The organism is Brevundimonas sp., from assembly GCF_027484365.1.
Lineage (GTDB): Bacteria > Pseudomonadota > Alphaproteobacteria > Caulobacterales > Caulobacteraceae > Brevundimonas.
On sequence record NZ_JAIXTC010000031.1, the window covers coordinates 1 to 111,963 of the forward strand.

The 111,963-nt window shown below is 68.4% G+C and carries 109 protein-coding genes (1 of these 109 only partly in view); 56 read left to right on the forward strand and 53 right to left on the reverse strand.

Annotated features, from left to right (window positions below):
* Positions 1-378: 378 nt before the first annotated feature.
* Complete coding sequence (locus Q0044_RS16250) at positions 379-2,307, forward strand: peptide MFS transporter (RefSeq protein WP_298163541.1); 1,929 nt, start codon at positions 379-381, stop codon at positions 2,305-2,307.
* Between the two features lie 69 nt (positions 2,308-2,376).
* Here the strand turns inward: Q0044_RS16250 and Q0044_RS16255 are convergent, their stop codons facing one another.
* The 3 genes from Q0044_RS16255 to Q0044_RS16265 form a co-directional block, all read right to left on the reverse strand.
* Positions 2,377-4,410, reverse strand: coding sequence for a TonB-dependent receptor plug domain-containing protein (locus Q0044_RS16255; RefSeq protein ID WP_298163542.1), 2,034 nt, complete (start codon positions 4,408-4,410; stop codon positions 2,377-2,379).
* A 116-nt stretch (positions 4,411-4,526) separates the two neighbouring features.
* Entirely contained in the window at positions 4,527-6,578 is a 2,052-nt protein-coding gene (locus tag Q0044_RS16260; RefSeq protein ID WP_298163543.1) for a TonB-dependent receptor plug domain-containing protein, read from the reverse strand.
* A 120-nt stretch (positions 6,579-6,698) separates the two neighbouring features.
* Positions 6,699-7,238, reverse strand: a complete 540-nt coding sequence (locus tag Q0044_RS16265; protein WP_298163544.1) for a hypothetical protein — start codon at positions 7,236-7,238, stop codon at positions 6,699-6,701.
* Between the two features lie 132 nt (positions 7,239-7,370).
* Between Q0044_RS16265 and Q0044_RS16270 the strand changes: the two genes are divergently transcribed.
* A complete protein-coding gene (locus tag Q0044_RS16270; RefSeq protein WP_298163545.1) occupies positions 7,371-8,321 on the forward strand; it encodes a TraB/GumN family protein in 951 nt (316 codons plus the stop codon).
* 211 nt (positions 8,322-8,532) lie between these two features.
* Here Q0044_RS16270 and tldD read toward each other — a convergent pair whose 3' ends face one another.
* From tldD to Q0044_RS16290, 4 genes are all read right to left on the reverse strand, one after another.
* Positions 8,533-9,963, reverse strand: coding sequence for a metalloprotease TldD (tldD, locus tag Q0044_RS16275; protein ID WP_298163546.1), 1,431 nt, complete (start codon positions 9,961-9,963; stop codon positions 8,533-8,535).
* A gap of 71 nt (positions 9,964-10,034) precedes the next feature.
* Positions 10,035-10,817 (reverse strand): GIN domain-containing protein, encoded by a 783-nt coding sequence (locus tag Q0044_RS16280; RefSeq protein WP_298163547.1) that lies wholly within the window; start codon positions 10,815-10,817, stop codon positions 10,035-10,037.
* Positions 10,814-11,404 carry a DUF1700 domain-containing protein gene (locus tag Q0044_RS16285; RefSeq protein WP_298163548.1) on the reverse strand — a complete coding sequence of 197 codons (591 nt, stop codon included), beginning with the start codon at positions 11,402-11,404 and terminating at the stop codon, positions 10,814-10,816. The genes Q0044_RS16280 and Q0044_RS16285 overlap by 4 nt, the downstream gene beginning before the upstream one ends.
* Entirely contained in the window at positions 11,401-11,775 is a 375-nt protein-coding gene (locus tag Q0044_RS16290; RefSeq protein ID WP_298163549.1) for a PadR family transcriptional regulator, read from the reverse strand. The genes Q0044_RS16285 and Q0044_RS16290 overlap by 4 nt, the downstream gene beginning before the upstream one ends.
* A gap of 265 nt (positions 11,776-12,040) precedes the next feature.
* Here Q0044_RS16290 and coxB point away from each other — a divergent pair, with 265 nt between their 5' ends.
* From coxB to Q0044_RS16345, 11 genes are all read left to right on the forward strand, one after another.
* A complete protein-coding gene (coxB, locus tag Q0044_RS16295; protein ID WP_298163550.1) occupies positions 12,041-13,045 on the forward strand; it encodes a cytochrome c oxidase subunit II in 1,005 nt (334 codons plus the stop codon).
* Positions 13,046-13,065: 20 nt separating this feature from the next.
* Complete coding sequence (gene ctaD, locus Q0044_RS16300; RefSeq protein ID WP_298163551.1) at positions 13,066-14,745, forward strand: cytochrome c oxidase subunit I; 1,680 nt, start codon at positions 13,066-13,068, stop codon at positions 14,743-14,745.
* 64 nt (positions 14,746-14,809) lie between these two features.
* Positions 14,810-15,772 (forward strand): heme o synthase, encoded by a 963-nt coding sequence (gene cyoE, locus Q0044_RS16305; protein WP_298163552.1) that lies wholly within the window; start codon positions 14,810-14,812, stop codon positions 15,770-15,772.
* Positions 15,773-15,776: 4 nt separating this feature from the next.
* Positions 15,777-15,983, forward strand: a complete 207-nt coding sequence (locus Q0044_RS16310) for a hypothetical protein (protein ID WP_298163553.1) — start codon at positions 15,777-15,779, stop codon at positions 15,981-15,983.
* Complete coding sequence (locus Q0044_RS16315) at positions 15,983-16,561, forward strand: cytochrome c oxidase assembly protein (protein WP_298163554.1); 579 nt, start codon at positions 15,983-15,985, stop codon at positions 16,559-16,561. The genes Q0044_RS16310 and Q0044_RS16315 overlap by 1 nt, the downstream gene beginning before the upstream one ends.
* Positions 16,562-16,620: 59 nt before the next feature.
* Entirely contained in the window at positions 16,621-17,493 is an 873-nt protein-coding gene (locus Q0044_RS16320) for a cytochrome c oxidase subunit 3 (protein ID WP_298163555.1), read from the forward strand.
* Between the two features lie 8 nt (positions 17,494-17,501).
* On the forward strand, positions 17,502-17,897 hold the full coding sequence (locus tag Q0044_RS16325; RefSeq protein WP_298163556.1) for a DUF983 domain-containing protein: 396 nt from the start codon (positions 17,502-17,504) through the stop codon (positions 17,895-17,897).
* Positions 17,890-18,618, forward strand: coding sequence for an SURF1 family protein (locus Q0044_RS16330; RefSeq protein ID WP_298163557.1), 729 nt, complete (start codon positions 17,890-17,892; stop codon positions 18,616-18,618). The genes Q0044_RS16325 and Q0044_RS16330 overlap by 8 nt, the downstream gene beginning before the upstream one ends.
* 70 nt (positions 18,619-18,688) lie before the next feature.
* Complete coding sequence (locus Q0044_RS16335) at positions 18,689-19,900, forward strand: M16 family metallopeptidase (RefSeq protein ID WP_298163695.1); 1,212 nt, start codon at positions 18,689-18,691, stop codon at positions 19,898-19,900.
* Positions 19,901-20,086: 186 nt separating this feature from the next.
* Positions 20,087-20,674 carry a GNAT family N-acetyltransferase gene (locus tag Q0044_RS16340; protein ID WP_298163558.1) on the forward strand — a complete coding sequence of 196 codons (588 nt, stop codon included), beginning with the start codon at positions 20,087-20,089 and terminating at the stop codon, positions 20,672-20,674.
* A gap of 37 nt (positions 20,675-20,711) precedes the next feature.
* Positions 20,712-22,358, forward strand: a complete 1,647-nt coding sequence (locus Q0044_RS16345; protein ID WP_298163696.1) for a putative bifunctional diguanylate cyclase/phosphodiesterase — start codon at positions 20,712-20,714, stop codon at positions 22,356-22,358.
* Here Q0044_RS16345 and Q0044_RS16350 read toward each other — a convergent pair.
* Positions 22,355-22,924, reverse strand: a complete 570-nt coding sequence (locus Q0044_RS16350; protein ID WP_298163559.1) for a YqgE/AlgH family protein — start codon at positions 22,922-22,924, stop codon at positions 22,355-22,357. The genes Q0044_RS16345 and Q0044_RS16350 overlap by 4 nt on opposite strands.
* A gap of 134 nt (positions 22,925-23,058) precedes the next feature.
* Between Q0044_RS16350 and Q0044_RS16355 the strand changes: the two genes are divergently transcribed.
* Both Q0044_RS16355 and Q0044_RS16360 read left to right on the forward strand, forming a co-directional pair.
* A complete protein-coding gene (locus Q0044_RS16355; RefSeq protein WP_298163560.1) occupies positions 23,059-23,544 on the forward strand; it encodes a peroxiredoxin in 486 nt (161 codons plus the stop codon).
* A 13-nt stretch (positions 23,545-23,557) separates the two neighbouring features.
* Complete coding sequence (locus Q0044_RS16360; RefSeq protein ID WP_298163561.1) at positions 23,558-24,019, forward strand: very short patch repair endonuclease; 462 nt, start codon at positions 23,558-23,560, stop codon at positions 24,017-24,019.
* Here Q0044_RS16360 and Q0044_RS16365 read toward each other — a convergent pair.
* The 5 genes from Q0044_RS16365 to Q0044_RS16385 all read right to left on the reverse strand — a co-directional run bounded on the left by Q0044_RS16365 (position 23,962) and on the right by Q0044_RS16385 (position 28,635).
* Complete coding sequence (locus tag Q0044_RS16365; RefSeq protein WP_298163563.1) at positions 23,962-25,899, reverse strand: ATP-binding protein; 1,938 nt, start codon at positions 25,897-25,899, stop codon at positions 23,962-23,964. The two genes, Q0044_RS16360 and Q0044_RS16365, sit on opposite strands and share 58 nt — an antisense overlap.
* A 61-nt stretch (positions 25,900-25,960) precedes the next feature.
* On the reverse strand, positions 25,961-27,004 hold the full coding sequence (locus tag Q0044_RS16370) for a quinone-dependent dihydroorotate dehydrogenase (RefSeq protein ID WP_298163564.1): 1,044 nt from the start codon (positions 27,002-27,004) through the stop codon (positions 25,961-25,963).
* Positions 27,005-27,334, reverse strand: a complete 330-nt coding sequence (locus tag Q0044_RS16375; RefSeq protein WP_298163565.1) for a DUF952 domain-containing protein — start codon at positions 27,332-27,334, stop codon at positions 27,005-27,007.
* Complete coding sequence (locus Q0044_RS16380; RefSeq protein WP_298163566.1) at positions 27,334-27,846, reverse strand: SixA phosphatase family protein; 513 nt, start codon at positions 27,844-27,846, stop codon at positions 27,334-27,336. The genes Q0044_RS16375 and Q0044_RS16380 overlap by 1 nt, the downstream gene beginning before the upstream one ends.
* Before the next feature lie 9 nt (positions 27,847-27,855).
* Complete coding sequence (locus Q0044_RS16385) at positions 27,856-28,635, reverse strand: class I SAM-dependent methyltransferase (RefSeq protein ID WP_298163567.1); 780 nt, start codon at positions 28,633-28,635, stop codon at positions 27,856-27,858.
* A 47-nt stretch (positions 28,636-28,682) separates the two neighbouring features.
* Between Q0044_RS16385 and gloB the strand changes: the two genes are divergently transcribed.
* Entirely contained in the window at positions 28,683-29,411 is a 729-nt protein-coding gene (gene gloB, locus Q0044_RS16390) for a hydroxyacylglutathione hydrolase (protein ID WP_298163568.1), read from the forward strand.
* 7 nt (positions 29,412-29,418) lie between these two features.
* On the opposite strand, the gene Q0044_RS16395 is transcribed toward gloB, so the two are convergent.
* The 6 genes from Q0044_RS16395 to fmt all read right to left on the reverse strand — a co-directional run bounded on the left by Q0044_RS16395 (position 29,419) and on the right by fmt (position 34,334).
* On the reverse strand, positions 29,419-30,201 hold the full coding sequence (locus Q0044_RS16395; protein WP_298163570.1) for a DUF4908 domain-containing protein: 783 nt from the start codon (positions 30,199-30,201) through the stop codon (positions 29,419-29,421).
* Between the two features lie 49 nt (positions 30,202-30,250).
* On the reverse strand, positions 30,251-30,976 hold the full coding sequence (gene phbB, locus Q0044_RS16400) for an acetoacetyl-CoA reductase (RefSeq protein ID WP_298163572.1): 726 nt from the start codon (positions 30,974-30,976) through the stop codon (positions 30,251-30,253).
* Positions 30,977-31,085: 109 nt separating this feature from the next.
* Complete coding sequence (locus Q0044_RS16405) at positions 31,086-31,700, reverse strand: malonic semialdehyde reductase (RefSeq protein WP_298163573.1); 615 nt, start codon at positions 31,698-31,700, stop codon at positions 31,086-31,088.
* Positions 31,701-31,853: 153 nt separating this feature from the next.
* Entirely contained in the window at positions 31,854-32,603 is a 750-nt protein-coding gene (locus tag Q0044_RS16410) for a DUF72 domain-containing protein (RefSeq protein WP_298163574.1), read from the reverse strand.
* Between the two features lie 31 nt (positions 32,604-32,634).
* Positions 32,635-33,390 carry a tRNA pseudouridine(38-40) synthase TruA gene (truA, locus tag Q0044_RS16415; protein ID WP_298163575.1) on the reverse strand — a complete coding sequence of 252 codons (756 nt, stop codon included), beginning with the start codon at positions 33,388-33,390 and terminating at the stop codon, positions 32,635-32,637.
* Positions 33,390-34,334, reverse strand: coding sequence for a methionyl-tRNA formyltransferase (fmt, locus tag Q0044_RS16420; protein WP_298163576.1), 945 nt, complete (start codon positions 34,332-34,334; stop codon positions 33,390-33,392). The genes truA and fmt overlap by 1 nt, the downstream gene beginning before the upstream one ends.
* 88 nt (positions 34,335-34,422) lie before the next feature.
* Between fmt and Q0044_RS16425 the strand changes: the two genes are divergently transcribed.
* Entirely contained in the window at positions 34,423-35,298 is an 876-nt protein-coding gene (locus Q0044_RS16425) for an alpha/beta hydrolase (RefSeq protein WP_298163577.1), read from the forward strand.
* Between the two features lie 9 nt (positions 35,299-35,307).
* Here Q0044_RS16425 and Q0044_RS16430 read toward each other — a convergent pair whose 3' ends face one another.
* Both Q0044_RS16430 and def read right to left on the reverse strand, forming a co-directional pair.
* Positions 35,308-35,526 (reverse strand): hypothetical protein, encoded by a 219-nt coding sequence (locus tag Q0044_RS16430; protein ID WP_298163579.1) that lies wholly within the window; start codon positions 35,524-35,526, stop codon positions 35,308-35,310.
* Positions 35,526-36,098: a peptide deformylase gene (gene def / locus Q0044_RS16435; RefSeq protein WP_298163580.1), complete on the reverse strand. Its 573-nt coding sequence runs from the start codon at positions 36,096-36,098 to the stop codon at positions 35,526-35,528. Before def ends, Q0044_RS16430 begins: the two co-directional genes overlap by 1 nt.
* Before the next feature lie 99 nt (positions 36,099-36,197).
* Here def and Q0044_RS16440 point away from each other — a divergent pair, with 99 nt between their 5' ends.
* Positions 36,198-37,316 (forward strand): pentapeptide repeat-containing protein, encoded by a 1,119-nt coding sequence (locus tag Q0044_RS16440; RefSeq protein ID WP_298163581.1) that lies wholly within the window; start codon positions 36,198-36,200, stop codon positions 37,314-37,316.
* A gap of 43 nt (positions 37,317-37,359) precedes the next feature.
* On the opposite strand, the gene Q0044_RS16445 is transcribed toward Q0044_RS16440, so the two are convergent.
* Both Q0044_RS16445 and Q0044_RS16450 read right to left on the reverse strand, forming a co-directional pair.
* Complete coding sequence (locus Q0044_RS16445; RefSeq protein ID WP_298163697.1) at positions 37,360-37,728, reverse strand: acyl-CoA thioesterase; 369 nt, start codon at positions 37,726-37,728, stop codon at positions 37,360-37,362.
* Between the two features lie 37 nt (positions 37,729-37,765).
* A complete protein-coding gene (locus Q0044_RS16450; protein ID WP_298163582.1) occupies positions 37,766-39,871 on the reverse strand; it encodes an alpha/beta hydrolase family protein in 2,106 nt (701 codons plus the stop codon).
* 114 nt (positions 39,872-39,985) lie between these two features.
* Here Q0044_RS16450 and Q0044_RS16455 point away from each other — a divergent pair, with 114 nt between their 5' ends.
* The 9 genes from Q0044_RS16455 to rplS all read left to right on the forward strand — a co-directional run bounded on the left by Q0044_RS16455 (position 39,986) and on the right by rplS (position 52,049).
* Positions 39,986-40,867: a lysophospholipid acyltransferase family protein gene (locus Q0044_RS16455; protein ID WP_298163584.1), complete on the forward strand. Its 882-nt coding sequence runs from the start codon at positions 39,986-39,988 to the stop codon at positions 40,865-40,867.
* Positions 40,867-41,352, forward strand: a complete 486-nt coding sequence (gene tsaE, locus Q0044_RS16460; RefSeq protein ID WP_298163585.1) for a tRNA (adenosine(37)-N6)-threonylcarbamoyltransferase complex ATPase subunit type 1 TsaE — start codon at positions 40,867-40,869, stop codon at positions 41,350-41,352. Before Q0044_RS16455 ends, tsaE begins: the two co-directional genes overlap by 1 nt.
* On the forward strand, positions 41,345-42,445 hold the full coding sequence (gene amgK, locus Q0044_RS16465; RefSeq protein ID WP_298163586.1) for an N-acetylmuramate/N-acetylglucosamine kinase AmgK: 1,101 nt from the start codon (positions 41,345-41,347) through the stop codon (positions 42,443-42,445). The genes tsaE and amgK overlap by 8 nt, the downstream gene beginning before the upstream one ends.
* A complete protein-coding gene (gene murU / locus Q0044_RS16470) occupies positions 42,442-43,164 on the forward strand; it encodes an N-acetylmuramate alpha-1-phosphate uridylyltransferase MurU (RefSeq protein ID WP_298163587.1) in 723 nt (240 codons plus the stop codon). The genes amgK and murU overlap by 4 nt, the downstream gene beginning before the upstream one ends.
* Before the next feature lie 153 nt (positions 43,165-43,317).
* Positions 43,318-46,353: a double-strand break repair protein AddB gene (addB, locus tag Q0044_RS16475; RefSeq protein ID WP_298163588.1), complete on the forward strand. Its 3,036-nt coding sequence runs from the start codon at positions 43,318-43,320 to the stop codon at positions 46,351-46,353.
* Complete coding sequence (addA, locus tag Q0044_RS16480; protein ID WP_298163589.1) at positions 46,350-49,826, forward strand: double-strand break repair helicase AddA; 3,477 nt, start codon at positions 46,350-46,352, stop codon at positions 49,824-49,826. The genes addB and addA overlap by 4 nt, the downstream gene beginning before the upstream one ends.
* Before the next feature lie 489 nt (positions 49,827-50,315).
* On the forward strand, positions 50,316-50,651 hold the full coding sequence (trxA, locus tag Q0044_RS16485; protein WP_298163590.1) for a thioredoxin: 336 nt from the start codon (positions 50,316-50,318) through the stop codon (positions 50,649-50,651).
* A gap of 168 nt (positions 50,652-50,819) precedes the next feature.
* Positions 50,820-51,590 carry a tRNA (guanosine(37)-N1)-methyltransferase TrmD gene (gene trmD, locus Q0044_RS16490; protein WP_298163591.1) on the forward strand — a complete coding sequence of 257 codons (771 nt, stop codon included), beginning with the start codon at positions 50,820-50,822 and terminating at the stop codon, positions 51,588-51,590.
* A 33-nt stretch (positions 51,591-51,623) separates the two neighbouring features.
* On the forward strand, positions 51,624-52,049 hold the full coding sequence (gene rplS / locus Q0044_RS16495) for a 50S ribosomal protein L19 (RefSeq protein WP_298163592.1): 426 nt from the start codon (positions 51,624-51,626) through the stop codon (positions 52,047-52,049).
* A gap of 90 nt (positions 52,050-52,139) precedes the next feature.
* Here the strand turns inward: rplS and Q0044_RS16500 are convergent, their stop codons facing one another.
* From Q0044_RS16500 to Q0044_RS16520, 5 genes are all read right to left on the reverse strand, one after another.
* The gene (locus Q0044_RS16500) at positions 52,140-52,853 is read right to left on the reverse strand and encodes a LamG-like jellyroll fold domain-containing protein (RefSeq protein ID WP_298163593.1); all 714 of its coding nucleotides are present in this window, start codon (positions 52,851-52,853) and stop codon (positions 52,140-52,142) included.
* Positions 52,853-54,502, reverse strand: coding sequence for a pectate lyase (locus tag Q0044_RS16505; RefSeq protein WP_298163595.1), 1,650 nt, complete (start codon positions 54,500-54,502; stop codon positions 52,853-52,855). Before Q0044_RS16505 ends, Q0044_RS16500 begins: the two co-directional genes overlap by 1 nt.
* 98 nt (positions 54,503-54,600) lie before the next feature.
* On the reverse strand, positions 54,601-55,611 hold the full coding sequence (locus Q0044_RS16510) for a sugar kinase (protein ID WP_298163596.1): 1,011 nt from the start codon (positions 55,609-55,611) through the stop codon (positions 54,601-54,603).
* Between the two features lie 21 nt (positions 55,612-55,632).
* Positions 55,633-56,391 carry a 2-dehydro-3-deoxy-D-gluconate 5-dehydrogenase KduD gene (gene kduD / locus Q0044_RS16515; RefSeq protein WP_298163597.1) on the reverse strand — a complete coding sequence of 253 codons (759 nt, stop codon included), beginning with the start codon at positions 56,389-56,391 and terminating at the stop codon, positions 55,633-55,635.
* Between the two features lie 6 nt (positions 56,392-56,397).
* A complete protein-coding gene (locus Q0044_RS16520) occupies positions 56,398-56,598 on the reverse strand; it encodes a hypothetical protein (RefSeq protein WP_298163599.1) in 201 nt (66 codons plus the stop codon).
* A 119-nt stretch (positions 56,599-56,717) separates the two neighbouring features.
* Here Q0044_RS16520 and Q0044_RS16525 point away from each other — a divergent pair, with 119 nt between their 5' ends.
* Positions 56,718-57,377, forward strand: coding sequence for an RpiB/LacA/LacB family sugar-phosphate isomerase (locus Q0044_RS16525; protein ID WP_298163600.1), 660 nt, complete (start codon positions 56,718-56,720; stop codon positions 57,375-57,377).
* A 193-nt stretch (positions 57,378-57,570) separates the two neighbouring features.
* On the opposite strand, the gene Q0044_RS16530 is transcribed toward Q0044_RS16525, so the two are convergent.
* Positions 57,571-58,629 (reverse strand): LacI family DNA-binding transcriptional regulator, encoded by a 1,059-nt coding sequence (locus tag Q0044_RS16530; RefSeq protein ID WP_298163605.1) that lies wholly within the window; start codon positions 58,627-58,629, stop codon positions 57,571-57,573.
* 209 nt (positions 58,630-58,838) lie between these two features.
* Between Q0044_RS16530 and Q0044_RS16535 the strand changes: the two genes are divergently transcribed.
* The 4 genes from Q0044_RS16535 (at position 58,839) to scpA (ending at position 64,639) form a co-directional block, all read left to right on the forward strand.
* On the forward strand, positions 58,839-59,651 hold the full coding sequence (locus tag Q0044_RS16535; protein WP_298163606.1) for a 2-keto-4-pentenoate hydratase: 813 nt from the start codon (positions 58,839-58,841) through the stop codon (positions 59,649-59,651).
* 77 nt (positions 59,652-59,728) lie between these two features.
* Positions 59,729-61,039, forward strand: a complete 1,311-nt coding sequence (locus tag Q0044_RS16540) for an MFS transporter (protein ID WP_298163607.1) — start codon at positions 59,729-59,731, stop codon at positions 61,037-61,039.
* A gap of 70 nt (positions 61,040-61,109) precedes the next feature.
* A complete protein-coding gene (locus Q0044_RS16545) occupies positions 61,110-62,498 on the forward strand; it encodes a methylmalonyl-CoA mutase family protein (protein ID WP_298163608.1) in 1,389 nt (462 codons plus the stop codon).
* Entirely contained in the window at positions 62,495-64,639 is a 2,145-nt protein-coding gene (gene scpA / locus Q0044_RS16550; RefSeq protein ID WP_298163609.1) for a methylmalonyl-CoA mutase, read from the forward strand. The genes Q0044_RS16545 and scpA overlap by 4 nt, the downstream gene beginning before the upstream one ends.
* A gap of 1 nt (position 64,640) precedes the next feature.
* Here scpA and Q0044_RS16555 read toward each other — a convergent pair whose 3' ends face one another.
* The 9 genes from Q0044_RS16555 to Q0044_RS16595 all read right to left on the reverse strand — a co-directional run bounded on the left by Q0044_RS16555 (position 64,641) and on the right by Q0044_RS16595 (position 75,100).
* The gene (locus Q0044_RS16555) at positions 64,641-65,051 is read right to left on the reverse strand and encodes a hypothetical protein (RefSeq protein WP_298163610.1); all 411 of its coding nucleotides are present in this window, start codon (positions 65,049-65,051) and stop codon (positions 64,641-64,643) included.
* 46 nt (positions 65,052-65,097) lie between these two features.
* A complete protein-coding gene (gene mnmC1, locus Q0044_RS16560) occupies positions 65,098-66,891 on the reverse strand; it encodes an FAD-dependent 5-carboxymethylaminomethyl-2-thiouridine(34) oxidoreductase MnmC1 (RefSeq protein ID WP_298163612.1) in 1,794 nt (597 codons plus the stop codon).
* Between the two features lie 116 nt (positions 66,892-67,007).
* Positions 67,008-67,295: a hypothetical protein gene (locus tag Q0044_RS16565; RefSeq protein ID WP_298163613.1), complete on the reverse strand. Its 288-nt coding sequence runs from the start codon at positions 67,293-67,295 to the stop codon at positions 67,008-67,010.
* Between the two features lie 166 nt (positions 67,296-67,461).
* Positions 67,462-68,331 carry a flagellar motor stator protein MotA gene (gene motA, locus Q0044_RS16570; RefSeq protein ID WP_298163614.1) on the reverse strand — a complete coding sequence of 290 codons (870 nt, stop codon included), beginning with the start codon at positions 68,329-68,331 and terminating at the stop codon, positions 67,462-67,464.
* Between the two features lie 100 nt (positions 68,332-68,431).
* Positions 68,432-70,231 carry a long-chain-acyl-CoA synthetase gene (locus tag Q0044_RS16575; RefSeq protein ID WP_298163615.1) on the reverse strand — a complete coding sequence of 600 codons (1,800 nt, stop codon included), beginning with the start codon at positions 70,229-70,231 and terminating at the stop codon, positions 68,432-68,434.
* A gap of 246 nt (positions 70,232-70,477) precedes the next feature.
* A complete protein-coding gene (locus Q0044_RS16580) occupies positions 70,478-71,797 on the reverse strand; it encodes a PQQ-dependent sugar dehydrogenase (RefSeq protein ID WP_298163617.1) in 1,320 nt (439 codons plus the stop codon).
* A 10-nt stretch (positions 71,798-71,807) separates the two neighbouring features.
* Positions 71,808-72,347, reverse strand: a complete 540-nt coding sequence (locus Q0044_RS16585; protein ID WP_298163618.1) for a lipocalin family protein — start codon at positions 72,345-72,347, stop codon at positions 71,808-71,810.
* 166 nt (positions 72,348-72,513) lie between these two features.
* A complete protein-coding gene (locus Q0044_RS16590) occupies positions 72,514-73,245 on the reverse strand; it encodes a hypothetical protein (RefSeq protein WP_298163619.1) in 732 nt (243 codons plus the stop codon).
* Positions 73,246-73,486: 241 nt separating this feature from the next.
* Complete coding sequence (locus tag Q0044_RS16595; RefSeq protein ID WP_298163620.1) at positions 73,487-75,100, reverse strand: NAD(P)/FAD-dependent oxidoreductase; 1,614 nt, start codon at positions 75,098-75,100, stop codon at positions 73,487-73,489.
* Between the two features lie 389 nt (positions 75,101-75,489).
* Here Q0044_RS16595 and Q0044_RS16600 point away from each other — a divergent pair, with 389 nt between their 5' ends.
* The 5 genes from Q0044_RS16600 (at position 75,490) to Q0044_RS16620 (ending at position 80,635) form a co-directional block, all read left to right on the forward strand.
* Positions 75,490-77,388, forward strand: a complete 1,899-nt coding sequence (locus Q0044_RS16600) for an FG-GAP repeat protein (protein ID WP_298163621.1) — start codon at positions 75,490-75,492, stop codon at positions 77,386-77,388.
* A gap of 212 nt (positions 77,389-77,600) precedes the next feature.
* On the forward strand, positions 77,601-78,551 hold the full coding sequence (locus Q0044_RS16605; RefSeq protein ID WP_298163622.1) for an ABC transporter ATP-binding protein: 951 nt from the start codon (positions 77,601-77,603) through the stop codon (positions 78,549-78,551).
* Positions 78,551-79,318, forward strand: a complete 768-nt coding sequence (locus tag Q0044_RS16610; protein WP_298163623.1) for an ABC transporter permease — start codon at positions 78,551-78,553, stop codon at positions 79,316-79,318. Before Q0044_RS16605 ends, Q0044_RS16610 begins: the two co-directional genes overlap by 1 nt.
* Positions 79,319-79,330: 12 nt before the next feature.
* Positions 79,331-79,612 (forward strand): DUF427 domain-containing protein, encoded by a 282-nt coding sequence (locus Q0044_RS16615; protein ID WP_298163624.1) that lies wholly within the window; start codon positions 79,331-79,333, stop codon positions 79,610-79,612.
* Between the two features lie 63 nt (positions 79,613-79,675).
* The gene (locus tag Q0044_RS16620; RefSeq protein WP_298163625.1) at positions 79,676-80,635 is read left to right on the forward strand and encodes a hypothetical protein; all 960 of its coding nucleotides are present in this window, start codon (positions 79,676-79,678) and stop codon (positions 80,633-80,635) included.
* Between the two features lie 18 nt (positions 80,636-80,653).
* Here the strand turns inward: Q0044_RS16620 and Q0044_RS16625 are convergent, their stop codons facing one another.
* Both Q0044_RS16625 and Q0044_RS16630 read right to left on the reverse strand, forming a co-directional pair.
* Positions 80,654-81,055 carry a hypothetical protein gene (locus Q0044_RS16625; RefSeq protein WP_298163626.1) on the reverse strand — a complete coding sequence of 134 codons (402 nt, stop codon included), beginning with the start codon at positions 81,053-81,055 and terminating at the stop codon, positions 80,654-80,656.
* Between the two features lie 49 nt (positions 81,056-81,104).
* Positions 81,105-81,644, reverse strand: coding sequence for a hypothetical protein (locus Q0044_RS16630; protein ID WP_298163627.1), 540 nt, complete (start codon positions 81,642-81,644; stop codon positions 81,105-81,107).
* Positions 81,645-81,724: 80 nt separating this feature from the next.
* Here Q0044_RS16630 and Q0044_RS16635 point away from each other — a divergent pair, with 80 nt between their 5' ends.
* Positions 81,725-82,399: a DsbA family oxidoreductase gene (locus Q0044_RS16635; RefSeq protein ID WP_298163628.1), complete on the forward strand. Its 675-nt coding sequence runs from the start codon at positions 81,725-81,727 to the stop codon at positions 82,397-82,399.
* On the opposite strand, the gene Q0044_RS16640 is transcribed toward Q0044_RS16635, so the two are convergent.
* The 6 genes from Q0044_RS16640 to uvrB all read right to left on the reverse strand — a co-directional run bounded on the left by Q0044_RS16640 (position 82,396) and on the right by uvrB (position 89,331).
* Positions 82,396-84,201 carry a methyl-accepting chemotaxis protein gene (locus Q0044_RS16640; RefSeq protein WP_298163629.1) on the reverse strand — a complete coding sequence of 602 codons (1,806 nt, stop codon included), beginning with the start codon at positions 84,199-84,201 and terminating at the stop codon, positions 82,396-82,398. The genes Q0044_RS16635 and Q0044_RS16640 overlap by 4 nt on opposite strands.
* 165 nt (positions 84,202-84,366) lie before the next feature.
* Complete coding sequence (locus tag Q0044_RS16645) at positions 84,367-84,894, reverse strand: hypothetical protein (RefSeq protein ID WP_298163630.1); 528 nt, start codon at positions 84,892-84,894, stop codon at positions 84,367-84,369.
* Between the two features lie 185 nt (positions 84,895-85,079).
* Entirely contained in the window at positions 85,080-85,421 is a 342-nt protein-coding gene (locus tag Q0044_RS16650) for a GIY-YIG nuclease family protein (RefSeq protein ID WP_298163631.1), read from the reverse strand.
* Positions 85,422-85,650: 229 nt separating this feature from the next.
* Positions 85,651-86,442, reverse strand: a complete 792-nt coding sequence (locus tag Q0044_RS16655) for a DpnI domain-containing protein (protein ID WP_298163632.1) — start codon at positions 86,440-86,442, stop codon at positions 85,651-85,653.
* A gap of 28 nt (positions 86,443-86,470) precedes the next feature.
* The gene (locus tag Q0044_RS16660) at positions 86,471-86,689 is read right to left on the reverse strand and encodes a hypothetical protein (RefSeq protein WP_298163633.1); all 219 of its coding nucleotides are present in this window, start codon (positions 86,687-86,689) and stop codon (positions 86,471-86,473) included.
* 260 nt (positions 86,690-86,949) lie between these two features.
* Positions 86,950-89,331 carry an excinuclease ABC subunit UvrB gene (gene uvrB, locus Q0044_RS16665; RefSeq protein WP_298163634.1) on the reverse strand — a complete coding sequence of 794 codons (2,382 nt, stop codon included), beginning with the start codon at positions 89,329-89,331 and terminating at the stop codon, positions 86,950-86,952.
* A 116-nt stretch (positions 89,332-89,447) separates the two neighbouring features.
* Between uvrB and Q0044_RS16670 the strand changes: the two genes are divergently transcribed.
* The gene (locus tag Q0044_RS16670) at positions 89,448-90,206 is read left to right on the forward strand and encodes an extensin family protein (RefSeq protein ID WP_298163635.1); all 759 of its coding nucleotides are present in this window, start codon (positions 89,448-89,450) and stop codon (positions 90,204-90,206) included.
* Between the two features lie 2 nt (positions 90,207-90,208).
* On the opposite strand, the gene Q0044_RS16675 is transcribed toward Q0044_RS16670, so the two are convergent.
* The 3 genes from Q0044_RS16675 to Q0044_RS16685 form a co-directional block, all read right to left on the reverse strand.
* Positions 90,209-90,661, reverse strand: coding sequence for an SgcJ/EcaC family oxidoreductase (locus Q0044_RS16675; RefSeq protein ID WP_298163636.1), 453 nt, complete (start codon positions 90,659-90,661; stop codon positions 90,209-90,211).
* A 125-nt stretch (positions 90,662-90,786) separates the two neighbouring features.
* Positions 90,787-91,584 carry a helix-turn-helix domain-containing protein gene (locus Q0044_RS16680; RefSeq protein WP_298163637.1) on the reverse strand — a complete coding sequence of 266 codons (798 nt, stop codon included), beginning with the start codon at positions 91,582-91,584 and terminating at the stop codon, positions 90,787-90,789.
* 73 nt (positions 91,585-91,657) lie between these two features.
* Positions 91,658-92,572 carry a hypothetical protein gene (locus Q0044_RS16685; RefSeq protein WP_298163639.1) on the reverse strand — a complete coding sequence of 305 codons (915 nt, stop codon included), beginning with the start codon at positions 92,570-92,572 and terminating at the stop codon, positions 91,658-91,660.
* A 127-nt stretch (positions 92,573-92,699) separates the two neighbouring features.
* On the opposite strand from Q0044_RS16685, the gene Q0044_RS16690 reads away from it, so the two are divergent.
* The 10 genes from Q0044_RS16690 to Q0044_RS16735 all read left to right on the forward strand — a co-directional run bounded on the left by Q0044_RS16690 (position 92,700) and on the right by Q0044_RS16735 (position 98,944).
* A complete protein-coding gene (locus Q0044_RS16690) occupies positions 92,700-92,894 on the forward strand; it encodes a hypothetical protein (RefSeq protein WP_298163640.1) in 195 nt (64 codons plus the stop codon).
* Between the two features lie 89 nt (positions 92,895-92,983).
* Complete coding sequence (locus tag Q0044_RS16695; RefSeq protein ID WP_298163641.1) at positions 92,984-93,772, forward strand: isocitrate lyase/PEP mutase family protein; 789 nt, start codon at positions 92,984-92,986, stop codon at positions 93,770-93,772.
* Positions 93,769-94,278, forward strand: coding sequence for a methylated-DNA--[protein]-cysteine S-methyltransferase (locus tag Q0044_RS16700; RefSeq protein ID WP_298163642.1), 510 nt, complete (start codon positions 93,769-93,771; stop codon positions 94,276-94,278). Before Q0044_RS16695 ends, Q0044_RS16700 begins: the two co-directional genes overlap by 4 nt.
* A 66-nt stretch (positions 94,279-94,344) precedes the next feature.
* Positions 94,345-95,046: a hypothetical protein gene (locus Q0044_RS16705; RefSeq protein WP_298163643.1), complete on the forward strand. Its 702-nt coding sequence runs from the start codon at positions 94,345-94,347 to the stop codon at positions 95,044-95,046.
* On the forward strand, positions 95,039-95,248 hold the full coding sequence (relB, locus tag Q0044_RS16710; RefSeq protein ID WP_298163644.1) for a type II toxin-antitoxin system RelB family anti-toxin: 210 nt from the start codon (positions 95,039-95,041) through the stop codon (positions 95,246-95,248). The genes Q0044_RS16705 and relB overlap by 8 nt, the downstream gene beginning before the upstream one ends.
* A gap of 150 nt (positions 95,249-95,398) precedes the next feature.
* Positions 95,399-95,698, forward strand: coding sequence for a PadR family transcriptional regulator (locus Q0044_RS16715; RefSeq protein ID WP_524536189.1), 300 nt, complete (start codon positions 95,399-95,401; stop codon positions 95,696-95,698).
* 25 nt (positions 95,699-95,723) lie between these two features.
* Positions 95,724-96,875, forward strand: a complete 1,152-nt coding sequence (locus Q0044_RS16720) for a hypothetical protein (RefSeq protein ID WP_298163646.1) — start codon at positions 95,724-95,726, stop codon at positions 96,873-96,875.
* Positions 96,876-96,912: 37 nt separating this feature from the next.
* The gene (locus tag Q0044_RS16725; RefSeq protein ID WP_298163647.1) at positions 96,913-97,257 is read left to right on the forward strand and encodes a hypothetical protein; all 345 of its coding nucleotides are present in this window, start codon (positions 96,913-96,915) and stop codon (positions 97,255-97,257) included.
* Positions 97,258-97,293: 36 nt separating this feature from the next.
* Entirely contained in the window at positions 97,294-98,442 is a 1,149-nt protein-coding gene (locus Q0044_RS16730) for a bifunctional transcriptional activator/DNA repair enzyme AdaA (RefSeq protein ID WP_298163648.1), read from the forward strand.
* Positions 98,411-98,944 (forward strand): methylated-DNA--[protein]-cysteine S-methyltransferase, encoded by a 534-nt coding sequence (locus Q0044_RS16735; protein ID WP_298163649.1) that lies wholly within the window; start codon positions 98,411-98,413, stop codon positions 98,942-98,944. Before Q0044_RS16730 ends, Q0044_RS16735 begins: the two co-directional genes overlap by 32 nt.
* On the opposite strand, the gene Q0044_RS16740 is transcribed toward Q0044_RS16735, so the two are convergent.
* Together Q0044_RS16740 and ilvA are read right to left on the reverse strand one after the other, a co-directional pair.
* Positions 98,941-101,451 carry a hybrid sensor histidine kinase/response regulator gene (locus tag Q0044_RS16740; RefSeq protein WP_298163651.1) on the reverse strand — a complete coding sequence of 837 codons (2,511 nt, stop codon included), beginning with the start codon at positions 101,449-101,451 and terminating at the stop codon, positions 98,941-98,943. The genes Q0044_RS16735 and Q0044_RS16740 overlap by 4 nt on opposite strands.
* Before the next feature lie 68 nt (positions 101,452-101,519).
* Positions 101,520-103,043: a threonine ammonia-lyase, biosynthetic gene (ilvA, locus tag Q0044_RS16745; RefSeq protein WP_298163652.1), complete on the reverse strand. Its 1,524-nt coding sequence runs from the start codon at positions 103,041-103,043 to the stop codon at positions 101,520-101,522.
* A gap of 242 nt (positions 103,044-103,285) precedes the next feature.
* Between ilvA and nadA the strand changes: the two genes are divergently transcribed.
* From nadA to Q0044_RS16770, 5 genes are all read left to right on the forward strand, one after another.
* Complete coding sequence (nadA, locus tag Q0044_RS16750) at positions 103,286-104,359, forward strand: quinolinate synthase NadA (RefSeq protein ID WP_298163653.1); 1,074 nt, start codon at positions 103,286-103,288, stop codon at positions 104,357-104,359.
* Between the two features lie 199 nt (positions 104,360-104,558).
* Entirely contained in the window at positions 104,559-105,401 is an 843-nt protein-coding gene (locus Q0044_RS16755; RefSeq protein ID WP_298163654.1) for a metalloprotease, read from the forward strand.
* Complete coding sequence (locus Q0044_RS16760; protein ID WP_298163655.1) at positions 105,398-106,906, forward strand: L-aspartate oxidase; 1,509 nt, start codon at positions 105,398-105,400, stop codon at positions 106,904-106,906. Before Q0044_RS16755 ends, Q0044_RS16760 begins: the two co-directional genes overlap by 4 nt.
* On the forward strand, positions 106,903-107,769 hold the full coding sequence (gene nadC, locus Q0044_RS16765) for a carboxylating nicotinate-nucleotide diphosphorylase (protein WP_298163656.1): 867 nt from the start codon (positions 106,903-106,905) through the stop codon (positions 107,767-107,769). The genes Q0044_RS16760 and nadC overlap by 4 nt, the downstream gene beginning before the upstream one ends.
* A 52-nt stretch (positions 107,770-107,821) precedes the next feature.
* Positions 107,822-108,046 (forward strand): hypothetical protein, encoded by a 225-nt coding sequence (locus Q0044_RS16770; RefSeq protein WP_298163657.1) that lies wholly within the window; start codon positions 107,822-107,824, stop codon positions 108,044-108,046.
* On the opposite strand, the gene Q0044_RS16775 is transcribed toward Q0044_RS16770, so the two are convergent.
* Complete coding sequence (locus Q0044_RS16775; protein WP_298163659.1) at positions 108,047-109,072, reverse strand: cell wall hydrolase; 1,026 nt, start codon at positions 109,070-109,072, stop codon at positions 108,047-108,049. It lies immediately after the preceding gene.
* A gap of 547 nt (positions 109,073-109,619) precedes the next feature.
* Between Q0044_RS16775 and Q0044_RS16780 the strand changes: the two genes are divergently transcribed.
* A complete protein-coding gene (locus tag Q0044_RS16780) occupies positions 109,620-109,802 on the forward strand; it encodes a hypothetical protein (RefSeq protein WP_298163660.1) in 183 nt (60 codons plus the stop codon).
* Between the two features lie 228 nt (positions 109,803-110,030).
* Positions 110,031-110,390, forward strand: a complete 360-nt coding sequence (locus Q0044_RS16785; protein ID WP_298163661.1) for a DUF6481 family protein — start codon at positions 110,031-110,033, stop codon at positions 110,388-110,390.
* A gap of 67 nt (positions 110,391-110,457) precedes the next feature.
* Here Q0044_RS16785 and Q0044_RS16790 read toward each other — a convergent pair whose 3' ends face one another.
* Positions 110,458-111,963, reverse strand: partial view of a PAS domain S-box protein gene (locus Q0044_RS16790; RefSeq protein ID WP_298163663.1) — the 3' end only. Its footprint extends 1,710 nt past the window's final position; 1,506 of the gene's 3,216 nt are visible here — the last part of the coding sequence; its start codon lies off the right edge, out of view; its stop codon occupies positions 110,458-110,460.

The window sequence follows — 111,963 nt, forward strand, 5'->3', positions numbered from 1 at the left end:
CGACGGAGCCCCGGCGCGAGCCGAAAATTCTCATCCGGTCCCCGTAACGCGAAAGCAGGGGGCCTCATCGGTTCCGGGCGACCGCCCGGGCTCCGTCGACTTCCCCGCAACTTCCGCCCAACGGGCAGGGAGCGACGACGCACGTCGGTCTGTCGTCCGACCAAGGCCCGACAGGTGGAGAAAGCCGGTTCACCTGCGGTTCATCGCCGTCTTGTGACGGTTCGTTATCCATAAGGCTTGTCCGGTCTTGCCCGGCGTGCTGCTTATGCCGGCTTGAGCGCGCCCGTTCGGCGCGGCGTTAGGGAGTGGGCGGTTGATCCAGACCGATGAGGGGGCCCTCGGGCTTCGACGACTTACGATCAGCACAGGAGGTCAGGCGTGAACATCGTCATCCTTCTTGGGGTGTTCATCACCCTGGCGACCGGCATCCCGGTCCTGCTGCAGATTCTGAAACAGCACCCCAAGGGCCTGCTGATCTGTTTCTTCGCCGAGATGTGGGAGCGCTTCTCCTTCTACGGCATGCGCGGCCTGCTGATCTTTTATCTGACCCAACATTTCCTCTTCCCCGACGAGCAGGCCTCCGGCCAGTACGGCACCTATGGCTCGCTGGTGTATCTGCTGCCGCTGATCGGCGGCATCGTCGCCGACCGCTACATCGGTACCCGCAAGGCCATCATGTTCGGCGCCATCCTGCTGGTCATGGGCCACGGGCTGATGGCTGTCGAAGGCAGCCCGGCCCAGCAGGTCCTGCGTTCGGGCGACCAGACCTATCAGGTCCAGAGCGTCGAGCGCGGCGAACTGAACGTCGCCCAGGTTCTGGTCGATGGTCAGGCCTATGACTACACGACCGGCGAGAACGGCGCGGTCACCATCGCCGGCCTGCCGGCCGGTTCGCCCCTGGCGACGGCTCCGATCCAGTCCGACGTGATCAAGTCGACCGGCGAGCCCTGGTTCTTCCTGGCCCTGTCCCTGATCATCATGGGCGTGGGCTTCCTGAAGCCGAACATCTCAACCCTCGTGGGTCAGCTGTATCCCCAGGGCGACCCGCGTCGGGATTCCGGCTTCACCCTCTACTACTACGGCATCAACCTCGGCGCCTTCTGGGCGGCGGTGCTGTGCGGCTACCTCGGTCAGAATTTCGGCTGGGGCTGGGGCTTCGGCCTCGCCGGCATCGGCATGGCTGTGGGCCTGCTGGTCTTCTGGCTGGGCAAACCCCTGCTGCAGGGCAAGGGCGAGAGCCCCTTCCCCGAGCTGATCAAACAGCCGGTCGCCGGCTTCCTGAACCGCGAAACCATCATCTATCTGCTGGCCTTCGTCGGCGTCGCGGCCCTGTTCTTCATCGTGCCGAACCATACTCTGGTCGGTCAGGGACTGCTGCTGTCGACCATCGCGGCGATCGGCTTCGTTGTCTGGTTCATCGTCTTCAAGCTCAAGGGCGACAAGGTCGCGCGCGAGCGGATGATGCTGGCCATGGTGCTGATCTTCGGGTCTGCGGTCTTCTTCACCCTGTTCGAACAGGCCGGTTCCTCGCTGAACCTGTTCGCCGACCGTAACGTCGACCTGTCGCTGACGGGCGCGGCCGGGACCTTCCTGGGCATTCCCTACGGCACTCCGGCGCAGATGGCGGCGGCGGGCCTGCCGAGCACGGGTCTGTGGATCGACACCTCGATCACGGCCTCCCAGACCCAGTCGTTCAACGCCGGCTTCATCCTGATCTTCGCGCCGATCTTTGCGGCCCTGTGGGCCTTCCTGGCCCAGCGCAAGATGGACCCGAATCCGGTGATCAAGTTCGGCCTCGGCATCATGCAGGTCGGCCTGGGCTTCCTGATCGTGGTCTGGGGCGCCAACTCCGGCATGGTTGACGACGCCTTCCGTACGCCTCTGGTTCTGCTGGGCTTCCTCTACATGCTGCACACGACGGGCGAGCTGTTCCTGTCGCCGGTGGGCCTGTCGGAGATCACGAAACTGTCGGTCGCCTCGATCGTCAGCTTCATGATGGCGGTCTGGTTCATGGCCTCCGCCATCGCCCACTTCCTGGGCGGCGAGATCGCCAAACTGGCCGGCACCGACACCATCGGCGGCGAGGTCTCGAACCCCGAGGCCGCGCTCCAGACCTCGCTTCAGACGTTCAATCTGATCGGTCTGTGGGGTGTCGGCATCGGCATCGGCTTCATCGTTCTCAGCTTCTTCATCGCGAAGTGGTCGAACGGGGTGAACGATCCGGACAACCACCCGGGACCGTCCCTGACGGACGCGGGTCGCGAGGACGGCAACGTCGCTCGCCCGAACGCCACCACGACGGGCTGAGCCGCGCGTCAGGCAAGAGAAAGGGCGGCGTCCTCGCGGGCGCCGCCCTTTTTCGTCGGGGCCGGGGGCTCAGAACGTCTTGCGGACCTGGACGAACAGCCACGGGCTCATCCGCGTCCCCCGCTCCTCTCGGAACGAAAGGGGGGCCGTATTCCGCGGTCCTGTATGGACGAACCGCTCCCGCCGGCTTTCGCGGTCTGTGGCATTGCCCAGGTCGAGCCGGAGTGTCAGGTCGGGCCGGGGCTTCCACTGACCATAGACGGTGACGAACGGCTCTTCCTCGATATAGCGGACCTCGCGGATCCGGTACTGGACCGGGTCGTCGAGATTGCAGCCGTGGTCGAAGCCGTAGGACCAGCGCCCGCCCCGCAGATCCTGGTTGAAGCTGACGCCGCACCCGAACTGGATACGGCCGCTGATGCGCCGGTCCTGGCCCGTCAGCGGATCGGTGACGCCAGACTGGTCGAAACTCACTCGCGCCTGCAGCCGGGCGTTCGACAGGCCCAGACGATCCATGGGCAGGGTCACGGCGACCTGCTGCTGGTTTGACCATCCGTCGCCGATGTTCCCGACCGCCTCGAATCCGCCGCTCAGGGGGATGACGTCGATGATGTCCTCGAACTGGTAGCGACGCAGGGTGACGGTCAAGGCGCCCTCGCCCCAGAAGCGGCGTTCATAGACCGCCTCATAGGTCCAGAGCTTTGTCGGCTCCAGCTCGGGATTGCCGCCCTCGACCTGGTTCAGATCCACGTCGGCGGACGCGACGAAATCCTCGAAGTCGAGTTGCCCGACCGTCCGTTCGACCCTCAGGCGCAACTGGTGATCGGCGACCGGGGTCCAGGTCAGCTGCAGACGCGGCTTGGGATAGACGAAGGTCTCGGCCCGGTCGCTGTCGCCGGACTGACGGATCTCCGACACCTCGACCCGAAGGGCTGCCTCGGCCGTGAAGGTTGGGCTGGGCCGCCAGGTCGTCTGGCCGAAGACCTCACCGCGCAACTCCTCGACCTTCACCGAGGCGGAAGGCAGGGGGATGGGGACGCCGTTCTCGGCATAGGTCGTGGTGCTGTCGAGGAAGTTGTAGGCGGTTTCACCGCCGCCTTCGAAGGCCCAGCGATCCGACTGACGAAAGCGCAGCACGGCCCGGCCGATCGTCTCGCCGGCGGTTCCCTCGCCACCGAAGGCGACGCGGTTCTGACCGGAGAAGGAGCGCGATTCGTCGGTGTCGACCTCATAGCGCTGGAGGCCGGTCAGTTCGAGTTCCGTCCGCTCGCCCAGAGCACGGGTCCAGTTCACGCCCAGTTCCGCCTCGACCTCGTCGCCTTCGTTCTCGACCCTCTCGTTCTGGCCGGTTCCGGAGCGGATCAGGGTGTCAATCGAGTTTTCGGCCTTGTTCCAGCCCAGCACGCCGTTGACCCTGAAGCGGCCGCCGCCGGTCAATCCCTGCCAGGCGGCCGTGCCTCGCACATTGCGGAACCGGTCCCAAAGATCGAGATCGGCGGTCTGGATCGGGACGCCCGCTGCGTTGTAGCGACGACGATAGCCGTCCCCGGTGCCGTCGGTCCGGTCTGTGGTGGCGCTCAGCGAGGCCTCCAGCTGGTTCTCGCCCTCGCGGCGGGACCAGGACGCCTGCAGCAACGGCCCAAGGGCACCGTCGGGATAGACGTAGCTGTTGGCCTCCAGAACGGTCTCGATCTGCACCGTGCGTTTCAGCACGACATTGGCCACGACCGAGCGACCCTGCATGTCGATTCCCGGGGCGCCGCCCCGGATGAGCTCGATGCGCTCCACGCTCGCAGCGGATATGCGACGCAGGATCCCGTCGAGGCTGTCGGACTTGGAGGAGGGACGGTCACCGTCGATCAGGACGTTGCCGGCGGCGCCCGCGAAGCCGCGGGTGTCCGTATCGCCGGTGTCCAGGCCAAAGCCCGGCAGGCGGCCGATCATGTCCAGCGCCGTATCCGGACTGCTCTCGGCGAAGAAGGCGGGTTCGAAGACGAGGACGCCCTGTTGCGCCGCATCGACCGCCGGCGCCCCGCTCTGGGCGGCGGCGGTGAACGGAGCCGCGACGAAGATCGTCGTCGCCAGCAAGAGCGCCCTGGTCATTTCGAATCCTCTCCCTGAGAGGGTTCTGACGATCGGCTCCGTTGATCTCCAGTTACAAGCGATACAGGTGGATTACATCGCTGAAATCTTCGCGGCGATGCTGTGACCAAGGCCGCTCAGAACGTCTTCTTGACCCGCAGGGACCAGAAGGTCCGGGGATCGACCGGACGCAGCTCGACGAATTCGATCGGACGGGCCGCCGAGCGGTCTGCATACACGGTGCGCTCGACCACGAAGTCGTCCCAGACATTGACCTGGGCCCGGAAGGACAGGCTCGGCGTCGGCTTGTACTCGGCGTAGGCTTCGAAATAGTCGTGTCCGCGGAAGCCCGACGTCTGGTCCGGGTCGTAGGAGATCTGCTGCAGGCTATCGAGGTAGGTGACCGCCCAGTTGATCTTCCAGGCCGTGATGTCCTGCGAGATGGTGAAGCCGGGCTGGGACGGACGGACGCCCGAAATCGGGCGCGTCTGGCCGGTCGTCGGATCGGTGACCTCGGTCTTGTTCCAGGTGTTGCGGAAGGCGAACTGTCCGCCGGAGAAGCCGGTCCAGTCCAGCGGCACGACGACGTTGACGGCCAGCTGGTCCAGCGTCCCGTCGCCGATGTTGCCGGTCGCCGACAGGTTTCCGGGCAGGGGCAGTCGATCGATCACGTCGATGATCTCGTCGTGGCGATAGCCGACCGAGACGATGCCGTCGCCGAGGAACCGACGTTCGTAGGTGATCTCGGAAATCCAGCGCTGTTCCGGCTCCAGGTCAACGTTGCCGCCGAAGACATTGTCGTCTTCCAGCTCCGACGAGGCGGCGAAGTCGCCGAAGTCCAGCTGGCCGAGTTCGCGCTCGAAGCGGAAACGGACCTGATTCTGCGGCATGGGCGTCCAGGTGACCTGCACCCGCGGTTTGGCGAAGAAGAAGCTCTTCTCCTGATCGGCGTCGCCGGACTGGGTGATGGTCGACCCCTCCAGACGCAGGCCACCTTCGACGGTCAGGTTGGGACGCACGCGCCAGGTCGCCTTGGCGAAGGCCTCGCCGCGGGTCTCTTCGACGGTGACCGAGGCGGAAGGCAGGGGCACGTTAGTCCCGCCGACGCTGAAGGCCTGATCGACCGAGAGCATATTGTAGGCGACCTCGCCCCCGGCCTCGATCGTCATGGACGAAGACCGCTCCCAGCGCAGCAGGGAGCGCAGGATGGTTTCCGAGGATTCGCCGGTCGACTCGAACCGCTGCTCAGGACTGTCGACGGCGCCGAGTCGGGTCGATGAGACCGAGGCGCTGTCGAAGTCGCTCCATTCGCGGATGAAGCGGGTCTCCGAGACCAGTCCGTCACGCATCGGGCGGGTAAAGACCGCCCCGACCTCGCCGTTCGTCCCGTCTTCCTCATAGCTGTTCTGGCGCAACACGCCGGGCGCATCCTGGCGGCTCCAGTTGCGGTAGTCATTCTGGCCGAGGCGGGCGGTCAAGTCGATCTTGCCGCCCATGAAGGCGTTTGCGTAGTTGCCGCGAACGCCTTGTCCGCCGCCCTGCTGATCGTTGAAATAGCCCTCGTCCCGCAGGACCGTGCCGTCGGGACGGGTGCGGATGACGCGGCCTACGCCGTTGGCGTCGCTGGTCGAGACGCCGTCCGACAGGGTGAAGCCCCAGACCCGGTCGCCCTCGCGGGCGGTGAACTGGTAGCTGCCGTTGGCGACGTCCTGTCCGCCCTCGAAGAGGAAATAGTTGCCGGTCAGAATGTGCTCGACGCTGGACTGGGTCTTGGTGATGACGTTCACGACGACCGAATAGCCCTGCATGTCGATGCCGGGCGCGCCGCCGCGGACCAGTTCGATGCGCTCGACCTGGGCGACCAGGGTACGGCCCAGCACCGAGGAGCCGGCGTCGTTCTTGGAGGCCGGGCGGGCGCCGTTGATCAGGATGTTGCCGACCGCGCCTTCGAAGCCGCGCGAGCCATCGCCGTCCTGGACCGAGAAGCCGGGGATACGGTTGACCATGTCGAGCGCCGTGTTCGGACGCTGGTCGGCGAAGAAGTCGGGGGTGAAGACCAGGACGCCCTGCTGGCTGGCCTCGGCCTGGGGCGGATTGGCCGCCTCCGACGGCGGAGGCGTTGTCTGAGCGAGGGCGCTCCCGCCTGTGAACAGTATGGCCGTCGTGGCCAGAAGAATGGTCTTGGTCATCGCCTAGGGTTCCCCTCGTTGCTGGGGAAGGTGTGACGACCGGTCGCATTCATCTCCAGTTACAAGCCGGACAGGTGGATTACATCTTCGACAGCATTACAGCGTTGCAATCTTCACGGCTTATTCCGGCGAATACTGTGGCGATTCCGCGCCGTCATTTGACGATGTGACGTCTTCACTCTGCGGGGCCGCCGTCTCTATCCGGCTCCATCGAAGGGCGCGTTCGCCGGCGTAGTCCGGGCGGGGCTGGTCGAAGCCGAAGGCGCGCGAACCGTCGGACAGGGGATCGGGCGATGGTCCAGCGACCTCGACGATCCGGCTCGGGCCGACGGGGGTCGGCATGGGCATTCGGGGCGTCGGGTCCCCCAGGGATGCGTCGCCGACCCAGGCGGGCGGAGGCAGGGTCTCGTCCAGGGGGAGGTCTGCGACCCGTTCGAGCGCCGCCCGGTCGAAGCCGTCTCTCAGGGCCCCGACCTCCATCGTCTCGCCGGGCAGAACCTCGGGTTCGACCGCATGGACAACCGCGATGGCGAGGCCGCGTCCGAACGACGAGGCTGTCTCAGATCCGCCGAGCATGAAGGCCCCGGCTCCGATGAGTCCGGCCAGGGCCAGGGCCCCGAGGCCAAGGCGGATGTCGGTGCGGGACAGGGGGTGGGCCATGGCGGTCGGGACCTGGACGAGAGAGGGTGGCAGCGAAACCCGGCGTCGGCGGTGGAGTTCCGTCGCCAATGCCACGCTTGAGCCACAACCGATGCGGATGGTCCAGTTCGACATCGGGCAGGGAATTCGAACATGAGACCATGGCTGACGGGACTGGCTGTGATCGCGATCCTGGCAGGGGCGGTCCCCGCCCTTGCCCAGGACGTCGTCGCCGCCCAGCAGGAAGACCGGGTCGACGACATCGTCGTCACCGCGCGCCGGGCCGGAGCGCCGATGTGGACCGTCACCCGCGGGGACAGCACCGTCATCCTGGTGGGATCGATCAGCGGCGTGCCGCGCGACTTCGCCTGGCGGCCCGAGGCGCTTCAGACCGCCACCGCCCGCTCGCAACGCGTGCTGTATCCGACCGAGGGCCGGGCCTCGATGAGCGACCTGCTGCGTCTGATGTGGCGCATCCGCACGATTACAAATCTTCCCGAAGGGACGACCACCGCCGACTATCTGCCTGCGGATCTTCAGGCCCGGCTGGAGGGCTTGATGGTCGATGAAGGTGATCGCTGGCGCACCCAGAGTCTGGTCGGCCTTGGTTTCGACCTGCTGGAAAAGGCGGGTCGCGAGCGTCGTGGATCGGGGGCCGCCGATGTCGTCCGGCGAGCGGCGCGTGAGGCACGGCTCCCCGGTGAACCGGTGGGGATCATCCGCGGCGACGAGATGGTCGAGGGTCTGATCTCCAATCCTCCGGCCCAGTATGTCCCTTGCATCGCGGTCGCCATCGCCGCCGCCGAGGCCGGTCCGGACGGAGCCGTCGAGCGGCTGGAGGCGTGGCGGTCGTTGCGGGTCGCCGATGTGCTGGCCAATCCGCTGGATCAGGCCCTGAACCTGTGCTGGCCGTCCGGCGATCCGGACATCGCCCCCGCCCTGCGCGAGCAGTGGCGCGTGGCGACCGGTACGGCACTCGATCAGCCTGGAGTCACCATGGGCGTCGCGCCCCTGCGCATCCTCGCCGAGCCCGGCGGCGTGCTGGACCAGCTGGAAGCCGAAGGCGCCGACATCCTCGGGCCGGACTGGAAGGCCGAGCCCTGACCGGACTCCAAAACACCGTCCGAAGCGTCCGAAGCGTCCGATGCGTCCGATGCGTTCGAAGCGTCCGGCCAATCCACGACCTCCTCAGTTCCCGGGACGCAGGGAGAGAAGTGTAAGGTCGTTCTGGACAGTGATGGATAAAAGGCGCTTCAGCAGGGCCGCGCCTTGATTCGATTGAGGGAACCGGCGCGTCTGATGATGGGTATGGGCGTCAGAGGGCGGTGCCGCCCACCGTCAGGCCTCCAATCTTGAGCGAAGGCTGGCCGATGCCGACCGGCACGCCCTGGCCCGCCTTGCCGCAGACGCCGACGCCGGGATCGAAGGCGAAGTCGTCGCCGATCATCGAGACATTGGTCAGGGCCGTGGCCCCGTCGCCGATCAGGGTCGCGCCGCGGACCGGGGCCGTGATCTTCCCGTCCTCGATCAGATAGGCCTCGGTGCACTGGAAGACGAACTTGCCGTTGGTGATGTCGACCTGGCCGCCTCCGAAGTTGGCCGCGTAGAGACCGCGCTTCGTCGAGGCGATCATGTCCGCCTGCTTGTCCTTGCCGCCTTCCATGAAGGTGTTGGTCATGCGCGGCATGGGCTGGTGGGCGAAGGACTGGCGCCGGCCGTTGCCGGTGGCGCGCTGGCCCAGCTGACGGGCCGACAGGCGGTCGTTCATCAGGCCGACCATGATGCCGTCCTCGATCAGGACGGTGCGGGAGGTGGGCGTGCCCTCGTCATCGACCGACAGAGACCCGCGGCGACCGGCGATGGAGCCGTCATCGACGATGGTGACGCCCGGTGCTGCGACCCGCTGGCCCATCATGCCGCTGAACACCGAGGATCCCTTGCGGTGGAAGTCGCCCTCGAAGCCGTGGCCGATGGCTTCGTGCAGCAGGACCCCGGGCCAGCCGGCGGCGAGGACCACGTCCATCTCTCCGGCCGGGCAGTCGACGGCCTCGAGGTTGACCAGGGCGCCGCGCAGGGCTTCGTCGACCTGGGCCTGCCAGCGCTCGGGCTGGATCCAGGTTTCGAAGCCGGCCCGGCCGCCCGCGCCGTTGGACATGGTCTCGCGCCGGCCGTCCTTCTCGACCGTGATCGAGACGTTGAGGCGGACCAGGGGGCGCACGTCGCGCACGGTCAGGGCGTCGGCGCGAAGGATCTCGATGGCGCGGCGCTCGCCGACGATCGAAGCCGAGACCTGGACGACACGGGGATCGCGGGCGCGGGCCCAGGCGTCGATCTCCTGCAGCAGGGCGATCTTGTCGGAGAAGGCGGGTGAGGCGAGGGGATCGACCGCGTCGTAGAGCTTCTGGTTGGTGGCGCGGGGCCCCTCGGCAGTCACGCCCGCATGGCCGGACTTGGCCAGCGCCGCCGAATCGGCGGCGCGATGCAGGGCGGCGGCGCTGATCTCGTTGGCATGGGCATAGCCGGCGGTCTCACCGGCGACGACCCGAAGGCCGAAGCCCTCGGCGGCGTCATAGGCGGCGGACTTCAGACGACCGTCGTCGAAGACCAGCGATTCGGATTCGGAGCGTTCGAGGAACAGTTCCCCGTCGTCGGCGCCGTGCAGCGCGCCCTGGAGAATCGACAGGGCTTCGTCGGGATCGACGCCCGAGGTTTCGAGCAGGGGCGGCGGGGGGATGTGGACGGTCATGGATGGGAAGATAGGGAGGCGGATCGCGAATGTCTTCTCCCTCCCCCGAGGGGGAGGGAGAACGCTGCCCGTCACCCCAAATCCACCTCACCGGAACCGGAGATGTTCTGGTTCACGGTCGCGGGGCGGGTGGTCAGGACGGTGTCGCCCGATCCGGAGATCGAGATGTCCGCCTTGCCCGTCGGCGCCACCACCGCGTCTCCCGACCCGGCGATGGCGACGTTGACGTCGGTGGTGGTGAGCGAGCCCAGGTCGGCGTCGCCGGAGCCGGAGATGTCGACTTCGAGGGCGCGGGTACGGCCGGTCGCCGAAACCTCGCCGGACCCTGAGATGTCGACCGACAGGGTGTCCTGGTCATAGTCGCTCAGATGCACGCTGGCCGATCCCTCGACGTTGAAGGTGTTGATGGCGGGCGCCGTGACGACGATCTTCACCTCTTCGGAATGGACCCAGATGCCCCGGCCGTGTTCGTTCCGGCCGAAGACGACGGTTTCGTGGTTGGGACCGTCCGTGTCCGCCCAGGTCAGGCGTCCATCGACCAGCCGTACCTTCTCGACCAGTTGGGCCGGACCGGTGACGGTGACGCCCGGCGTATCGCCCTGGACGTATTCGACGTCAGCGGACAGATCGACAGTGAGGGTCTGGCCGCCGGTCCAGGCGAGGGTCCGGGTCGTATCGGGGTTTCGCGTGCCGTCGTCGCGTTCGAAGGAGACGGTGTCGCCGTCCTTGTCGCGGAAGGTCCATTCCCAGCCGTGGCGGGCCATGTCGCGGCCGCCCAGGGCAAAGGCTCCGCCGAGGGAGACCGTGGCCAGCACCAGACCGGCGGCGGCGATGATGAAGAGGGTGCGGATCATGCGGGGTCTCCCGATACAGCGTTGGCTTGGGGCTCAAGCGCAGGCTTGAGCAGGCGGTAGTGGAGGCGGGCGAACCAGACGATTCCGTTGACCAGCCAGATGGTGAGGATGGCCAGCAGGGCTCCGGCCGAGGCGGCCCCGGCCATCAGGCCCAGACCCGCCAGCAGCGCTGCGGCGACGCCGCCCGGGAAGCCGGCGAACGGCCCGGCGACCATGATGCCGCCCCCGGACACGAACAGCGCGATCACAGCGATGAACATGCCGAACAGGGTGCCGATCACGCCCATGAGGATGGGCAGCAGGATCAGGATGTCGATGGCCCCCAGACCCAGGACCGCGAAGACGGCGGCGGCGGCGGCGGAGGGGTTCTTCTCCTGGTGCCAGCGCTGGGCCCCGGCCTCGGCCCGCAGTTCGCGCGCCAGGCGGACGGGATCGCCGAGCGCGGCCGCTACCTCGGCCTCGGACCGGCCGGCGGTCTTGCCGTCCTCGAAATGGGTCTCGTAGTCGGCGACGATCTCGGCGGCCACGGACATCGGCAGGCCGACGAGGCCCTGTCTCAGGCGACTGAGGAATTCTGTACGGGTCATGCGGGCTCTCCAGGCTCAGCGACGACGGGGGGGGCGGCGGCCACGGGCGCATCGTTTGCGACGATGGCGTCCACGGCGCGGGTGAAATGGGTCCATTCGGCGGACTGGGCGGCCAATGCATCGCGGCCGGCCGGGCTGAGCCGATAGTATTTGCGCGAGGGCCCCGACGATGATTCGACCAGATAGGTCTCCACCAGCCCGTCGGTCTGCATGCGGCGCATGAGCGGGTAGATGGTGCCTTCGCCCATGTCGATCGCATCCGACAGGCGGCTGGCGATCTCGTAGGCATAGCTGTCGGCGCGGGCCAGGAGCGCCAGGACACACAGCCCCAACACCCCCTTCTTCAGCTGAATCTCTATGGTTTCGGGCATGTCCGAACACCTCCTTTGATTTCCAGAGGCTATCGCAAGGTATCTTGCGGCGCAAGGTAGCTGTTCAAACATGACAGCGATTTAAGACTCCGTGCTGCCGCGACCTCGCCACGAAATCGCGCCTGCGACGCCCAATCGCTTGGCAACCGCGAACCGGGGCGATATGGACCGGCCCTGAAACGCCGCGTCTCCCGAGAGCCCGGCCAAGTATTTGCGAGTGGATCGCAACTATTTGATGCAGATGACTTTGATGAGGATTTCTCGCATGGGACTGGGCACTCGAGCCCTGAGCAAGGCCGGTGGCGTTCTGGCCTCCGCATCGCTCGCCGTCTTCTTCGCCACACCGACGTGGGCGCAGGACCTGATGGGCCAGCCGACCCCGGGCGGGATCGGCCTGCAGCCGGCCGCCTCGCCGCTGAAGCATGAGGCGCACATCTTCCACGATGCGATCCTGATGCCGATCATCACCGCCATCTGCGTGCTGGTGCTGGGCCTGATCATCTGGATCGTGATCCGCTACAACGCCAAGTCCAACCCGGTGCCGGCGAAGTGGAGCCACAACACCCTGATCGAGATCATCTGGACGGTCCTGCCCGTCATGATCCTGGTCGGGATTTCGCTGTTCTCGTTCCGTCTGCTGTTCGCCTATCACGACATGCCGACCCCGGACCTGACGGTGAAGGCCACCGGCAACCAGTGGAACTGGGCCTATGAGTACCCGGACCAGGGCATCGCCGAATACATCTCGGCCATGCTGCCGGAAGACGAGGCCCGCGCGCAGAATGTTCCGTACCGCCTCGCCGCCGACGAACCGATCGTGGTGCCGGTCGGCAAGACCGTCCGCGTGCTGGTGACGGCCGCCGACGTGATCCACGCATTCGCCCTGCCGGCCTTCGGGCTGAAGACCGACGCCGTCCCGGGCCGGGTCAATGAGACCTGGTTCCGCGCAGAGCGCACCGGCGTCTTCTACGGCCAGTGCTCTGAACTGTGCGGCGTCGACCACGCCTTCATGCCGATCCAGATCAATGTCGTGACCGAGGCGGAGTTCGCCGCATGGGTCGCCTCCAAGGGCGGCTCGATGACGCCGAAGACGGCCGCTGAAGCCCCGGGCGGCACCGCCGCCCAGGTCGCGGCCGGCACGACCGGCGCCGTGACGGCCACCGACGCCGCGGCTCCCGCCGCCCAGACCGCATCCACGCCGACGGCTCCCGCCGCCGGAACCGCTCCCGCTGCGACGGCTCCCGCCGCCGCAGCCCCGGCCGCCCAGTAAACCGCGAGCCAGAGACCGACATGGCCACCGACATCACCGCCGACACCCACGCAGCGCCGGGCCACGACGCCCACGCCGAACACGACCACAAGCCGGGCTTCTTCACCCGCTGGTTCCTGTCGACCAATCACAAGGACATCGGGACGCTGTACCTGCTGTTCGCCATCATGGCGGGCATCGTGGGTGGTTTCCTGTCCGGCCTGATTCGTCTGGAGCTGGCCGAGCCGGGCATCCAGTATTTCGTCGAGGGCGGCCTGATCCAGCAGCTGGGCATCGTCGAGGCCTCCAAGCACGGCTACAATGTCACCGTCACGGCCCACGCCCTGATCATGATCTTCTTCATGGTCATGCCCGCCATGATCGGCGGCTTCGGCAACTGGTTCGTGCCGATCATGATCGGCGCGCCCGACATGGCCTTCCCGCGCATGAACAACATCTCCTTCTGGCTGCTGGTCGCGGCCTGGGTGCTGCTGTGCCTGTCGATGTTCGTCGACGGCGGCCCGGGCAAGGGCTTCGGCGGCGGCTGGACCATCTATCCGCCGCTCTCCACCGTCGGCCACACCGGCCCGGCCATGGACCTGGCGATCTTCTCGCTGCACGTCGCGGGCGCCTCGTCGATCCTGGGCGCGATCAACTTCATCACCACCATCTTCAACATGCGCGCGCCGGGCATGACCCTGCACCGCATGCCGCTGTTCGCCTGGTCGGTGCTGATCACGGCCTTCCTGCTGCTGCTGTCGCTGCCCGTCCTGGCCGGCGCCATCACCATGCTGCTGACGGACCGTAACTTCGGCACCCACTTCTTTGACCCCGCCGGCGGCGGCGATCCGGTGATGTTCCAGCACCTGTTCTGGTTCTTCGGTCACCCAGAGGTGTACATCCTGATCCTGCCAGGCTTCGGCATCATCTCGCACATCGTCTCGACCTTCTCGAAGAAGCCCGTCTTCGGCTACCTCGCCATGGCCTACGCCATGGTCGCCATCGGCTTCGTCGGCTTCATCGTGTGGGCGCACCACATGTACACGGTCGGCATGAGCGTGAACCTGCGCGCCTATTTCATCGCCGCGACCATGATCATCGCGGTGCCGACAGGCGTGAAGATCTTCTCGTGGATCGCCACGATGTGGGGCGGCTCGATCAGCTTCAAGACCCCCATGCTGTGGGCCATCGGCTTCATCTTCCTGTTCACCGTCGGCGGCGTGACCGGCGTGGTCCTGTCGAACGCCGGCATCGATTACAGCCTGCACGACACCTATTACGTGGTGGCCCACTTCCACTACGTGCTGTCGCTGGGCGCCGTGTTCGCGATCTTCGCCGGCTTCTACTACTGGTTCGAGAAGATGTTCGGCGTGAAGTACAACGAGTTCCTCGGCGCGACCCATTTCTGGATCATGTTCGTGGGCGTGAACATCGTCTTCTTCCCGCAGCACTTCCTGGGTCTGCAGGGCATGCCGCGCCGCTACATCGACTACCCGGAAGCCTATTCGCTGTGGAACCAGGTCTCCTCGGTCGGTTACGCGATCACGGTCGTCGGCGTGCTGGTCTTCCTGGTCATGCTGGTCGAGGCCGCCGTGCGTCGTCGTCCGGGCGTCGCCAACCCCTGGGGTGAAGGCGCCACCACCCTGGAGTGGACCCTGTCCTCGCCCCCGCCCCACCACCAGTTCAACGAACTGCCGGTGGTCAAGGACGACAGCCACTAGGCCTTTCCTGTCCGTGTTAGGATAAGGGCCGCCTCCCGGTTTGGGGGGCGGCCCCTCTCATTTGATGACCCAAGCTGAACTGCCCGCCCCGTCGACCACCCAGCCGGAAGACTTCTTCCAGCTGCTGAAGCCGCGCGTCATGTCGCTGGTGGTGTTCACGGCCGCGACCGGACTGGTCGTGGCGCCGGGTTCGATCAATCCGCTGGTGGCCGCCATCGCCATCCTGTGCATCGCCGTGGGCGCCGGCGCGGCGGGCGCGCTGAACATGGCCATCGAGGGTGAGACCGACGCCCTGATGCGTCGCACGCGCGGCCGCCCGGTCGCAGCCGGCCGGCTCAGGCGCAATGACGCCATCGCCTTCGGCGTTGTCCTGTCGGTCTTCTCGGTCATGCTGCTGGGCATGAACACGAACTGGTTCGCGGCCGCTCTGCTGGCCATGACCATCGTCTACTACGCCGTCTTCTACACGATGATGCTGAAGCGCCGGACGCCCCAGAACATCGTCATCGGCGGCGCCGCCGGGGCCTTCCCGCCCGTGATCGGCTGGGCCGCGGCGACCGGCTCCGCGCCGTGGCAGGCCTGGCTGCTGTTCGCGATCATCTTCCTCTGGACCCCGCCGCACAGCTGGGCCCTGGCCCTGTATTCGGCCGGCGACTACGCCAAGGCGGGCATCCCGATGATGCCCGTGGCGAAGGGCGCGAAATCGACCCGGCTGCAGATCCTGATCTACAGCCTGATCTTCGTCCCGGTCGCCATCGCTCCGGGGTTCGTGGGCATGGGCGGGCTGATCTACAGGGTGGTGTCGATCGCCGGTGGACTGGCCTTCCTGGCCTTGGCTGCCCGTCTGTGGCGCTCCCGGGCGGGCGACGAACCGGACAAGGCCGAGGCCGTGGGTCGAGAGGCCGCATTGTATGATGTTCGCGCCGAGGCCAAACCGGCGCGGAACCTGTTCGCCTTCTCCATTCTGTATCTCATGGCGCTGTTCGCGGCCCTCCTGGTCGAGAGCGTCGTCGTTCCCGGAACCTGAGCCCATGCCCGCCTATCTGACGCCCGAACAACTCGCCGCCCGCAACAAGCGCAGCCTTTGGATCGCCCTTGGTCTGGTGGCCTTCATCGTGCTGATCTTCACCACGACCTTCATGCGCATGCAGGCCAACCTCGCGGCGCGCACTGCCCAGGACCGCGCCATGGCGACGGCTCCGGCCCTACCCGCCCCGCTGGCGGAAGCGTCCAACTGATGCCCGCGCCCCGTTCGGCCAGGTTCGTCGCCCTGTTGTGCGCGGGGGTGGTCCTGACCATGACCGGCGCGGCCTTCGCCGCTGTGCCGCTGTACCGGATGTTCTGCCAGGTGACCGGCTTCAACGGCACGACGATGAAGGCCGACAAGGCGTCGGATGTCGTTCTGGACCGGACCGTGAATATCCGCTTCGACACCAATGTTCGCGGGCTGCCCATGGTGTTCAAGGCCGAGCAGGTGACCCAGCGCGTCCGGATCGGTGAGACGGGCATCGCCTGGTTCGACGTCACCAACACGTCGGACAAGCCGATCCTGGCCCGGGCCAGCTACAACGTCGTTCCCGAACAGACCGGGGCCTATTTCCAGAAGCTCCAGTGCTTCTGCTTCGACGACCAGACCATCGCGGCGGGTGAGACCCGGAAGTTCCCGATGCAGTATTTCATCGCACCCGAACTGGTCGACGACCCCGAGGTCGACGGCGTCAACGAGATCACACTGAGCTATACATTCTACCCGGTGACGGACGACGACGGGTCGCCAAATCAGAACGCCTCCCGCGCGGGCACTGGCGCAGGCTGAATGCCGACGCTATAGCCCGTTCAAACTCTTCTTCTCTCGCCGATTCAGAGATCCGACGCATGGCCCACGCCGCTCCGCATCACGACTATCACCTGGTCGATCCCAGCCCCTATCCGCTCGTCGCCTCCATCGCCACGACGGTGATGATGGTCGGCGCCGTGGCCTGGATGAAGGGGCTCTTCGGCCTCGAAGAGGGCACGTCGTGGCTGTTCTTCGCCGGTCTGGCCGGAGTGCTCTATTCGGCGTTCGGCTGGTGGTCGGACGTGATCAAGGAAAGCCACCGGGGCGATCATACCCCCGTCGTCTCGATCGGCCTGCGCTATGGCATGGTGCTGTTCATCGCTTCGGAAGTGATGTTCTTTGCGGCCTTCTTCTGGATGTTCTTCGAAATGGCGGTCTTCAACGAAGCCCGTGCCCACATCCCGGAAATCTCCAACTGGGCCGATACCGCCGCCGCCTGGTCGACCTGGCCGCCGAAAGGCATCGAAGTCCTGGATCCGTGGCAACTGCCGCTGCTCAACACCGTCATCCTGCTGCTGTCGGGCACGACCGTGACCTGGGCCCACCACGCCCTGCAGGTCGGCGACCGCAAGGGCGCCCAGATGGGCCTGATCATCACCGTCGCCCTGGGCGCGCTGTTCACCGGCGTTCAGGTCTACGAATATCATCACATTCTCCACGAGCACCTGTTCTTCAACGAGGAAGCCGTGAACTCGGGCCTGTACGGTTCGATCTTCTTCATGGCGACGGGCTTCCACGGCTTCCACGTCCTGCTGGGCACCATCTTCCTGGCCGTCTGCCTGCTGCGCCTGCTGGCCGGCCAGATGACCCCGCAAAAGCATTTCGGCTTCGAGGCCGCCGCCTGGTACTGGCATTTCGTGGACGTGGTCTGGCTGTTCCTGTTCGCCTTCGTCTATGTGACGTTCGGCTAGGGACGGACTTGGACAGCGGTCCGATCCAGCCTGACACTCCCGAGCCGGCGCGGATCGACCCGATCCGCGCCGGTTTGCTTTGCCGCTGCCCGAACTGCGGCAAGGGTCCGCTGTTCTCCGGCTTCCTGAAGGTGGTGGAACGCTGCGCCGTCTGCGGCTTCGATTTCGCGCGGCTGAACACCGGCGACGGTGCCGCCATCTTCATCATGCAGATTTCCGGCGGCCTGGTGGTGTTCGGGGCTCTGTTCGTCCAGATCGCCTATGCCCCGCCGATCTGGGCCATGCTGATCGTCGCCCTGCCGCTGGTCGTCGGCCTGTCGCTGGGGCTGATGCGGCCCGGCAAGGGGGTGATGATCGCCTTGCAGATGCGCAACCGCGCCGGCCAGGCGCGCACCGATGACTGAGACGCGTTTCCCCATCCTGCTGACGCTGTTCCTCGCGGCCTGCGTCCTCGTCCTTTGCGGGCTCGGGACATGGCAGATGCAACGGCTGTCGTGGAAGGACGGGCTTATCGCCCAGGCCGAGGCCGCCGCCCAACTGCCGCCCGCGCCCCTTTCCGAGGTCCTGACCGCCGCCGATCCGGAATTCCGCAAGGCGCTGGTGGTGTGTCGCGGCCTGCCGACCGCCGCCTATGTCGAGCTTCAGTCGATCCATGACGGGGAGCCCGGCAGCCGGCTCATCTCGGCCTGCGTGCCCGAGGGGATGACCCAGACCTTCCTCGTCGATCGCGGTTTCGTGGGCGACAGTGTTCCGCAGCGGCCGCGCGTGCTCGCCTCGACCCTGCCGCTGGCCATGGCGGTGGAGCTCAGGCGCTCGCCTCCGCCCGGCGGCATGACCCCGGTGCCGGATCACGGCCGCTTCTACGGACGGGACAACGCAGCGATCGCGGCACAGCTCGGAGCGGCTCCCCCGTCGGAGTTCACCCTGTTCGCCCTGACCTCGCCCAATCCGGAGATCGGGGCCCTGGTCGCCTCGGCCCCGCCGGCGGCCTTCTCGAACAACCATCTCGGCTATGCCCTGACCTGGTACGGACTGGCGCTGGCCCTCGCGGGTTTCTATGTGGCCGTGCTCGTTCGTCGCCGAAAGTCTCCCTCAAGCCGCTCCGCACCGCGTGCAGAGCGATAGGGAAAAGGAAACCCTCCTGACCGCCACCCTGCATACGCTTTCCAATGGCGTCCGCGTCGTCTGCGACCCCATGCCCGGTCTGCGCACCCTGGCCCTGACCGTGGCGGTCAGGGGCGGGGCGCGGTGGGAACCCGAGAGCCGCTCCGGCTGGTCCCATCTTCTCGAACATCTGGTCTTCAAGGGCGCCGGCGACATGGGCGCGCGCGACATCGTCGAGCGGATCGAGGCCGAGGGCGGGTCGATCAACGCCGCCACCGGCTATGAGCGGACCAGTTTCGAGGTGCGGGCCCTGCACGGATCGCTGGCGCTCGCCATGCAGATCGTGTCGGATCTGGTCTTCCGCCCTACGCTCGACGCCGCGGAGATCGAACGCGAGAAGGACGTCGTGGCCCAGGAGATCGCCGAGGCCTTCGACACACCCGACGACCATGTCTTCGAGATGGCCCAGACGCAGGCCTTTGCCGGCCAGCCGCTCGGCCGCCCGATTTTGGGTTCGATCGACAGTCTGAAGCCGGTTGACCGCACGACCATCGGAGACTGGCGCGCACGCCTTTATTCGCCCGACCGTATGGTGGTGGCGGTGTCCGGCGCGGTCGACGAGACCGAGCTTCTGGCCCTGGCCGAGCGCTGGTTCGGCGACGCCGTGGCCCGGCCCGCCGATGCGCCGGAGCCCGCGACCTTCGTCGGCGGCACGGCGGCCCTGTCGCGCAAGATCGAACAGGCCAACCTGGTGTTCCAGCTGCCCTCCCTGGCGGCGGGCGATGCGGGCATTCCGGCGCTGAGGCTGTTCACGGAAATCCTCGGCGGGGGCATGGCGTCGCGTCTGTTCCAGAGCGCGCGCGAGGAGCGCGGCCTGGCCTATGCGATCGACGCCTATCAGGAGCCCTATGACGACGGCGGGGTGCTGGGCATCTACGCCGGGGCCGCAACGGACCGGGCGGTTGAATTGGCCCGGGTCTGCGCAGATGAGATGCGGGATCTGACCCTCAAGGGACCGACAGACGCCGAACTGTTGCGCGCCAAGGCAGTGCTCAAGGGCGGTCTGTGGATGTCGGACGAGAGCCCCGCAAGCCGGGCGGGGCGGAATGCGGCCCAGACCCTCATGTTCGGCGCGCCCGTGCCGTCGGACGATACGGCCGCCCGGATGGAGGCGGCCACCGTTGCCGACCTGAGGGCTGTCGGGGAGCGGATTCTGGCGTCAGGAAAGGCCGCGACGGCGGTTCTGGGTCCGAAGGCGGCGGCGCCGGCGGGGCGGGCGTTCGTGGAGAGAGTGGCGCAGTGACACCCCTCTCGCGTTGGGAGAGGGATTGAGCGCACGGCGGCGAAGCCGTCGTTGTTGCGCGAAAGGGTGAGGGGCGACCCTCACCGGAACCGCACGGCCCTCACCCTTTCGGCTAAGGCGCATCGCTTCGCTCTGCGAGTCTCAAGCCCTCTCCCAACGGGAGAGGGAGTGGTCTAGTCTCCTCCCATGGCACTGCTGGACTGGATGACGGATGCGACCGCTCCCGTAGTCGAGGGCGTGGGCGTCCTGCTGCGTCCGCCGCGTACGGGCGACTATTCGGCCTGGGCCGACCTTCGGGAACATTCGCGGGACTATCTTCAGCCGTGGGAGCCGTCCTGGCCCGACGACGATCTGACCCGGGCGGCCTATCGCCGCCGGCTGGGAGTCTATGCGCGCGAGATGGAGCTGGGCCACGCCTGGCCGTTCTTCGTCTTCGATGCGCACGGGCGGACCCTGATGGGCGCCATCACCCTGTCGAACGTCAGGCGTGGCGTCGCCGAGACCGGGACACTCGGCTACTGGGTGGGACAACCGTTCGCCGGACGCGGGGTGGCGACGGCGGCCGTTCGGGCGATGACGGGGTTCGCCTTCCGCTCTGCGCGCCTGCATCGGCTGGAGGCGTCCTGCCTGCCGACCAACACCGCTTCGCGCCGCGTGCTCGAGAAATCCGGCTTCGTGAAGGAGGGCGAGGCCCGGGCTTATCTCAAAATTAACGGCGCATGGGCAGATCATGTTCTGTTCGGCCTGGTGTCGGACGACGTCGCCGTGTCCTGAAGGAACGCCTGCACCCGTGACCCCGCGACCCCGCACCATGACCTGGGACGCGACCACGGCCATCGAGGCGCTGGCCGCCGCTGATTCCGCCCTCTGGATCTGGACCCCGGCCGACGACCAGATCCGGTTCACTGGGGCGACCCGCTCCCTGGGCCTGGGTCCTCTGGCGCCGGAGTGTTCCGGTGCGGCCTTCATCGCTCTCGCCCTGCCGCAGGACCGGTCGCTGGCGGAGCGCATCCTCAAGCCCGCCGCCGAGGGGACCGAGGTCGCCATTCGCCTGCGTATGCGAGGGTCCGAGACCTGTCTGTGGCGCGGCGTCTGGCTGGAGGACGGGCTGCGGGCCGCCGGGATGGTGGCGCTGGAGACCAAGATCGCCGGGTCCGACAAGGATCTGCTGACGGGCCTTCTGGACCGCAGGAGCTTCCTCGGACGCGCCGCCGAGACCCTGACCACGCCGGGCGAGTACGACATGGTGGTCGCCGACATCGACCGGCTGCGTCGGCTCAATGAGGCCCTGGGCCACGAGCGCACGGACATGGTGATCTCGGCCCTCGGGTCGCGGATGGCCGCCGCCTTCTCGTTCGACGCCAATCCCGCACGGATCGGCGAGGACGAGTTCGCCGTCCTGGTGCCGCGCGGCGTCGGCAATGCCGCCGATCGGCTCAGGGAGGCGCTGGAGCAGCCGCTCCGGGTCGCGGGCTTCGACATCTATCCGACCGTCTCGATCGGGTCCGTGACCTTCGAGGGCGGGCCCGACGCGCCCGACGCGGCCGAGCTTCTGCGCCGGGTCGAACTGGCCGTCTGTGCAGCCAAGAAGGCCGGACGCGGCGGGGCCGCCGCCTATGGCCGGGCGATGGAATCGGACAGCCTCAGCCGTCTCGCGCTCGAGGCCGACCTGCGCAACGCCTTCGTGCGCGGCGAGATCGAACCCTTCTTCCAGCCGATCGTGAACCTGAACACCGGGGCGGTGGCCGGGTTCGAGGCCCTGGCCCGCTGGCGTCACCCCAAGCGCGGTCTCGTGCCGCCGGACGAGTTCCTGGGCCTGACCGACGAGATGGGCCTGATGAACGATCTGGGCCTGATGATGATGACCCAGTCGGCGCGTCAGCTGGCGGAGTGGCTGAAGCGCCACCCCTCGGCCGGCAAGCTGTTCTGCAGCGTCAATCTGTCGGTCGGCGAGATCGAACGGCCGAACCTCGTCGAGGATGTGGCCCGTGTGATCCAGGAGACCGGCCTGCCGCGAGGCGCGCTGAAGCTGGAGGTCACCGAGGGCGACATCATGCGCGACACGGCGACCGCCGCCGTGATCCTGCAGAAGCTGAAGGACGTCGGGGCCTCGCTGGCGCTGGACGACTTCGGCACGGGCTTCTCGTCCCTGTCGTATCTGGCGCGACTGCCGTTCGATACGCTGAAGATCGACCGCTATTTCGTGCTGACCATGGACAAGGACGAGGGGTCGGCGAAGATCGTCAAATCGGTCGTCAACCTGGGACGCGATCTGTCGCTCGAAGTCGTCGCCGAGGGGGTGGAGAACGCCGGACTGGCGGCCCTGCTGCTCGACGCCCAGTGCCACTACGGCCAGGGCTTCGGCTATGCACCCGCCCTGCCGGCCCAGGAGGCCGAGGTCTATCTGAACGAAAGCCTGTCCGACGGCGTCGCGCCACTGAAGGCGCGGTCGGGCTAGGCCCGTCCCGACTGCCCCGACAGCATCGCCGCGTCGACACCGAGCCCGGCCAGGGCGCGGGACCATTTGGTGTCGAAGTCGGTGTCGAACAGCAGGTCGAGATCCGCGTCCGCCGTCAGCCAGACGTTCTCGCCCAGCTCCTCCTCCAGCTGACCGTCGCCCCAGCCGGCATAGCCGAGCAGCAGGGTCGAGCGGCGCGGGCCGGCGAGCGGGTCCGTCATGGCGGCCAGGGCCTCTCGCGTTCCGGTCAGGGCCAGGCCCGTGCCGAACCGCGTCGAGGTGTCGTCGATCATCCAGTCGTCGGTGTGCAGCACGAAGCCGCGTTCCTTCTCGACGGGGCCGCCGACCATAACGGGGCGACCTTCGGAGGCGTCGGGCGCATTGACCGACAGCGTGGTCAGGACGGCCTTGAGGTCGATCCCGGGGGCCGGGCGGTCGACACGCACGCCCATCGCATGGTCCGGCCGGTGGGCGCAGACCAGGATGACGGCATGTTCGAAACGGGGGTCGCCGATGCCCGGCATGGCGATCAGCAGCCGGCCGGCGAGGGATTGGAAATCGTCCATGACCGAATGATCGGTGCGAGCGCGCCGTTTCGCAAGGCGATGTGGATCACGATCGTGCTTGGCGCGGGCCTGCGGTGCGCCTATCTGACCGACGTCGGCGCACGCGCCTCTTTCAAAACCTCCCGGAGCCCTCCATGACGATCCAGATCGGCGACCGCATCCCCTCGGCCACCCTGTCGCAGGGCACGCCGGAAGGTCCTAAACCCGTCCAGACGGACGAGTTCTTCAAGGGCCGGACCGTCGCCCTGTTCGCCGTGCCCGGCGCCTTCACCCCGACCTGCTCGGCGCGCCACCTGCCGGGCTATGTCGACAACAAGTCGGCGCTCGCGGACAAGGGCGTGGACGTGATCGCCTGCCTGTCCGTCAACGACGCCTTCGTCATGAATGCCTGGGCCGAGAGCCAGAGCCTGACGCCGGACGACGTGGTCATGCTGGCCGACGGTTCGGGGGACTTCACCCGCACCCTGGGCCTCGTGCTCGACGCGCGCGGCTTCGGCATGGGCGAGCGGTCACAACGGTACTCGATGCTGGTCAAGGACGGCGTCGTCACCCAGCTGAACATCGAACAGGGCGGCGAGTTCAAGGTTTCGTCGGCCGAGCATCTGCTGGCCCAGCTGTAAGGGCTGACGGCGCGTGACGGACGTCTTCTCTCCGGAGAAGCGCAGCGCCGTCATGCGTCGGGTCAAGGGGCGCGACACCGCGCCCGAGATCGCGGTGCGCAGGATGCTGCGGGCCGCCGGGATCGGCTATCGGCTGGGCGGGCGAGGCCTGCCCGGCAAGCCGGACATCGTGATGCACGGGAGGCGGACCGTCGCCTTTGTGCACGGCTGCTTCTGGCATGGACACGACTGCCCGCGCGGCTCGCGAAAACCCAAGGCCAATGCCGGTTACTGGACCGCCAAATTGACCAGGAACGTCGCCAGGGATCGTCAGGTCGTGGACGGACTGACCAACGACGGCTGGCGCGTGGTCACGGTCTGGGAATGTGAACTGAAGTCGCCGGGTGCAGCGGCGAACCTGGTGGCCAGGGTGACCGGTCAGGCGGCCACGGTGTCAGCCGGTTCGGCGTCGGAGGCCTCACCCGCCAGCACGTGACTGAGGGCGCCGAGCAGGGCGGCGGGCGTCAGGGGTTTTGAAACGAAATAGGTCATCCCGGCGGCCATGCAGGCGGCGATATCGTCGGGCGAGGTGTCGGCGGTGACGGCGATCACCGGGATCGCGGCATTCGGCCCGCCGCCTGCGCGCAGCCGGCGGGTGGTCTCTCGACCATCCAGCTCCGGCATCCGCACGTCCATGAAGATCACGTCGAAGGTCGAGGCCTCGCATTGGGCCAGAGCCAGGAGGCCGTCGGCAGCCGTCGCGATATCGCAGCCCAGCGGGGCGAGAATCAGCTCCACCGCGCGGCGGTTGATGTCGTGGTCGTCGACGACGAGGACGCGCAGGGGACGTTCGGCGTCCTCATCGACGTCATGGCCGCTCTCGACGGGTGGCGCCTCGGTCTCCAGGTCGACCACCGGCAGCGGGGCTTCCTCGGCCTGTGCCGGCAGCGGCACCGGGACGGGGATGGCCGGGCGGGGCGCGCGGGGGGCCAGGCTGCGGACGATGTCGCCCCGGCTTTCCTCGTTGAAGCCCCTGGGTGCGCCATCCGTGGCGTCGCCGCGCGGCATCAGCAGCGAGAGAGTGAAGGCGGCGCCCTCGCCCGGACGGCTGCGGGCGGTCAGACGGCCGCCCATCAGTTCGGCGAGGTCACGGCTGATGCTGAGGCCGAGACCCGTGCCTCCGTGGCGGGCGCTGACGCCCTCGGTGGTCTGGTCGAACGGAGTGAACAGGCGGGACAGCTGCTGGCTCGTCATGCCGGGACCGGTGTCGGCCACCTCGATCAGAATGGCGTACTGCGCGGGTTCCTCGAACCAGGCCGACAGGCGCAGGGTGACCGAGCCCTCGCTTGTGAACTTCATCGCGTTGGAGATGAGGTTGTTCAGGACCTGGCGCAGACGCATCGGGTCGCCCTTGACCGAGTGCGGAACACTGGCGGCGCCCTCGACCCGAAGGGTCAGGCCCCTGGCGCGAGCTTCACCTTGCCAGAACATCAGGGTCTGGGCGATCAGGCCGCGGAGGTTGAAGTCGGTGTTTTCGACCTGCATCCGGCCGGCGTCGAGCTTGGCGTGGTCCAGCAGATCGTCGAGCAGGGCCTTCATCATGATGCCGGCGTCGGTGATCAGGGCGGCCTGGGCGCGGGCAGCGCCGTCGACGGCGCCACGCTCCAGCTCTGCCGCGCCGGTAAGGATGGCGCTGATCGGGGTGCGAAGGTCGTGGCCCACGGTGGCGAGGAAGACGGAACGACTGGCCATAACCCGTTCGGCCTCGCCGCGACGGCGGTCCGCATCCAGTCGGGCGGCGCTCTCGGCATCAGCCGCCTGGTTCATGCGCTGCCAGGTCGACAGACAGTAGGCGCCGAACACCAGGAAGGCGATCGCGGCGGCGGTCACGAAATGGGTCGGAGCGCCGTACCAGGCCATCCAGGCCGGCGTGGCCAGCATATAGAGGAAATGCGGTGTGACGGTGATCGCCAGAACCTGTTTCGAGCGCGGAGAATTGATCACGCCGTAGATGGCGCCTGCGGCGCCCAGGACGGCGGCGCAGACCCCGCCCATGGGACCGCCGGTCAGCCACAGCGGGATCGAAAGACTGCCGAACGCGGCGGCGTTCAGGAACAGCATGACCAGGCCCGCAGCGGACCGGACGGGGCCCATCCGCTCAGCCTTGCCGCTGTTGATGGGGGCGAAGACCAGCAGGTCCGCCAACTGGATCGCGAAATAGGCGCCGACCCACAGGCCCGAGAAGGTCCAGCCGAAGAGGGGGCTGAAGACCATGGCTGTGGCCACGCCCATGGCCAGACGTTGCAGCAGGGCCTTGCGGCGGCGGCGTATCGCTGTCGCCCACGTCGGCGCCGCGTTCGTATCAGCCTCCGACATCGCGCCCCCGACAAAACACGCGGTCTTACGCCACGTATCGGGAGACTATGGCGCGTCGCCCCTAACGCTCCGTCAACGGACCCGCTGAAACCGTATCGGCGATGCTGGAAAAACCTTCGGCGCGCATGCGGGCCGCCAGATCGCGCTTGATCCGGCCCACAAGTCCAGGACCGTCGTAGATGAGGGCGGAATAGATCTGAATGGCGCTCGCCCCGGCCCGGAGGCGCTCCCAGGCGTCCTGGCCCGAGGCGATGCCGCCGACGCCGATCAGGGGCAGACGGCCCTGGGCCGCCTCGGCCGCATCGCGCAGTGCGGCCAGGGCCTTGCCGCGAAGCGGTGCGCCGCTGAGACCACCGGTCTCGCCCCGATCGGGCGAGGTCAGGCTGTCCGGACGGTCGAGGGTGGTGTTGGAGACGATCAGGGCGTCGATTCCGTGGGCCAGGGCCGCCTCGACGATCATCGCGATCTCCGCCGAGGTCAGGTCCGGCGCGATCTTGAGGAAGACCGGAGCGGGCGTGGTCCGGGCCTCGGCGATGCGGCCGAGCAGGTCGTCGAGTGCCTCGCGACCCTGAAGGGCGCGCAGGCCCGGCGTGTTGGGCGAGGAGATGTTGATCGTGAAATAGTCGCTCAGGCCGGCGAGGCGACGCAGGCCGGCGACATAGTCGGCGGCGCGGTCTTCCGTGTCCTTGTTGGCCCCCAGATTGGCCCCGACCACGGCGTCGGGACGACGCGACAGGTTGTCGGCGAAGGCCTCCAGCCCGGCGTTGTTGAAACCCATCCGGTTGATGATGGCCCGGTCCTGCGACAGGCGAAACAGGCGCGGTTTCGGGTTTCCGGCCTGGGGCAGGGGTGTGACCGAGCCGCATTCGATGAAGCCGAAGCCCAGACGGGACAGGCCGTGCAGCGCCTCTCCATTCTTGTCGAGACCTGCGGCGAGACCGACAGGGTTGGACAGGCTCAATCCTGCGATCCGCGTCGCCAGGATCGTGTCGTCGGCCCGGGTAGACGGCAGAGGGACGGTCTTCAGGGCGGCGATGGCCAGGCCATGCGCCGTCTCCGGATCGAGATTGCGCAGGATGGCCGCGCCGAAATCGGGGACCGGCATCTAGGCCTCCGCCGTCGGGGGAGGGGAATAGGCGGTGGCCTCGGTGACGGCGCTGACCGGCAGGGGGCCGTAGATGTGCGGGAACAGGGCGCCGCCCCGCGAAGGCTCCCAGACGATCGTGTCTTCGAGTGCGGCCAGATCGACGGTGAGCAGCATCAGGTTCGCGCGCCCGGCATAGTGTTTGCGCGCCGTCTCATCCAGCTGGCCGGCGGTCGAGAGATGGATGTAGCCGTCGGCGAGATCGACGGCGGATCCTGCGTAGGCGCCCTCGGCCACGGCCTCGCGCCACTCGGCGGCGTCGACGATCTTGTAGGCGAGGGGCTCGGTCATCAGTCTTCCGCTCCGCCGCCGAAGGCCTTGGGCGTCAGGAATCCGTCGTAGCCACAGCGGCCCGCGACATCGACCTCGAAGATGGCCGCGGCGCCGGTTGGAAATCCGCCCGCCATCCGGTCGAGTACGGACGGGGACGCAGCACTCTCGGTCAGATATTCCAGAGCCAGAAGCTGGACGCCGGGATTGTGGGCCAGGATCAGAAGGCAGCCCGTCGAGTCCTCAAGGCTCTCGACCAGGCGGCGGATGGTGTCGGTGGAGGCGTCATAGAGACGGGGTTCGATGCGGACCTCAACGTCGCCGAAGGTGTCGTGCATCACGTCCCAGGTCTGGCGCGTGCGGGTCGCGGACGACACCAGGGCGAGGTCAGGACGCAGGCCCTTGTCGGCCAGGATCCGTCCCATCAGGGCGGCGTCGTCGAGCCCTCGGGGCGTCAGGGCGCGGTCGCGGTCGAGGCCGGACCCGGCCAGTCGCTCGGTCTTCGCATGGCGCATCAGGATCAGGCGGTGCATGGCCCGCGCTTAGCCGGGTTCGGCGTCTCTATCCAGTCCGTGAGGCACAGGATCGGGCATAAGGGGGCCACGGGTGACCGGCTGCGGCTGCAGGCCGGGCGCCTCGGCACGAACGCGCCGGACCGAGCCGCTCGGGGTGAGCCGGGCATAGGCCTGACGTGTCGCCTCCAGCAGGATGACCCCGGCCGTCCCCGGCGCGATGCGGCGACCGACCTGCTCGAACCCGTCAGCGAAGCCCAGCAGCGGCGTCCATGGCGGGACATAGAGGGTCTGGGACCAGGCGGTGGGTTCCAGTCCGGCGGCGCGGACCAGCCGCTCCAGCTGTCCCCGGGTGAAGGGGCGGCCGTGGCCGAAGGGGGTGCTCTCGGCGCGTGCCCACATGCCGCCCCGGGCGGCGGCGGCGAGGATGATTCGCCCGGCGGGAGCGAGGGCGCGCACGGCCTCGGTCAGCAGCTGGGTCGGGTCGTCCGCCTCCTCCAGCGCATGGACCAGAAGCACGCGGTCGAAGGATCCGGCCGGGAAGGGAAGGCGCTTGTCGTCGACCAGAAGTGTGCGATTGCGGCCGATGGCCGGCCAGATCTCGACCCCCTGTCCGGAGGGCATGGCTGCGATGACCCGACGGGCGCCGACGAAGGCGTCGAGCCAGGGCGTGGCGTATCCAATGCCGAGAACGTCGCAGCCGGGAGCCTCGCCCCAGGCGTCCTCCAGCCGCTTGGCCAGCAGGCGACGCACGAGCGCCCCGGTCGGTTCGCCGTAGAAGGATCGCAGGTCTTCGATGGCGCGACGCATGACGAGGCTTATATGGCCATGAGGCCTACCGAACCAAGGACGACGCCATGCCCCTGACCGTTCACCTATTCCCGGCGCGGACCGACAACTACGCCTTCCTGGCCCGGGACGAGGCGACGGGGACGGTCGCGGCCATCGACACGCCGGACGCCCAGGTGATCCTCGACGGGATCGCCAGCCTCGGCTGGGGCAGGCTCGAGCGGATCATCAACACCCACTGGCACCCCGATCATACCGAGGGAAACGCCCGGCTTCAGGCCGAGACCGGATGCGACATCTGGGGTCCGGAAGAGGTGCGAAAGGTCGCGCCGCTGGATCGGGTGGTGGAGGAGGGCGATCTGGTCATGATCGGCAGGACGCCCCTGCATGTGACGGCGACGCCGGGACATACCCTGGGCCATGTGGTGTTCCGCTCGGCGGCCGACGCCATCGCCTTCACCGGGGACACCCTGTTCCCGCTCGGCTGCGGGCGGCTGTTCGAGGGTACGCCGGAGCAGATGTGGGACAGTCTGGGCCGTTTGCTCGCCTGGCCCGATGAGACGGTGCTGTACGGCGCTCATGAATACACCGCCGCCAACGCCCGCTTCACACTGAGCGTCGACGACCGTCCCGAGGCGGCGGCGCATGCTCAGACCATCTTCGCGGCGCGTGAACGGGGCGAGCCGACTGTGCCGACGACGATGAAGATCGAGCGGGCCTTCAACCCGTTCCTGACGGCCGGAAATGCGGAGGCGTTCGCCCGGCGGCGGGCGGCGAAGGACAGCTTCGCCGGCTGATCCCCGGTTACTCCCGGGGCGCGACGGCCCGGATGATGCTGGAGGACGACGGGCGTCCGGCCTGGCCGTCGGACGGATTGACGACGACCCGCAGGTCGCCGCGCGCGAAGGTCACCGAACTGCGCGGTCCCTCGACCAGGGTGATGCTGCGGAGCCCGTTGACCCGGTCGCGGAAGGTCGGGGTGCGGGCCATGCGGATGACCGCCTCGGTGGTCACGATCAGGGCGTCGACCATCAGGGCCTCGGACTGTTCGCCGGTCAGGTTGATCACGATCAGTCGGCCCAGGGCCTGGCTCACGAGGCTGCCGCGCTGGTTCATCAGGGTGAACAGACGGATCGGGCCGAGCGTCGGCAACTCCAGCGCCGGGGCCGCGCCGATGCGTGAGGCCGGAGAGCCGTTCGGCGTCCGGGTCGTATACAGGGTCAGTCCGCCGTCAGGCGTGACGCGCAGGATCTGGGCCCCGGCATCGTTGCGATAGATGACGTCGCCGCGCGGCGCCGGCGTTGACCGCAGCACCCAGGTTTCTTCCCGGCGCTCGAACCGGAACAGGGGACGCGTGCCACGGCCGTCGAAGATGAACCGTTCGCCTACGTCGGAGGCATAGAGGCCGTTGGCCGGCAGGCCGCGCTGGCTGTCGTTCTGGAACGACCGGTTCTGCTCGGCCTGGGCGTTGCTCCGCACCTGGGCCTCGGCGGTCGAGGCGAACAAGACCGCCAGAACGACGACGGCGAACGCCATCGTCGCCGGGATCGGCGATGGCGCCGTCTCGTGCCTGACCCTTGAACTCATGGCGGAAACTGTTGCGCGGAGTGCGCGGCGGATTTTGGGCGACGAAAAGTCAGCCGACCAGGTATTGACCGCCGTTCAGCGACAGTGTGCAGCCTGTGACATATCCGGCACGCTCCCCGGACAGCCAGGACACCATGTCGGCGATCTCCTCGCCCTTGCCCAGCCGTCCGACGGGGATCTGGGCGATGATGCCGGCCAGCACCTTTTCGTCCATGGCGCCGACCATCTCGGTATCGATATAGCCGGGCGCGATACAGTTGACGGTCACGCCCTTGCGCGCGTTCTCGAGGGCCAGGGCCTTGGTGAAGCCGATCATCCCGGCCTTGGCCGCCGAATAGTTGGTCTGGCCGATCTGGCCCTTCTGGCCGTTGATCGAGGAGATGTTGACGATCCGGCCGAAGCCCCGGTCGCGCATGCCGTTGATCACCTGGCGCGTCATGTTGAAGACGCTGTCCATATTGACCCGGATGACGTCCGACCACTGGTCCGACGACATCTTGTGGAAGAAGCCGTCGCGGGTGATCCCGGCGTTGTTGATCAGGACGTCGATGGGGCCCAGCTCGGCCTCGACGTCGGCGACGGCGCGGGCGCAGTCATCGTAGGAACCGACATTGCCCTTCACCACCATCACGCCCAGCTCGCGGGCCGTGGCCTCGGCCGCGTCCATATTGCCCGAATAGCCGGCGGCGACGGACATGCCGTCCTCCTTCAGCCGCTGGACGATTGCCTTGCCGATACCGCGGGTTCCACCCGTGACGAGAGCCACTCGAGCCATGTGCGTTCCTGTTTTCCCTGACGGCCCCGTCTGCTGCGCGGCCTTTGTCAGGGAAAACACTAGACTGAGGCGGATGGCTCGGAAAGCCGATGTTTCACGGCTTGATCCGTCAGACGATCCGCGCGGCCTCGTCGAACGCCAGCCGGGGGCTGCGCGGGAACAGGTTGTCGTCGTTGCCGTAGCCGAGATTGACGATGAAGTTCGGTTCGATATCGCCTTCGGGGAAGAACTCCGCCTTCACCCCTGCCGGATCGAAGCCGGACATCGGACCGACGTCCAGGCCCAGGGCACGGGCGGCCAGCAGGAAGTAACCGCCCTGAAGCGACGAGTTGCGGAAGGCGGACTCACGGCGACCGTTCTCTTCGCCGAACCAGTCGCGGGCGCCCGGGGCGTGCGGGAACAGCTGCGGCAGGTGATCGTGGAAATTCATGTCGTAGCCGATGATGGCCGTGACCGGGGCCTGGGCTGTCTTGGCCCGGTTGCCCTCGCTCATGAGCGGCGCCAGACGCGCCTTGGCCTCCGGCGACGTGACGAAGACGAAGCGGGCGGGGGTGTTGTTCACCGCCGTAGGGCCGAATTTGGTCAGGTCATACAGGCGGTGGAGCAGCTCGACCGGCACAGGCCGGTCGGTCCAGCCGTTTCGCGTGCGGGCCTCGGTGAAGATCTGGGCCAGGGCCGCGTCGCCCAGCGGAACGTCACGGGCGGAAAGAGAGTCGAAAGCCATCTGGAAAACCCCTTAAATCTACAACTGCAGCAGCTGCGGTTGCATATAAGGGGAGAGGTACGACCGCGTTCAAGTCTATTCGCATCAACTGCGGTTACACAATTGACTGTCTCGGCGAGGCCTGTTGTGGGCCTTCGCGACAGGCGCCGGCGGCTATCTGACCCTTTCGATCAGGGCCTGAGCCGCGGCCGGATTCCGCACCTTCGCGCCCGAGATGAAATAGGCGAAAACCTCGCCTCGCCCGGCCCAGGCCTGTGTCTGATGTGCGACCGCGTCCAGTTCGGCCGAGGTCATGCCGGTCGGTTCGTCCTCGCGGCTGGACATCAGGCGGGCATAGGTAAAGTCGGCGGTCGGCTCGTCGATCTGCGGCCAGGTCGGCTCCTCGTCGTCGACGGCATAAACGATGGCGGCGCCGTATTTCGCGGCCAGATCATAGAACTGTGGGGTGGCGAAGGTCGGGTTGCGGACCTCAAGCGCGTGCCTCAGGCGGACGCCGTCCTTCTCCTTCGGCAACAGCTTCAGGAAACCCTCGAAGTCCTCGGGATCGAACTTCTTGGTCCCCATGAATTGCCAGTTGATCGGCCCCAGTTTGTCGCCCAGCAGGGTCAGGCCCTGGTCGAGGAACCGCGCGAAGCTCTCGCCGCCCTCGGACAGGACCTTGCGGTTGGTGCAGTACCGGCTGGCCTTGACCGAGAAGACGAAGCCCTCGGGCGTCTCGTCGCGCCATTTCAGCCAGCTGTCCGGCTTGAACGTCGAATAGTAGGTGCCGTTGATCTCGATCGAGGTCAGGGCCCGCGACGCATATTCGAGCTCGCGCTTCTGGGTCAGGTTCGACGGATAGAAGACGCCGCGCCACGGTTCGAAGGTCCAGCCGCCGATGCCGATGTGGATTTTTCCGCTCATGCAGAGGTTGTCGCATCGGCTCAGGCGAGCGTCAAAGCGGGGACCGGACCTCGTAGTCGACGCCGGTCAGGTACAGACCGTCCGAAGGCGCGACCGGCCCGCAGGCGGTGCGGTCCTTCGCCTCAAGCGCGGCCCTGACGTCGTCTGGCGACCAGCGGCCGAGACCGGCCTCGACGAGGGTGCCGGCCATGGAGCGGACCTGGCGATGCAGGAACGACCGGGCCTCGAACACCAGATGCACCTCCTCCCCGACCCGGGTGACGCGGGCGACGTCGAGGGTCTTTTCCGGCGACTTCGACTGGCAGGCCAGGTCGCGGAAGGTGGTGAAGTCATGGTGGCCGATCAGGTGGTGCGCCCCCGCCTGCATCGCCTCGGCGTCCAGAGCCTTGCGCACATGCCAGACCTTGCCCCGCTCCAGCGCCGGACGGCCCGGGCGGTTGAGGATGCGATAGAGGTATTTGCGCCCTGTCGCCGAGAAGCGGGCGTGCCAGTCGTCGGCCACGGTCCGGCAGTCGAGGATGGCCACGCCTTCCCGGATCAGGTGGGCGTTCAGGGCGTTCATGACCGTGGCGGCGGGCCAGTCCCTGTCCAGATCGACATGGGCGACCTGGCCGGTGGCATGGACGCCGGAGTCGGTGCGACCTGCGGCGGCGATCCGCACAGTCTGGCCGCAGAAGCCGTGGATGGCCGTCTCGATCGCGCCCTGGATCGTCGGCTGGCCGTCCTGGGCCTGGAAGCCGTTGTAGGGTCCGCCGTCGTATTCGATGTCCAGCCGGTAGCGGGGCATCAGCCCAGGATCGTCCCGACCGGCAGGGCGAAACCGTTGAGGAAGTCGGCGGGCGACGACTGCGCCTTGCCCTCGCGCTGGACCTTAAGCAGGCGGACGGCTCCCCTTCTTCCTTCAGAGTCCAGGCCGCAGGCGATCAGAAGTCCGCCTTCCAGCAGTTCTCCGGGCGCGCCGGCGCCCTCGCTGGACAGGCAGGAGAGCAGGGCCTTCACCCGCACCGGACCGTCGGGGCCAGGAGCCTCGAACCAGGCGCCGGGGAAGGGGGACAGGCCGCGGATATGGGCGTCGATCTCTGCCGCCGGGCGGGTCCAGTCGATGCGGGCCTCCGCGGGCGAGATCTTCTTTGCATAGGTCGGTTCGCCGACCTGCGGGGTCTCTGTGACCCCGCCGCGCTCGATGGCCGCCAGGGCCCGGGTCCAAAGGGTGGCTCCGACCGTCGACATCCGCTCCGACAGGCTGGCGGCCGTATCGTCACGCTGGATCGGCAGGATCTCGCTGAGCAGGATCGCGCCCTCGTCGAGGCCTTCGGACATCCTCATGATCTGGACCCCGGTCTCCCGATCGCCGGCCATGATGGCGCGCTGGATCGGAGCCGCGCCGCGCCAGCGGGGCAGCAGTGAACCATGCAGGTTGAAGCAGCCGAGACGCGGTGCCTCCAGCACGGCGGGCTTCAGGATCTGGCCGTAGGCGACGACGCAGGCCGCATCGAGGTCGAGGCTGACGAAGGTGTCGATGGCGTCCTGTGCCTTCATGCTCTCTGGCGTGAAGACCGGCAGGCCCATGGCCTCGGCGAAGGCGTGGACGGGCGACGGGGTCAGCTTCTGCCCGCGCCCCTTGGGCCGAGGCGGCTGGGAGTAGACGGCGACGATGTCGTGCCCCGAGGCGATGAGCTCGGCCAGGGACGGCACGGCGAATTCGGGGGTACCCATGAAGGCGAGGCGCATGGCGGGGTGATGCCTGACGGCTGCAAAAGCGGCAAGCGCCCTTGCATCCGTTGGCAATGTCGCCACCTCCATCGAAAGGAGCGACAGCATGCCCAAGGAGACCATCAGGTTCGAGGTGCAGGAGTCTGTCGTCGTCGGCGATCTGCATATGCCGAAGGGCGCAGGGCCGTTCCCTGGGGTCGTCGTGGGCGGACCGATGACCAGCGTGAGGACCCAGGTGACGGGCATCTACGCTGCGGCGCTCGCGGAACGCGGGATTGCCGCCCTGGCCATCGATCCTCGTCACTTCGGCGACAGCGGAGGGGAGCCTCGGCAATACGAACATGCAGGCCGCAAGATCGATGATCTGAAAGCGGCTGTGATGACCCTGTCGCGCCACCCCATGATTGATCCCGGACGGATCGGCGCGGCCGGTGTGTGTCTCGGCTCAGGCTATGCCGCCTGGGCGACAGTGAACAATCCGCAGGTCCGTGCCCTCGGAATGGTCGTGGGCTACTACCGCGATCCGGACGCCATGCGCGCAAGCGACCCGGAGGGGTTCCAGTCGCGCATCGATCAGGGAGGGGCCGCGCGGGAGCACTATGATGCGACCGGTGAGGTCCTGATGGTTCCCGCCGCAGCGACCAGTGGCGATGCCGGGATGACGACAACGGACACCACCGACTATTACACGCGACGCGCGGCGGTTCCTTCATATCGCAATGAGCTGGCGGTCATGTCGCGAGAACATTTCCTGCCGTTCGATGTGCAGGCCGCCGCGCCCCGCATCACCGTTCCGACAGCGATGGTGCATTCCGAAAACGGACTGTCTCCCGCCTGGGCGCGCAAGTTCCATCAAGCCCTGCGCGTGGAGTCGTCCCTCAGCTGGATCGCGTCACGCGGTCAGACCGACGTCTATGATGATCCCTCGATCGTCAGTGCAGCCGCAGATCGGCTGGCGGAGCATTTTCACGCGTCCCTGTAGCCAGGACGCCTACTGCCAGCGGGTGGAGACGCCGCCGCCCTCGTCCCATTCGCCGCCCGCGTCGAGCGCATCGTCGAACACCAGCAGCCGGTCGAGCAGGACGCCCGCGATCATCCCGAGCGCGGCCACGCCGACCAGGGTGGCGACCGAGCCGAGGCCGATCTTTTCCGATCGGGTCAGGCGGCGACGGCCGGAGCGATCGACGATGCGGTCACGAAAACGGGTCATCAGGCGTCCTCTCTCAGGCGCATGGTCTTCTTGACCTTGGACATGGCCCGGTCACGACGCAGCCGCGACAGGTGGTCGATGAACAGGACGCCGTTCAGGTGATCGAGCTCGTGCTGGTAGCAGACGGCGTAGAGGCCCTCGATCTCCTCCTCGATCCGTTCGCCTTCGCGGTTCAGGTAGGCGACGCGGACGCGGGCGGGTCGTTCGACCTCGTCGAAATACTCCGGGATCGAGAGGCAGCCCTCTTCGTAGCAGTAGGTCTCGTCCGAGGCCCACAGGACCTCCGGATTGACGATGAAGCGGGGGTTGGGGATCCGGGGCTCCTCGCCCTCGGCCGGCGCCTCGGCGCCCTCGGGCAGCGGGCCGTCGCCCAGGTCCATGACGACGACGCGGTGCAATTCGCCGATCTGCACGGCGGCCAGGCCGATGCCCGGCGCGTCGTACATCGTGTCCAGCATGTCATCCATCAGGGCGCGGATCGCGTCATCGACGACCTCCACGGGCGTGGACACCTGCTTCAGGATCGCCAGGTCGGCGGCGTTGTCGATGGTCAGGATGCGTCGAATGGCCATGGCCGTCAGGTAGGCGCGAGGGCGGGGAGGGTCAAGTTTGCGCCGGGAATCGGCGAGTCCGGAACGATTGGGAAACCCGGGACACGCTAGACCTGTGGAATGCCGGATCGCATCCACAAGCACGCCATCGCGGTCGCCGTCGACCTGCACGAACGGTTCGTGACCGGACGACCGGGCGGTCGACGGCTTGTGATGCGGTTCATCCGCTTGCGAGGCGTCATGCTCCAGAAGCGTGCGCTCGGCGGCGTGGACCTGACGGGGTCCAACCTCGCCGCCGCCAGGCTGGCAGCCAGCGACCTGTCCTCGGCCCAGCTGTACTGCTGCGATCTGCGCGACACCGATATGCGCGGCTGCAACCTGACCAACGCCGACCTGCGGGGGGCCAGCCTGCGCGGGGCCCGGCTCTACGGCGCGCGGATGGATGGGGCCGATCTGCGCGATGCGCGGCTGGCCCGGGTCGAGGCGAACGGGGTGTTCCGGGTCTGGACCGTCGATCCCGAACGGCCTGCGCCCACGGCCGGGCCGGACGGTGTCGTCAGCCAGGGCGTGGATCTGCGGCATGCCTCCCTGAAGCGGGCCCGACTGGCTGGCGCCCGGTTGAAGGGCGCCGATTTCAGCGGGGCGAACATGGCCGGCGCCGATCTGGTCGGGGCGGATTTGCGCGGTTGCGTGTTCGCCGACACCATACTCACCGGGGTCAATCTGGAGACCGTCAGGATCGATTCCCGCGCCCTGGCGACCTGCGTCCGGGATCCCGATGCCTCCGCCCGCGAAGGCGCCGCCGCCGTCAGGGCCGCCCTGGACGAGTCCGAGGCCTGGGTGGACAGCGGCGGGCGCAGGGGCCGGTTCGCCGACCTGTCCGGTCTGGACGTGAGGCCTGCCGCCGACGCCTTCGCCAACCGGCGCCTTGCGGGGCTTCGCGCCGGCGGAATCTGCGCCATCGACATCGACTTTTCCGGCTCGCTTTTGACCGGCGCGACTTTCCGGAACGCGGACTTGCGCGGAGCCGTCTTCAAGGGATGCGATCTGCGCGGCGCGAGCTTCGTCGATTGCCGGCTCGCCTTCGCCGATTTCTCGGGTGCCGTGATGGGCGCGGTCCGCAAGGCCGGCGGCGAGGCTTTCTTGACAGACTTTTCCAACGCCAGCCTGACCGGCGCCGTCTTCGACACGCCCCCGCCGACCGCGTCGAGACCGCTCGAGCTGGATCTCGCCTGCTAGAGCATGAACCACGGCATCAGCAGAATCGCGCAGCGATTCCAGCTCAGCCGATCAGGCTCTGCGGCAGCGGTCTCGGCTTCCGGTCCTCGTCGATCGCGACATAGGTAAAGACGCCTTCAGTCACGCGCGACACCTCATGGGTCGAACGCGGCCGTTTCCACGCCTCGACCCGGACACGGACCGAGGTGCGGCCGGTCTTCAGGATCGTGGCGTACAGGGACACCTCGTCCCCGACCGAAACCGGCTGGTGAAACACCATGGCGTCGACGGCGACGGTGGCGCAGCGACCCTGGGCGATGTCGAAGGCGGGCGTCGAGCCGGCCAGGTCCATCTGGGCCAGCAACCAGCCGCCGAAGATGTCGCCTTCGGGGTTGGTGTCGGCCGGCATGGCGATGACCCGCCCGACGAGCATGCCGTCGGGCTTTTCCGGGGAGGGAACAGTCACGCGCTCAGTCTTCAGATTGGAGGTGTTGGTCCAGCCAGCCGAACACCTCATTGTGCCACTGCAGGCTGTTCTGCGGCTTCAGGACCCAGTGGTTCTCGTCCGGGAAGACGATCAGCCGGCTCTCGATGCCGCGACGTTGCAGGGCGGTGAAGGTCGACAGGCCCTGGGCCGTCGGGATGCGGTAGTCGCGGTCGCCCTGGATGACCAGCATCGGCGTCTTCCACTGGTCGACATGATCGACCGGATTGAAGCGCTCATAGCCCTCGGGGTTTTCCCAGGGGGTGCCGCCGTATTCCCACTCGGTGAACCACAGCTCCTCGGTGGAATAGCCCATGCCGCGCACGTCGAAGACGCCGTCGTGATTGACCAGGCATTTGAATTCATCCGACCAGCGGCCGGCGATCCAGTTGATCATATAGCCGCCGTAGGAGGCGCCGAGGGCGCAGGCGTTGTCGCCGTCGAGGAAGGAATATCTCTCCTGCGCCGCGGCCCAGCCCTTCTGCAGGTCTTCCAGCGGCCGGTCGCCCCAGTGTTCGGAGATCGCGTCGGTGAAGGCCTGGCCGTAGCCGGTCGAGCCGTGGAAATCGATCATCACCACCGCATAGCCGGCGCCCGCGTAGCTCTCCGGGTTCCAGCGGTAGGACCACGAGTTGCCGAACGACCCTTGCGGGCCGCCGTGGATCAGGAAGGCGACCGGATATTTGCGGCCCTCGACATAGCCGGCGGGCTTGATGACGTAGCCGTGGACGGTTTCCCCGTTCCAGCCGGCGAAGTTGAACTGCTCGGCCTCGCCGAACTGGCGGCTGGCGAGTTCGGGGTTCACGTCGGTGATCCGGATCGGCATCTCGCGACCCCGGAACGTCTTGACGTAGAGCTCCGACGGCGAGGTCAGGCTGTCCATCGCCAGCACGAAGCCCGACCGGGTCTGTTCGAAGGCCGAGACATGGCCCGCGCCCGTGATCGGGATCACCGAGCCGTTGGCGGCGTCGATCTGGAACAGCTTCGTCTGGCCGACGTCGCCGGCGACGACGAACAGGCTGCGACCGTCGGCGGACCATTGCAGGCTGTCGGCCGAGCGATCCCAGTTGGCGGCCACTTCACGTTTGGCGCCGGTGGCCACGTCCATCAGCACGATCTGCCAGCGGTCGGCCTCGAAGCCCGGACGCGCCATGGCCCGATAGGCCATCGTCTTGCCGTCCGGCGAGAAGACCGGGCCCGTGTCCCAGGCGTCGTTGGCGTCGGTCAGGTTGGTGAAGCCTTCGCCGGTCAGGCCGTTGGTCCGGTAGAGGTCGAAATTGGTGCTCCACGGTTCGGACTGGCCGGCCAGGCGGGCCGAGAAGACGACGGCGTCGCCCTGGGGCGTGAAGGTGAACTCGTTCTCGTCGCCGAAGGGCTTGGACGGGGTGTCGCCGTCGAAGCCGTGGGTGACCCAGACCGGATCGCCCGAGCCGTCCGCGTTGACCACGAACAGGTGGTTCTGGGTTCCGTCCGCCCAGGTGTCCCAGTGACGGACGAACATACGGTCATAGACCTGGCCGGTCGACTTGCGGGCGGCGGCTTCCGTTCCGCGCGCGACCGAACAGGCCAGGTCGTCGCAGGTCGGATAGACGGCCAGGGACACCGCGACCTTGGAGGCGTCGGGGCTGAGGCGATAGGCGTTCACGTCCAGCGGCAGGTCGGTGACCTGGGTCGCGGCGGCGCCGGTCGCATCGGTCTTCCACACCTGGCTCGTGCCCGAACGGCCCGAGAGGAAATACAGGGCGCCGTCCGAGCCCCAGCGCGCGGTGTTGGCGCCGCCGTCCGAGATGGCCAGTCGGCGCGGCTCGCCCTGGCCGTTCAGGTCCTGGATCATCAGGCTGGAGACGCCGCGATTGGCCTCCATGTCCGTGGCCCGCACATTGTAGACGACGTACCGGCCGTCCGGCGAAACCCGCGGGTCCGACAGCCGGTTGGCGTTGAGCATGTCCGTGTAGGTGAAGGCGCGCCCGGCCGCCTGCGCAGTCGCCGCCTCGGCGGCGGGCGCTTCGGACGTGCTTGCAAGAACGGGGGCGGGCAGGGCCGTCAGCATCGCGAGGGCGGCGCAGGCGGAAAGCAGGGAACGGTGACGCATCGGACGGCTCCTGGGACTTCGTTGGCGCTGGCCTAGCACCGGGCGAAGTCCACAGGAAGCCGGCGCTTCCGGAGCGCTTGCCTGTCTCCGGCGCAGAGGCGACAAGGGGCGCGGATGACCGCTTCGCCGCCCGCCCCGACCGAGCCTGCCGCCGTCCCAGCGCGACGGCCGGATCATGTCGTCGACGTCCTGATCGCCGAGCGGGCCCCACGCCTGACCGGTTCCATCATCTGGCCGCTGGTTCGCCCGCTGTTCTATGCGATCCTGGGTTACGGACAGGCGCGAAAGATGGCCGACGCCATCGCGCCCCTTTCGGGTCAGGCGGCGCTTGACTACGTCTCCAGCCTCCTGGACCTTGAGGTGTCGAGCCCGAACCTCGACCGGCTGCCGGCGACCGGCCGCTGCATCGTCGTCTGCAACCATCCGACCGGCATCGCCGACGGCATCGCGGTCTATGACGCCGTCAGGACGCGCCGCGCCGACGCCATCTATTTCGCCAACGCCGACGCCATCCGGGTCTCGCCCCGGCTGGACGAGGTGGTCATTCCGGTCGAGTGGGTGGTCGCCAAACGCTCCCGGGCCAAGACCCGGGTCACCCTCGACGCCGCCCGGGCCGCCTTCGAGGCGGAACGCTGCGTGGTCATGTTCCCGGCGGGACGGATTTCCCGGGTGGGCGAGGACGGACAGTTGTGCGACCCGGAGTGGGCCTCGACCGCGACCTCGCTGGCGCGGAAATACGACGCGCCGACCATTCCGATCCATGTCAGCGGGCCCTGGTCGACCCTGTTCCATCTGTTCAACCGGCTGTCGCCGGAACTGCGGGACATCACCCTGTTCCATGAGCTGCTGAACAAGCGGCGAAAGCCCTTCCGGCTGATGGTCGGCAGGCCCATCCCGCCGGGCCGCCTCGACGCCGATTCAACCCGGGCGACCGGTGCGCTCAAGGCCTTCGTCGAGCGGGTCCTGCCGTCCCGGCCCGACGCGGAGTTCGTCTGATGATCGGGATCGATCTCGCCGATGCTGAGGCGACCACGGCGCTCGGCCGTGCCGTCGCGCCGCGCCTCGAGCCCGGCGAGGCCGTCCTGCTCTACGGCCCGCTCGGCATGGGCAAGTCGACCCTGGCGCGCGGCCTGATCCGGGCGCTCGCGGGCGAGTACGAGGACGTGCCGTCCCCCACCTTCACCCTGGTGCAGTTCTACGAGACCGATCCACCCGTCGCCCATTTCGACCTCTATCGCCTGACCCGGCCGGAGGAGGCGTTCGAGATCGGGCTGGACGAGGCGCTGGACGTCGGCGCCGCCCTGATCGAATGGCCCGAGCGGCTGGGCGATGATCCCGCCCGCGCCCTGGGTCCCGACCGTCTGACCATTGTCCTGGAAGACCGCGGCGAGGGACGGCATGCGACCGTTTCCGGCGCAGGGGCATGGGCAGAGAAGATCAACGCCGTCGTCGAAAGCCTGTCAAAGAGTCTGAATGTCTGACGCCCCGAATGACCGGGAGGCCCAGCGGGTCGCCTTCCTGACCGAGGTCGGCCTGGCCGACGCCCGTCGCGCGCCCCTGCCCGGCGACGCCTCCACGCGCCGGTATGAGCGGCTTACCACGCCCGCTGGCAGCTCCCTGATGCTGATGGATCAAGCTGCCGCGGCCGAGAGCCCGCCGGCTGATCCCTCCTGGTCTCCCGAACGCCGCAAGGCCGAGGGCTGGAACGCCGTCGCCCGCCTGTCCGCCGGCCGGATCGAGGCCTTCGCCGCCGTCGCCTCCCACCTGCGTTCCGTCGGCCTGTCGGCGCCCGACATCGTCGCCCTCGACGCCGGCGCAGGCCTCGCGGTGCTTGAGGATTTCGGCGACGACCTGTTCGCCCGCGTGATCGAGGCGGGTCAGGACGAGACGCCCCTCTATCTCGCCGCCATCGACGCCCTGGCCGAGCTGCACGCCGCCCCGACGCCGCCGATCCTGACCGGCGCGGCGGGGCCATGGCCGCTGCAGGTCTATGACCGGACCGCGCTCCAGGGCGGGGCCGATCTCTTCGTCGAATGGATGCCCAAGCTCAGGCGCGAACTCCGCTTCGACGACGTCGCCATCACGGACTGGCATGCCGCCTGGGCACCCATCGTGATGGAGGGGGAGGCCGGAGCCTCGGTCGTCGCTCACCGGGACTATCACGCCGAGAACCTGATCTGGCTCCCCGGGCGAGAAGGCCCGGCCCGCGTCGGCATGATCGACTTCCAGGACGCGGTGCAGGCCCACCCGTCATGGGACCTGCACTCCCTGCTGCAGGACGCGCGCCGCGACGTGTCGCCGTCGCTGGAGGCCGAGGCCCTGGAGCGGTATTTCGAGATCGCCCGCGTCGACGACCGCCCTGCCTTCCTGCGCTCCTACGCCGGTCTCGCCGCCCTGAACGAGGCCCGCATCCTCGGCATCTTCGCCCGTTTGATCGTGCGCGACCGCAAGCCGCGCTACGCCGCCTTCATGCCGCGCATGTGGGCCCATCTGAACGCCAACCTGACGAAGCCGGGCCTCGAAGGCGTCGCCCGCTGGTTCGACAGACACGTGCCGGACGAGGTGCGCGCATGACCGCCCCGAAGACGGCCATGGTCCTCGCCGCCGGTCTCGGAACCCGCATGCGGCCCCTGACCGACGACCGGCCCAAGGCCCTCGTCGAGGTCGGGGGGCGGGCCCTGATCGACCACGTCCTGGACCGGCTGGCGGAGGCGGGAGTCGAAAAGGCGGTGGTCAATGTCCACTGGTTCGCCGACCGGCTGGAGGCGCATCTGGCCGCGCGCGGACGCGGACCCGCCATCGCCATCTCCGACGAACGCGCCGAACTGCTGGAGACCGGCGGCGGTCTGAAGAAGGCCCATCCCCTGCTCGGCGACGCCCCGGTCTTCGTGGCCAATATCGACAGCGTCTGGATGGATCGCGGCGACGCCCCCTGGGCCGATGCACTGGTCCGTCTGTGGGACCCGGTGAAGATGGACGCCTGTCTCCTGCTGGCCACCCGCGAGGGCGCGATCGGGTTCGAGGGCGACGGCGACTTCTTCCTCGCCGAGGACGGCCGCCTGACCTTCCGGGGCGAGGCGGCGTCCGCCCCCTTCGCCTATATGGGCGTTCACATCACCCGGCCGGACTATGCCGACGGCGGGCCGGACGGACCCTTCTCGCTCAGCCCCCTGTGGCGGGCCTCGGCGGCGGCGGGCCGACTGTACGGCTGTGTCCTGGACGGTGACTGGATGCACGTCGGCGATCCCCAGGCGCGCGACGAGGCCGAAGCCAGGCTGGCGCACGCCCGATGATGCTCTTGCCCACATTCCCGCTCATCCCCGCGAAAGCGGGGACCCAGTCCTGTCGTGGGGCACGGCGGCGGGGATGACGGTCCGCGCGCGCCATACGCGATCATCGCCCAAAGATCTGGGTCCCCGCTTTCGCGGGGATGAGCGGATCAGAGCATGAGCAACTTCAACCCGTTCGAGGGCGCCGCCCCGCGCTGGTTCGCCATCCCCGCCCATCGGCCCTTCCTCGAGGATCTGGCCGCCGGCGTGCTCGACTGGCTGGGCGACCGGGCGCCGGAGACCCTGTCCGACGCCACCATCCTCCTGCCCAACCGTCGGGCGGCGCGCGCCTTCACCTCCGCCCTGTCCACGCTGAGCGGGGACCGCCCCGTTCTCCTGCCCCAGGTCCGCCCGCTTGGCGATCTGGAGGAGGACGAGCCGCCCTTCACCCCGGGCGAACTGGGTCTCGACCTGCCGCCCGCCATCGCCCCCCTGACGCGCCGGTTCGAGATGGCGCGGCTGATCGTCGAGCAGCACGACGACAGCCTGTCGCCGATGCGCGCGCTGGAGCTGGCCGACAGCCTCGGCGCCTTCCTCGACTCCTGCCACATCGAGGAGGTCGAGGCGCCCGAGCGGATCGCCACCCTCGTCGAGGAGGACTTCGCCGAGCACTGGCGGAAGTCCGCGCAATTCCTCGGTCTCGCGATCGAGACCTGGCCGGCGCGTCTGGTCGAACTCGGCCTCGTCGACGCCTCGTGGCGGCGGACGAAGCTGCTGCGCCTTCTGGCCGAACGCTGGGACAGTCATCCGCCCCAAGGACCGGTGATCGCCGCCGGTTCGACCGGCACGGTCAAGGCCGCCGCCGACGTGCTGAGGGCTGTGGCCCGGGCGCCCCAGGGCTGCGTCGTCCTTCCCGGCCTCGACCTCGACCTGGGCGAGCCGGCCTGGGAGGCCATTGAGGAACAGCATCCGCAGAGCGCGCTGAAACGGCTGCTCGAACGCGCCGACATCGACCGTGCCGCCGTCCGTCCCTGGTTCCGTCGTCCGACCGCGCCCGCCGTCGAGGCGCGCGGTCTGGCCCGCCAGCGGCTGGTCAACGAAGCCCTGCGCCCCGCCGAGGCCACCGCCGACTGGCGGGCCGAGATCGCCCGGCTGCGCGCCGACGCCGCTGATGCCGGCCAGTCCGCCGACCCCATCGCCCTGGGTCTTGAGGGCCTGTCCGTGGTCGCGACCCGCACCGAGGAGGACGCCGCCGCGACCATCGCCCTGATGATGCGCGAGACGCTGGAGACCCCCGGTCAAACTTGCGCCCTCGTCACCCCCGACCTCGCCCTGGGCCGCCGGGTCGCCGCCCGGCTGGAGCGCTGGGGCATCGTCGCCGACTCATCGTCGGGCGCGACCCTGGACCAGATGCCCGTCGGTGTCCTCGTCGATCTGGCCGCCCGCTTCATCGCCGATCCGCTGAAGCCCCAGACCGTGCTGGCCCTGATCAAGCACGCCCTGACGACCCTGGCCGAGGCCACGCCCCACGCCGTCGCCGAGCTGGAAAAGGTCGCCTTCCGCGGCCCTCGCACCCGCGACTGGACCTGGATCGAGACCCGCCTGATCCAGGCCGCCGAGCCCCGCCGCGACGGTCAGCCGACCTCCGAAACCACCCGTGTCCGCGTCGCCGAGGCGACCGCGCTCGCTGGCCGCCTGCAGGTGCTCGCCGAAATCGCAGCCCTCGGCCGCGCCACCCCGCTGGACCAGGCCGCCCGCAACCTGACCACCCTCGTCGAGGCCCTCGCGGGCGTCGACGTCTGGGCGGGACCGGACGGGGAGGCGGCGGCCTCCCTGCTGTCCCAGCTGATCGAGGGCGGGGCGTCCCTGGGCGAGGTGACCGCTTCCGAGTTTGCCGAACTGGTCGCCGCCCTGCTGCACGACGTCACCGTCCGCACCGGCGGCGCGACCCATCCGTCCCTGCGCATCCTCGGCGCCATCGAGGCCCGTCTGGTCCGGGCCGACCGGATGATCCTGGCCGGGCTGGAGGAAGGAGTCTGGCCGCAGGGCGCGCCGATCGATCCCTTCCTGTCGCGCCCGATGCGCAAGGCCCTCGGCCTGCCTCCGCCCGAGCGCCGCGTCGGCCAGACGGCCCAGGATTTCGTCCAGGCCGCCTGCGCCCCTGAGGCCATCCTCGTCCATTCCGAACGCCGGGGCGGCCAGCCCGCCGTCCGCTCCCGCTGGCTTTGGCGGCTGGATATGCTCACACGGGGCGCCGGGGTGGAGATCGACCGCCCCTCGGAAGCCCTCGCCGCCGCCCGCGCCCTCGACGCCCCGGTCGCTGGTCAGGGTGGGCTCGCCAGACGCCCGGCCCCGATGCCGCCCGTCGACCGTCGCCCGCGTCAGTTGCCCGTCACCGGGGTCGAGCGATGGGTGCGCGACCCCTATGCGGTCTATGCCCGTTACGTGCTGAACCTGCGTCAGCTCGACCGGCCGGGCCAGTCGGCCGAGGCCCTGGCGCGCGGTCAGGCCGTCCACAAGGCGGTCGAGCGGCTGACGCTCGGCTGGCCCGACGTCCTGCCCGACGACTGCGAGGCCGAAATCGCGACCCTGCTGCACGAGGAGCTGACCCACCACGGCTTCGAGGACGCGGCCATGGCGCGCGAGGGCCCGCTGGCCCGCAACAGCGCCCGCTGGCTGGCCGGGTTTGAGCTGCGCCGCCGCGCGCGCGGTATCGAGATCCGTGTCGAGGAGGAGGTCACCATGACCTTCGACGCCCCCGCCGGTCCCTTCACCCTGACGGCCAAGGCGGACCGGATCGAACTGTCCTCGACCGGCGCGGCCATCCTCGATTTCAAGACCGGCGCGGCGCCCTCGGCCAAACAGGTGAAGTCCGGGTTCGCCCCCCAGCTGACCCTGACCGGCGCCATCCTCGCCGAGGCGGGGCTGAAGACCTCCGGCCCCGTCGAGCCGGAGGAGCTGACCTATGTCCGCGTCGTCGGCCGCAAGGTCCCCGGCGAGGCGGCGGTGCGCGCCCAGGGCGCCGAAGCCTCCGACCTGTCGATGGCGGCCCTGGCCGGCCTCAAGGCTCGCGTCGCCCGGTTCGACGACCAGACGACGCCCTATCTCAGCTGGGTCGCGCCCCAGTTCATGGGCAATTTCGGCGGCAACTACGACCACCTCGCCCGGGTCTGGGAATGGGCGGTCGCCGGCGCGGACGGAGACGCCGAATGAGCGCCCCCGACACCTCTGTGCGCATCCTGCCCGACACCGCCCAGATCGCGGCGGCCGACCCGCGTCAGTCGGTCTTCGTCACCGCCAACGCCGGCTCCGGGAAGACCTCGACCCTCGTCGACCGCGTGGCCCGGCTGCTGCTGGAGGAGGTCCAGCCCGGCGAGATCCTGTGCGTCACCTACACCAAGGCCGCCGCCGCCGAGATGCAGGCGCGCCTCTTCGACCGGCTCGGCGCCTGGGCCGTCATGGACGACCGCGCCCTGTCGGCCTCCCTGGCCGACCTCGACGGCCGCGACGCCGCCACCCTGTCCCACGCCGACCTGTCGCGGGCGCGCAAACTGTTCGCCAAGGCGCTCGACACGCCCGGCGGTCTGAAGATCCAGACCCTGCACGCCTTCTGCGAAAAACTGCTGCGGCGCTTCCCGCTGGAGGCCGGCGTCACCCCCGGCTTCACCGTGCTGGAGGATCAGGCGGCCCTTGCCCTGTCCCACGCCGCGCGAGAGGACCTGGCCCGGGCGGCGCTCGCCGACACCGACGGCCGCATCGGCCGCGCCTATGCCCATTTCGCCGTCGAACTCGACTGGGCCAGCTTCGAGAGCCTGCTGGCCCGGATCGAGCAGGATCGCGCCAAACTGATCGCCTACATCGGTCGCGTGGCCGACGGGTCCGCGCCCGGGCCCCACGCCCTCGTCGGCGCCGATCCCGACAGTGACGTCGCGACGATCCAGTCCGACTTCATGCGCTTCCTCGACCGGGGCGAATGGCTGGAGATCGCCGAGCTGATGTCCACCGGTTCGGTCACGGATCAGGGCTGCGCCGACCGCATGTACGCAGCCGACTGGACCTTCCCGGAGGTGTCCTCGGTCTTCCTGACCTCGGGAGCGCCCCGCAAGTCGATGGCCACCAAGTCCGCGCCCACCCACGCGCGCGACTGGCTGACGGCCCTGCAGGATAAGGTCGTCGCCACGCTCGGGGAGGTCCGCAAGGCCCGCGTCGCCGAGGACACCGTTCACGTCCTCACACTGGCCCAGGCCCACGGCGCCTTCTACGATCAGGCCAAGGCCCGGCGCGGCGCCCTCGATTTCGGCGATCTGGTCGCCCGCACGGTCGAACTCCTGACCGTCCGCGCCAACGCCGCCTGGGTCCTCTACAAGCTGGACGGCGGGGTCGAACACGTCCTGATCGACGAGGCCCAGGACACGGCCCCGGAACAGTGGGACATCATCCGCGCCCTGACCGAGGGCTTCTTCTCCGGCGCCGGATCACGCCGCTTCGGGGCCGGCCAGGTTGAGCGCACCGTCTTCGCCGTCGGCGACGAGAAACAGTCGATCTATTCCTTCCAGGGCGCCCGGCCCGAGCGGTTGAACCGCGAGGCCCAGTCCTACGAGACCCTCGTTCGCGGCGCCGGCTTCGCCTACACCGGTGTCGAACTGGCCACCTCCTTCCGCTCGACACCCGAGGTCCTGGGCTTCGTCGATGCGGTGTTCGAAGGTCCTGACCGCACCCGCGCCCTCGTCGGCGAACAGGTCGGCGCCATCCCGGCCCACAAGGCGATGCGCGCCGACGATCAGGGCTGTATCGACCTCTGGCCCCTCTATGAGGACGAGAAGCCGCCCGAGCGCGACGCCTGGGACGATCCCGGCGATCAGGAGCCGGTCCAGGGCGCGCGCAAGCGGATGGCCGCCGACCTCGCACGCGATATCAGACGCCAGGTCGAGACCGGCGTCGCGGTGCAGGACCGCAAGGCCCGCGCCTTGCGTCCCTGCGGCTATGGCGATTTCCTGATCCTGGTCCGCCGCCGTGACGCGACCTTCGAGGAGATCATTCGGGCCCTGAAGGCGGCGGGCGTCCCCGTGGCCGGCGCCGACCGGCTGAAACTGTCGTCGCACATCGCCTTCGACGACCTGATCGCCGTGGCCCGGTTCGCCCTCTACCCCGACGACGACCTCAGCCTCGCCGGGACCTTACGCAGCCCCTTCTGCGACCTGGACGAGGACAGTCTGTTCGACCTCGCCGGGGCCGAGCATCGCAAGGGTCGGCTGTGGTCCGTCCTGCAACGCCGCGCTCCCGAACGGCCTGAGTGGGCGCGAGCGAAGGCGCTGCTCGACTTCGCCATAGACCAGCGCGGCCGCGACCCCTTCGCCTTCTTCGCCGCCCTGCTGAACCGGGTGGACGAGACCGGCCGTTCGGGCCGTGCCCGCATCCTGTCCCGCCTCGGCCGCGAGGCGGAGGAGGCGATCGACGAGACCCTGAACCAGGTGCTGGCCGCCGAACAGCGCGGCGGGCTCGACCTGGAGACGGCCCTGTCGATGCTGGAGGCCGCCGACGTCGAGGTGAAGCGCGAGCTCGAAGGGGCGCGCGGCGAGGTCCGCGTCATGACCGTCCACGGCTCGAAGGGGCTGGAGGCGCCGGTGGTGATCCTGCCCGACACCACGGCCCGGGCGAAGGCCCAGGGGCCGACCCTGATGCCGGTCGAATTCGCCCACGGGACCGAGGCCTGGCTGATGTGCCCGGGCTCGGAGAAGGAGGACTGCGAGGCCTCCGCCGCCGCCCGCGCCATCCGCCAGCAACGGGTCGACGACGAGACCCTGCGCCTCCTCTACGTCGCCCTGACCCGCGCCCGCGACCGGATCGTCATCCTGGGGCGCGGCTCGGGCCGGTCGAAACTGGGCTATGAGGACGGCAGCTGGTGGGCCGTCCTGACCGAGACCTTCGAACGCCTCGGCGGACAGGTCCGCGACATCGGCGACGGCCGCCGCCGCTACGGCGTCGATCCCGAGGTGCTGGGCGCCGACGAGGCCGCCGTCCGATCCGCCGCCGATGTCCCCGCCTGGGCCCGGACCCTGCCGCCGGTTGATCCGTCAGCCCGCTACGTCTCCCCGTCACAGATGGAGGGCGCCAAACGCATCGCCGCCCCGTCCCCGCTCGCCGTCTCATCGACCGGGGAGGGGGCCGCCCTCGGCCGCTTCCGCCGCGGCGACCTGATCCACCTGCTGCTCGAACGCCTGCCCGAGATCGCCGCCGCCGACCGCGCCGGGGCCGCCGCCCGCCTGCTGGCGAAGGAACGCGACCTCTCTGAACCCCAGCGCGCCGAGATGATCGCCGCCGCCTTCCGCGTGCTCGACGACGCCCGTTTCAACGCGGTCTTCGGCCCCGGCTCCCGCGCCGAGATCGCCCTGACCGGGGGCGCTGAGTCCCTGCGCCCCGGCGTCGTCATCAACGGCCGCATCGACCGGCTGGTGGTCACGCCCGACCGGGTCCTCGTCGTCGACTACAAGACCAACCGCCCCGCCCCCGACCGCATCGAGAACGCCGACCCCGCCTACGTCGCCCAGATGGCGACCTATGTCGCGGTCCTGGCCCGGCTCTATCCCGACCGCCCGGTCGAGGCGGCCCTGGTCTGGACCGACGGGCCGAAGCTGATGCCGGTGCCGCAGGGGTTGATGGATGAGGCGTTAGCGGGGTTGAGGTGACAGCCACAGATGCGGGACTGCCACATCTCCGCAACAGGTAGGCAACTGCAGTTCGCTGCTGCATCTAGACGATGGCGGCCATAATCATGGTGATGCCAACTGCTAAGAACGGCAATAGATACCAAGGCACCCCCAAGCCAAGCAGGTGAGCGACTCCGTTGCCTGCTGCAAGAAGGACCGTCCACAAGACTGCACGGCGAAACAAGGAGCTCCAGACGTTCTGCTGTTTTGGCATGAAGACCCTTCGCGAATGGTCAGATCATCTCATGAAGCGTGTCATTGCTGAAGCCCGTTCGGCAGTCGGGCCAGCTCCTCTGTTGCCGGCCAGATATGTACGACGGGTCGGAAGAAGATGTTTTTGCATCTCGGGGTGTCCCTGCTTCCCACCGAAGTGTGGACAGCCTTCCGTTGATTTCCCCCAGAATCGCCCCACATCTCCAAACAACAGAACACCGGGCGCGCCGACGCAGCCCTGAGGAGAGAACTGCAATGGCCACGGTCAAGGTCACCGACGAGAGCTTCGACGCCGACGTGCTGAAATCGTCCACCCCCGTGCTGGTGGACTTCTGGGCGGAGTGGTGCGGCCCCTGCAAGCAGATCGGCCCGGCCCTGGAGCAGATCTCCGACGAACTGGGCGGCCAGGTCACCATCGCCAAGATCAACATCGACGACAGCCCGATGACCCCGTCGAAGCTGGGCGTGAAGGGCATCCCGACCCTGATGCTGTTCAAGGACGGCCAGATGGCCTCGCTCAAGGTCGGCGCCATGCCCAAGGGCAAGATCCTGGAATGGCTCGCCGAGACGGGCATCGCGGCGAAGGCGTAGAGGTAATCCTGCTCCCTCTCGGGGGAGAAGGTGGCAGGCGCAGCCTGACGGATGAGGGGGCTGTGTCCGCCCCCTCGCTCTCGCCGATGCGAGCACTGAAACCGCCCCCTCATCCGAGCCCTTCGGGCCCACCTTCTCCCCCGAGGGGAGAAGGGCTATGGGCTGACGATGTTCACCGCCACCGTCCTGACCATGTTCCCCGAGGCCTTTCCCGGCCCGCTCGGCGTGTCGTTGATCGGCACGGCCTGGCGCGAGAAGGGGCTGTGGGACCTGCAAACGCTGGACATTCGTGACTTTTCCGAAGATAAGCGCGGCTTCCTGGACGACACCCCTGCGGGTGGCGGCCCCGGACAGGTCCTCAAAGCGGACGTGGTGGCCCGGGCTCTAGACAGCCTTTCAGGTCCGCCCCGGCCGCTTTTGTACATGAGCGCACGCGGTCGACCCCTGACGCAGGCGCGAGTCAAGGACTGGGCCAAGGCGGACGGCATCGTCGTCCTCTGTGGCCGGTTCGAGGGGGTGGACCAGCGGGTGCTTGATGCCCGCGGGTTCGAGGAGGTCTCCGTCGGAGACGCGGTCCTGGCCGGTGGCGAGGCGGCGGCGATGGTGGTGATCGAGGCGTGCGTACGACTGATCCCCGGCGTTCTGGGCCAGGCCGAAAGCCTGTCCTCCGAAAGCTTCGAGGACGGTCTTCTTGAGCATCCGCAGTACACGCGACCGCGGACGTTCGAGGGGATCGACATCCCGGAGGTCCTGTTGTCCGGCGACCATCGCAAGATGGCGGCCTGGCGTCAGGAACAAAGGGAAAAGACCACGCAGGAACGCAGACCGGATCTCTGGGACGCGCATCTTGCGACACGACCTGCGGAATCTTCCGCCAAATCCCCCCGTCGAGCTCGCTCGACGGGATCTACTGCGGGGCCTGGCCCCGCCAAATCATAGCTAAAGGGCGCCAAAGCCCGAGGAGAATAGACTATGGCCAACATCCTTCAGACGCTCGAAGCGGAAGAAAAAGCCCGCCTGATCGCCGTTCGCGAGATCCCGAACTTCCAGCCCGGCGACACGCTTCGCGTCAACGTCAAGATCAAGGAAGGCGAGCGCGAACGCGTTCAGGCCTTCGAAGGCGTCTGCATCGCCCGCGCCGGCGGCGGCGTGAACGAGAACTTCACCGTCCGGAAAATCTCCTTCGGCGAGGGCGTCGAGCGCGTCTTCCCGATCCTGTCGCCGAACATCGAGTCGATCGAAGTGAAGCGTCGCGGCGTCGTCCGGCGCGCCAAGCTGTACTACCTGCGCGACCGTCGCGGTAAGTCGGCCCGTATCGCCGAACGCCAGACCGTCCGCCCCGCCAAGGGCGCCGTCGTCCCGGTCACCGGCTCGGCCGACAAGGGCGACGAGGCGTAATTCTGGGGGCTACCGCCCTTCGGGCTACTTGAGCCCCGCTAGCGAAAGGGCCCCGGCGGAAACGCCGGGGCCTTTTTCGTGTAGGTGCGCCTAGCCCGGATGGACGCCGGTGAACTGGTCGGGCCGCAGGAAGCGCCGGGTGAACCGGGCCTCGGCGATCGCGCCGTTGAAATAGTTGACGCGGTTGATGCGCGTCCCGACCGAGGCCCGCCCCGGCCCCTGGGGCGTGAAGGCCAGCGCTGCCTCGCCCTGAAGCTCGCCGTCGACGAATGCGCGATAGGTCGTCCCGTCATAGGTCTGGGCCACGTGAAACCAGCGGCCGACCGGATGGCGACGATCCGGGAACAGCAGCGTCTGATTGTAGGTCGGGCCCTTCACGAAGGTGTCCAGCGCCCATTCCTGGTCGTAGACGCGGATCTCGAACAGGAAGCGTGTCCCGACCGGGGTCTGGCCCGGGATGACGGCCTCGTCGGACTGCAGGTGCAGCCAGCGCTGCTCGAAGGCGCCGCCGTCCGGCCGGAACACCGCTTCGAAGGCGAAGGTCGCGGCGCCGGCCAGGGGATGGCGGCCGATGAACAGGGCGTCGTCCACACCGTCGAACTGCAAGGCGCCACCGGGGGGCGAGGCCGGACCCTCGACGCGCCGGGGCGCGCCCTCGATCGTCAGCGGCGCCCCGAGCCGCTCCAGTTCGCCGAAGCGCCAGACCTCCTGACCCGAGCCGCCGGCCCCGATCAGGGACGCGCAGGCGCCGGTCGCCGTCACGCCCGCCGCCGCCCCGCCTACCAGAAGCTGTCGCCGGTCCATCAGGCTTCCAGCGCCTCGATCAGGTCGCCGATGTTGCGGATGAAGGTCTCGGTCGAGATACACTCCACCGGGAAGTCGGTGAGATAGGGCGAGGTGTCCCACAGATCGCCGACGCGGGTCGTCTGATACTCGCCGCCGGTGACCGCCTGGGGTGACGGGCCCCGGTAGGGGTTGGACGTCGTGGTGAGCGGCGTCGGCCAGTAGCCGCGCGCATTGAGGCTCGCGGCCAGTTCCGCCGCCCGCCCGGCCGCCACCGGACGCGCCCGCCGCCCCTCGGTCGACATGTCCCAGATGCTGACGTCGCGCAGGGTGAAGTATTTCGGCAGTTTAAGCGTGCCCGGCCGAACCTTCAGTGGCGAGGCGGCGATCAGGGCCGCCGGATCCAGCGCGGACGCGGCCTCCAGCTCGACGCGCAGTGCGGCCGTGTCGAGGTTCCGGAAGGAGCCGTAGTGAACGATCAGATTGGTCGGGTTCTCGTCGGCATAGTAGCGGCCGTTGCGGATGTTAGAGCCTCGTCGGTGGATATAGACCGGGGTGTTCGAGCCCTCGAGGATGAAGGTCGGATGGGTCCGGCCCGGGGCGATCAGGGCCTGCGGCGTCTTCACCTGGTCCAGCCAGTCCAGCGCCTCGGGCAGACGGGCCAGGTATTTGCGGTCGCCCGTCAATTTGTAGAAGCCGATCATCGACCGGATGTTCGTCGCCGTCGTGTGGGTGGCGAAGGCTTTCGGCTCGATCGTGCGCGCCGGGGCCGGCTTAAGGGTGTCCGGATAGTGCTGCAGGCCCCAGGCGGGCTGCGGCATCGGCTGCTGGGTGGCGACGAAGATATCCATGCCGCGCTGGATCGCGTCGACCAGGCGGCGGTCGTTCGAGCCGAGCGCCTGGTGGCAGTAGAGCAGGAACTCGATGTTCTCGCCCGCCACGTCGTCGTTGAAGGTGATGTAGGGGGTATAGTCCGGGTTGCCGTGCAGGCCGCCGGCCCCCTCGACGAACGGGAAGCGCTGGGGCCAGCCGCCGTTCGGGTACTGGGCGTCGAGGACGAACTGGATCGCTCTGTCGAGCGGCGCCCGGTATCTGCGCTCGCGCTTCTCCAGATAGACCCGCAGCAGCAGCTGGGAGGCCTCGGCCGTGCCGGCGTCATCGAAGGTGGCGTTGCCGTAGTAGTGCTGGAATTCCTCCAGCCGCCAAGCGTTGCCGCCGATCGTCTCGTACCACTGTTTGAGACTGTCCTCGCCCGCCGTGTCGATGACGTAGTTCCAGCCGCCGCGCGGATGCTGGCCGGCGATCAGGGCGTCGGCGGCGGCCTTGGCGGCGGTGTAGAACTGCTCGTCGCCGGTGGCGTGATAGGCGTCGAGATAGGCGTGGCCCACGGTCGCCGTGCCCGGAGGCTGGACCCAGATCATGGTCGGCGAGGCTTCCAGCTCGCCCCAGCGACGCGAGAAGTCGGGCAGGACGTTCCAGACATAGCCGCCGCCGACGGCGACCTCATTGGCCATGAAGGCCGCGGCGCGCTTCATCGTGGCCACAATGGCGGCGCGGTCCGGCGCGGCGCCCCCTTGAGCCCCTTGCGCGAAGGCGGGGGCCGCACCACCGACCGCCATCAGGGCGGCGCCCGAGGCGAGGACGGCGCGGCGCGACAGGGTCGGCGACATGGGGAACTCCGGATCGTTTCCTAAGGACAGAAGCGCCGGGTCTTGCGCCCGGTCGCCGGGATCATAACCACGATTGACACCGGTTTCCTAGCGCCCGATCACCGCCGGATGTCGAAGCCTTCGGCGGCCATGGCGGCCCGCACCTGGGCCTCGTCGAACAGGTTGAAGTCGCCCGGCACCGAATGCTTCAGGCCCGCCGCCGCGAGACCGAAGGCCAGGGCCTCGTCGTTCGACCAGCCCCTGTAGATGCCGAACAACACGCCCGAGGCGAAGGCGTCCCCGCCGCCGACCCGGTCCACGACCCCGGTCAGGGAGATCGGCGCCGCGTGGTGTTCGCCGTCGCGGGTGATCATGACGGCCGACAGGGTCTGGTCCTGAACGCTGTCGTTGATGCGCAGGGTGCAGCAGATGCGCTCCAGCATCGGCCAGGTCTCGAACGCGACCCTGGCGGCGGCGCGCCGACGCTCGGCCGGATCGGCATGGTCGAACGCCCGACCCAGGACCAGGGCGAAGTCGCGGTCGTCGGCGAAGGCCAGGCTGGAGCCGGCCAGCATCTGGCCCAGGATGCGCGGCGGGTCGCCCGCCCATTCGGCCCAAAGCTTGCCGCGGAAATTGCCGTCGAAACTAACCTTCACCCCCGCTCTGGTCGCGGCGGCGACGGCGGCGAGGGCGGCGGCGGATCCGTTCGGGCCGGTCGCGGGCGTGACGCCCGACAGATGCAGCCACTCGACCCCGTCCAGCAGCGTCGCCCAGTCCAGCGCACCGTCGACATGCTGGACGAAGGCCGAGGCGGCGCGGTCGTAGAGCACTTCCGACGGACGGCGCACGGCGCCCGGCGTCAGGAAATACAGCCCCATCCGGCCCGGTTTGAAGACGATGCCGCGCGTGTCGACGCCGTGTTTGCGGATCTCGTCGCGGGCGGCCTGGCCCAGCGCATTGTCGGGCAGGACGGTGGCCATGGCGGCCGGCGCGCCATAGCGGGCCAGGGACACGGCGACATTGGCCTCCGCCCCGCCGGGGCGGACGGTCAGGCCGGGCGACTGCATCAACAGTTCGCCGTCGTTGGGCGTGAGACGCAGCAGCATCTCGCCGAAGCACAGAATGGACATGGCCGCCAAGCTAACCGGGACCTAGCGAGCGAGCCAGCCGCCATCGACGGGAAGCGTGATGCCCTGGACATAGTCCGACGCCGCCGACGACAGGAAGACCGCCGCCCCGCCGATGTCCGACGGCTGACCCCACCGGCCCGAGGGGATGCGGCCGAGGATTTCCTTCGACCGGACCGGGTCGTCCTGCAGCGCCTGGGTGTTGTCGGTGGCGAAATAGCCCGGCGCGATGGCGTTGGCGTTGACGCCGTGCTTGGCCCACTCGTTGGCCATCAGCTTGGTCAGGCCCGCGACGCCCGACTTGGACGCCGTGTAGGACGGGACCCGGATCCCGCCCTGGAAGGACAGCATCGAGGCCGTGTTGATGATCTTGCCCTTGCGACCGCCGGCGATCATGTCCCGCACCACGGCCTGCGAGAGGAAGAAGACGGACTTCAGATTGACGTTCATGACGTCGTCCCAGTCTTCCTCGGTGAAGTCCACGGCGTCGGCGCGGCGGATGATCCCCGCGTTGTTCACCAGGATGTCGATGGGGCCCAGGGCCTCCTTGGCTTCCTGCACTATGCGCGCGATCGGCTCCATGGAGCCGAGGTCGGCCTGGATCGAGATGGCCTTGACGCCCTTGGCCAGGCACTGGCCGACGGTGTCGTCCGAGGCGCGGCGGGCCACCGAGGCGATGGACGCGCCTGCGTCCGCCAGGGCCAGGGCGATGCCCTGTCCGATGCCGGTGTTGCCGCCCGTGACGACAGCGACCTTGCCCTGCAGGCTGAATGGATTGGTCATGAGGCCCTACTTCAGTTGGCGGACGTCGGGGACGTCCATGTCGGTATAGTCGATTGTCTCGCCGCCCATCGCCCGGATGGGGGTATGCTTCAGTCCCGGCTCGCCCGCCGCGAACCGGCCCGCGATCAGATGGCGGTCGCGGAGATCGTCATTGCCGCCGCCGGCCATCGAAAGCGGATGGGCGGCATGGTATGTCCTGCGATACATGCGGCGATCCTCCCACCAGCGTTGAGGGGCTTGGTAACCGGTGTCAAAACCAGATGCAAATGATCGGGCGAAGGCGTAAAGGCCTCGCATCCATTCCAAGTCTTGCCGAGAGGAACCCCATGAAAATCGCCCTGATCACCGAGAACAGCCAGGCCGCGAAGAACGCGATCATCCACGACGCCCTGACCACGGTGGCCGAGCCCCTGGGCCATCAGGTCTTCAACTACGGCATGTACACGGCCGAGGACAAAGCCTCGCTGACCTATGTCATGAACGGTTTGCTGGCCGGCATCCTGCTGAACTCCGGAGCCGCCGACTTCGTCGTCACCGGCTGCGGCACGGGCATGGGCTCCATGCTGGCCTGCAACGCCATGCCGGGCGTCTTCTGCGGTCTGGTGATCGATCCCACCGACGCCTTCCTGTTCGGCCAGATCAACGACGGCAACGCCATCTCCATGCCCTACGCCAAGGGTTTCGGCTGGGCCGCCGAGCTGAACCTGCAGGACGTCTACAGGAAGCTGTTCGACGGCGAGCGGGGCCTCGGCTATCCCAAGGAGCGCGCCGAGATCATGGCGAAGAACCGCGGCATCCTGAAATCCCTCAAGGCCGTGACCTGCAAGGACATGCTCACGGTGCTGAAGGAGGTCGACCAGGACCTGCTGAAAGCCGCCGTCGCCGGCGAGAAGTTCCAGGAGTATTTCTTCGCCAACGCCACGGACGAGGGCATCCGCGACTACATCAAGGGCGTCGTCGGCGCGAAGGTCGCCGAGCCGGCCTGAGTTACCGCCTCCCTCTCCCGGTGGGAGAGGGCTTGAGGCTCGCAGAGCGCAGCGATGCGCCAGCTGAAAGGGTGAGGGGTTACGCTCTCACCCTGGACGCACCGCAACCCCTCATCCTTCCGCGCAAGTCTGATCGCCCGGACGGGCTCTCAGGCGCTCAAGCCCTCTCCCTCCGGGAGAGGGCTTTTGAGTTTCAGAGTTCCTTCGCCGAATCCCTGACCACCAGGGACGGCCGGACCTCGGGCTGGTTCAGTTTCGCCGGATCCAGCCCGCGCATCGGCGCCAGGAGCTTTTCGGCCGCCATCCGGCCCATGTCGCGGATCGGCAGGCGAACGGACGTCAGATTGGGCCAGACCCGTGACGCCATCGGCAGGTCGTCGTAGCCGACGACGCTCAGGTCACGCGGTATCTCCAGCCCCATGTCGCGGGCGACCTTGAACACCCCGAGGGCCATTTCGTCGTTGCCGGTGAAGATGGCGGTCGGCGGCGGGTCGAGCGTCAGCAGGGTCCTGGCGGCCTCAACGCCCGATTCGAACGTATAGGCTCCGACGGCGACATAGCGGTCGTCCAGCGTCAGCCCCCTTTCGGCCAGGCCTTCGCGGAAGCCGCCGCCGCGCACGGCGCTGGAGCGGAACAGTTCGGGGCCCGAGATGAAGCCGATCCGGCTGTGGCCGAGGTCGGCGAGATGCCGTCCCGCCTCCGCCGCGCCGAGATGGTCGTTGGTCACCAGCATCGATCCGACGTCGTCGAGCGACACGGAGGCGATGCGGACATAGGGACAGTCGAGATCCCGCAGCACGGCGATGACCCTCTCGTCCTCGGACATCGACGGCGGCAGGATCACGCCGAACAGCTTCTGGCGCTCCACGAAGGCGCGGATGTCGGCGACGAGGGTCTCGGAGGTCCGGACACAGGGATGGACGACCAGTTCCAGGCCGGAGCCACGCAGCGCGTCCAGCACCCCCTGCTGCATGTTCACGACGTAGTTCGGGCTCGGGTTGTCGTAGATCAGCCCGACCAGGAAGGACCGCCGGAAGGCGAGGCCGCGCGCCTGCGCATCCGGCGTGAAGCCCAGGTCGTCGATCACCGCATTGACCCGGACGCGGGTCTCTTCGCGCACGAAGGGCGACTGGTTGATCACCCGCGAAACCGTCTTCTTCGACACCGCCGCGATACGCGCCACGTCGTTGATCGTCGGCCGTTTTCCGGGCTTCAGTCCGGCGCGTCCGGATGTCGTATCGTCGTCGGTCAAGCTCGACCTCTTGCTGTGAACCGCCAGTCCTACAACCGGCCGGGCCCGTACGCCATGCCCGACGGCTGATAGACACCGATGTCACCAAGAGCGTTGACACCGGTTTCCTTCCCCTTCAATCATCCTCCAACCGACGGGAAGATCGGCTTCTGGCAAATGACATCGGGACGGCGCGTGACGGGCATTCATCATCATTCGGCGGTCGCGGCATGAGCGCGGCGAACGCCCACGGCCTGAACGACACCGTGTCGGACATCGCCGCGCGGTTCGTCGACGCGCGTCTGTCGAAGACCGGCATGGCGGACTACCCGGGGCGGATTCCGCTGGACATGGCCACCGCCTATGCGACCCAGGAAGTCGCCATCAGCCTTTTCCCGGACGAGATCGTCGGCTGGAAGGTCGGCATGGTGCCGCCGCCGCAGCAGTCTGCCCTGGGCATTCACCGTCTGGCCGGCCCGATCTTCCGACGCAACTTCTGGACCCCGTCGGCCGAACCCACGCCCCTGCCGGAGATCGAGGGCGGTTTCGCCGCCGTTGAAGCCGAGTTCGTCGCCCGCATGGGTCCGGTCGACCCGTCAAAGCTGGAATGGACGCTGGAAGAGGCCACCGCGGCCGTCGCCGGTCTGCACATCGGCGTCGAACTCGCCGGTAGTCCGCTGACCACGATCAACGACCTGGGCTCCGCTGTGGTCGCTTCCGACTTCGGCAACAACGGCGGCCTCATCCTGGGCGCAGAGATTGAGGACTGGGCCGCGCGTCTGCCAGGCATCGAGGTCGAGACCCGTATCGATGGTCAGGTCATCGGCACAGGCAAAGCCGAGTCCATTCCACGCGGCGTTCTGGAATCGGTGCGTTTTCTGCTCGAGAATCTGGCTCGCCGCGGGCGCCCCGCAACGGAAGGGACGCTGGTTTCGACCGGCGCCGTCACAGGGGTCCACCGGGTTCATGCCGGAGCCAGGGCCATCTGCGCCTTCTCGGGCGTGGGGGAAATCCATTGCTCGGTCGTAAGGGCCGAGGCGTAAACAACCGTTGAGCCAGAACCCGTCGCGCCGCTCACGGTGACAAGACGGGTCAGGGTTCGCAAAAGAGGGACGGGTCCATGACAGACGCCACTGCGAACAAGGTCGAACCGATCCAGATCCAGCCGCCGGCGGGCAAGTACCGCTGGGTCGTGGTCTGGCTGCTGTTCGCGGCCATGGTCATCAACTACGTCGACCGTCAGGCGCTGGGCGTCCTGAAGCCGACCCTGATGGATGAGTTCGGCTGGACCGAGACCAACTATGCCGACATCGTATTCTGGTTCCAGGCCTCATACGCCGTCTCCTACCTGCTGTGGGGGCGTATCGTGGACAAGATCGGGGCCCGCTGGGGCTTCGGCCTCGCCTTCATCATCTGGCAGATCGCCTTCATCGCCCACGCGGGCATCCGCAGCCTGAACACGGCCATCTTCGCCCGGGTCGCCCTGGGCATCGGCGAGGGCGGCGGCTTCCCCGCCGGCATCAAGGCGGTGACCGAGTGGTTCCCCAAGAAGGAACGCGCATTCGCCGTCGGCATCTTCAACGCCGGCACCAATATCGGCGCGATCATCACGCCTCTGATCATCCCCTTCATCGCCTCGATCTGGCTGGGCACGGTCGCCGAACCCAACTGGCAGATGGCGTTGATCATCGTCGGCGCCGCAGGCTTCATCTGGGTGCCGATCTGGTTCGCCGTCTACAAGCGTCCGGGTGAGCACAGCCGCGTCACCCCGGCCGAGCTGAACTGGATCGCCCAGGACGCGCCCGATCCCGTGCACAAGGTCGGCTGGCTGAAGCTGCTCACGGTCAAGGAAACCTGGGCCTATGCGCTCGGCAAATTCCTTATCGATCCGATCTGGTGGTTCTTCCTGTTCTGGCTGCCGGGCTTCCTGCAGAAGCAGTATGACCTCAACATCCTGACCTTCGGCCCGCCGTTGATCGCCATCTATCTGCTGAGCGACGTGGGGTCGGTGGGCGGCGGCTGGCTGTCCAGCCAGTTCCTGAAGCGCGGCATGAGCCTGAACGCGGCGCGCAAGCTGACCATGCTGATCTGCGCCATCGCCGTGCTGCCCGTCGCCTTCGCCGGCATGGCCGCCAACCTGTGGGTCGCAGTGCTGATCATCGGCATAGCGACTGCGGCGCACCAGGGCTTCTCGGCCAATCTCTACGCCATGCCGGGTGACGTCTTCCCGCGCTCGGCGGTGGGCTCGGTGGTCGGTATCGGCGGCATGATCGGCGGCTTCGGCGGCATGGCCATGGCCAAATACGCGGGCTACGTCCTGGACAAGATCGGCAGTTACACGCCCATCTTCATCGTCGCGGCCTCTGCCTATCTGGTGGCCCTGCTGGTGATCCACCTCCTGTCGCCGCGCTACGAGCCGGCCAAGGTCTGAAACTGGCCGGACTGGACGGATCAGGGCGGGAGTCGCAATAGAGCGGCTCTCGCCTTTTTTCGGAGTCCGCATGTCCCAGCCCTTCCCGATCCCGACGCCCGCCGACTGGCGCGCCGAGGCCGAGAAGGCGCTGAAGGGCAAACCGGTGGAGGGGCTTGTCCATCTTGATGCCGACCATCTGACCACCCGTCCGCTGTACGGCCGCGCCAATGCGACGGAGGCGGTGTTCGCGCCCCGGACCTCCGATGCCGACGGCCGGGCCTGGGACCTGCGCACCCAGGTCGAGGGCGATGAACCCGAGGTCGTCAATGCGGCGGTCCTCGCTGACCTCGAAGGCGGCGCGGCCTCGGTCATTCTGTCGGGATCGGTTCTCGCCGATTCCGAGCCGCTCGGCCGGGCGCTGAACGGAGCCGCCCTGGAACTGGCGCCCGTCGGCCTCGATGCCGGCCTTTCAGGTCCGGACGCCGCCAACGCCCTGGCCGTCGTCGCCAAGGGCTCCCCGCGCGCGAAACTGATGTTCCACATGGATCCACTGACGGCCTTCGCCGCGACAGGCGGATCGCCGCGCGCGATCGGGGAGCACCTCAGCCTCGCCGCCAACACCGCCGCCCGCCACGCCGGCGCCTATTCCGAAGCGACCTTCTTCCTCGCCACCGGCCGCGCCGCCCACGAGGCCGGCGGGTCCCACGGCCAGGAACTGGGCTTCGCCGCCGCTGCCGCCGTGGCCGTCCTCAAGGCCGCCGTCGAGGCCGACCTGCCGATCGACCGGGCGCTGGCCGGCACTGTGCTCGGCGTCAGTGTCGATGCCGAATATTTCGATAGCCTGGCCAAGGTTCGGGCGCTCCGCCTGATCTGGCGCTCGATCGCCTCCGCCTACGGGCACGACACGCCCGCCCGGATCGAGGCCCGGTCCTCGCGCCGCATGCTGGCGGCCAGGGACCCCTGGCCCAACCTGCTGCGCCTGACCGCCGCCGGCTTCGCCGGCGCCGTCGGCGGCGCCGACGCCGTGGTGCTGGACGGCTTCAGCCGCGCTGTCGGTCGTCCCGATGCCTTCGCCCGGCGTCAGGCGCGCAATACCCAGTTGATCCTGATGGAAGAGGCCCACATTGGCCGGGTCGCCGATCCGGCCGCCGGCTCCTGGTTCCTCGACCACCGCACCCGGGACCTCGCCGAGGCCGGCTGGGCCGAGTTCCAGCGCATCGAACGCGAGGGGGGCATTGTCGCCTCCCTGCGCGCCGGCGCCCTGCAGCAGCGCATCGCTGCCTCCCGCGCCGCCGGCAAGGCCGCCCTGTCCGAAGGCGGCGGCCAGAGGGTCGGCGTGACGAAGTTCGTGGACGCTGACGTGCGCTCCGTCACGGTCGAACCGTCGACAGCCTCCGTCCCGGGACACGGCGGCGACGCGTGTCCGCCGCTCACACCGTTGCGCTGGGCCGAGGCCTTCGAGGGAGACGCGGCATGACCATCCCCGATTTCACCAAGGTCCCCCTCGACCTGTCGCCGCTGGACGGAGCCCTCGACCGCGCCCCGATCCGCACGCCCGAAGGCATCGACATCGCGGCCGCCTATGACGCCGGGGACATAGCAGGCCTGACATTCACCGACGGCCTGCCCGGCTTCGCGCCCTTCGTGCGGGGGCCCTATCCGACCATGTATGCGTCCAACCCCTGGACCGTCCGCCAGTACGCCGGCTTCTCGACCGCCGAGGCCTCCAACGCCTTCTACCGTCGCAACCTCGCGGCCGGTCAGAAGGGGCTGTCGATCGCCTTCGACCTGGCCACCCACCGGGGCTACGACAGTGACCACCCGCGCGTCGCCGGCGATGTCGGCATGGCGGGTGTCGCCATCGATTCTATCCTCGACATGCGGACCCTGTTCGACGGCATTCCGCTCGACCAGATGTCGGTGTCGATGACCATGAACGGCGCCGTCCTGCCGATTCTGGCCCTCTATGTCGTGGCGGCCGAGGAGCAGGGTGTCGAGCACAAGGCCCTGACCGGGACCATACAGAACGATATCCTCAAGGAGTTCATGGTCCGGAACACCTACATCTATCCGCCCGGGCCCTCGATGCGGATCATCGCCGACATCTTCGCCTGGACGGCGCAGGAGACGCCGAAGTTCAACTCCATCTCGATCAGCGGCTACCACATGCAGGAGGCCGGGGCCTCGGCCGACCTCGAGCTGGCCTACACCCTGTCCGACGGGCTGGAATACATCCGTGCCGGGGTCGCCGCAGGCATGGACGTCGACCGGTTCGCGCCGCGCCTGAGCTTCTTCTGGGCCATCGGCATGGACTATTTCATGGAGGTGGCCAAGCTGCGCGCCGGTCGCCTGCTCTGGGCCGAGGCGGTGCAGGCCGAGTTCGCGCCGAAGGATTCACGCAGTCTGTCGCTGCGGGCCCACTGCCAGACCTCGGGCTGGTCGCTGGCGGCCCAGGACGTGTTCAATAACGTGCCCCGCACCATGGTCGAAGCGATGGCTGCGGCGGGCGGCCAGACCCAGAGCCTGCACACCAATTCGCTGGATGAGGCCCTGGCCTTGCCGACGGACTTTTCGGCCCGGATCGCCCGCAACACCCAGCTGCTGCTGCAGCTCGAGACCGGTCTGACGAAGGTCATCGACCCCTGGGGCGGCAGCTTCTTCGTCGAACGCCTGACCCACGAACTGGCGGAGCGCGCCCGCGCCCACATGGCTGAGGTCCGCGAACTGGGCGGCATGGCGAAGGCCATCGAGGCCGGCCTGCCCAAGTTGCGGATCGAGGAGGCCGCGGCGCGGACCCAGGCGCGGATCGACACCGGCCAGCAGACCGTCGTTGGCGTGAACCGCTATCTCAATGACACCCCGGACGACATTCCGGTGCTGAAAGTCGACAACGCGGCCGTCCTCGCCGCCCAGATCGAGAAGCTGAAACGTCTCCGCGCTGAACGCGACGAGGCGAAATGCCAGGCCGCTCTCAAGGCCCTGACCGAAGGCGCTCAGGGCTCGGAGAACCTGCTCGAACTCTGCGTCCGGGCCGGTCGCGCCCATGCCACGGTCGGCGAGATGTCGGACGCTCTGGAGGCCGCCTTCGGTCGTCACGTCGCCACGGTGAAGACCGTCTCGGGCGTCTATGCCCGCGAGGCCGGCAAGGACCCGAAGATCAGCCGTGCCCGCGACATGGTCGCCGCCTTCGTCGAGAACGACGGCGGCCCGCCGCGCATCCTGATCGCCAAGCTCGGCCAGGACGGCCACGACCGGGGTCAGAAGGTCGTCGCCACCGCCTATGGCGACCTCGGCCTCGACGCCGTCGCCGGGCCCCTGTTCCAGACGCCCGCCGAAGCGGCGCGCGACGCCGTTGCCAACAATGTCCATGTGGTCGGTGCCTCGTCGCTTGCGGCCGGTCACCTGACGCTGGTCCCAGCGCTCAAGGCCGAACTGGAGAAGCTGGGGCGGCCCGACATCATGATCACCGTCGGCGGCGTCATCCCGCCCGGCGACGTCCAGACCCTGATCGACATGGGGGCCGCCGCCGTCTACCCGCCCGGTTCGGTCATCGCCGACACGGCCATCGACCTGATCGAGAAGCTGAACCAGCGGCTGGGCTACGCGCAGAAGGCCTGACTCAGGGACGCTGACGCCCCGGGAGCGCCTCGATCTCCGCCTCGGTCAGCGAGCGTTCGATGCGGGCGAAACAGGGCCCGGGCAGACTTGACGGACCGAGGCTGGCGATCCGCGCGCCGTCGCCGACACAGAGTCGGTCGTTGATCCCCGCCGAGGGACTGATGGCGATCGCATTGGCCGAGCCCAGGTCGAAGCAGCCCGATGACCCGACCTGGAAGACGCCGCCGCCCAGGACGCGCAGATAGAGACGTTGCTGCTCGCCCTGGCGGAAGTTGATCACCCGGCCGGGCTCGAAACACTGACGCACTCCGCCGTCTCGCGTGGCGAGTTGTGAGCCCTGCGCGCCGCCCTCGGTCGGGGCGCAGGCGGCGAGCCCGGACAGGGCGAGAAGAACCGTGATCGATCGGCGCATGGCACAACTCCACTTTCGAACTGGACGCCGCGACCGTCCTCCCGCCTTACGTCCGGCGCAAGGCCGCTCGCGAGGGCGTGATCCTGTCGACGACATCGGACGGCAGGGGCGAGGGCCCGCCCGAGATCAGCGCCGCGACATGTTCGCCCAGCAGGGGCGCGAGGCAGAAGCCGCGCGACCCCAGCCCGCCGACGACGAACAGTCCCGGCTGGCCGGGCACGGGGCCGGCGACCGGGAGGCGGTCCCGGGTGGTGGCCCGGGTCGCCGCGCGTGAGCGGACGGCGTCCAGATCCACTCTCCCGGCGAGGCGCGGCAGCCTGGCGGCCAGGGCGGCGAGGTTTCGCTCCGTATCGGCCGGACGGATCTCCGTCCCGGTCTGGCCCCGGTCGTGCGTGGACCCGAACAGGAAACCCGTCCCCGTCGGCGCGACATAGCCGCCCCAAGCCACGGCCCCGGGGGGGCCGCCCGCCTCCACCCAGTCGGCCTGTCCGCGCACGGGCGTGAGCGACAGGTCCGGCGCGAGGAAGACGTTTCCCGCCCCGGCGCAGAGGACGACGGCCTCCGCCTCGGCCAGAACGGCGCCGGTCCCGTCGAGAGCCCGCCATCCCCCCGAATGCGGTTCGAGCCGGGCCGCCTCGCCGGGGCGGACGGCGTCGCGGTCCAGCCAGGCCGACAGGATGACATGTGGCGCAACCACGAAGGCGGAGGCCATGAGCAGGCCCGGGCCTTCGACCGGCTCACCGACGAAGCCCGAGGCCGCCGCCCCGCTCGCCTGTGTCATGGCGCCGTCGATCCAGATCGGCTGGGCGGCGATGCCGTCGAAGCGGCGGGCGTCCCGCTCCGTCCCAGCCAGCTGCAGAACGCCGCGCGCGATGACTGCCCCGGCATGGGGGCTGTAGAGCGCATGGGCCCGCTCCAGCGCCTGGGCGAACAGCGCAGCGACCGCCCCGTCGCCGAGATCGAAGCGCGGCGTCACGAGGGCGGCCGGAAAGCCGGAGGCGCCGGTGCCGGCGCCGGCCGCCTCGATGACCACGGGAGTCAGGCCGGCCGCCCTCAGGGCGCGCGCCGTGGCGGCTCCGGCTATGCCCGCGCCGATGACGATCACCGCGCGAGGAGGCAGAAGGGCCGCGGGCTTGCCGGTCCGGCGCGCCTCGAGTCGCTCGCGCTTCCGGCCATGGCCGGGCCGCTTCTCGACGGCGAAGCCGCGCTCGGCCAGGCCTCTTCGAACGACGCCGGCGACGGTGAAGGTCGCGACGCGAGCATCCGGCGCCGACTTTTCTGCGATCAGGTCGAAGACGGCTGGAGACCACATGTCCGGGTTCACAGAGGGCGCGAACCCGTCGAGGAACCAGGCGTCGGCGCGGCCTGTCCACTGATCCAGGGCCCACTCGACTTCGCCCACGGCGAAGTCGAGCACGGCGTTGAACTCCGGCAGGTCGATGCGGTGGAAGCCTGGCGTTGAGGCGGGCCAGCGCTCGACGAGCGCCGCCGTCGCCTCCCCGATCCCGGGCCAGGCGGACAGGGCGCGGCGCGCCTGTTCGGCGTCCAGCGGATAGCCCTCGATCGAGAAGATGTGCAGTCGCCCGCCTTCGGGACGATGTCGCCGCCACAGATCGAGCAGGGCGGCGATGTTCAGCCCGCTGCCGAAGCCGAGTTCGGCGACCGTGAAATCCCGGCGACCCGCCCAGGCGTGCGGCAGGTCGGAGCCGTCCAGGAAGACAGCGCGCGTTTCGGCCAGTCCGTCTTCGGCGGAGAAATACACATCGCCGTACCGGCCCGACCGGGGCTCTCCGGCCTCGGTCCAGACCAGCTGCGGGTCGCGGTCATCCGTTTCGGTCATCGCGGGGTCTATAGGCGGCCGGAGCCGTCGCAGGCACGAAAAAAGGGACCGCCCGGAGGCGATCCCTTTCCGTCGGGCGACGCAGCGCGCCGCTCGAATACCGAGACCGTGAGGTCTTAGTGGGCGGCCGGCTTCTCAGCGGCCGGGGCAGCGGCGGCAGCCGGGGCCGGAGCCATGGCGGCGTCGGCGGCCGGAGCCATCGCGCCGGCAGCGGCGGAGGCGTCGGTCGCGGCGGCGGCGGCGTCGGCAGCGGCGGCATCAGCCGTCGCAGCAGCGTCCGTGGCGGTGTCGGCGGCGGCGGCGGCTTCACCGGCGGCGTCGGCGGCCTTTTCTTCAGCGGCGGGTTGGCAGGCGGCCAGGGCCAGAGCGGCGGCCGAAGCGGCAATCAGGGCAACGATGCGCATGGGGTTATCCTCCTAGGGGTTTTTTTGAGAGGGGTCGTCAGACCTCTCCACCCTTGAGATAACGGGATCGTGAGCGGATTCGCAAGCGAAATCTCACGCGTTCGTGATCGTCCGTGCACGCGGGCTTTTACGCCGCTGGAGCGGGGAGAAGCTCGTTGAAAAGTGGTCAGGCCTCGGCCGGATTCGCCGCGAGATGCTCTTCCATTTCGGAGAACGACGGCTGTGCGGACGAGGGGATGTCGCCCCGCCCGATCTCTACGGAAATCTGGGCGGCGTTGCCGTGCAGGTGGGCGACCAGCACCGACTGGATGATCTTGTAGAAGGACGCTTCCTCGTCGACGATCGCCTGCAGGCGCGCGGCCAGTGGTCCGACCAGGCCATAGGCCAGGAACACGCCCATGAAGGTGCCGACCAAGGCGCCACCGATCATGCCGCCCAGGACTTCCGGCGGCTCGGTGATCGAGCCCATGGTCTTGATCACCCCCAGCACGGCCGCGACGATGCCCAGGGCGGGCAGGGCGTCGGCCATGGCCTGAAGCGCGTGCGGCGCTCCGGCGGCCTCGTGGTGGTGTTTCTCCAGCTGTTTTTCCATCGCGTCCTCGATCTGGTGAGGATCCTCGAGGTTCATCGTCATCATCCGCAGGGTGTCGCAAATGAAGTCGGTGGCGAAATGGTCCTTCATGACCTTCGGGTATTTCTGGAAGATCGTGGACTCGCCCGGCTTCTCGATATGGCTTTCCAGGGCGATGACGCCCTTGGACTTCATCGTCTTGGTCAGTGCGAACAACAGGCTGAGCAGATCCTTGTAGTCCTGCTTCTTCCATTTCGGCCCGGCGAAGGCCTTGCCCAACCCGCCCAGGGCCGACTTCACCACCCCGATCGAGTTGGAGATCAGGAAGGCTGCGACGGCCGACCCGCCGATGGCCATCAACTCGTGCGGTGCGGCGTGGATGATGACGTCGAACTTGCCCCCGGCCAGGGCGTAGCTGCCGAACACCATGCCGAACAGCATGACGATGCCGATGATCTGAAACATGAAGCGGTCCGATGTCCCCGGGAGCAGAGGCCTCGACCTTCGGCGTTATTGATTAACGGCCGCTTATCTCTCGCCAAAAGCACTGCGACGGGAGAGGACTCTATAGCCGGTTGTTGCCGTTCTGGATCGCGGTGAACCCTTCACCGGTCAGCTTGGTGTAGCCGGACTTGCCGCCCCGTACGTAGACCTGACCGTCGATCTTCTCCGGATTGAAGCCGTCGGCGACCAGATCGACCTTGCGGTATTTGAACGTCCCGGTGGTTTCGATCGTCTTGGCCAGGCGGATGAACACCGGCCGGGCGTAGGGGGGCAGCTGTTCGTCGGCCCAGGCGGCGAAATCCCTGGCCGAGAACCGACCTTCGACCACCAGGGTGACCATGCCGGCCTTGCCTTCCGCGCCCGGCACGGGAACGCCATAGGCGATGACTTCCTTGACGCCCGGCGCATCCACCAGCCGTTGCTCGACCTCGGCCGTCGAGACGTTTTCCCCCTTCCAGCGGAAGGTGTCGCCGATCCGGTCGACGAAATAGAAATAGCCCTCGGAATCCTGGCGCATCAGGTCGCCGGTGCGGAACCAGCGATCCCCGCGCACGAAGACGTCGGTCAGGATCTTTTTCTCCGAAGCGGCCTTGTCGGCGTAACCGGAGAAGTCATGGCGGATGTCGTCGCTGATTTTGCCGATCGCCTCGCCGATCTCGCCGACCGACGCCTCGCTGACCAGACCGCTGGCGTTGCGGATCGGTTGCTCAGAATCGACGTCGAAGGCGACCAGACGGATGTTGATCTGTTTTTTCAGGAACCTGGGCACCCGTCCGATGGCGCCTTGCTTGCCGTCGAAGTTGAACAGCGAAACATTGCCCTCGGTGGAGCCGTAGAATTCGAGAATCTGGGGAATGGCGAAGCGGGATTGGAAGTCCGGCCAGACATCCGGACGCAGGCCGTTGCCGAAGGCGAGGCGAATCCTGTGGCCGCGCTCGTTGTCCTGGGGCGGGCAGTTGACCAGGTAGCGGCACAGTTCGCCGATATAGACGAACATCGTCGCGCCCGATGCGTTCACGTCATTCCAGAAGCTGGAGGCGGAGAATTTGCGCCTCAGGATCAGCCGGCCGCCGTTCAGCAGGGCAGGGCCCACCCCGACCAGACCCCCGGTCGAGTGATAGAGGGGCAGGACGTTGAGGATCCGGTCTGTCGGCGTCGATTCCGTGCAGCCGGCGAAGGCGCGCATATAGGTGCGGGCCCGGGCATGGTGGATGCGCGCCGCCTTGGGCATGCCGGTCGTGCCGGAGGTGTAGATATAGAGGGCGGTGTCGCGGTTGGTGATGCCGTCGCGGATGGCGCGGTTCGGCCGCACCGAGGATCCGCTGCGCACCGCGTTGTCGAGACCGCGCCGCTCGGACACCTCGTCGGCATCCTTCAGGCCCAGGACCCACAACATCATGGTGCGGGAGACGAAGGGCCGAGCCTCTTCGCAATTCCGCCAGGTCTCCTCGTCGGCCACCACCACGGCGACCCCGGCGATGTTGAGGCAGTGCGCCAGAGCCTGGCCGGTCAGGTTGGTGTTGATCAGGGCCGTGGCGATCCCGGCCTTGGAGAATCCCATCCAGGCGGCGATGTATTCCGCGCGATTGGTCATCACCAGACCGATGACGTCGGTTCGTCTCAGGTTCCGGCTGCGTGCCCAATGGGCATAGCGGTTGGCCATGCCGTCGAGGTCGCGATAGGTCAGCGAGCGGTGCTCGTCCTGGAGCGCGATGTTCTCCGAGAATTTGTCGACCGCTTCCTCGAAATCGTCGCAGACCAGGACATTGCTATCGAGAGCGATCGGCTTGATGCGTTTCAGCAGCCGACGCAGACCGGCCGCGAACTTGAGATCGCGTCGGATGTTGGCCGCCAAACCCATTGTCGCAGTCGCTCCGTATGCAGGCGTAGATCAGATGGTGATGAACAACCGGCGGGACGGGGTCAACCGGCAGGCGAATCCGTAACGGTGGTCGGCGCGGTTTCCGCCCGGGCGTGGCGCCTTTGCGTCGGCGCCGCAGGGGAAGGTATGCTGCGACACTCGGTCCCGGCACCTTCGCAGAACTGATCCACGGCGAATGGAAACGCCCCCGGTTTGCGCCGGGGGCTTTTTTGCTGTCCGCGGTGATCAGCGTGTCGGTGCGACCCGCCAGATCACATTGCCCACATCGTCGGCGACCAGAAGACCGCCCAGCCGATCGATATGGACCCCGACCGGCCGCCCCATGGCCTCGCCCTGTTCGTTAAGGAAGCCGGTGAGGAAGTCCTGGGGCGCGCCGCTCGGGACCCCGTTGGCGAAGGGCACGAAGATCACCTTGTACCCGGCCTTGGGTTCGCGGTTCCACGACCCGTGCTGGCCGACGAAGGCGCCGTGGCTGTAGGCGGCCGGGAAGGCGCTCCCGTCATAGAAGGTCAGGCCCAGCGACGCCGTGTGCGCGCCCAGCGCGTAGTCGGGCGCCAGGGCGGAGGCGACCTTGGCCGGATCCTGCGGCTGAACCCGTGCGTCCACCGTCTGGCCGTAATAGCTGTAGGGCCAGCCGTAGAAGCCGCCGTCCCGGACCGAGGTCATATAGTCCGGGACCAGGTCATTGCCGAGCTCGTCCCGCTCGTTGACCGCGACCCACAGGGCGCGACTGTCCGGCTGCCAGGCCAGACCGACGGGATTGCGCAAGCCCGAGGCGAACACCCGCTGGGCGCCCGTGGCGACGTCGATCTCGTGGATGGCGGCGCGCCCTGTCTCCTCGTCCATACCGTTCTCGCCGATGTTCGAGTTCGACCCGACGCCGACATAGAGTTTCGTCCCGTCGGCCGAGGCGACCAGACTCTTGGTCCAGTGGTGGTTCCGCCCGGCCGGCAGGTCGGCGATCTTTGTCGCCGGCACCGTGATCTGCGTCTGACCGGTCTGGTAGGGGAAGGCGACGACGGCGTCGGCATTGGCCACGAACAGCCGGTTCCCGACCAGGGCCATGCCGAACGGCGAGGTCAGGTTTTCAAGGAAGGTCGACTTCGTCTCCGCCATTCCGTCGCCGTCGGCATCGCGCAGCAGGATGATGCGATTTGGGCTCGGCGGCGCCGCACCCGCGCGCTTCATCACCAGACCCATCACCCAGCCGCGAATGCCGCCGGACTGGCCCTCGGGCCTGGGTGGCGCATTGGTTTCTGCGACCAGGATGTCGCCGTTGGGCAGGCGATAGAGCCAGCGGGGATGATCCAGGCCGCTGGCGAAGGCCTGGACCCGGAATCCCTGGGGCGCGGTCGGCATCACGCCCTCTGGCCAGCCGACCGCGGGGGCGATGTTCACGGTCGGCGCCAGCAGGTTCCGATGGGGATCGACCAGGGTCGGCCGGGCGCCGTAGGTCGAGCCCTCGGGCGCGACCGGCCCGCTTCCACAGGCCGCGAGCGTCAGGGCGGAGGCGCAGACGGCGAGCAGAAGAGGGCGGTGCGTCATAGGGCGTTTCCTAGAAGGCGGGGAATTCGAGGCGGCTGACATCATAGCCCAGGGCGCGAGCGCGCTCGACCAGTTCAGCGCGTTCGGCGGCGTCGGGAACCTCGCGCGTATAGATCCACAGCTTCTCGAACTTCGGATCGGCGGAGATGAACCAGCTGTAGTCCTCGGCATGATCCAGCACCCAGTATTCCCAGGTGATCAGACCGCCCAGATACCGCGCCCGGAGCTTGGCGTTGAAGCCGGGGTCGAGGATGGTGCCCGACGCTCCGATGGCCTTCTCGCGACCGTCAGGCGTGTCCTGCTGACAGGTGTCGCGCACCCCGATCCGGGTCGGTGACTGGATCACATAGTTGGTCGCCCCGGCCACGCAGCCGTCGGTCAGGCTCATGGGCAGGCGGGCGATCTCCAGCCAGCGGCCGGAATAGAACCGCTCCAGATCGACGGCGCGGGCGGGTTGGGGCGCGCGGACCTGATCGGCGGGGATGGAGGTGGCGCAGGCGCTGACGCCAAGGACCGCCACGGCGGCCATGACCAGGGTTCGGATCGACATCGGCAGTCCTCGCTTTGAATGGAAAACCACAGATACGAGGTCAGTTCCCCCGGCGGACGCGCGGGACCGTTCGGCCGCCGGATCTTTATGCCTCGGCGGCGAGCCTCCCCGATGGCGCAGGCGCCGAAAGCGACGAGCGCGATCGCTGTCCCTGTCGATCTGCCGGCTACATCGGCGGGGTCACGCCGTCCTTGCCCATCGCCAGAAACCCGGCAGACGTCGTCCCTTGCGGGATGACGGCGTACACCTTCTGGCCAACCGCCAATGAAGGTCTTTCGGTCGGTTCGAAACGCACGATCGGCGTCCCCTCGGGAACCGTGACGTCGGCCGTACCGCCCTCGTAGGAGATTGTCAGCATACGGCCGCCGGACGACGCTTCATTGCCGGCAACCGTGCCGTTGGTCATCGCGCTTTGGGCCGGGATTGTCCCGCTGGCCGTCGCGCTCTGGCTCTCGACCGTGCCGTTGGTCATCGCACTCGACACGACCGAACTGCCGCCGCGTGATGCGACAACGCCGGGTACGTCCCACTCATAGTGGCCCTCGCCGGCGCCGCGCATCGATTCAGGAAAAATCACCAGCTCCAGCGCTCGAAGCGCCGTCTTCGGACCCGTTGTCGCGGTCCCGACGAAATCGCCGTCCTGGAGGGTCGAAAGGCTGGATGCCACGACCCAGACAAATCGCGTTGTCGACGCTACCGGCACGGCGACCGTTCGGCCGTCCCAGGTCTGAACCGTCATCGACCCGTCCGTCACGGACTGGACTGTGCCGCGCACCCGCACGGTGCCGTTGGTCGCGTCAACGACCTCGGCCGCAGGCAGTGTCGGCGCCGGGGCGGAGCATGCCGCCAGCATCGCCAGCACGGTTGAGACGAGGGCAAGGTTTCTGATCGGTGTCATCATGCATCCGTTCGTCGGAGAGGGTCGGCGTTCGCCACCGGCTTCAGACCGAACCATGCACCTTCGTGGCGGCGCCCGCCATGGTCCGGCGTCTGCGACGAATGGTCCGCGATCATGGGCCGTGCGCCGGACGCGCACCAGACCCGGGCGAACGCGCGCGCGCCGTTCAGTGATCGGAGCCCGGACAACGGCCCTCGCATTGGCCGATCGCTAAACCCTGGCAGACTTTGACCCCGCCGGCCTAAGCCACCGCCTCGCCCACGATCGACCGCGCCACCGCCTCGGCCACCTTGATGCCGTCCACCGCCGCCGAGAGGATGCCGCCCGCATAGCCGGCGCCTTCGCCGGCCGGGAACAGGCCGCGCACGGTCAGGCTCTGGAAGTCGGTGCCGCGGGTCATGCGGATGGGGGAGGAGCTGCGGGTCTCGACGCCCGTCAGCACCGCCTGGGCGTCGTCATAGCGGGCGATCTTGCGGCCGAAGACGGGCAGGGCCTCGCGCATGGCGGCGATCACATAGTCGGGCATCAGGGGCGCCAGGTCGGTCGGCCGCACCCCCGGCTTGTAGCTGGGAACGACCTCTCCCAAAGCCGTCGAGGGGCGGCCCGCCAGGAAGTCGCCGACCAGCTGGCCCGGCGCGAAATAGTCGCCGCCGCCGGCCGCATAGGCGCGGGTCTCCAGATCACGCTGCAGCTCGATGCCCGCCAGCGGATGGTCGCTCCCGTAGTCTTCGGGCGAGATGCCGACCACGAAGCCGGAGTTGGCGTTCCGCTCGTTGCGCGAATACTGGCTCATGCCGTTGGTGACGACGCGGCCGGGCTCGCTGGTCGCCGCCACCACCGTCCCGCCTGGGCACATGCAGAAACTGTAGACGGTCCGCCCGTTCGAACAGTGGTGCGACAGCGTATAGGCCGCCGCGCCCAGATCGGGGTGTCCGGCGCAGGGGCCGAACATCGCCCGATCGATCCACGACTGCGGATGCTCGATCCGGAAGCCGATCGAGAACGGCTTGGCCTCGATATGGACGCCCCGGTCATACAGGGTCTGGAAGGTGTCGCGTGATGAATGGCCGATGGCGAAGACCACATGGTCGGCCTCCAGCGTCTCGCCGGTGTGCAGGCGCACGCCCCGGATGGCGCCCTTTTCCAGTTCGATGTCCGTGACCCGGTGCTCGAACCGGTATTCGCCGCCCAGGGCCTCGATCTTCTCGCGCATGGACTCGACCATGGTCACCAGGCGGAAGGTGCCGATGTGCGGGTGGGCCTCGGTCAGGATCTCCTCCGGCGCCCCGGCCGCGACGAACTCGTGCAGCACCTTGCGCGCCAGGAAGCGCGGATCCTTGATCTGGCTGTAGAGCTTGCCGTCGGAGAAGGTGCCCGCGCCGCCCTCGCCGTACTGGACGTTGGACTCCGGATGGAGCTTGCCCTTGCGCCACAGTTCCCAGGTATCCTTCGTCCGCTCACGGACCACCTTGCCGCGGTCGAGAATGATCGGCCTGAAGCCCATCTCGGCCAGGATCAGTCCGACGAACAGACCGCAAGGCCCGGCCCCGATCACGACGGGCCTCAGGCGCTGTTCCTTTGGCGCCACCGCGACGTGCCGATAGGCGACGTCCGGCGTGGGCTGCACATGCGGGTCCCTGGCGAACCGGGCCAGCACCGCCGCCTCGTTCCGGACTTCGACGTCGAGGATATAGACCTTCAGGATCGCCGACTTCTTGCGTGCGTCATGCGCCCGCTTCCACACCGACCACGAGATCAGATCATGCGCGGGGACGCCCAGGCGCGCGGCGATCGCGGCGGGCAGGGCCTCCGGTGCGTGGTCGAGAGGCAGTTTGAGTTCGGACAGGCGCAACATCGGCGGCCTTGTAGCGGCTCGTTACGCCGAGCGCATGAAGAAGATCGGCGTCGCCTTTTCGGCGAAGCGTCAAAGACCGCTCCCGACCCTTTGCGGTCGCTGAATTCGTCCCGACAGCGCTCGCTGAAAAGGCAACCCCGGCTGCGTCCCAAACTTGGGACGCTGAGGCGCGAGAACGACATTGACCGCCGAGGGCCCTCCCGGTTGGATGCGCGCGCATGGAGAAGATCCCGTGTTTTCAAAACATGGGGGATACCGTGTTCGATCGTCTCAGCGCCGTCATCGTCGCGCCTGTCTGTTCTCCCGCCGGCGCCGTTCCTGGAAGGCTCTTCGCCTTGTGGGTCGCGGTAGTCGCGATTCTGGGACTGGGCGTCTTGACGACGATTGCGATGCAGCTGCCTCCCCCGGTGCAGCCGCCCGCCGGGCTATCTCGCAGCGACTGGACCCAGATCCGCACGGCCGTCGTCGCGGACGCCTACGACGCAGTCGGGAATGAGGCCGGGGTTCTGTCCGCCCCCAATTCCGCCAACGGATTTGAGGCGCGGTTCGACGCCGACGGGTTTGCACTGGCCTCCGAGGCGGACGGCTGGCGCCTGCCGGTGCGGTTCGCCGGCCATGGCTGGGCGGGCGCGATACTCCCGGCCGAAGCTGCCGACCCCACAGCGGACGGCGACCGGGTCGAATTCGACCGGGGCTCGGTGACCGAATGGTATCTGAACAAGCCGACAGGAGTGGAACAGGGCTTTACCATCGCCCGCGCCCCTGCCGGATCGGGCGACCGGCTGGAGGTGGCGCTGGACATCGGGGGCGGCTTCACCGCCCGTCCGGACGGGCGCGACGCCAAACTGATCCAGGCTTCGACCGGGACCGAAATCGACTATGATCATCTGGTCGTGACCGACGCCCGCGGACACACCTTGCCGTCGCGCATGGAGGTCGAAAGGCATCGCATCGTCCTCAGCGTCGACACCCGAGGGGCCGCCTTCCCGGTCGTCATCGATCCAACCTTTACCCAGCAACAGAAACTCCTGGCAGCCGATCGGCAAAGCAGCGCGCAGCTCGGCTTTTCGGTCGCAGTCTCCGGCGACACGGCTGTGGTCGGGGCCTTTGGAAATGGCGACGGCGGAACCACCGGAAACGGAGCAGCCTATGTGTTCATCCGCGCCGCCGGAGTCTGGACCCAGCAACAGAAGCTGCTGGCCACCGACAAGGCGAGCTTTGACGCGTTCGGCAGTTCCGTCGCTGTCTCGGGCGACACGGTGGTAGTCGGGGCCGCTTCGGAAGACGACAGCGGCACGACCGACAACGGTGCCGCCTATGTCTTCACCCGCGCCGGCAGCGTCTGGACCCAGCAACAGAAACTGCTGGCCGCCGACAAGGCGAACTTTGACCGCTTCGGCGTGTCCGTCGCCGTCTCGGGCGACACGGCAGTGATCGGGGCCAGCTCGGAAGGCGACAGCGGCACGACCGACAACGGTGCGGCCTATGTCTTCATCCGCACCGGCGGCGTCTGGGCCCAGCAACAGAAACTGCTGGCCGCCGACAAGGCGACCGGCGACTTCCTGGGCTATTCCGTCGCGGTCTCAGGCGACACGGCGGTGGTCGGGGCCGGCTCGGAAGACGACAGCGGCACGTTCGACAACGGCGCGGCCTATGTCTTCATCCGCACCGGAAGCGTCTGGACACAGCAACAAAAACTGCTGGCCCCCGACAAGGCGAGCGCCGACGAATTCGGCACGTCCGTCGCGGTTTCGGGAGACACGGCCCTGATCGGAGCCCAGTATGAAGCCGACAGCGGGACGACCGAAAACGGAGCGGCCTATGTCTTCACCCGAACCGGTGGGGTCTGGACCCAGCAGCAGAAACTGCTGGCCGCCGACAAGGCGAGTGGTGACAACTTCGGCTATTCCGTCGCGGTCTCGGGAGACACGGCCTTGGTCGGTGCCTATCGAGAAGACGACAGCGGCACGACCGACAACGGTGCGGCCTATGTCTTCTCCCGCGCCGGCGGGGTCTGGACCCAGCAGCCGAAGCTGCTGGCCGCGGACAAGGCAACCGACGACCGCTTCGGCACGTCCGTCGCGGTCTCGGGCGATACCGCCGTAGTCGGGGCCTGGCTGGAAGACGACAGCGGCGTGACCGACAATGGTGCGGCCTATGTCTTCACGGCCCCTGCGGCCCCGCCTGCCGCCGTGCCCACCCTCCCGCAATGGGCGATGATCCTTTTTGGCCTGATTTTGGCGGGCGGGGCGGCGACCTACATCCAGCGGCGACAAATGGCGGCCTAGCCAGCGCCGCTCCTGACTGGTGATCGGCCTAGCTGGCTACGGCGGGGCCATTGTCATGGCTGGATCCACACCTGGCAGACATCGGCCATGTCCGCTTGCGGGCTCCGAAATGTCAGCAGTTGGAGACTTCCCCGCCCTCACCACCTTGAGCCGCGACCGAACGTCTCCATATTGCGGCCACGGCGCCCGGCCGCTTTCAGGAGACGCGCCGCATGCCGGTCATCGACATCAAGGGCCTGAGCAAGACCTACGCCTCCGGGCTGCAGGCGCTGAAGCCCATCGACCTGGAGATCGGCAAGGGGGAAATCTTCGCCCTTCTGGGTCCGAACGGGGCGGGCAAGACGACGATGATCTCCATCGTCTGCGGCATCGTCACCCCCTCGACCGGCACGGTCACGGCCGACGGTCACGACATCAAAAGGGACTACCGCCAGGCGCGTATGAAGATCGGCCTGGTGCCCCAGGAACTGACCACCGACGCCTTCGAGACGGTGCTGGCCACGGTGACCCTGAGCCGGGGTCTGTTCGGCAAGGCGCCCAACCCCGGCTACATCGAACAGGTCCTCAAGGACCTGAGCCTGTGGGACAAGAAGGACGCCAAGATCATGACCCTGTCCGGCGGCATGAAGCGCCGGGTCATGATCGCCAAGGCTTTGAGCCACGAGCCCGACATCCTGTTCCTCGACGAACCGACCGCCGGCGTGGACGTCGAGCTGCGTCGTGACATGTGGAACCTGGTGCGTCGTCTGCGCGAGAGCGGCGTGACCATCATCCTGACCACCCACTATATCGAGGAGGCCGAGGAGATGGCCGACCGGGTCGGCGTCATCCTCAAGGGCGAACTGATCCTGGTCGAGGACAAGACCGAGCTGATGAAGAAGCTGGGCAAGAAGACCCTGACCCTGAACCTTCAGGACCCGCTGGAGACCATCCCGCCCGAGCTGGCCGAGTGGGACCTGACCCTGCGCGCCGAGGGCAATGAGCTGGAGTTCGTGTTCGATTCCAACGCCGGGAAGACCGGCGTGCCGTCCCTTCTGCGTCGCCTGTCGGACCTGGGCATCGCCTTCAAGGACCTGAACACCCGCCAGAGCTCTCTGGAGGACATCTTCGTCAGCCTGGTTCACCGCGAGCCTGCGCAAGACATTCGCGCGGGAGCCCACTGATGACCTTCAACGGTTATGGCGTCTGGGCCATCTACAAGTTCGAAATGGCGCGGGCGCTCCGCACCCTGTGGCAGTCGATCGTGACCCCGGTGATCACGACGGCCCTGTATTTCGTCGTCTTCGGCTCGGCCATCGGCAGCCGGATGACCGAGATCGACGGCGTGCCCTACGGCGCCTTCATCGTCCCCGGCCTGATCATGCTGAGCCTGTTCACCCAGTCGATCTTCAACGCCTCCTTCGGCATCTACTTCCCGAAGTTCACCGGCACCATCTACGAGCTTCTGTCGGCACCCGTGTCGCCGTTCGAGATCGTCCTGGCCTATGTCGGGGCGGCGGCGACCAAGTCTGCGGTTCTGGGCCTGATCATCCTCGCCACCGCCGCCCTGTTCGTGCCGCTTCAGATCCTGCACCCGGTCTGGATGCTGGCCATCCTGATCCTGATCGCCACGACCTTCAGCCTGTTCGGCTTCATCATCGGCATCTGGGCCCAGAGCTTTGAGCAGCTGAACTTCATCCCGATGCTGGTGGTGACGCCCCTGACCTTCCTCGGCGGTTCCTTCTATTCGATCCACATGCTGCCCGAGCCGTGGCGGACGATCACCCACTTCAACCCGGTGGTCTATCTGATCTCCGGCTTCCGCTGGAGCTTCTATGGCCAGGGCGACGTGCCGATCGTGTGGTCCCTCCTCGCGACATGCGGATTCCTGGTCGCCTGCCTCGCGGTCGTCGGCTGGATGTTCAAGACCGGCTATCGGCTCAAAACCTGACGGAGATGACAGATGACGACTGCGACCTGGAACGGGGTGGTGATCGCCCGCTCGGACGACACTGTGGTGGTCGAGGGCAACCACTATTTTCCGCGTGACGCCGTGGATCCGGCCGTGCTGACGGCCTCGACGACCACCTCGGTCTGCCCCTGGAAGGGGACGGCGTCCTACTACTCGCTGGTCGTGGATGGGAAGGAGAACAGGGACGCCGTCTGGTACTATCCCGAACCCAGGTCCGCCGCTGCCGAGATCGCCGACAGACTGGCCTTCTGGAAGGGAGTCGAGGTTCGCTGACGGTGCGGTCGGCTAAAGTCCTGACATTGGACGCCCCCGTCGTTCGCAGCTAAGACCGCTTCCATGTCGTCCGAGACCCCTTCAGACCCCCCCGCTGAAGACCGTCTGACCGAGCCGTTCTCGCGCGGCCGGATCGTGTGGTCGCGCCCGCCCCAGCCCGTGTTCCGCGTCGGCCCCCTGTCGCGTGTCGGCCCGGCCCCGGCCCCGGCCGCGCGTCCGGCCCTTCGCCCGGGCGCGGGCATCCTGACCGGCTCCATGGTTCCGCCGGCCCGGCCCGCGTCCCCCGCCGTCGAGGCCCTGCCCGATGCTCCGGTCGAGCCGCGCGTCGAAACCTTGGCTCCCCAGCCCGACCCTGTAGCGCCTGAACCCGTCGCTCCGGAGCCCGTGGTCGAAGCCGTCGCACCTGAGCCTGAGCCGGTCGCAGCCGCGCCGGCGCCGCAGGAAATCGTCATCGAACCGGACGCGCCGGAACCCGCCGTGACGGTCCCGCCGCCGCTCTCGACCGAGGCGAAGCCGGCGGCCAAACCGCGCGCCCTGCCTTCGGTGGTCGTGACCCCGGCGATCTATGCCTCTGTCGGCGCGGCTATGCAGAAGGTCGCCAAGGGCGACCGCTGGCCGATCGTCGCGGGCGTCGCGGCGCTTGTGGTCATCGGCGGCTTCATCTGGCTCGCCACCCTGCCGGCGCCCCAGCCCGTGGCCCCGGGGCCCACCCCGCTGGTCGCCGATGCGGCGCCGCTCGAGGGGACTATCCCGACCGGCGAGGTCGCGCCTGTGGCTGGCCGGCCCGCGCCGGTCCGCGCCGCCTCTGCGCCGGCCGCCGCTTCGCCCGTGACGGCCCAGCCGCGCCGCGCGTCGCCGATCCCGACCGCACCCGCCGTGGCGGTTCCGGCCGCGCCGACCGAGTCCGCGCCCCGGCCCTATATCGAGACCTCGCCCCTCGTTCTGGACCCGCCGACCCCGGCCGCTCCCGCGCCGACGAGCCCGGACGCGCCTGCCTCTACCGCGGCCCAGCCCTCGAACTAGGGCGTTCGCTCCCGGGGCTCAGCGCTCCGCGGCGCGGTAGGGCAGATAGCCCCGCTCGACCATCCGGCGCAGCCCCTCGTAGGCCTCCGACAACTCCTCGTAGACGGCGCGCATGTCGGCCAGTTTCTGGGCCTCGCCCGGGCCGATCGCGTTGCCTGACTCCGACAGGCGCAGCGCCTCGGCGATCCAGCGCGCCCGTGCTGTCGCGGCGCAGACGGCCAACCTCTGGAAGGCGGCCGGTTCGGTATGGTTCGCGCCCAGTCCCAGAACCTGCGGGATCACCTCCCGGTTCGAGACGAAGGCGGTGTAGTCGATCTGTTCCAGATGGCCGCGAAGCTTGCGCTGCTCCTGCGGGTCGGTGTCGCTGGGTTCGAAATGATCCCGGCGGCTGCGATAGCTGGACGTCATCATGCTGGACACTCTGGTCCTCCTCGGGCGGTCTCCCTGGGGAGAGCCTGCGCCCGACGGGTTAACGCCCCGTTGTAGGCCCATTTTGCGGCGACGCGGCCTGACGCGGCTGGTCCGGCGCGGTCCAGCCGGGGGGCAGGGGTTCCGACCAGCCCTCGGGCGCATCCTCCGACGGCGGGAAATAGCCGGTGGCCGAGCGGTAGCCGAGGATGTACCAGATCTCGATCAGGTAGCCGTGCAGCCGGGTCTGGTCCGCCGCGGGCCGTTTCGAGGCCGCCCCGATGGCCAGTCCCAGCCGCCCGGCGACGTCCGAGGCCTCCAGCGGCCCGTCCGGCTCGGCCAGGATGTCGTCGATGACCCCGTCGACCCAGGCCGACAGGGTCGCCCGGTTCTTCGGCCCCTTCGGCCCGGCATAGGTCCCGTCGGCGTGGAACTTGTCCTCGTCGCGCAGGGCCTGAAGCCGCGCCCGGATCTCCGCTCCCAGCATCGCCTGTTCCTCGTAGAGCGGCGCCGCCTTCGGCTTCCAGAACCGCCAGATCGCCCCGCCGGCGGCGAAACCGAGCAGGACGAGGGTCGCAAGGATGCGGGCGTAATGGGACATGGAGACCACTCTAGCGCAGGATGCCGGAACGCCCATATGCAACATGAACCGTTGCGGAGCCCCCTCCCATGACTGAAGCCATGACCAAACCCCTTCACATCGACTTCGTCTCCGACGTCGTCTGTCCCTGGTGCGTCGTCGGCCTCGGCGGGCTGGAGAGCGCGCTGGAGACCCTCGCCCCCGAGGGCATCACCGCCGAGATCGCCTTCCAGCCGTTCGAGTTGAACCCCGGCATGGCGCCCGAGGGCGAGAACGTCGGCGAGCATATCGCGGCCAAATACGGCTCCACCCCCGAACGGTCGGCGGCCAACCGCGCCATGATCACCGCCCGCGCGGCCGAGGCCTGGCCGGGTTTCGAGATGAAGATGACGGCGGACAGCCGCATCTGGAACACCTTCGACGCCCATCGCCTGCTGGCCTGGGCCGGCGAGAAGGGCGGCGAGCCCCAGAAGGCGCTCAAGGAAGCCCTGTTCCGCACCCATTTCACCGACGGCAATAACCTGACCGACGCCGGGGTCCTGACCCGGGCCGCCGAGGTCGCGGGCCTGGACCGCGTCGAGGCGGCCGAGGTGCTCGCCTCCGGCCGCTACGCCGCCGAGGTCCGGGCCGAACAGGCCCTGTGGCGCCAGCGCGGCATCAACTCGGTGCCTGCCGTCGTCGTCGAGGGCAAATACCTGATCTCCGGCGGCCAGCCCGCGGCGGTGTTCGCCGAGGCCCTGCGCAAGATCGCTGCGGAGACCGGCGCGGCGGCCTAGGCCGCCAGGCGCAGCTCGCTCTCCCTGGCCAGCTTGAAGCCGGCGACGAGGCGGGTGAGTTCGGCGGCTTCCTGACCCAGGTTGTGGCTGGCGGCCGTGGTCTCTTCGACCATGGCGGCGTTCTGCTGGGTCGCATTGTCCATCTGGTTGACCGCCGTATTGACCTCGGCGAGGCCCGTGGCCTGTTCGCGCGCGGCGCCGGCGATGTCGGACACCAGGTCCTCGATGCGGGCGAATTCCTCGACCACCCCGTTCAGGGACCGGCCGACCCGCGTGACCAGGCTGACCCCGCTCTGGACGCTGCCCGAGGACTGGGCGATCAGGCCCTTGATCTCCCGGGCCGCCTCCGCCGAGCGCTGGGCCAGGGCCCGGACTTCCTGGGCGACCACGGCGAAGCCGCGGCCGCTGTCCCCGGCGCGCGCCGCCTCGACCCCGGCGTTCAGGGCCAGGAGGTTGGTCTGGAAGGCGATCTCGTCGATGACGCCGATGATGTTGGAGATCTCGCGGGATGAGGCGTCGATCCGGCCCATGGCCTCGATCGCCTCTCCGGCCACGGCGCTGGACTCGCCCACGACCTGACGGCTGTGCGACATGGCCCCCTGGGCCTCGGCGGCGTTGTCGGCGGTCTGGCGGACGGTCGCGGTGACCTCGTCGAGGGCGGCGGCGGTCTGTTCGAGGCTGGCGGCCTGCTGTTCGGTGCGCTGCGACAGGTCGTCGGCCGCGGCGGCGATCTCGCGCGCGCCGCCGTCGACGGCCCGGGCCCCGGCCACGACGTGGGAGAGGGTGTCCTCGAGCGCGCGGATCGAGCGGTTGAAGTTGATCCGCAGTTCCTCGAACTCCTCCGGGAAGGGGTCGGCGATGCCGTGGCTCAGATCGCCGTCGGCGAGGGCGCTGAGGCCTTCGGCGAGGGCGGCGACCACCTGTTCGCGCCGGCGCGCCTCGCTTTCGGTCCGGGCGTACTGGCCGTCCCGCTCCTGCTGCAGCTCGGTGTCGCGCGCTTCCTGGGCCAGGCGGGCGGCGCGGCGCTCCAGCACCGCCTCGCGGAACACCCCGACCGAGCGGGCCATGTCGCCGATCTCGTCGGTGCGGTTCCGGTGCGGCGCCTCCTTCTCATAGTCGCCCCCGGCCAGACGGCCCATATAGCCGGTCATGCTGAGCACCGGACGCACAACCCGGCGGCGCAGGATCAGGATCCCGCCGATGACGACGATCAGCATCATCAGGGAGGTGACGGCCAGAAGGACGTAGATCCAGTTGCTCATCTGGTGCGCCGCCTCGACCCGGCTTTCGGCATGGGCCGTGGCGTCGGCGGCCAGCGAATAGATCACGGTCCGGTGCGCCTGATAGTGGCCGCTCAGGGTGACGATCGCCGCATCCATGGTCGCGACGTCGCCCGTCCTCAGGGCCGGCAGGAACGACTGGTCCACGACCGTCCAGAATTTCTGCGCCTCGGCGTCGGACAGGGACAGCTCGGACCGGATCTTGGGCGTCATGGGCTGTGCCGCCCAGTACTGGAGACGGGCGTCATATTCACCGTGCAGACGGGTCAGTTCCGCTTCGATTTCCCGGGCCTTGTCCAGTTCGTCAGGACCCCGGTGGGCGGTGAGCAGGGATTCCACGACATAGAGGGGCGGGGGCAGGACGTCGGCCAGAAGGACCTGGGCCTGGGACTGTTCCTGCGAGATCGGCCCGCCGACGCGCAGGGTCATCAGCGAAAAGACCGCCGCCCCGGTCGTCAGGACGAAGCCGCCGATCAGGAGGGCCGCGAAGAGGTTGAGGACGCCGCTGACCCGAATTGACATCATATATCCGTCGGAAAACTGTGTTCGCAGTTTTCTGGGCCATCGGGTTTAACGTCGGGTGAATGACACCGGGTGAACACTATCGGAGTCGCGCCAGTAACTATGAAATCCCCATTCTCGGGACATTCATCATGTATTGGGCAAGATTAAATCCTGAGTTGTTCTCTATTGCCCGGCCCGGTGGTGCGGTCCGCACGCCAGAACACCGTCCGAAGCGTCCGAAGCGTCCGAAGCGTCCGGATCGGGCGCATCCCCGGCCTCCCGGTCCTCCAGCCGCCAGCGGATCGCCTCATAGCGTTCGTGCTGGCGCGCCTCTTCGGCCTCGACCTCGGCCATGGTCAGCTGCACCCGGCGCCAGCGCAGCGCCTCGACCGCGTCGCCGCGCATCACCGCCCGCATCATCCGCCGGTGGGCGATATAGCCCAGCTCCTCGAGATCGACCCGGTCGAGGTCGTCGTTGACCCGCAGGTCCAGCTCGACGCCCTCGTCCCACGGGTCCAGCCGGTCCGTCGGGGTCCAGGGCTGATCCGCCCGCCGCCAGCCCTCGCGCGCCGCCCGATCGCGCAGCGAGGTCAGCCCGACCCCGTGCCGGCGACAGCACTCCGGCGCCGACCACCCCGCCAGATACGCCTCCCGCACCCGCGCCCAGACCTCGTCCGGCGGCGACTTCCGCCCCTGGAGTTCTTCGCTCATGTCCCTCTCCCGATGAAAGGGAACAGTGTGAGGCCGTTTCAGGGGGTGATGGGCATAAGGCCTCTGAATAGAGCCGGGCCTTGTTTGGATTGGGGAATTCGGGGGATGTGTTGATGGGTATGGGGCGAACTTTCGTCATCCTCCGGCGCCGCGCGCCTTCGCCCGGAATGACGAAAGAAGGCCGATCAATCCTCTTCCGGCGGGGGAACCCAGTCCGGATCATGGACCGGATACCAGTCGGCCGCGAGGTCCAGCCAGTCGGGGTTCGCGTCCTCGATCAGCTTCAGCTTCCAGTCGCGCTTCCAGCCCTTGATCCGCTTCTCGCGCCGGATCGCATCGACCACCCATTGGTGCTGCTCGTACCACACCAGTTGCGTGCAGCCCTTCGTCTTCGAATGGCCATCGAACGTCCCGTTCCTGTGCTTCCAAACCCGCGCCTGGAGGTTCGACGTCATCCCGACATAGGTCGCACCATTGCGCCCGTTCGCCATGATGTAGGTTGCAATGAAGGGGCGACGTGTCCGCATCCGTGCAATCTACACGTGTTTACCCCTTTCGTCATTCCGGGCGCACCCCGGCGAAAGCCGGGGGAAGACCCGGAACAGGGCGGCGCCGCAGCGAAGCGAAGGCGAAAGGGTTCAGCGAACGCATGCGCGACAGCTTCGCGCTCTCGCGCGCCGCCTCGTTCCGGGTCTCCGGCGCAAGCGCGCCTCCGCCCGGAATGACGAAAGATAAGAGATCACGCCGGGAGAGGGATCAACTCGTCCGCCGGTACGTCCCCCGCCCGTTGAAGTCCAGCCACCCCATGTCCCGCAGCACCTGAAGCTGCTGCCTGATCTTCGGCCGGACGTTGTTGTTGTTCGGATAGATCGCCGCCAGCCGCGCCTCGAACCCATAGACCTCGGCCAGGGTGAAGTCCGGCCGACCGATGTCCTCGACGCATTTCGACACATCGAGCAGCCAGCCCCGCGCGGTCGGCGTCGCGTCGCGCAGGAACAGCGTCGCCCGCCACTGGTCCAGCACGGCCCGTTTCGCCACATGCGCCCCGGCCCGGATCAACGGGATACGCCCCGCCAGCGGCACCTGGCCGATCAGGATGTTGCACCCCTGCCAGCCCGCGCGACGCGCCGTCATCGACAGCGGCTTGCGCGGCTCGATGATCGCTTCGGTGAAGAAGTGGCTCGGCACGACAATCAGGTCGGTGACGCGGGTGCGGGCCTTGTCATAGCCCATGACCATCAGGCTGGGATTGTTCGCCGCCGCCAGCCGCGCCTTCATCGCGCCCCAGGCGCCGTTGACCAGCTTGGCATCGATCCGGCCCTTGGTGGCCTTGAGTTCGTATTCCTCGGCGCAGTCGCCGCAATGGAAGTCGGCCACCGGCGAGTTGGCCGCGAAGGCGGTCAGGCGCGTCGCGCCGCAGCTGGGACAGAAGGCGTTGGCGGCGACCCATCCCTCGCTCAGGACGCGGGCGTTCTGCGTCGGCCCCTTGAAGACCGCCGCCTCTTCGGCGAAGCCGAGCGTGCTCCAGGGGACGTCGTCTTCGGCCATGCGGGCAGCATGGCCGTGCCTTGGTTAGTCAGCCCTTACCGCAGACGGTGGATTCGATCTCTTCGCCATGGGCATCGAGGGTCACGACGCGGGCGGCATCGAACTCCACGGTGCCCTGCTCAATCCATTTGATCTCCGGGCCGCCCTCGTATGCGATCTCGGCGGCCTCTTCCGGCGAGTCGGCTTCGACCTCGGCGGTGTAGTCGACGTAGGCGTCGACGCGGCTCAGGACGGTGAACTTCGGCACGGCTTTCCCCTTGTCAGCAGAACAAAGGGATCCATAACAATGGGATATAGGCAAGCGGCACCCTGCCAAACTAGGGGTAGCCGTGCCGATAGGCACCTGCCGGGTGAAGCTGAACAGCGTCATCGACCCCAACGCCTCCAACGTGACACTGCACACCTGAGCCGTGCGCCGCGTGCTGGGGCACTTGTTGACAGTAGAGCGGTTCTAGCCGTCCGGGCGATCCTGCGAAGACGCAGCTTTTGACTAGCGCCCCCTCCCCCCTACAGCCGTCCCTTCCTGAACCGCTCCTGCGCCTCCGCCTGCGCCTCTTTCCGCCACCGCTTCGGCGCCGAGGCATCCACGTCCTGGCCGTCCCCGGTCAGGATCTCGTTGGCGAACTCCAGGTCGAGCAGTTTGAGCTTCTTGATCTCGTCGCGGAGGCGGCCGGCCTCCTCGAACTCCAGATTGCTGGCGGCCTCGCGCATCCTGCCTTCCATGTCGCGCAGGGTGGCCTGGAAGTTGTTGCCGATGAAGGGACGGCTGTCCTCCTTGACGCCCGTGACGGGGATCAGGACGCGGTCCTTCTCGTAGGGGCTGTCGAGGATCTCCTTTATGTCGCGCTTGACGCTGGCCGGGGTGATGCCGTGTTCGGCGTTGTAGGCCTGCTGCCGTTCGCGGCGGCGGTTGGTCTCGGCGATGGCGCGCTCCATCGAGCCGGTCATCCGGTCGGCATAGAGGATGACGCGGCCGTCGACGTTGCGGGCGGCGCGGCCGATGGTCTGGATCAGGGAGGTCTCGGAGCGCAGGAAGCCCTCCTTGTCCGCGTCGAGGATGGCGACCAGGCCGCACTCGGGGATGTCGAGCCCCTCGCGCAGAAGGTTGATGCCGATCAGGACGTCGAAGCTGCCGAGGCGCAGGTCGCGGATGATCTCGATCCGCTCCATCGTATCGACGTCGGAGTGCATGTAGCGCACGCGCACGCCCTGTTCGTGCATGTATTCCGTCAGGTCCTCGGCCATCTTCTTGGTCAGGACGGTGACCAGGGAGCGGTAGCCATCGCGGGCGACCTGTTTGACCTCGTCGATGACGTCGTCGACCTGGTTGCGGGTCTGGCCGGAGACGGGTCGGATCTCCACCGGCGGGTCGATCAGGCCGGTCGGGCGGATGACCTGTTCGACGAAGACGCCGCCCGTCTGTTCCATCTCCCAGGTCTGGGGCGTGGCCGAGACGTGGATGGTCTGGGGCCGCATCGCCTCCCATTCGTCGAACTTGAGCGGGCGGTTGTCGATGCAGGAGGGCAGGCGGAAGCCGTATTCCGCCAGGGTCGATTTGCGGCGGTAGTCGCCCCGGAACATGCCGTTGATCTGGCCGATGGTGACGTGGCTCTCGTCCACGAACAGCAGGGCGTTGTCGGGGATGTATTCGAAGAAGGTCGGCGGCGGCTCGCCGGGCGCCCGGCCGGTCAGCCAGCGGCTGTAGTTCTCGATGCCGGCGCAGGAGCCGGTGGCCTCCATCATCTCCAGGTCGAAGCGGACCCGCTGTTCGAGACGCTGGGCCTCCAGCAGTTTCCCGTTCTCGACCATCCAGTCGAGCGTCTCCTTGAGCTCGGCCTTGATGCCGCCGAGCGCCTGGTTCAGCGTCGGCCGCGGGGTGACGTAGTGGGAGGCGGCGTAGACGGTGATCTCCTGCAGGTCGGCGGTCTTCCGGCCGGTCAGGGGGTCGAACTCCTGGATGGATTCGATCTCGTCGCCGAACAGGGAGACGCGCCAGGCGCGGTCCTCCTGGTGCACCGGGAAGATCTCGACCGTGTCGCCGCGCTTCCTGAACATGCCGCGCTCGAAGTTCAGGTCGTTGCGCTTGTACTGCAGCGCGATCAGGTCGGCCCGCAGCTTGGACTCATCAATCTGGTCCCCGACCTTCAGGTCGAAGGTCATGGCCGTATAGGTCTCCACCGACCCGATGCCGTAGATGCAGCTGACCGAGGCCACCACGATCACATCGTCCCGCTCGAGGATCGACCGCGTCGCCGAATGCCGCATCCGGTCGATCTGCTCGTTAATCGAGCTGTCCTTCTCGATGTAGGTGTCCGTACGCGGAACATAGGCTTCCGGCTGGTAGTAGTCGTAGTAGCTGACGAAATACTCGACCGCATTGTCCGGGAAGAAGGACTTGAACTCGCTGTAGAGCTGGGCGGCGAGGGTCTTGTTGGGGGCGAGGATGAGCGCGGGGCGCTGGGTCTGTTCGATCACCTTGGCCATGGTGAAGGTCTTGCCCGAGCCGGTGACTCCGAGCAGGACCTGGTCGCGGTCGCCGGCCTCGGCCTGGGCGACGAGTTCGGCGATGGCGGTCGGCTGGTCGCCGGCGGGGGTGTAGCTGGTCTCCAGCCGGAACCGGCCGCCCTTCTTCTTGCCGTCGTGAGAGGGGCGGTGGGGGACCCAGTCGTCCGGCTTGCCGGGGGCCTCTTCCGGCGTCAGGCGCGGCCCGGTGACCGGGGCGAACATCGGCATGTTCGACATCGCCCGTCCCCCGGTCGAGCCGGAGGATGACGCGGCGTCCCCGTCCCGCAGGAAGGCCGACGGCGCTTCCGTCAGTCCCTGGTTCGGCACGTGAACGGGCTTCTTGATGACGGGGGCCGAGCCCTTGGGGGTCGAGGAACGGTTCATGAACGGAACTTAGTGCGCGACGGGGGATGTCGCCAGTCAACGCGCGGGCGGCCGGTGCGGATGCTGACAGCAGGGTGTCAGCAGGCTCGATCGGCGAATCCTGTCAGGATCGGCCCATGTCCGGAACGTCACGCCTCGCGGTCGCCCTTGCGCTCGTCGCCTTGTCGGGCTGTGGCCGTCTGATCCCGAACACCGCCCCTCCGCCCGGCTACACGCCCTACGCCCCGGCGCCGAACCCCGGGCCGTCGGCCTATGTCGCCCCCGGCGCAGGGGTGATCGATCAGCCGGTCGACAGCAGAACGTTCGGTCGCGTCCAGCAGGCGACGCGGACCCTGGCGCAATGCGAGGCGGAACTGGCGGCGGCGCGTGTGACCTTCTCGCCGACGCCGGATCGGGTGAACTCCGCGACCTGCGGCCTGACGGCGGCGGGGGTGCTGGGACCGGACATGGGCACCGTGGCCCGGATGGCCCCTGCGGACGTGACCATGACCTGCGCCCTCGCCGCAGCGGTCAGCGTCTGGCGACGACAGTCGGTGGAGCCGGCGGCGCGCGAGCTGCTCGGCTCCGACGTGGTCGAGATCGAGCACATGGGGGTCTATGCCTGCCGGGGTGTACGCACCGACGCGGGCTCGACCTCGCGTCCCAGCGCTCATTCGCGGGCGGCGGCGCTGGACTTCTCGGGCGTTCGGCTAAGGGATGGGCGCCGGATCACGGTGGCGGGCGACTGGAACGACGGCACGCCCGAGGCGCGGTTCCTGCACCGTATCCGTGACGAGGGCTGCCGCGTCTTCGGCACGGTCCTCAGCCCCGACTACAATGCGGTCCACCACGACCACCTGCACCTGGAGGCGGAGCAGGGACGGCTGTGCCGTTGACCTCAGCCCGGCGCCGGGTCGTGGCGGGCGGCGTCCGCATCGATGCGGATGTTGGCGACGTGGCGTAGCTGCAGGCTGTCGTCCCGGCCCGAGAAGACCAAGGTCATGCGGTTGGTCTCCGCCACGACCCGCTGCCCTGACGGCGTGGTGTAGTCGCCCAGCACCCAGCGGGCGACGCAGACCCGGATCTCCGGTGCGATCTCGGTGACGCTGTCCACCCCCAGCAGGGTCAGGGGGACATCGCGGAACATGATGGCGAAGAAGACCTCGTGAGCATGGATCACGGCAGGCAGGCCCTTCCAGTGCATCCCGACGACATTGACCCAGTGCAGATCGGGAGCGGCGCGGGCGTACATGGCGGCGACGTCATTGGCGTTCCAGGCCGCTGCGTGCTGGTCCAGCCAGGCCTGGATATCAGCAGGGGCGTCGGCCGAGGGCTGGGCGAGGGCGGTCATGGCGGTTCCTGCGACAGGGAGGGAAAACAGGCCGAGAAGGGCGTGGCGGCGGTGCATTGTGACGTCTCCGTTCGGACCGAGCCCACTCAGCCACGCCGGAGCCCGGGCGGGCTAGGACGGATCGGTCATGCGCGGATGATCGGCAGCGGCGAGGCGAACCCGCCGGGGGCGGTTCCGGCGAAGGCATGGAAGTCCCGCTGGAGATGGGACTGGTCGAAATAGCCGTGCTCCTGGGCCAGGGCGGCCCAGTTGCGGGACGGCTCGCGAGCGCGATCCGCCACCATCGCGTCGAACCGCACGATGCGGGCATAGAGTTTCGGCGGGACCCCGACCTGGGCAGTGAAGCGGCGATGGAACTGGCGCTCGCCCAGACCCGCGCGTTCGGCCAGGACGTCGACGCGAACCGCGCCGCGCATCCGGCGCAGGATGTCCGCCGCCTGATCGACCGAATCGCGAGGGCGTGCGTCCTGCATCCTCATTGACAGCCAGGCCTCGGCCGCAGCGACACGACCCTCGAACCCGGATGCGGCCTGGACCATGGCCCGCAACTCTGAAAGCGTCGCGCCGCCCACCTGATCCGCGGCGTGGGCGGCGTCGGCCATCTCCTTCATCGGCAGCCCCAGCAGCCGGTTCAGGCCTCCAGCCTGAAACTGGATATTGAAGGCACAGATTTCGCCGCGCATCAGCAAATCGGTGTGGCGTCGGGTCTGGGGGCCCACGATCACGGCGTCCGGCGCCGCCGCGAACCCGGACCCCACATCGGCCCAATAGGGCGTGGCCGTGTAGATCTCGATGAAGGCGTTCGGACGCGCCGTCAGCGGCAACACCACGCCCGGACCGGACAGGACGCCTGTCCGTTCCTGATAGCCGCGAACGACACCGCGAAGGCGGGCGGCGGCCGGCTGGCGACGATAGGCGAGCATGACGACAGCCTAGCCGAAGGATGTGTCGATGATCTACCGCCGGCCGCCGGCTCCGGAACGGTCGGGGTTCAGTCTAGCGGCGGACGCGCGCCTGGACTTCGAGCTCGCCGAGGCGGCGTTCCAGATAGGCGGTGTCGTCGCTGGACGGGCGCGTCCGCGAATAGGCCGCCTCCAGCCGGGTCAGGTCCTCCAGCTGGACGCGGACGGCGTCCTGCTGGCCGCGCGGCAGGCTGTAGAGCGCCCGTTCGATGGCCGTCAGGCGATCACGCGGGGTCTGCTGCCAGCCGCCGCCGTTGCCGTAGTTGCCGCCCGGAATGCGGGAATCGATGGCGTCGAGGCGGGCCTCGATGTCCTGACGCTCGCGGGCGCTGAGACCGTCACGCTGGAAGCCGGCCTCGGCCGCGACGATGGCGGCATAGTCGCTGCGCAGGCGGGTGGCCTCGGTGCGGGTCAGGGTGCGGGCGTTGACCGCGGCGGTGACCCAGGCGTCGAAGTCGGCGCGGCCGTCGGCCGCCGACTGGTAGCCGCCGATGTCGTCGCCATAGCCGCCGTCCTCAAGCGCCGAGGTCAGGGCGTTGTAGCGGGTGGTCAGGTCCTGCCGCTCCTGGGTGGTGAAGCGGCCGTCCTGGCCGTAGCGGGCTTCCAGCTGGACCAGGGCGTCATAGTCCGTGCGGATCCGGTCGGCGGACCAGGACGACAGGGCGCCCGAGCGGACCTGGGCGTCGAGGCGGGTGTTGAAGGTGGCCTGCTGGGCGCCGAGGGCGCGGCGGCCGCGGCTCCATTCGCCGTCGATCGAACCGCTCGTCTGGGCGCCGAACAGGTTCTGCAGGATCTGGCCGAAGACGTCCTGGCCGGTCGACGGCTGCGAGCCGGACTGGCCATACGGCGTCTGGGTCTGGCCGTACGGCGTCTGGGCCTGGGCGAGGGGGGCCATCGAGAGAACGACAGCGCCGGCCGCGAGGGCCGTGAAGGTCTTGATCGAATTCATGGGGTGCTCTCCGGCGGTTTCGCCTGTGTCCGGTCAGCAGAACGGCGTGCGGCGGGTAAGGTTGCCGTGCGTCTCGCTCGCCACGATGCGACAGGCGCCCGGGCTGCCCCCGTGCTAGGGTCGCGCCATGACCGATCAGACCGACCCGACCGCAACGCCCTCGACCGACGGTCCGGCAGGTGAGACGCCGGCGCAGAAGGCGTTGCGGCTGAAGACCGCGAAGCTGGATGCCCGGCCGAAGCCGCCCCGCGGCGGGCGATTCCAGCGCGAGCAGGCGGCGGGCGTCACGCCAGGCGCCAACCGCCCCTGGACCCACAAATAGGCCGCTCGCCGGTCTTCAATGCTGTCCGATTTCCGCGAGACTCCCGCGGCGAAGCGCGGCATGTTTGCGGGAACAAAAGGAGATCATCGATGTCGGCTTCCGAGACGTTCCGCGCCCTGCACGGCTTCGGCCTGCTGATCCTTCCGAACGCCTGGGACGCGGCCTCGACCGCCCTGTCGATCGCGGCGGGGGCGAAGGCGGTGGCGACGACCAGTGCAGGCGTGGCCTGGGCGCTGGGCTGGCCCGACGGGGCGATGCCGCCCGAGAGCGAACTGCTCGGCGCCCTGGCGCGGATGGTGCGGGTGGCGGGCGAGGTTCCGGTCAGTGCGGACGTCGAGGGCGGATTTTCTGATGATCCGAAGGCGGTCGCGGACTTCGTGCGGCGGACCCGGGAGACGGGCGCGGTCGGGATCAACATCGAGGACGCGGACGGGACGGCGGAGGCTCTGGCCGACAAGATCGCGGCGGTGCGTGCGGCTGTGGGATCGGACCTGTTCATCAACGCGCGCTGCGATCTGTGGCTGCGGGGGATCGGGCCGGTCGAGGGACGGCTCGAGGAGGCGGCGCGGCGCGCGGCGCTATACAGGGCGGCCGGGGCCGATGGCCTGTTCATGCCGGGCGTGACCGATGCGGGCGCGATCACCGCCCTGGTGGACCTGGGCCTGCCGCTGAATCTGCTGGCGCGGCCGGCGCTCCCGGATGCGAAGGGGCTTGAGGCGCTGGGGGTGCGTCGGCTCAGCGCCGGTTCGAACATCGCGGCAGCGGCCTATGCGACGGCCGATCGGCTGACGCGCGGTTTCCTCGCGGACGGGGATTCGAAGCCGCAGGCGGCCGAGGCGATGGACTATGGCGCGCTGAACGCCCTGATGAAGACGTGAAGCTGATCGCGTCCGAGGTCGCCTCGCCGATCGGGGCACTGGCGCTCGCCGTCGACGTGGCCGGGCGGCTGAGGGGCGTGTCCTTCGGCGACGGGCTCAGGCGGGCGATGGCGCGGGAGTACCCCGGCGTCGTTCTCACCGAAGGCGCGGCGCCAGAAGCGGTGACCGGAGCCCTGGCCGACTATTTCGCCGGGGCCCGGACAGCCCTGATGCGGATCGACTGGACGCTCGACGGGGCGGCTGCGGGCGACGGGTTCCAGGCCCGGGTCTGGCGGTCGCTTTGGGAGCTCCCGGTGGGCCAGACGATCTCCTATGGCGAGATGGCGCGTCGGGCCGGGGAGCCGGGCGCGGCCCAGGCGGCGGGGGTGGCGCTGAACCGGAACCCCATCCCGCTGGTCCTTGCCTGCCACCGCGTCGTGGGCGCTGACGGGGCCATGGTCGGGTTCGGCGGCGGACTGGAGCGCAAGACCTGGCTGTTGCGGCACGAAGGGGCTCTGCTGATCTGACGACTTGACGCCATGTAACCTATAGGTGATATGTAACCCCAAGGTGACAAGTCGGGACGAGTGAAGATGACCAACGCGCGCAATCGCAGCGACGACCGGCCGGTCCGGGGCCGCGGCTGGAAATACATGGCCGGCCTTGTCGCGGCGGGCCTCGGTGCCGGTATGGCGGTGGTCGGCCTGAATCCGGGCGCGACACGTCTGGGTGACGTCTTCTCCGATGCCAATGCGGGGATCGTGACAGGCATCGGCATCGGTCTCTTCGTGGTCGGGCTGATGATCGCCTGGAAGCTGCGGCCCGGCGGTCCGGCCTCGCGCGGCGAGGACGAGCCGGGCAAGCGCGAACGGATGCAGGCGCAGCGGTCGATGCTGCTGTGGCTGTTCCCGATCGTCACCCTGATCTTCCTTTACCAGTCGACCCGGGCGATCCCGCTGATCCTCGCCGGTGACGACGCCGTCTCGAACTATATGAGTGTCCTTCTGCCGGTTCTCTACGCCTGGCTGGCGGCATCGGTGACCATGGGCTGGGACGGAAACTCGCGGAAAAACCGCCGCTACCTTGAGGATGAGCTGACGCAGGTGCTTCGTGCCCGGGCGATCGTCTGGGCCTTTCTGGTCCTGATGTCGGGGACGACCATCGCTCTCGGGCTCGGCCTGTGGCGGCTGGAGCTCGGCCTCGTCGCATTGCCGTTCGCCCTCGCGGCCGCGGGGGCGACGGCGGGTCTGCGCTTCGCCTGGCTCGATCGGGAGGCCGGGCGCGACGATGGGTGATCCCCGTCTGGCCTCGCGCCTCAAGGAAGTTCGCACGGCCGCGGGCCTGACCCAGGCGGAACTGGCCGAGCGGGCCGGGGTGTCCCGCAAGACGGTGAACACGGTCGAGAACGGGGTCTTCATCCCCTCGACCCTGCTCGCGCTGGAGCTGGCGCGGGCGCTGGATACGACGGTTGAGGGGCTGTTCTTCCTCGTCGACTGACCCCTGGATTGAAATGGACGGCCGGCGAGGCATCCCTCTCCGGCCTTCGGCTTGACTTCCTCACACAGTATGTCGCATACACTGTGTGTCACACACTATGTGACGTGAAGGACGGGCCGCGTGACCATCGACGCCGAACTCTTCGAAAGCATGCGGCTGGAGCTGCGGCGGGGATCGCTGGTGCTGGCGGTCCTCGCCTGCCTGCGGACCGAACGCTACGGCTACACCCTGCGTCAGGCCCTGGCCGCCGACGGGCTGGAGATGGAGGAATCCACCCTCTATCCGCTGCTCCGCCGGCTTGAGAGCCAGGGGTTGCTGCTGAGCGAATGGCGCGAGGAGGAGAAGCGGCGAAAGCGCTTCTACCTCCTGTCGCCGATGGGCGTGGCGATGCTGGACCGGCTCGCCGGCGAATGGCGGGGCATCAATGCCTCGCTCGACAAGATTCTCTGACATTTCAAGACTGAGGGGCAAGACCATGGACATGGTGGAACGCTATCTGGAGGCCGTCGCAGCGCAGCTGTCGGTGGAGGAGCGCGACGACATCGTCGCCGAACTGCGCGATCTGATCCTGAGCCGCGTCGAGGCGAAGGAGGAGACGCTCGGCCGGCCGCTGAACGACGGCGAGCGCGAGGCTATCCTTAAGGAGATCGGCCATCCGCTGGTCGTGGCCGCCCGCTATCGCAAGGGGCCTGATTCCCTGATCGGGCCCGAGCTCTTCCCCTACTGGCTCTACGGGATGAAGGCGGGGCTCCTGATCCTTCTGGTGATCTCGGGTATCGGCCTCTTCATCCGGCTGATCAGCGGGACGGCGGATGCAGGCCAGGACATCGCCCAGGCCTTCCACGGCTTCTTCGGCTCCGGACTGACACTGATCGGGGCCCTGACCCTGGCCGGGGCCATCATGGAACACTACGCCATCCGCCCGAAATGGCTGACTGACTGGCGGGTCAAGGATCTGGGCGCCTTCGGCCTGTCCGATCCGGCCTGGTGGGGAGCCAGCGTGAAAAGCGCCGGCGACCGGATGAGCGCGGCAGACGGCCTGGGCCGGCGGCCGATGTGGCGGGCGCGTGCGATCCGGGGCCGTCGCGATTTCGCGGCCGAGGCGGCCTTCTCCCTCCTTGCCGTCGGGCTGTTCGTCCTGTGGTGGGTGGGGCTGGTTCACTTCCCCGGCCTGAGCGTGATGCGGATCGACGGCGACCTGGTGAGCGTCTCGCCGGCGCCCATCTGGGCGACCCTGTTCGCTCCGGTCCTCCTCTACGCCCTCGGGCAGATGGGGGTCGACCTGTTCACCCTGATCCAGCCGCAGGCGGCGCGGATGCGGGCGGTGCTGGCCATCCTCGTCGCTGCCGCCGGCCTTTGGCTGACATGGAACATCTTCGAGGCGGGGCACTGGTTCACCCTGAGCGTCGGCGCCGAACAGGCCCGGATCGCCGGCGACCGGGTTCTGCTGGACTTCGACCGGCTACGGACCCTCGGTGAGGGCGAACGGGACCTCGTGGGCGTGGCCTCGACCCTGTCGCTGATCTTCACCTGGGGCCTGGCCATCAGCGGGGTCAGCCTGGTGTTCAAGATCGCGGCCAACGCCTGGCGGGCCGTGCGACCGGACGTTGCGTCCAGCGCCGGTTGATGAGACGCTGGCCGCTTCGTGGGTGCTGGAGGCTGATATGCTCTGGACTGGCTTGATCGTCGCGACGGTGATTGTCCTGCAGGACCCTGCGACCGGGCAGGCCCAGGCGGCCCCGGCTCCTGCGACAGACGTCGCACCCGTGACCGTCCAGGGGGCGCGCCTCGAGTCCGGCGCCAATAGCCGCGCCAGCGATCCCCAACAGGAAGTGATCTGCCGGACCGCTCCCGTGACGGGAAGCCGGTTCAACCAGCGCCGCTGCCGCACCCGTCAGCAGGCCAATATCGCCGCCGCAGAAGCGCGAAACGCGCTGTCGGCCATGCAGGGCAGCGGTCCCACGACCGACGCCGCGCTCGGCGGCAGCGTGACGCCCGTCGGGCCATAGGGCCACCCGGGCGGCGATGTCCGAAAACCGCGAGACTTGCCCACGAGGACGGTCCATCTTCGCGGCATGGAAACGGCGGCGAACAGTCTGGATCAGGAGGCCTGCTACCGCGCCTCGCTGACGCGCGACGCCCGGTTCGACGGGCGGTTCTTCGGCTGCGTGAAGACCACGGGCATCTACTGCCGTCCGGTCTGCCCCGCGCGGACGCCCAGACGCGAGAACATGACCTTCGTGGTCACGGCGGCGGCGGCGGAGGAGGCGGGATTCCGCGCCTGTCTGCGCTGTCGTCCGGAGACGGCCCCAGACATGGGTGCCTGGCGCGGCACTTCGAACACTGTCAGCCGGGCCCTCGCCCTGATCGAGACGGGCGCGCTGGACGAGGGTGATGTCGACGCCCTGGCCGGACGGCTCGGGGTCGGCGAGCGCCAGCTCAGGCGACTGTTCAAACAGCACCTCGGGGCGGCCCCGGTCAGCGTGGCCCAGACGCGGCGTGTGCTGCTGGCCAAGGCCCTGATCCACGAGACCGACCTGTCGATGGCCCAGGTGGCCCATGCCTCTGGCTTCGGCTCGGTGCGGCGATTCAACGAGACCTTCCAGGGCCTGTATCGCCGCGCGCCGTCGGAGCTGCGCCGACGGGCCGAGCGGCCGCCGGGTGAGGGGGTGAAGCTGAGTCTGACCTATCGCCCGCCCTACGACCGGGATGCGATGTTCGCCGCCCTGAAGGCGCGGGGGGACACGGTCGAAGGCTGGACCTGGTCGCGCGCTCTGACCAGGGCCGTCGACGGGGCCGACGGCTTCGTCACGGCGACGCCGGGCAAGCCCGGCCGGCTGGAGGTCTGCGTCGAGGCCAGCGACCTGAAGGCCCTGCCGGGCGTGCTGGCGCGGGTCCGGCGGGTGTTCGACCTTTCCGCCGACCCCGAGGCCATCGGGCGCGACCTGTCGGCGGATCCGGTGCTCAGGCTCCTGGTCGAGGCGCGGCCCGGTCTGCGGCTGCCGGGCGACTGGATCGACGCGGGCGAGGATGCGCCCAGCGACAGGCTGAACGATGCGACGCTGGCGGTCCGTGCGGAGCGCTGGCGGCCCTGGCGGGCCTATGGCGCGCTGCACCTGCGGATGGCGGGACTGACGGCGGCCGATGTGATGGAGAAGGACGATGACAACTCACGCCTCTGGCGCGCAGCCTGAAACCCTGACCCTGGAGAGGATCGCGACTCCGGTCGGCGAGGTCCTGCTGGTCACGGATGCCGACGGCGCCGTGCGGGCGCTCGACTTCGCCGACTACGAGCCGCGCATGATGCGGTTGCTGGGCCGCCATGCGCCGGACGCCGAGCTTGTCGCAGGTCAAGCGCCGGGGTCGGTGCGCGGCGCGGTCGAGGCCTATTTCGCCGGCGACGCGCGGGCGCTCGGCGGGCTGACGGTCAGGACCGGCGGCACTGAATTCCAGCGCTCCGTCTGGGCCGCTCTCAGAGCCATTCCGGCGGGCGAGACGCGCAGCTATGGTCAGCTGGCGGCGGCTGTCGGATCGCCGAAAGCCGTGCGGGCGGCGGGACTGGCCAACGGCCAGAACCCCATTGCGGTCATCGTGCCCTGTCATCGGGTGATCGGGGCGAACGGGACCCTGACGGGTTATGCCGGAGGTCTGGAGCGCAAGCGCTGGCTGCTGGCCCACGAAGGCGTGGCGGTCTAGGCGGCCCGGACTTCCCCGACAGCGCCGGGTTTCAGCGCGGCTCCGATGGCCGCGAACAGGGTCTGGGTCGTCACCGGTTTGGCCAGATGGCCGTCGGCTCCGGCGATGCGACCGGCCTCGACATGTTCTGCCATGGCGTTGGCGGTCAGCATCAGCAGCGGCGTGCGTTCGAGACCGCGTTCGGCCTCGAGGGCGCGGATGGCGGTGGTGGCGGTCAGGCCGTCCATCACAGGCATCTGCATGTCCATCAGGATCAGGTCGAAGCCGCCGGCGGCGAAGGCATCGACAGCCTGTTGACCGTTCTCGACGGTGATCAGGGTGGCGCCGGTCGGGGCCAGAAGCACCTCGATGACCTTGCGGTTGGCCGGATGATCGTCGGCCAGAAGGACGCGCAGGCCCTCCGGGGAGGCGTCTTCCGTCGCGCTGTCCACCGTCTCCTCGATCACGGCGGCGGGCAGGGGCAGTTCGAACCAGAAGCGCGATCCCGCGCCCGGCGTCGACTCGCAGTCCAGTTCGCCGCCCATCAGTTCTGCGAGATCGCGGGAAATGGCGAGGCCCAGGCCCGTGCCGCCGAAGCGCCGGGTGATTGAGCCGTCCGCCTGCTGGAACCGGGTGAAGATGCGGGCCTTCTGTTCCGCGTCGAAGCCGACGCCCGTGTCAGTGACGGAGAAGCAGACACGATCGTCGCCGACTGGTTTCACGCTCAGGGTCACTACGCCGGCGCTGGTGAATTTCAGGGCATTGGACACGAGGTTGGCCAGGATCTGGCGCACCCGGACCACGTCGCCGACGACCATGCGATCCAGCGTCGGGTCGATCTCGACGACCAGGGCGACCGGACCGCCCTCGACCCTGGAGCTCCACAGGGCGGCGATGTCCTTGACCGCGTGTCCGAGAGCGAAGGGCGCAGCCTCGATCGTGACCTGACCGGCCTCGATCTTGGCGCTGTCGAGGATGTCGGAGAGGAGGCGTTCCAGCGTGACACCGGAGGAGCGGATGATCTCGACCATCTCGTGCTCCGCCTCATGCAGGGGGCGTCGCGACAGGGCGTCGGCCATGGCCACGACCCCGTTCAGGGGCGTTCGAATCTCGTGGCTCATGTTGGCGAGGAACTCGGACTTGGCCCGGTTGGCGCCCTCGGCGCGGCCGCGAGCCGCCCGCAGGTGGCCGGTCATGCGCCATTGGCGGAACAGCAGGGCCGCGACCAGAAGCAGGACGACCACGCCGATTCCGACGACCCAGCGCTGGCCCTGGATCATCCGGGCCTGCAATACCGTGTTGGCGCGCGCAGTCTCCAGCTGGCGGCGGCGCTCGCCCAGCTGGGATTGCATCTCGGCGGTGACCTGGCCGATGCCGTCGCTGAACTGCCGGGACTGCTGGAGCTTCTCTTCCTCCGCATGCCGTCGGAGCAGGGCGAAGGCCTCGGCCGAGCGTCCCTCGGCGTTCAGCAGCTCGGCCTCCGCGTGAAGCACCTGTGACACGGAATCGTCCCGGAACTCGCCCGCAGCCTGAAGACGACGGATTTCGGCGACGTCACGGCGCGCGCCCTGCAGGTCGCCGACACGCGCCCGCGCCATCGCCCGCAGGGGAAGGATTTGCGGTGCGAGAAACCGGGCGGCGCCGAGGCTCTCGCCGTAGGGGGCGATGCAGTCGAGCATCCGTTCGGGACTGTCCGCGCCTTCGGCCACCGAGGCGCACAGATTGGCGTCGTAGACAGCGAGGCTTTCGATCCCGGTCTTGGCCGTCAGCCGGTGGTGGATGACGAACAGCCGTTCGGCCAGGTTCTGGTCCCCGACCTGCACCGCCAGAAGCGTCAGATTGTAGACCGCATCGAAGTCGGGCCGGGGATAGACGGGATTGCTGTAGTCGATCTCGAACCGGCCGAAGGCGTCCGTCGCGCCCCGGATGTCGTTCAGCGACATCAGGCCGATGCCGCTGACCTCCCACAGGCCTGCCCGCGCGGTATTGGCGAAGGCGTCGCCCTCGGGGATCAGGCTCAGGGCGTTGTTGAGCAGGGCCAGGGCCTCGCCGAGCCGATGCTGGTCCATCAGACTGATGGCGTGGAGGCGCGTGGCATGCGCCTTGACGAACCAGTCGGTCTCGGTGTTTGAGATCCGCTCCATCTCCCGGTCGGCGGCGTCTTCCCCCTGGTCGTAACGGATGGCCAGGGCGTTGAGGTGGGCGATCTTGGTATAGCGCCCGTCGCCCTGCCCGCCGGCTGCGGCGGCGAGACGCAGATTCCAGGCTTCGGCGGCCTCGAAGTCGCCCTGGTTCAGGATGGTCCAGACGACATGATAGAGGCGGTTCAACCCCTCGCGATCCTGCCTGCGCTCGGCGGCCTGACCGAAGGCCTCAAGCTGGGCGAAGGTCGTATTTGCGGCGCGGTTCTCGACGGCGACGGCCAGGGACACGGGGTCGCGCCGGACAGTCTCCCTGGCGCACACCGCTGACGGCGCGGCCGCCGACAGGGCGAGGCCGAGCAGGATTGCACGGACAAGGAAAGGCAAGCGGCTGAGTTCCACGTCTCACCCTGCCATGCAGGTGTTTCCCAAGGTTTAGCGGACGGACAGGGACTTTACGTACCGTCCAGGAACAGCCGGCTCGCCGGATTGTCCGTCTCGTCGACATAGGGATAGCCCAGGCCGGCGAGCGCCGCGGTCAGGGCGTCCTGTTCGGCGGGCGGCACGGAAATCCCCGCCAGAACCCGGCCGACATCGTCGCCGTGATTGCGATAGTGGAACAGGGTCAGGGCCCAGGCCGGCTTCAGGCTGTTGAGGAAGCGCAGGAATGCGCCGGGCCGCTCGGGGAACTCGAAACGCAGGATTCGTTCGTGGGGCAGGCCGGTGACGCGGCCGCCGACCATGTGGCGGACATGCAGCTTGGCGGTCTCGTTGTCGCTCATGTCCTCGACCGAATAGCCGTCGGAGCGCAGGGCGGCGATCAGATCGTCCTTCTCGTGCGGCCCCTGTTTGATCGCGACGCCGACGAAGATGTGGGCGCGGCCTTCGCCCGACCAGCGGTAGTTGAACTCGGTCACCGACCGGCCGTCGAGCGCACTGAGGAAGCGGCTGTAGACGGCGCGGTCGTCGGCCATGGCGACAGCCAGCAGGGCCTCGGTCCCCTCGCCGATCTCGGCCCGTTCGGCGATGTGCCGCAACCTGTCGAAATTGACGTTGGAGCCCGAGTTGATGGCGATCAGGGCGCCGTCTCCGGCCGTCTCCGGGTGGGCGGCGGCCCAGGCCTTGAGCCCTGCCAGCGCCAGGGCGCCCGAGGGCTCGGCCACGGCCCGGCTGTCGTCGAAGATGTCCTTGATGGCGGCGCAGATGGCGTCGTTGTCGACGGTGACGATCTCGTCCAGCAAATCCCTGCAAAGGCGGAACGTCTGATCGCCGGCACGACGCACCGCAACGCCGTCGCAGAACAGGCCGACCTGATCGAGGGTCACCACCTCACCCGCTTCGACGGCGGCCTTCATCGAGGCGGCGTCGACGGGCTCGACGCCGATGACCCGGGTGCCGGGACGCAGGAATTTGACGATCGCGGCGACCCCGGCGGCCAGACCGCCACCGCCGATCGGCACGAAGATCGCGGCGATGGGCTCCGAATGCTGGCGGGTGATTTCCAGCCCGACCGTGCCCTGGCCGGCAATGACGTCGGGATCGTCGAAGGGGTGGATGAAGACGGCGCCGGTCGCGGTTGCGCGTCGGGTCGCCTCGGCGAAGGCCTCGTCGAACGCGTCGCCATGCAGGACCACGTCGCCGCCCAGAGCGCGCACGGCCGCCACCTTGATGGGCGGGGTGGTGACCGGCATGACGATGGTCGCAACCGCCCCGCGCTTGCGGGCCGAAAAGGCGACGCCCTGGGCGTGGTTGCCCGCCGAGGCGCAGATGACGCCGCACGCCAGCTGCTCCGCCGTCAGGGTCGCGATCTTGTTGTAGGCGCCCCGGATCTTGAACGAGAAGATCGGCTGAAGGTCCTCGCGCTTTTGCAGCACCGGCCGACCCAGGCGCACGGCGAGGCGCGGCAGGGGGTCGAGCGGGGTCTCGATCGCCACGTCATAGACGCGGGCGGTGAGGATGCGGCGGAGAGTTTCTTGCATGATGAGGCGTCAGGCGGGCGAAGCAGGGAGGAAGTCACCTCTGCAATAGACATTTGAGACAGAATGTCCCCCAAAATCGTCCTGATGCCCCGGCCCGCCGGGCGTGTGCGCATGGCCTTGAGGGCGTGCGATTTGACCGCCCGGCCTCTTGCATCCCTTCGTCACAGGCCTATCTTGTCCGGACTTATGCTAATATTGAGCATAAGGGTGAGGCGACCGAGATCGCCGAGGAGAAGACGTCGATGGCGCATGCCGTTTTGTCGCCGGAACTGGCCGCCGAAACCGCTCCCGTCTGGGAGAAGGTGAAAGAGTTCGTCACCCCGATGGAATGGCCTGCACAGGCCCGGCTGATCCACGAGATCAATCTGCTCAAGAAGGAGCGGGACGCCGTCATCCTCGCCCACAACTATATGACGCCGGACATCTTCCACGGCGTCGGCGACTATGTCGGCGACAGCCTGGGGCTGGCCAAGGAGGCCGCGAAGTCCAAGGCGAAGGTGATCGTCCAGGCGGGCGTGCACTTCATGGCCGAGACCTCGAAGATCCTGTCGCCTGAGAAGACCGTGCTGATCCCCGACCTGAAGGCGGGCTGCTCGCTGGCCGAGGCGATCACGGGCGCCGACGTGCGGCTGATCAAGCAGAAATACCCGGGCCTGCCGGTCGTCACCTATGTGAACACCACGGCCGATGTGAAGGCCGAGACCGACATCTGCTGCACCTCGGCCAACGCCGTCCAGGTGGTGGAATGGGCGGCGAAGGAGTGGGGCGTCGATCGCGTCATCCTGATCCCCGACGAGTTCCTGGCGCGCAACGTTGCGGCCCAGACGACGGTCGGCATCATCGCGTGGAAGGGCCGCTGCATCGTGCACGAGCGGTTCACGGGGGCCGACATCGCCGAGATGCGCGAGGCCTATCCCGGTGCCCAGATCCTGGCCCACCCGGAATGTCCGGAGGACGTCCTTGCGTCCGCCGACTTCGCTGGATCCACGGCGGCGATGACCGACTATGTGATGTCGAAAAAGCCGAAACAGGTCGTGCTGATCACCGAATGTTCGATGGCCGCCAACATCAAGGGCGACGTGCCCGAGGTGAACTTCATCGGCCCGTGCAACATGTGCCCCTATATGAAGCGGATCACGCTCGAGAACATCCGCGACAGTCTTCGCGACATGACCTTCGAGGTCACCGTGCCGGAAGAGATGATCGCGAAGGCCGTGCTCGCCGTGCAGCGGATGATCGACCTGCCGCCGCCCGCGACCCCGGCCCGCTACGACCTGGTCAAGGCGAAGCATCACGTCGCGGTGGAGCTGATCTGATGCATTACGTGGCGAGTGTCGCTCGAATGAAAGTCGGAGCGGTCGTCCTTCTCCCCGCGGGGGAGAAGGTGGCTCGCGAAGCGAGACGGATGAGGGGGCTGTTTGCTTGGCTCCCATCGCCGAAGGCGGGTCCGCGCTTGGCTGCCCCCTCATCCGTCAGCCTGCGGCTGCCACCTTCTCCCCCTAGGGGAGAAGGATCGTGACGGACGGCCCCTGGGGCGCGCGCGACGGATCGGTTCCGCCTTCGCCCGCCCGGACGACGACGGCCGTCCCGCCCTCCAGCCCCGGCGCCCCGGTCATCGACAAGGGCCAGAGCCTGCCCTGGGCCATCGCCTCGACGGTCCTGCTCGGCGGCTTCCTCTGGGTCATGAGCGGCAGCTGGGTCGTCGCGGTCGCCGCCCTGTTCGGCCTGTTCGTACATGAGTACGGCCATGTGCTGGCGATGAACCGGCTCGGCATGGGACCGGCGAAAATCTACATCATCCCCTTTCTCGGCGGTCTCGCGCGGGGCCAGCGCAATCCCGAAAGCGAATGGCACGGGGTGCTGGTGTCCCTGGCGGGACCGGCGTTCGGCCTTCTGGCCCTGATCCCCGTCGTCGGCCTGTGGTTCGCGACGGGCGATGACGCCTGGATGATGGGCGCCTTCTTCATCGCCATGATCAATCTGGTGAACCTCGCACCCGCGCCGCCGCTGGACGGATCCAAGGCGCTGGGCCCCGTGCTCGCCCGCATCGATCCGATGATCGAGAAGGCCGCCCTGATCGCCATGGGCGGACTGGCCGTCTGGTGGGGCCTCTCGACGGGCCGTTTCATCCTCGCCGTCTTTCTTGCGATCGCCGTGCTCGGCTCGCTGAGGCGCGGTGCCTGGCGGCCGGGCGAGAAGACGCTGACCTGGCCCGAAGCGGGCAAGTCGCTGGTCCTGTTCCTGTTGACCGGTGCCCTGTGCGTCGTGGCCGCCATCGGCGTCCTGCTGCCGCTGGCGGATGGGTCGCCCCAGGGTGCCCTGGACATCGCCGCGCGCTTCATCGGATTCGATCGATGAGCCGGATGCATCACCAGGGCCCGCTGATCGTCGGCGGAGGCCTGGCCGGGCTTTCGGCCGCCCTGTCGGCGGCTCCTGCCCCTGTGATCGTGATCAGCCCGGCTCCCCTGCTGCAGGCCGCCTCCAGCGCCTGGGCCCAGGGCGGGGTGGCGGCGGCCTTGTCCAAGACCGACAACCCGGCCCTGCACCTGAAGGATACCGAGGCGGCGGGCGCGGGTCTGGTCGACCATCACGCGGCCGAGGTCCTGACCGACGAGGGCAAGGCTACCGTCGAATGGCTGGCCTCGCTCGGCGCACCGTTCGACCGGGACGCCGCCGGAGACTTCTCCGTCAGTCTTGAGGCGGCCCATTCGATGGCGCGTGTGGCGCGCGTCGGCGGCGACGGCGCAGGTCGGGCGATCCTGTCGGCGCTGGTCGCGTCCGTGCGGGCGGCGCCTCACATCACCGTGTGGGAGGATGCACGTCTGCGCGGCCTGATCCAGGACGGAACCGGTCGCGTGCGCGGTGCCGTGATCGAGCATCCGAGCGGCCGTATCGTCGAGGTTCTGGCTCCGGCGGTGGTGCTGGCGACCGGCGGGGCGGGCGGCCTCTTCGGCGCGACGACGACCCCGGTGGCGCTCAAGGGCGAGGGCATGGCCCTGGCCTGGGCGGCGGGGGCGGAAATCCTCGACCCGGAGTTCGTGCAGTTCCACCCTACGGCCATCGATGTCGGGCTCGACCCCATGCCCTTGGCGACCGAGGCCCTCCGGGGCGAGGGCGCCCGGCTGATCGACAGGGACGGGGTCTTCCTGCTGGGCGAGGCCGACGATGCCGACCTGAAGCCGCGCGACGTGGTGGCGCGGGCGGTGCATGCGGCGCGGGCGGCGGGACGCGGCGCCTTCCTCGATGCGCGTTCGGCGATCGGAGAGCATTTCCCGACCGAATTCCCGGCGGTGTTCGCGGCCTGTATGCGGGCCGGTCTGGACCCGCGCCTGACCCCGATTCCGGTGGCGGCGGCGGCCCATTATCACATGGGCGGGATCGCGGCCGATCCGGACGGACGGACCTCGCTCGCAGGCCTCTACGCCGTCGGCGAATGCGCGGCGACCGGGGTTCACGGCGCCAACCGTCTGGCGTCCAACTCCCTGCTCGAGGCCGCGGCCTTCGGTCGGCGGACCGGCCGCGAGGCGGCCGCACAGGCTTCGATCAAGGGACCGGTGGTCGTCGGCCGGGTCGTCGCCGACCTGCCCGGGGCGGCCCATGCCGAACTGCGCGCGGCGATGAGCGAGGATGCAGGCGTGGTGCGGGATGGAGCGGGCCTGACGCGGCTGGTCGCCCTGATCGACCGACTGGAGGCGGCCCACGGCGCGCCACCGGCCCTGGTCGCCGCGCGGCTGATCGCCGAGGCGGCCCTGGCCCGGCATGAGAGCCGGGGCGGTCACTACCGGTCGGACTTTCCGGAGACGGCGGCTGCGCCGGTGCACACGCGGATCCGGCGCGACATCCTTCAGACGGCGGCGGCATGAGCGGACTTCCCGACACCCTGATCCTGCCCGTGATCCGTATGGCCCTGGCCGAGGATCTGGGCCGCGCGGGCGATGTGACGGCCGCCGCCTGCATTCCCGAGGGGGCGCGGATGCGGGCGAGGTTCGCAGCGAGAAAGCCGGGCGTGCTGGCCGGCATCGACTGCGTCCGTCTGACGGTCCTGGAGATGGACCCCAGGGCCTCGATCGATCTGCGCCTGAAGGATGGCGAGGCTTTCGAGGCGGGCGCCGTCCTGGCCGAGATCGAGGCCGACGCCCGCGCCTTCCTGTCGGCCGAGCGGACGGCGCTGAACCTGCTGGGCCGGATGTGCGGCATCGCTACCCTGACCCGGACCTATGTCGAGGCGGTCGCCGGCACCGGCGCGCGGATCGCCGACACCCGCAAGACCACGCCGGGGCTCCGCGCGCTCGAAAAACATGCCGTGCGCTGCGGCGGCGGGCTCAATCATCGCTTCGGCCTGGATGACGCCATCCTGATCAAGGACAATCACGTCGTCGTCTGCGGCGGGGTGGTCGAGGCGGTGACAGCGGCGAGGGCCGGGGCCGGCCACCTGATGAAGATCGAGCTCGAGGTCGACGGTCTGGCCCAGTTCGATCAGGCCCTGGCCCTGGTCGCAGAAGGGCAGGGACCGGACGTCATCATGCTCGACAATTTCGACAATGCCGAACTGGCCGAGGCGGTGACGCGTCGGCGCGACGGCGGGCATCGTGTGGTTCTGGAGGCGTCCGGCGGGGTCGGTCTGACGACCGTCCGAGGCATCGCCGCGACCGGGGTGGACGTCATCTCGGTCGGTGCCCTGACCCATTCGGCGCCGGTTCTGGACATCGGCCTCGACGCCTTCTGAGGAACAGGCCGGGCGCGGAGGGGTTTTCTTCGCGGATCAGAAGGAAATTTCCATGGCCAGGACCCCCACGGTTCCCGAGGAACAACGCAGCTTCGCCGGCCACGATCGGACCTCGGTCGAGGATGCGGGGCTGGTGGTCCGTCGCGAGGTCGGAACAGGCGTGCAGACGGCTCGACCCGGTGACGTGCACGGCAATCCCGGGGCGCAGGTACAGTTCGGGAATCTCAACAGGAACCTGACCGCGGTCCGCTACGTGCTGGAACGCGGAGGTGCCTGATCAGGCCTGGGGTGCGCTGACGGCCGCGGAGTCCGCGGCGGCCGGCTGGGCCGGGGCGGAGGCCGGCGTCGCCAGAGGGGCAGGCGCGGCGGCGGTGGCGGGAGCCTCGGTCGATTCCGTCGCCTGGGACCCGGACGCGGTCTCCTGGGCCAGCAGGGCGGTGTAGGCGATGGCCTGACCGGCCTGGCGCACGGTCTCCGCCGGATCGATCCCGGCATAGACGGTACGCTGGATGTCCGAGCCGGTCGAGCCGCGCGCGGCGTAGCTGAAGGCGTTGGACGACCCGGCGCGGCCGCCGAAGCGATAGAAGATGTGGCTGCCGACCTGGCTGACGCGCAGCAGACTGTTGCGCCACGAGGGAGAGACGCCCGTCGTATGGAAGAAGGTGGCGTTGCCGACGCCCGCGAACACCGCGCCCGACAGGGCTGCGGAGGCGACGCTGCGCGCCCGGTTCCAGGCGGCGCGGTTGACCGGTGCGCGCATCGAACCGTCGCAGGTGAAACTGAACTGGCAGCCGACGCGGCGGCCCGATCCCTGGAAGACGACGCCGCAGACGCTGCGCGGGAAGGCGGGGTGGCGGGCGCGGTTCAGGACGACCTGGACCACGGCGCGCATGCCGTCCGAACCCTCGCCCCGCGCCTCGTAATAGGCGGCCTGGGTCAGGCATTCGAGATCGCGTGAGGCGTCCAGCGCGTTGCTGATGTGGAACGGACGGGCGGCGGCCGAAATGTCGGTCAGGCTGGCGCGGCGCAGGTCGGCGCGGGCGTTGTCGGGGCGCAGCTGCTCGAGGCGCGCGGTCATCAACTCGGCCTGGCGATCGCGCTGGGCGCCGCCGGCGACGGTATAGGGATCGTGGCGGCGGGCGATGGCCAGGGCGCTGGCGTCCAGACCGCCCGCAGCGGCCGCGAGCGCCTCCTCGGTGAAGCCGGCGGCCGTGGCGCCTTCGAGACGTTCGGCCTGGGCGCGGACGGTCGTCGCACGCGCGACGGTTCCCCCCAGATAGGCGCAGCCGATTCCCAACCCCACGAGCGCGCCGAACGCCGCTGCCGCCTGTATCGGCCTGATCCTGGCCGCACGGTCGGCATGCGATGTCGCACGCTGTTGCGAGGATTGGAACAACGGCGTCGTCCTATTCAGCAGGGCGGAAAAGTCGCCCCCGGGTCGTCTGCAGAACCGGGCGACAAACACTGTCGCGAACCGGTTTGCGAATCGGAGGTCGGTGAACGCCTGACCGCCGAAGGATGGGCCTTAAGCCATCCGTTTATGGCCTCAATGTGTTTGATTCGCAAGATGTCGCTGCAGCGCAGCAATTGCGGCTGGATTTCAGGTTTCATACAGATGACGGCCGCCCCAATTGGGCATACGGCGAGCCACTTTGAGCCGAATGCCGTATCGGTTTGCACAAGCGAGACTTGAGGAAGGCCTGAGGTCGCCGAGGCATGCTCATCCAGAAAGGTTCTATTGTATTCGCGCCTCGCTGTGGCCGATGCTGATCTGTGGCGCCGACCCGTCGCGGAACACAGCCGGCCCGGCGGCGTTGAGGCGTGACCTCAACCGGATCAGGATCCATCCCATGCGCCGTTCCATCGTCACGACCACAACCCTCGCCGCCATCGCCCTGGGTGCGACGACCCTTTCGGCCTGTGGTCACACCACCGAACAGCGCGCGGCGACCGGCGCCATCGCCGGAGCTGTTGTGGCCGGGCCGGTCGGCGCGGCCGTGGGCGGTGCAGCCGGCGCCGCTCGCCCGGATTGATCCGCGCGATCTGGGGGCGAAAGGTTTCGACGCCTGTATGCGGGATCGCCTGGCGGGTGCGTCCCGGCGACGACGGTCGGCCCAAGAACGACCTCGTTCGTCGAATAAGGGCCCTCCGCGCTTGATTTACGGCTCCGTTTCGGCTTTGCCGACGCCCGGACGCCGTAGCGATCCCCGCCCTCGCCCCTGGCGACGGGCCCACCCCTCGAAGGACGACCGACCGACCGCATGAGAGATCTGAAACAGACCGGCTTCAACGACCGCATCAGCGCCCAGCAGGAGGCCAAGAAGGCCCTGCTGGCCAAGTTCAAGCCCAAGGCCGCCGCGCCTGATCCCGAGTTCGACAAGCTGGCGGAGAAGCGCGCAGCTGAAAAGGAGGCCCTCCGCCTCCAGCACGAAGCCGCCAAGGCCGAAGAGCGGCGCATCAAGGCCGAGCGCGACGAAGCCCGTCGTGCCGCCGAACGCGAGACCGAGGAGGCCATGGAGGCCGAGAAGCGCGCCGCCCGCAAGGAGCGCAAGCAGCTTACCAAGGAAGAGCAGAAGGCTGCCCGCGACGCCCGCTACGCCGCCCGCAAGGCGCGCAAATAGGCGTCAGGCGCCCGCCGCTTCGAAGAGACCGTTCGGCCCGTCGCGATCCCGCGGCGGGCCGAAGTCGTTAGCGGGCGACCGTTATCAGAAGATCGCCCAGCGCCTCACGCAGCTGTTCGCCGGAGTAGGGTTTGCGCAGGAACGGCCACGGCGCGTCGGCGAGAGCCAGATCGACGTCTTCGCCCGCATAGCCTGACGTCAGGATGATCGACATCTGCGGCCAGCGCGTCGCGCAGGCGCGGGCCAATTCGATCCCGGTCATGCCGCCGGGCATGACGATGTCGCTGAGCATGACGTCGAAGCGGCGCTGCTCAAGGAAGGCCAGGGCCTGGGCCGCGGTCTCTGCGGTCTCGACCTGCAGACCCATGCCCCGGAGCTGTTCCATGGCGATGGTGGCGACGGCCATGTCGTCCTCGACCAGCAACAGGGTCTGGCCGGCCTTCACGGAGCCCGGGACTCGGCGCTGGCCCGCATCCGGCGCAGTGTCCTCGCTGGGAGCCGGCGGGAGATAGACGCGGATCTCCGTCCCCGCGCCCACGGTCGAACTGATCTTCACGCCACCGCCGCTCTGCCGCGCGAATCCGTAGACCTGGCTGAGGCCCAGGCCGGTGCCCTTGCCGACGGCCTTGGTCGTGAAGAAGGGTTCGAACACCCGCTGCATGGTCTCGGCGTTCATTCCGGCCCCCGTATCGGCGACCGTCACACAGACATAGTCGCCGGGGGCCAGTTCGACGACCTCGCCGGCCTCGACTTCGCAGGCCTGGGTCTGGACGGTGATCCGGGCTCCCTCCGTCTGGCCCCGCTCGGCCACGGCATCGCGGGCGTTGACGATGAGATTCAGCAGGGCCGCCTCGAACTGGGCCGGGTCGACAATGACCCGGGCGCCGCCGCGACGGAGTTTGAGCTTGTAGGCGACCGCCTCTCCGACGGCGCGACGCAACAGGGGGTCGCTCTCACGGATGAGGGCGTTGATGTCGACGGCCTCGGGGCGCAGGGCCTGACGCCTCGAGAAAGCGAGAAGTTGGTGGGTCAGCCGCTCGCCGCGCCGCGCGGCGGACAGGGCGGCCTCGCCCAGCTTCTGGCGGCGCCCGGCATCCTCCGGCGACTTCAGGATCAGATCCAGGGCGCCGATGACCACGGTCAGCAGGTTGTTGAAATCGTGCGCTACCCCGCCGGTCAGCCGGCCCACCGCCTCCATCCGCTGCGCGTGCATCAGGTCCGCCTCGGCCCTGGCCTTTTCCGCCAGGGCGTCGCCGACACGGTCTTCCAACAGCTCGTTGATCCGCTTCAGATCGTGCTCGACCCGGCGGGCATCGGTGACGTCGAAGGCCACGCCCACGAAACCGACCACCTCGCCGCCCGGACCGAAGCGCGGACGCGAGAAGGACTTCAGCCATCGATACTCGTTGTCCTGGCGCAGGAAGCGGCCCTCGAGCGAGAACGGCTCTCCGGTCGCCTTGGAGGCGATTGACTTGCGAACCAGCATGTCATGATCGTCGGCATGGATATAGCTGCGCCAGTCGGCGGTGCGAACGCTCTCATAGTCACCGCCCATGAACTCGACGTAGGCCTG

Bases quoted from the DNA above. Each gene is read 5' to 3' on its own strand.
- Q0044_RS16255 (WP_298163542.1), bottom strand. From the start codon at position 4,410: ATGACCAGGGCGCTCTTGCTGGCGACGACGATCTTCGTCGCGGCTCCG.
- Q0044_RS16260 (WP_298163543.1), bottom strand. From the start codon at position 6,578: ATGACCAAGACCATTCTTCTGGCCACGACGGCCATACTGTTCACAGGC.
- Q0044_RS16265 (WP_298163544.1), bottom strand. From the start codon at position 7,238: ATGGCCCACCCCCTGTCCCGCACCGACATCCGCCTTGGCCTCGGGGCC.
- Q0044_RS16270 (WP_298163545.1), top strand. From the start codon at position 7,371: ATGAGACCATGGCTGACGGGACTGGCTGTGATCGCGATCCTGGCAGGG.
- tldD (WP_298163546.1), bottom strand. From the start codon at position 9,963: ATGACCGTCCACATCCCCCCGCCGCCCCTGCTCGAAACCTCGGGCGTC.
- Q0044_RS16280 (WP_298163547.1), bottom strand. From the start codon at position 10,817: ATGATCCGCACCCTCTTCATCATCGCCGCCGCCGGTCTGGTGCTGGCC.
- Q0044_RS16285 (WP_298163548.1), bottom strand. From the start codon at position 11,404: ATGACCCGTACAGAATTCCTCAGTCGCCTGAGACAGGGCCTCGTCGGC.
- Q0044_RS16290 (WP_298163549.1), bottom strand. From the start codon at position 11,775: ATGCCCGAAACCATAGAGATTCAGCTGAAGAAGGGGGTGTTGGGGCTG.
- coxB (WP_298163550.1), top strand. From the start codon at position 12,041: ATGGGACTGGGCACTCGAGCCCTGAGCAAGGCCGGTGGCGTTCTGGCC.
- ctaD (WP_298163551.1), top strand. From the start codon at position 13,066: ATGGCCACCGACATCACCGCCGACACCCACGCAGCGCCGGGCCACGAC.
- cyoE (WP_298163552.1), top strand. From the start codon at position 14,810: ATGACCCAAGCTGAACTGCCCGCCCCGTCGACCACCCAGCCGGAAGAC.
- Q0044_RS16310 (WP_298163553.1), top strand. From the start codon at position 15,777: ATGCCCGCCTATCTGACGCCCGAACAACTCGCCGCCCGCAACAAGCGC.
- Q0044_RS16315 (WP_298163554.1), top strand. From the start codon at position 15,983: ATGCCCGCGCCCCGTTCGGCCAGGTTCGTCGCCCTGTTGTGCGCGGGG.
- Q0044_RS16320 (WP_298163555.1), top strand. From the start codon at position 16,621: ATGGCCCACGCCGCTCCGCATCACGACTATCACCTGGTCGATCCCAGC.
- Q0044_RS16330 (WP_298163557.1), top strand. From the start codon at position 17,890: ATGACTGAGACGCGTTTCCCCATCCTGCTGACGCTGTTCCTCGCGGCC.
- Q0044_RS16335 (WP_298163695.1), top strand. From the start codon at position 18,689: ATGCCCGGTCTGCGCACCCTGGCCCTGACCGTGGCGGTCAGGGGCGGG.
- Q0044_RS16340 (WP_298163558.1), top strand. From the start codon at position 20,087: ATGGCACTGCTGGACTGGATGACGGATGCGACCGCTCCCGTAGTCGAG.
- Q0044_RS16345 (WP_298163696.1), top strand. From the start codon at position 20,712: ATGACCTGGGACGCGACCACGGCCATCGAGGCGCTGGCCGCCGCTGAT.
- Q0044_RS16350 (WP_298163559.1), bottom strand. From the start codon at position 22,924: ATGGACGATTTCCAATCCCTCGCCGGCCGGCTGCTGATCGCCATGCCG.
- Q0044_RS16355 (WP_298163560.1), top strand. From the start codon at position 23,059: ATGACGATCCAGATCGGCGACCGCATCCCCTCGGCCACCCTGTCGCAG.
- Q0044_RS16365 (WP_298163563.1), bottom strand. From the start codon at position 25,899: ATGTCGGAGGCTGATACGAACGCGGCGCCGACGTGGGCGACAGCGATA.
- Q0044_RS16370 (WP_298163564.1), bottom strand. From the start codon at position 27,004: ATGCCGGTCCCCGATTTCGGCGCGGCCATCCTGCGCAATCTCGATCCG.
- Q0044_RS16375 (WP_298163565.1), bottom strand. From the start codon at position 27,334: ATGACCGAGCCCCTCGCCTACAAGATCGTCGACGCCGCCGAGTGGCGC.
- Q0044_RS16380 (WP_298163566.1), bottom strand. From the start codon at position 27,846: ATGCACCGCCTGATCCTGATGCGCCATGCGAAGACCGAGCGACTGGCC.
- Q0044_RS16385 (WP_298163567.1), bottom strand. From the start codon at position 28,635: ATGCGTCGCGCCATCGAAGACCTGCGATCCTTCTACGGCGAACCGACC.
- gloB (WP_298163568.1), top strand. From the start codon at position 28,683: ATGCCCCTGACCGTTCACCTATTCCCGGCGCGGACCGACAACTACGCC.
- Q0044_RS16395 (WP_298163570.1), bottom strand. From the start codon at position 30,201: ATGAGTTCAAGGGTCAGGCACGAGACGGCGCCATCGCCGATCCCGGCG.
- phbB (WP_298163572.1), bottom strand. From the start codon at position 30,976: ATGGCTCGAGTGGCTCTCGTCACGGGTGGAACCCGCGGTATCGGCAAG.
- Q0044_RS16405 (WP_298163573.1), bottom strand. From the start codon at position 31,700: ATGGCTTTCGACTCTCTTTCCGCCCGTGACGTTCCGCTGGGCGACGCG.
- Q0044_RS16410 (WP_298163574.1), bottom strand. From the start codon at position 32,603: ATGAGCGGAAAAATCCACATCGGCATCGGCGGCTGGACCTTCGAACCG.
- truA (WP_298163575.1), bottom strand. From the start codon at position 33,390: ATGCCCCGCTACCGGCTGGACATCGAATACGACGGCGGACCCTACAAC.
- fmt (WP_298163576.1), bottom strand. From the start codon at position 34,334: ATGCGCCTCGCCTTCATGGGTACCCCCGAATTCGCCGTGCCGTCCCTG.
- Q0044_RS16425 (WP_298163577.1), top strand. From the start codon at position 34,423: ATGCCCAAGGAGACCATCAGGTTCGAGGTGCAGGAGTCTGTCGTCGTC.
- Q0044_RS16430 (WP_298163579.1), bottom strand. From the start codon at position 35,526: ATGACCCGTTTTCGTGACCGCATCGTCGATCGCTCCGGCCGTCGCCGC.
- def (WP_298163580.1), bottom strand. From the start codon at position 36,098: ATGGCCATTCGACGCATCCTGACCATCGACAACGCCGCCGACCTGGCG.
- Q0044_RS16440 (WP_298163581.1), top strand. From the start codon at position 36,198: ATGCCGGATCGCATCCACAAGCACGCCATCGCGGTCGCCGTCGACCTG.
- Q0044_RS16445 (WP_298163697.1), bottom strand. From the start codon at position 37,728: ATGCTCGTCGGGCGGGTCATCGCCATGCCGGCCGACACCAACCCCGAA.
- Q0044_RS16450 (WP_298163582.1), bottom strand. From the start codon at position 39,871: ATGCGTCACCGTTCCCTGCTTTCCGCCTGCGCCGCCCTCGCGATGCTG.
- Q0044_RS16455 (WP_298163584.1), top strand. From the start codon at position 39,986: ATGACCGCTTCGCCGCCCGCCCCGACCGAGCCTGCCGCCGTCCCAGCG.
- tsaE (WP_298163585.1), top strand. From the start codon at position 40,867: ATGATCGGGATCGATCTCGCCGATGCTGAGGCGACCACGGCGCTCGGC.
- amgK (WP_298163586.1), top strand. From the start codon at position 41,345: ATGTCTGACGCCCCGAATGACCGGGAGGCCCAGCGGGTCGCCTTCCTG.
- murU (WP_298163587.1), top strand. From the start codon at position 42,442: ATGACCGCCCCGAAGACGGCCATGGTCCTCGCCGCCGGTCTCGGAACC.
- addB (WP_298163588.1), top strand. From the start codon at position 43,318: ATGAGCAACTTCAACCCGTTCGAGGGCGCCGCCCCGCGCTGGTTCGCC.
- addA (WP_298163589.1), top strand. From the start codon at position 46,350: ATGAGCGCCCCCGACACCTCTGTGCGCATCCTGCCCGACACCGCCCAG.
- trxA (WP_298163590.1), top strand. From the start codon at position 50,316: ATGGCCACGGTCAAGGTCACCGACGAGAGCTTCGACGCCGACGTGCTG.
- trmD (WP_298163591.1), top strand. From the start codon at position 50,820: ATGTTCACCGCCACCGTCCTGACCATGTTCCCCGAGGCCTTTCCCGGC.
- rplS (WP_298163592.1), top strand. From the start codon at position 51,624: ATGGCCAACATCCTTCAGACGCTCGAAGCGGAAGAAAAAGCCCGCCTG.
- Q0044_RS16500 (WP_298163593.1), bottom strand. From the start codon at position 52,853: ATGGACCGGCGACAGCTTCTGGTAGGCGGGGCGGCGGCGGGCGTGACG.
- Q0044_RS16505 (WP_298163595.1), bottom strand. From the start codon at position 54,502: ATGTCGCCGACCCTGTCGCGCCGCGCCGTCCTCGCCTCGGGCGCCGCC.
- Q0044_RS16510 (WP_298163596.1), bottom strand. From the start codon at position 55,611: ATGTCCATTCTGTGCTTCGGCGAGATGCTGCTGCGTCTCACGCCCAAC.
- kduD (WP_298163597.1), bottom strand. From the start codon at position 56,391: ATGACCAATCCATTCAGCCTGCAGGGCAAGGTCGCTGTCGTCACGGGC.
- Q0044_RS16520 (WP_298163599.1), bottom strand. From the start codon at position 56,598: ATGTATCGCAGGACATACCATGCCGCCCATCCGCTTTCGATGGCCGGC.
- Q0044_RS16525 (WP_298163600.1), top strand. From the start codon at position 56,718: ATGAAAATCGCCCTGATCACCGAGAACAGCCAGGCCGCGAAGAACGCG.
- Q0044_RS16535 (WP_298163606.1), top strand. From the start codon at position 58,839: ATGAGCGCGGCGAACGCCCACGGCCTGAACGACACCGTGTCGGACATC.
- Q0044_RS16540 (WP_298163607.1), top strand. From the start codon at position 59,729: ATGACAGACGCCACTGCGAACAAGGTCGAACCGATCCAGATCCAGCCG.
- Q0044_RS16545 (WP_298163608.1), top strand. From the start codon at position 61,110: ATGTCCCAGCCCTTCCCGATCCCGACGCCCGCCGACTGGCGCGCCGAG.
- scpA (WP_298163609.1), top strand. From the start codon at position 62,495: ATGACCATCCCCGATTTCACCAAGGTCCCCCTCGACCTGTCGCCGCTG.
- Q0044_RS16555 (WP_298163610.1), bottom strand. From the start codon at position 65,051: ATGCGCCGATCGATCACGGTTCTTCTCGCCCTGTCCGGGCTCGCCGCC.
- mnmC1 (WP_298163612.1), bottom strand. From the start codon at position 66,891: ATGACCGAAACGGATGACCGCGACCCGCAGCTGGTCTGGACCGAGGCC.
- Q0044_RS16565 (WP_298163613.1), bottom strand. From the start codon at position 67,295: ATGCGCATCGTTGCCCTGATTGCCGCTTCGGCCGCCGCTCTGGCCCTG.
- motA (WP_298163614.1), bottom strand. From the start codon at position 68,331: ATGTTTCAGATCATCGGCATCGTCATGCTGTTCGGCATGGTGTTCGGC.
- Q0044_RS16575 (WP_298163615.1), bottom strand. From the start codon at position 70,231: ATGGGTTTGGCGGCCAACATCCGACGCGATCTCAAGTTCGCGGCCGGT.
- Q0044_RS16580 (WP_298163617.1), bottom strand. From the start codon at position 71,797: ATGACGCACCGCCCTCTTCTGCTCGCCGTCTGCGCCTCCGCCCTGACG.
- Q0044_RS16585 (WP_298163618.1), bottom strand. From the start codon at position 72,347: ATGTCGATCCGAACCCTGGTCATGGCCGCCGTGGCGGTCCTTGGCGTC.
- Q0044_RS16590 (WP_298163619.1), bottom strand. From the start codon at position 73,245: ATGACACCGATCAGAAACCTTGCCCTCGTCTCAACCGTGCTGGCGATG.
- Q0044_RS16595 (WP_298163620.1), bottom strand. From the start codon at position 75,100: ATGTTGCGCCTGTCCGAACTCAAACTGCCTCTCGACCACGCACCGGAG.
- Q0044_RS16600 (WP_298163621.1), top strand. From the start codon at position 75,490: ATGCAGCTGCCTCCCCCGGTGCAGCCGCCCGCCGGGCTATCTCGCAGC.
- Q0044_RS16605 (WP_298163622.1), top strand. From the start codon at position 77,601: ATGCCGGTCATCGACATCAAGGGCCTGAGCAAGACCTACGCCTCCGGG.
- Q0044_RS16610 (WP_298163623.1), top strand. From the start codon at position 78,551: ATGACCTTCAACGGTTATGGCGTCTGGGCCATCTACAAGTTCGAAATG.
- Q0044_RS16615 (WP_298163624.1), top strand. From the start codon at position 79,331: ATGACGACTGCGACCTGGAACGGGGTGGTGATCGCCCGCTCGGACGAC.
- Q0044_RS16620 (WP_298163625.1), top strand. From the start codon at position 79,676: ATGTCGTCCGAGACCCCTTCAGACCCCCCCGCTGAAGACCGTCTGACC.
- Q0044_RS16630 (WP_298163627.1), bottom strand. From the start codon at position 81,644: ATGTCCCATTACGCCCGCATCCTTGCGACCCTCGTCCTGCTCGGTTTC.
- Q0044_RS16635 (WP_298163628.1), top strand. From the start codon at position 81,725: ATGACCAAACCCCTTCACATCGACTTCGTCTCCGACGTCGTCTGTCCC.
- Q0044_RS16640 (WP_298163629.1), bottom strand. From the start codon at position 84,201: ATGTCAATTCGGGTCAGCGGCGTCCTCAACCTCTTCGCGGCCCTCCTG.
- Q0044_RS16645 (WP_298163630.1), bottom strand. From the start codon at position 84,894: ATGAGCGAAGAACTCCAGGGGCGGAAGTCGCCGCCGGACGAGGTCTGG.
- Q0044_RS16650 (WP_298163631.1), bottom strand. From the start codon at position 85,421: ATGCGGACACGTCGCCCCTTCATTGCAACCTACATCATGGCGAACGGG.
- Q0044_RS16655 (WP_298163632.1), bottom strand. From the start codon at position 86,442: ATGGCCGAAGACGACGTCCCCTGGAGCACGCTCGGCTTCGCCGAAGAG.
- uvrB (WP_298163634.1), bottom strand. From the start codon at position 89,331: ATGAACCGTTCCTCGACCCCCAAGGGCTCGGCCCCCGTCATCAAGAAG.
- Q0044_RS16670 (WP_298163635.1), top strand. From the start codon at position 89,448: ATGTCCGGAACGTCACGCCTCGCGGTCGCCCTTGCGCTCGTCGCCTTG.
- Q0044_RS16675 (WP_298163636.1), bottom strand. From the start codon at position 90,661: ATGACCGCCCTCGCCCAGCCCTCGGCCGACGCCCCTGCTGATATCCAG.
- Q0044_RS16680 (WP_298163637.1), bottom strand. From the start codon at position 91,584: ATGCTCGCCTATCGTCGCCAGCCGGCCGCCGCCCGCCTTCGCGGTGTC.
- Q0044_RS16685 (WP_298163639.1), bottom strand. From the start codon at position 92,572: ATGAATTCGATCAAGACCTTCACGGCCCTCGCGGCCGGCGCTGTCGTT.
- Q0044_RS16690 (WP_298163640.1), top strand. From the start codon at position 92,700: ATGACCGATCAGACCGACCCGACCGCAACGCCCTCGACCGACGGTCCG.
- Q0044_RS16695 (WP_298163641.1), top strand. From the start codon at position 92,984: ATGTCGGCTTCCGAGACGTTCCGCGCCCTGCACGGCTTCGGCCTGCTG.
- Q0044_RS16705 (WP_298163643.1), top strand. From the start codon at position 94,345: ATGACCAACGCGCGCAATCGCAGCGACGACCGGCCGGTCCGGGGCCGC.
- relB (WP_298163644.1), top strand. From the start codon at position 95,039: ATGGGTGATCCCCGTCTGGCCTCGCGCCTCAAGGAAGTTCGCACGGCC.
- Q0044_RS16715 (WP_524536189.1), top strand. From the start codon at position 95,399: ATGCGGCTGGAGCTGCGGCGGGGATCGCTGGTGCTGGCGGTCCTCGCC.
- Q0044_RS16720 (WP_298163646.1), top strand. From the start codon at position 95,724: ATGGACATGGTGGAACGCTATCTGGAGGCCGTCGCAGCGCAGCTGTCG.
- Q0044_RS16725 (WP_298163647.1), top strand. From the start codon at position 96,913: ATGCTCTGGACTGGCTTGATCGTCGCGACGGTGATTGTCCTGCAGGAC.
- Q0044_RS16735 (WP_298163649.1), top strand. From the start codon at position 98,411: ATGACAACTCACGCCTCTGGCGCGCAGCCTGAAACCCTGACCCTGGAG.
- ilvA (WP_298163652.1), bottom strand. From the start codon at position 103,043: ATGCAAGAAACTCTCCGCCGCATCCTCACCGCCCGCGTCTATGACGTG.
- nadA (WP_298163653.1), top strand. From the start codon at position 103,286: ATGGCGCATGCCGTTTTGTCGCCGGAACTGGCCGCCGAAACCGCTCCC.
- Q0044_RS16760 (WP_298163655.1), top strand. From the start codon at position 105,398: ATGAGCCGGATGCATCACCAGGGCCCGCTGATCGTCGGCGGAGGCCTG.
- nadC (WP_298163656.1), top strand. From the start codon at position 106,903: ATGAGCGGACTTCCCGACACCCTGATCCTGCCCGTGATCCGTATGGCC.
- Q0044_RS16770 (WP_298163657.1), top strand. From the start codon at position 107,822: ATGGCCAGGACCCCCACGGTTCCCGAGGAACAACGCAGCTTCGCCGGC.
- Q0044_RS16780 (WP_298163660.1), top strand. From the start codon at position 109,620: ATGCGCCGTTCCATCGTCACGACCACAACCCTCGCCGCCATCGCCCTG.
- Q0044_RS16785 (WP_298163661.1), top strand. From the start codon at position 110,031: ATGAGAGATCTGAAACAGACCGGCTTCAACGACCGCATCAGCGCCCAG.